The organism is Sphaerisporangium album, from assembly GCF_003323745.1.
Lineage (GTDB): Bacteria > Actinomycetota > Actinomycetes > Streptosporangiales > Streptosporangiaceae > Sphaerisporangium > Sphaerisporangium album.
The window spans coordinates 114,844-230,186 of sequence record NZ_QOIL01000004.1 but is presented as its reverse complement, the minus strand read 5'-3'; the positions used below and the strand labels follow the sequence as shown (position 1 = coordinate 230,186).

96 protein-coding genes and 2 tRNA genes (1 of these 98 running past the window's edge) are annotated in these 115,343 nt (G+C 69.9%); 43 read left to right on the top strand and 55 right to left on the bottom strand.

The annotated features are described in order from the left end of the window. From DQ384_RS08740 to DQ384_RS40330, 4 genes are all read left to right on the top strand, one after another. Positions 1 to 358: the final stretch of a UvrD-helicase domain-containing protein gene (locus tag DQ384_RS08740; RefSeq protein WP_181871104.1), read on the top strand. Its footprint begins 1,454 nt before the window's first position; 358 of the gene's 1,812 nt are visible here — the last part of the coding sequence; its start codon lies beyond the left edge, outside the window; it ends in the stop codon at positions 356 to 358. Beyond that, complete coding sequence (locus DQ384_RS08735) at positions 355 to 3,507, top strand: helicase-related protein (protein ID WP_114028206.1); 3,153 nt, start codon at positions 355 to 357, stop codon at positions 3,505 to 3,507. The genes DQ384_RS08740 and DQ384_RS08735 overlap by 4 nt, the downstream gene beginning before the upstream one ends. A gap of 20 nt (positions 3,508 to 3,527) precedes the next feature. Beyond that, positions 3,528 to 5,246 (top strand): DUF1998 domain-containing protein, encoded by a 1,719-nt coding sequence (gene drmB / locus DQ384_RS08730; protein ID WP_220182844.1) that lies wholly within the window; start codon positions 3,528 to 3,530, stop codon positions 5,244 to 5,246. Between the two features lie 217 nt (positions 5,247 to 5,463). Beyond that, positions 5,464 to 6,309, top strand: coding sequence for a macro domain-containing protein (locus tag DQ384_RS40330; protein ID WP_147268702.1), 846 nt, complete (start codon positions 5,464 to 5,466; stop codon positions 6,307 to 6,309). A gap of 27 nt (positions 6,310 to 6,336) precedes the next feature. Here the strand turns inward: DQ384_RS40330 and DQ384_RS08725 are convergent, their stop codons facing one another. Both DQ384_RS08725 and DQ384_RS08720 read right to left on the bottom strand, forming a co-directional pair. After that, positions 6,337 to 7,479: a DUF4062 domain-containing protein gene (locus tag DQ384_RS08725; protein WP_114028204.1), complete on the bottom strand. Its 1,143-nt coding sequence runs from the start codon at positions 7,477 to 7,479 to the stop codon at positions 6,337 to 6,339. Positions 7,480 to 7,846: 367 nt separating this feature from the next. Continuing rightward, the gene (locus DQ384_RS08720; protein ID WP_114028203.1) at positions 7,847 to 8,362 is read right to left on the bottom strand and encodes a DUF6454 family protein; all 516 of its coding nucleotides are present in this window, start codon (positions 8,360 to 8,362) and stop codon (positions 7,847 to 7,849) included. Between DQ384_RS08720 and DQ384_RS42760 the strand changes: the two genes are divergently transcribed. The 3 genes from DQ384_RS42760 to DQ384_RS08710 all read left to right on the top strand — a co-directional run bounded on the left by DQ384_RS42760 (position 8,355) and on the right by DQ384_RS08710 (position 12,191). Further along, positions 8,355 to 8,702 carry an ATP-binding protein gene (locus tag DQ384_RS42760; RefSeq protein WP_245966324.1) on the top strand — a complete coding sequence of 116 codons (348 nt, stop codon included), beginning with the start codon at positions 8,355 to 8,357 and terminating at the stop codon, positions 8,700 to 8,702. The two genes, DQ384_RS08720 and DQ384_RS42760, sit on opposite strands and share 8 nt — an antisense overlap. After that, complete coding sequence (locus tag DQ384_RS08715; RefSeq protein WP_245966323.1) at positions 8,650 to 9,660, top strand: ATP-binding protein; 1,011 nt, start codon at positions 8,650 to 8,652, stop codon at positions 9,658 to 9,660. The genes DQ384_RS42760 and DQ384_RS08715 overlap by 53 nt, the downstream gene beginning before the upstream one ends. Before the next feature lie 239 nt (positions 9,661 to 9,899). Further along, positions 9,900 to 12,191, top strand: a complete 2,292-nt coding sequence (locus DQ384_RS08710; RefSeq protein ID WP_425451429.1) for an Orn/Lys/Arg family decarboxylase — start codon at positions 9,900 to 9,902, stop codon at positions 12,189 to 12,191. Between the two features lie 73 nt (positions 12,192 to 12,264). Here the strand turns inward: DQ384_RS08710 and DQ384_RS41140 are convergent, their stop codons facing one another. Further along, entirely contained in the window at positions 12,265 to 12,414 is a 150-nt protein-coding gene (locus DQ384_RS41140; protein ID WP_181871103.1) for a hypothetical protein, read from the bottom strand. 446 nt (positions 12,415 to 12,860) lie between these two features. Here DQ384_RS41140 and DQ384_RS08705 point away from each other — a divergent pair, with 446 nt between their 5' ends. Further along, complete coding sequence (locus tag DQ384_RS08705) at positions 12,861 to 13,841, top strand: threo-3-hydroxy-L-aspartate ammonia-lyase (protein WP_114028201.1); 981 nt, start codon at positions 12,861 to 12,863, stop codon at positions 13,839 to 13,841. Positions 13,842 to 13,939: 98 nt separating this feature from the next. Here DQ384_RS08705 and DQ384_RS08700 read toward each other — a convergent pair whose 3' ends face one another. From DQ384_RS08700 to DQ384_RS08695, 3 genes are all read right to left on the bottom strand, one after another. After that, positions 13,940 to 14,899: a TolB-like translocation protein gene (locus tag DQ384_RS08700; RefSeq protein ID WP_147268701.1), complete on the bottom strand. Its 960-nt coding sequence runs from the start codon at positions 14,897 to 14,899 to the stop codon at positions 13,940 to 13,942. Positions 14,900 to 15,272: 373 nt separating this feature from the next. After that, the gene (locus DQ384_RS41135) at positions 15,273 to 15,410 is read right to left on the bottom strand and encodes a hypothetical protein (RefSeq protein ID WP_181871102.1); all 138 of its coding nucleotides are present in this window, start codon (positions 15,408 to 15,410) and stop codon (positions 15,273 to 15,275) included. A gap of 105 nt (positions 15,411 to 15,515) precedes the next feature. Continuing rightward, positions 15,516 to 17,390, bottom strand: a complete 1,875-nt coding sequence (locus DQ384_RS08695; protein WP_114028199.1) for an FAD/NAD(P)-binding protein — start codon at positions 17,388 to 17,390, stop codon at positions 15,516 to 15,518. A gap of 402 nt (positions 17,391 to 17,792) precedes the next feature. Between DQ384_RS08695 and DQ384_RS08690 the strand changes: the two genes are divergently transcribed. From DQ384_RS08690 to DQ384_RS08685, 3 genes are read left to right on the top strand one after another with little or no spacing between them, the layout of a single operon-like run. Continuing rightward, positions 17,793 to 18,878 carry a Gfo/Idh/MocA family protein gene (locus DQ384_RS08690; RefSeq protein ID WP_114028198.1) on the top strand — a complete coding sequence of 362 codons (1,086 nt, stop codon included), beginning with the start codon at positions 17,793 to 17,795 and terminating at the stop codon, positions 18,876 to 18,878. 17 nt (positions 18,879 to 18,895) lie between these two features. Beyond that, positions 18,896 to 19,243 (top strand): ATP-binding protein, encoded by a 348-nt coding sequence (locus DQ384_RS42090; protein ID WP_220182843.1) that lies wholly within the window; start codon positions 18,896 to 18,898, stop codon positions 19,241 to 19,243. 9 nt (positions 19,244 to 19,252) lie between these two features. Next, positions 19,253 to 19,834, top strand: a complete 582-nt coding sequence (locus DQ384_RS08685) for an ATP-binding protein (protein ID WP_220182842.1) — start codon at positions 19,253 to 19,255, stop codon at positions 19,832 to 19,834. A 268-nt stretch (positions 19,835 to 20,102) separates the two neighbouring features. Here DQ384_RS08685 and DQ384_RS40325 read toward each other — a convergent pair whose 3' ends face one another. Then, complete coding sequence (locus DQ384_RS40325) at positions 20,103 to 20,405, bottom strand: hypothetical protein (protein ID WP_147268700.1); 303 nt, start codon at positions 20,403 to 20,405, stop codon at positions 20,103 to 20,105. Between the two features lie 116 nt (positions 20,406 to 20,521). Here DQ384_RS40325 and DQ384_RS08680 point away from each other — a divergent pair, with 116 nt between their 5' ends. Continuing rightward, a complete protein-coding gene (locus DQ384_RS08680) occupies positions 20,522 to 20,989 on the top strand; it encodes an ATP-binding protein (protein ID WP_181871101.1) in 468 nt (155 codons plus the stop codon). A 137-nt stretch (positions 20,990 to 21,126) separates the two neighbouring features. Here DQ384_RS08680 and DQ384_RS08675 read toward each other — a convergent pair whose 3' ends face one another. Continuing rightward, positions 21,127 to 23,175: a BMP family ABC transporter substrate-binding protein gene (locus DQ384_RS08675; RefSeq protein ID WP_181871100.1), complete on the bottom strand. Its 2,049-nt coding sequence runs from the start codon at positions 23,173 to 23,175 to the stop codon at positions 21,127 to 21,129. 144 nt (positions 23,176 to 23,319) lie between these two features. Between DQ384_RS08675 and DQ384_RS08670 the strand changes: the two genes are divergently transcribed. Continuing rightward, complete coding sequence (locus DQ384_RS08670; protein ID WP_181871099.1) at positions 23,320 to 23,853, top strand: hypothetical protein; 534 nt, start codon at positions 23,320 to 23,322, stop codon at positions 23,851 to 23,853. 83 nt (positions 23,854 to 23,936) lie between these two features. On the opposite strand, the gene DQ384_RS08665 is transcribed toward DQ384_RS08670, so the two are convergent. Then, entirely contained in the window at positions 23,937 to 24,560 is a 624-nt protein-coding gene (locus DQ384_RS08665; RefSeq protein WP_114028196.1) for a hypothetical protein, read from the bottom strand. 284 nt (positions 24,561 to 24,844) lie between these two features. Between DQ384_RS08665 and DQ384_RS08660 the strand changes: the two genes are divergently transcribed. The 3 genes from DQ384_RS08660 to DQ384_RS08650 are packed head-to-tail and all read left to right on the top strand — an operon-like array spanning position 24,845 to position 26,554. Then, entirely contained in the window at positions 24,845 to 25,204 is a 360-nt protein-coding gene (locus tag DQ384_RS08660) for a hypothetical protein (RefSeq protein ID WP_342769384.1), read from the top strand. Then, complete coding sequence (locus DQ384_RS08655; protein WP_114028194.1) at positions 25,197 to 25,817, top strand: DUF6879 family protein; 621 nt, start codon at positions 25,197 to 25,199, stop codon at positions 25,815 to 25,817. Before DQ384_RS08660 ends, DQ384_RS08655 begins: the two co-directional genes overlap by 8 nt. An 8-nt stretch (positions 25,818 to 25,825) precedes the next feature. Beyond that, a complete protein-coding gene (locus DQ384_RS08650; protein ID WP_147268699.1) occupies positions 25,826 to 26,554 on the top strand; it encodes a DUF6082 family protein in 729 nt (242 codons plus the stop codon). 24 nt (positions 26,555 to 26,578) lie between these two features. On the opposite strand, the gene DQ384_RS08645 is transcribed toward DQ384_RS08650, so the two are convergent. From DQ384_RS08645 to DQ384_RS08630, 4 genes are all read right to left on the bottom strand, one after another. Continuing rightward, positions 26,579 to 29,290 carry a YfhO family protein gene (locus tag DQ384_RS08645; protein ID WP_220182841.1) on the bottom strand — a complete coding sequence of 904 codons (2,712 nt, stop codon included), beginning with the start codon at positions 29,288 to 29,290 and terminating at the stop codon, positions 26,579 to 26,581. Positions 29,291 to 29,570: 280 nt separating this feature from the next. Continuing rightward, a complete protein-coding gene (locus tag DQ384_RS08640; protein ID WP_342769383.1) occupies positions 29,571 to 31,160 on the bottom strand; it encodes a flavin monoamine oxidase family protein in 1,590 nt (529 codons plus the stop codon). Between the two features lie 163 nt (positions 31,161 to 31,323). After that, positions 31,324 to 33,183: a hypothetical protein gene (locus tag DQ384_RS08635; RefSeq protein WP_147268698.1), complete on the bottom strand. Its 1,860-nt coding sequence runs from the start codon at positions 33,181 to 33,183 to the stop codon at positions 31,324 to 31,326. 39 nt (positions 33,184 to 33,222) lie between these two features. After that, positions 33,223 to 33,849, bottom strand: coding sequence for a TetR/AcrR family transcriptional regulator (locus DQ384_RS08630; RefSeq protein WP_114028191.1), 627 nt, complete (start codon positions 33,847 to 33,849; stop codon positions 33,223 to 33,225). A gap of 49 nt (positions 33,850 to 33,898) precedes the next feature. On the opposite strand from DQ384_RS08630, the gene DQ384_RS08625 reads away from it, so the two are divergent. The 4 genes from DQ384_RS08625 (at position 33,899) to glnII (ending at position 37,243) form a co-directional block, all read left to right on the top strand. Beyond that, the gene (locus tag DQ384_RS08625; RefSeq protein ID WP_114028190.1) at positions 33,899 to 34,291 is read left to right on the top strand and encodes a VOC family protein; all 393 of its coding nucleotides are present in this window, start codon (positions 33,899 to 33,901) and stop codon (positions 34,289 to 34,291) included. Beyond that, the gene (locus DQ384_RS08620) at positions 34,288 to 34,737 is read left to right on the top strand and encodes a cupin domain-containing protein (RefSeq protein ID WP_114028189.1); all 450 of its coding nucleotides are present in this window, start codon (positions 34,288 to 34,290) and stop codon (positions 34,735 to 34,737) included. Before DQ384_RS08625 ends, DQ384_RS08620 begins: the two co-directional genes overlap by 4 nt. A 226-nt stretch (positions 34,738 to 34,963) precedes the next feature. Further along, entirely contained in the window at positions 34,964 to 35,971 is a 1,008-nt protein-coding gene (locus DQ384_RS08615) for a DNA polymerase ligase N-terminal domain-containing protein (RefSeq protein WP_114028188.1), read from the top strand. A gap of 258 nt (positions 35,972 to 36,229) precedes the next feature. Next, the gene (gene glnII, locus DQ384_RS08610; protein ID WP_114028187.1) at positions 36,230 to 37,243 is read left to right on the top strand and encodes a glutamine synthetase; all 1,014 of its coding nucleotides are present in this window, start codon (positions 36,230 to 36,232) and stop codon (positions 37,241 to 37,243) included. Positions 37,244 to 37,306: 63 nt separating this feature from the next. Here the strand turns inward: glnII and DQ384_RS08605 are convergent, their stop codons facing one another. From DQ384_RS08605 to dnaK, 9 genes are all read right to left on the bottom strand, one after another. After that, entirely contained in the window at positions 37,307 to 37,981 is a 675-nt protein-coding gene (locus tag DQ384_RS08605) for an ATP-dependent Clp protease proteolytic subunit (RefSeq protein ID WP_114028186.1), read from the bottom strand. A gap of 46 nt (positions 37,982 to 38,027) precedes the next feature. Continuing rightward, positions 38,028 to 38,609 (bottom strand): ATP-dependent Clp protease proteolytic subunit, encoded by a 582-nt coding sequence (locus tag DQ384_RS08600; RefSeq protein ID WP_114028447.1) that lies wholly within the window; start codon positions 38,607 to 38,609, stop codon positions 38,028 to 38,030. 299 nt (positions 38,610 to 38,908) lie between these two features. Further along, entirely contained in the window at positions 38,909 to 40,588 is a 1,680-nt protein-coding gene (locus DQ384_RS08595; RefSeq protein ID WP_114028185.1) for an FAD-dependent oxidoreductase, read from the bottom strand. Then, positions 40,585 to 41,022: a thioredoxin gene (trxA, locus tag DQ384_RS08590; RefSeq protein WP_114028184.1), complete on the bottom strand. Its 438-nt coding sequence runs from the start codon at positions 41,020 to 41,022 to the stop codon at positions 40,585 to 40,587. The genes DQ384_RS08595 and trxA overlap by 4 nt, the downstream gene beginning before the upstream one ends. Positions 41,023 to 41,037: 15 nt before the next feature. Next, positions 41,038 to 43,656 carry an ATP-dependent chaperone ClpB gene (clpB, locus tag DQ384_RS08585; RefSeq protein WP_114028183.1) on the bottom strand — a complete coding sequence of 873 codons (2,619 nt, stop codon included), beginning with the start codon at positions 43,654 to 43,656 and terminating at the stop codon, positions 41,038 to 41,040. Next, on the bottom strand, positions 43,638 to 43,958 hold the full coding sequence (locus DQ384_RS08580) for a chaperone modulator CbpM (protein WP_114028182.1): 321 nt from the start codon (positions 43,956 to 43,958) through the stop codon (positions 43,638 to 43,640). Before DQ384_RS08580 ends, clpB begins: the two co-directional genes overlap by 19 nt. Positions 43,959 to 44,018: 60 nt before the next feature. Next, positions 44,019 to 45,008, bottom strand: coding sequence for a DnaJ C-terminal domain-containing protein (locus DQ384_RS43595; RefSeq protein ID WP_114028181.1), 990 nt, complete (start codon positions 45,006 to 45,008; stop codon positions 44,019 to 44,021). Positions 45,009 to 45,018: 10 nt separating this feature from the next. After that, entirely contained in the window at positions 45,019 to 45,621 is a 603-nt protein-coding gene (locus DQ384_RS08570) for a nucleotide exchange factor GrpE (protein WP_114028180.1), read from the bottom strand. Positions 45,622 to 45,723: 102 nt separating this feature from the next. After that, positions 45,724 to 47,622: a molecular chaperone DnaK gene (gene dnaK, locus DQ384_RS08565; protein ID WP_114028179.1), complete on the bottom strand. Its 1,899-nt coding sequence runs from the start codon at positions 47,620 to 47,622 to the stop codon at positions 45,724 to 45,726. A 222-nt stretch (positions 47,623 to 47,844) separates the two neighbouring features. Between dnaK and DQ384_RS08560 the strand changes: the two genes are divergently transcribed. Beyond that, on the top strand, positions 47,845 to 50,178 hold the full coding sequence (locus DQ384_RS08560; protein ID WP_114028178.1) for an AAA family ATPase: 2,334 nt from the start codon (positions 47,845 to 47,847) through the stop codon (positions 50,176 to 50,178). Between the two features lie 24 nt (positions 50,179 to 50,202). Here the strand turns inward: DQ384_RS08560 and DQ384_RS08555 are convergent, their stop codons facing one another. Next, positions 50,203 to 50,700: an ATP-binding protein gene (locus DQ384_RS08555; RefSeq protein WP_245966321.1), complete on the bottom strand. Its 498-nt coding sequence runs from the start codon at positions 50,698 to 50,700 to the stop codon at positions 50,203 to 50,205. 258 nt (positions 50,701 to 50,958) lie between these two features. Here DQ384_RS08555 and DQ384_RS08550 point away from each other — a divergent pair, with 258 nt between their 5' ends. Continuing rightward, on the top strand, positions 50,959 to 51,867 hold the full coding sequence (locus DQ384_RS08550) for a helix-turn-helix domain-containing protein (protein WP_114028177.1): 909 nt from the start codon (positions 50,959 to 50,961) through the stop codon (positions 51,865 to 51,867). 38 nt (positions 51,868 to 51,905) lie between these two features. On the opposite strand, the gene DQ384_RS08545 is transcribed toward DQ384_RS08550, so the two are convergent. Then, entirely contained in the window at positions 51,906 to 53,210 is a 1,305-nt protein-coding gene (locus tag DQ384_RS08545; RefSeq protein WP_220182840.1) for a vanadium-dependent haloperoxidase, read from the bottom strand. Between the two features lie 405 nt (positions 53,211 to 53,615). On the opposite strand from DQ384_RS08545, the gene DQ384_RS08535 reads away from it, so the two are divergent. Continuing rightward, the gene (locus DQ384_RS08535; RefSeq protein WP_114028175.1) at positions 53,616 to 54,503 is read left to right on the top strand and encodes a sugar kinase; all 888 of its coding nucleotides are present in this window, start codon (positions 53,616 to 53,618) and stop codon (positions 54,501 to 54,503) included. Between the two features lie 98 nt (positions 54,504 to 54,601). Here the strand turns inward: DQ384_RS08535 and DQ384_RS08530 are convergent, their stop codons facing one another. Both DQ384_RS08530 and DQ384_RS08525 read right to left on the bottom strand, forming a co-directional pair. Beyond that, positions 54,602 to 55,879, bottom strand: a complete 1,278-nt coding sequence (locus DQ384_RS08530; protein WP_114028174.1) for a cytochrome P450 family protein — start codon at positions 55,877 to 55,879, stop codon at positions 54,602 to 54,604. 150 nt (positions 55,880 to 56,029) lie between these two features. Further along, positions 56,030 to 58,429, bottom strand: coding sequence for a GcvT family protein (locus DQ384_RS08525; RefSeq protein WP_114028173.1), 2,400 nt, complete (start codon positions 58,427 to 58,429; stop codon positions 56,030 to 56,032). Positions 58,430 to 58,500: 71 nt separating this feature from the next. Between DQ384_RS08525 and DQ384_RS08520 the strand changes: the two genes are divergently transcribed. Further along, positions 58,501 to 59,472 (top strand): choline/ethanolamine kinase family protein, encoded by a 972-nt coding sequence (locus tag DQ384_RS08520; RefSeq protein ID WP_147268697.1) that lies wholly within the window; start codon positions 58,501 to 58,503, stop codon positions 59,470 to 59,472. Positions 59,473 to 59,594: 122 nt separating this feature from the next. Then, positions 59,595 to 61,154, top strand: coding sequence for an amino acid permease (locus DQ384_RS08515; RefSeq protein ID WP_114028171.1), 1,560 nt, complete (start codon positions 59,595 to 59,597; stop codon positions 61,152 to 61,154). 52 nt (positions 61,155 to 61,206) lie between these two features. Here the strand turns inward: DQ384_RS08515 and lipB are convergent, their stop codons facing one another. After that, on the bottom strand, positions 61,207 to 61,866 hold the full coding sequence (gene lipB / locus DQ384_RS08510; protein WP_245966320.1) for a lipoyl(octanoyl) transferase LipB: 660 nt from the start codon (positions 61,864 to 61,866) through the stop codon (positions 61,207 to 61,209). A 70-nt stretch (positions 61,867 to 61,936) separates the two neighbouring features. Further along, on the bottom strand, positions 61,937 to 62,134 hold the full coding sequence (locus tag DQ384_RS08505) for a PspC domain-containing protein (RefSeq protein WP_114028170.1): 198 nt from the start codon (positions 62,132 to 62,134) through the stop codon (positions 61,937 to 61,939). A gap of 197 nt (positions 62,135 to 62,331) precedes the next feature. Here DQ384_RS08505 and DQ384_RS08500 point away from each other — a divergent pair, with 197 nt between their 5' ends. Continuing rightward, positions 62,332 to 62,910, top strand: a complete 579-nt coding sequence (locus DQ384_RS08500; RefSeq protein ID WP_220182839.1) for an LURP-one-related family protein — start codon at positions 62,332 to 62,334, stop codon at positions 62,908 to 62,910. On the opposite strand, the gene DQ384_RS08495 is transcribed toward DQ384_RS08500, so the two are convergent. Further along, on the bottom strand, positions 62,867 to 63,892 hold the full coding sequence (locus DQ384_RS08495; RefSeq protein WP_181871098.1) for a lysylphosphatidylglycerol synthase transmembrane domain-containing protein: 1,026 nt from the start codon (positions 63,890 to 63,892) through the stop codon (positions 62,867 to 62,869). The genes DQ384_RS08500 and DQ384_RS08495 overlap by 44 nt on opposite strands. A gap of 152 nt (positions 63,893 to 64,044) precedes the next feature. Continuing rightward, entirely contained in the window at positions 64,045 to 65,019 is a 975-nt protein-coding gene (locus tag DQ384_RS41130; RefSeq protein ID WP_181871097.1) for an ABC transporter permease, read from the bottom strand. An 85-nt stretch (positions 65,020 to 65,104) separates the two neighbouring features. Between DQ384_RS41130 and DQ384_RS08490 the strand changes: the two genes are divergently transcribed. Next, positions 65,105 to 65,716 (top strand): TetR/AcrR family transcriptional regulator, encoded by a 612-nt coding sequence (locus DQ384_RS08490; RefSeq protein WP_114028167.1) that lies wholly within the window; start codon positions 65,105 to 65,107, stop codon positions 65,714 to 65,716. Positions 65,717 to 65,838: 122 nt separating this feature from the next. Here the strand turns inward: DQ384_RS08490 and DQ384_RS08485 are convergent, their stop codons facing one another. From DQ384_RS08485 to deoC, 3 genes are all read right to left on the bottom strand, one after another. Then, positions 65,839 to 66,711: an aldehyde dehydrogenase family protein gene (locus DQ384_RS08485; protein WP_114028166.1), complete on the bottom strand. Its 873-nt coding sequence runs from the start codon at positions 66,709 to 66,711 to the stop codon at positions 65,839 to 65,841. A 185-nt stretch (positions 66,712 to 66,896) separates the two neighbouring features. Continuing rightward, a complete protein-coding gene (locus tag DQ384_RS08480) occupies positions 66,897 to 68,336 on the bottom strand; it encodes an aldehyde dehydrogenase family protein (RefSeq protein ID WP_114028165.1) in 1,440 nt (479 codons plus the stop codon). Between the two features lie 11 nt (positions 68,337 to 68,347). Next, on the bottom strand, positions 68,348 to 69,301 hold the full coding sequence (gene deoC, locus DQ384_RS08475; protein WP_245966347.1) for a deoxyribose-phosphate aldolase: 954 nt from the start codon (positions 69,299 to 69,301) through the stop codon (positions 68,348 to 68,350). A 340-nt stretch (positions 69,302 to 69,641) separates the two neighbouring features. Between deoC and DQ384_RS41125 the strand changes: the two genes are divergently transcribed. From DQ384_RS41125 to DQ384_RS08465, 3 genes are all read left to right on the top strand, one after another. Then, positions 69,642 to 69,809, top strand: a complete 168-nt coding sequence (locus tag DQ384_RS41125) for a hypothetical protein (RefSeq protein WP_181871096.1) — start codon at positions 69,642 to 69,644, stop codon at positions 69,807 to 69,809. Positions 69,810 to 70,109: 300 nt separating this feature from the next. Next, on the top strand, positions 70,110 to 72,980 hold the full coding sequence (locus tag DQ384_RS43590) for an ATP-binding protein (RefSeq protein WP_281274023.1): 2,871 nt from the start codon (positions 70,110 to 70,112) through the stop codon (positions 72,978 to 72,980). A 456-nt stretch (positions 72,981 to 73,436) separates the two neighbouring features. After that, entirely contained in the window at positions 73,437 to 74,003 is a 567-nt protein-coding gene (locus DQ384_RS08465; protein ID WP_114028162.1) for a TMEM165/GDT1 family protein, read from the top strand. 143 nt (positions 74,004 to 74,146) lie between these two features. Here the strand turns inward: DQ384_RS08465 and DQ384_RS08460 are convergent, their stop codons facing one another. From DQ384_RS08460 to DQ384_RS08405, 12 genes are all read right to left on the bottom strand, one after another. Then, the gene (locus tag DQ384_RS08460; protein WP_425451425.1) at positions 74,147 to 75,385 is read right to left on the bottom strand and encodes a UDP-N-acetylmuramate dehydrogenase; all 1,239 of its coding nucleotides are present in this window, start codon (positions 75,383 to 75,385) and stop codon (positions 74,147 to 74,149) included. A 120-nt stretch (positions 75,386 to 75,505) separates the two neighbouring features. Beyond that, positions 75,506 to 76,672, bottom strand: a complete 1,167-nt coding sequence (locus DQ384_RS08455; protein ID WP_114028161.1) for a glycosyltransferase family 2 protein — start codon at positions 76,670 to 76,672, stop codon at positions 75,506 to 75,508. 108 nt (positions 76,673 to 76,780) lie between these two features. Next, on the bottom strand, positions 76,781 to 77,209 hold the full coding sequence (locus DQ384_RS08450; RefSeq protein WP_114028160.1) for a MaoC family dehydratase: 429 nt from the start codon (positions 77,207 to 77,209) through the stop codon (positions 76,781 to 76,783). A 2-nt stretch (positions 77,210 to 77,211) separates the two neighbouring features. Continuing rightward, positions 77,212 to 77,661: a MaoC family dehydratase N-terminal domain-containing protein gene (locus tag DQ384_RS08445; RefSeq protein WP_114028159.1), complete on the bottom strand. Its 450-nt coding sequence runs from the start codon at positions 77,659 to 77,661 to the stop codon at positions 77,212 to 77,214. 601 nt (positions 77,662 to 78,262) lie between these two features. After that, the gene (gene rpmG, locus DQ384_RS08440; RefSeq protein WP_114028158.1) at positions 78,263 to 78,427 is read right to left on the bottom strand and encodes a 50S ribosomal protein L33; all 165 of its coding nucleotides are present in this window, start codon (positions 78,425 to 78,427) and stop codon (positions 78,263 to 78,265) included. Between the two features lie 77 nt (positions 78,428 to 78,504). Continuing rightward, a tRNA-Met gene (locus DQ384_RS08435) sits at positions 78,505 to 78,578 on the bottom strand. A 225-nt stretch (positions 78,579 to 78,803) separates the two neighbouring features. Next, positions 78,804 to 78,876, bottom strand: a tRNA-Thr gene (locus tag DQ384_RS08430). Between the two features lie 133 nt (positions 78,877 to 79,009). After that, on the bottom strand, positions 79,010 to 79,237 hold the full coding sequence (locus DQ384_RS08425; protein ID WP_114028157.1) for a transposase: 228 nt from the start codon (positions 79,235 to 79,237) through the stop codon (positions 79,010 to 79,012). 204 nt (positions 79,238 to 79,441) lie between these two features. Next, a complete protein-coding gene (locus tag DQ384_RS08420; protein ID WP_114028156.1) occupies positions 79,442 to 80,017 on the bottom strand; it encodes a MarR family winged helix-turn-helix transcriptional regulator in 576 nt (191 codons plus the stop codon). A 70-nt stretch (positions 80,018 to 80,087) separates the two neighbouring features. Further along, on the bottom strand, positions 80,088 to 80,969 hold the full coding sequence (locus DQ384_RS08415) for a YceI family protein (RefSeq protein ID WP_114028155.1): 882 nt from the start codon (positions 80,967 to 80,969) through the stop codon (positions 80,088 to 80,090). 47 nt (positions 80,970 to 81,016) lie between these two features. Continuing rightward, complete coding sequence (locus tag DQ384_RS08410; RefSeq protein WP_220182838.1) at positions 81,017 to 83,533, bottom strand: MFS transporter; 2,517 nt, start codon at positions 83,531 to 83,533, stop codon at positions 81,017 to 81,019. Next, complete coding sequence (locus DQ384_RS08405; RefSeq protein WP_181871095.1) at positions 83,533 to 84,099, bottom strand: MarR family winged helix-turn-helix transcriptional regulator; 567 nt, start codon at positions 84,097 to 84,099, stop codon at positions 83,533 to 83,535. Before DQ384_RS08405 ends, DQ384_RS08410 begins: the two co-directional genes overlap by 1 nt. Before the next feature lie 144 nt (positions 84,100 to 84,243). On the opposite strand from DQ384_RS08405, the gene DQ384_RS42085 reads away from it, so the two are divergent. Both DQ384_RS42085 and DQ384_RS08395 read left to right on the top strand, forming a co-directional pair. After that, the gene (locus DQ384_RS42085; RefSeq protein ID WP_220182837.1) at positions 84,244 to 84,492 is read left to right on the top strand and encodes a GNAT family N-acetyltransferase; all 249 of its coding nucleotides are present in this window, start codon (positions 84,244 to 84,246) and stop codon (positions 84,490 to 84,492) included. A 19-nt stretch (positions 84,493 to 84,511) separates the two neighbouring features. Next, positions 84,512 to 85,090: a GNAT family N-acetyltransferase gene (locus tag DQ384_RS08395; RefSeq protein ID WP_114028153.1), complete on the top strand. Its 579-nt coding sequence runs from the start codon at positions 84,512 to 84,514 to the stop codon at positions 85,088 to 85,090. A 72-nt stretch (positions 85,091 to 85,162) separates the two neighbouring features. Here DQ384_RS08395 and DQ384_RS08390 read toward each other — a convergent pair whose 3' ends face one another. Continuing rightward, entirely contained in the window at positions 85,163 to 85,741 is a 579-nt protein-coding gene (locus DQ384_RS08390) for a MarR family winged helix-turn-helix transcriptional regulator (RefSeq protein ID WP_220182836.1), read from the bottom strand. 128 nt (positions 85,742 to 85,869) lie between these two features. On the opposite strand from DQ384_RS08390, the gene DQ384_RS08385 reads away from it, so the two are divergent. Further along, a complete protein-coding gene (locus DQ384_RS08385) occupies positions 85,870 to 86,526 on the top strand; it encodes an FMN-dependent NADH-azoreductase (protein WP_114028152.1) in 657 nt (218 codons plus the stop codon). Positions 86,527 to 86,655: 129 nt separating this feature from the next. Here DQ384_RS08385 and DQ384_RS08380 read toward each other — a convergent pair whose 3' ends face one another. Further along, the gene (locus tag DQ384_RS08380) at positions 86,656 to 87,213 is read right to left on the bottom strand and encodes a hypothetical protein (protein ID WP_114028151.1); all 558 of its coding nucleotides are present in this window, start codon (positions 87,211 to 87,213) and stop codon (positions 86,656 to 86,658) included. A 376-nt stretch (positions 87,214 to 87,589) separates the two neighbouring features. On the opposite strand from DQ384_RS08380, the gene DQ384_RS08375 reads away from it, so the two are divergent. After that, positions 87,590 to 88,672: an alpha/beta fold hydrolase gene (locus tag DQ384_RS08375; RefSeq protein ID WP_114028150.1), complete on the top strand. Its 1,083-nt coding sequence runs from the start codon at positions 87,590 to 87,592 to the stop codon at positions 88,670 to 88,672. Positions 88,673 to 88,830: 158 nt separating this feature from the next. Here the strand turns inward: DQ384_RS08375 and DQ384_RS08370 are convergent, their stop codons facing one another. The 6 genes from DQ384_RS08370 to DQ384_RS08345 form a co-directional block, all read right to left on the bottom strand. Next, positions 88,831 to 89,727: a hypothetical protein gene (locus tag DQ384_RS08370; RefSeq protein ID WP_114028149.1), complete on the bottom strand. Its 897-nt coding sequence runs from the start codon at positions 89,725 to 89,727 to the stop codon at positions 88,831 to 88,833. Positions 89,728 to 89,951: 224 nt separating this feature from the next. Continuing rightward, positions 89,952 to 90,386 (bottom strand): nitroreductase/quinone reductase family protein, encoded by a 435-nt coding sequence (locus DQ384_RS08365; protein WP_114028148.1) that lies wholly within the window; start codon positions 90,384 to 90,386, stop codon positions 89,952 to 89,954. Between the two features lie 297 nt (positions 90,387 to 90,683). Next, positions 90,684 to 92,261: an alkaline phosphatase PhoX gene (locus DQ384_RS08360; RefSeq protein ID WP_114028147.1), complete on the bottom strand. Its 1,578-nt coding sequence runs from the start codon at positions 92,259 to 92,261 to the stop codon at positions 90,684 to 90,686. Positions 92,262 to 92,572: 311 nt separating this feature from the next. Beyond that, on the bottom strand, positions 92,573 to 93,961 hold the full coding sequence (locus DQ384_RS08355) for a PepSY-associated TM helix domain-containing protein (RefSeq protein ID WP_114028146.1): 1,389 nt from the start codon (positions 93,959 to 93,961) through the stop codon (positions 92,573 to 92,575). Positions 93,962 to 94,114: 153 nt separating this feature from the next. After that, positions 94,115 to 94,720 (bottom strand): hypothetical protein, encoded by a 606-nt coding sequence (locus DQ384_RS08350; protein WP_114028145.1) that lies wholly within the window; start codon positions 94,718 to 94,720, stop codon positions 94,115 to 94,117. Between the two features lie 196 nt (positions 94,721 to 94,916). Then, a complete protein-coding gene (locus tag DQ384_RS08345; RefSeq protein WP_220182835.1) occupies positions 94,917 to 95,888 on the bottom strand; it encodes an acyl-CoA desaturase in 972 nt (323 codons plus the stop codon). Between the two features lie 377 nt (positions 95,889 to 96,265). Here DQ384_RS08345 and DQ384_RS08340 point away from each other — a divergent pair, with 377 nt between their 5' ends. From DQ384_RS08340 to DQ384_RS08315, 7 genes are all read left to right on the top strand, one after another. Continuing rightward, positions 96,266 to 96,754 (top strand): hypothetical protein, encoded by a 489-nt coding sequence (locus tag DQ384_RS08340; RefSeq protein ID WP_114028143.1) that lies wholly within the window; start codon positions 96,266 to 96,268, stop codon positions 96,752 to 96,754. A 480-nt stretch (positions 96,755 to 97,234) separates the two neighbouring features. After that, entirely contained in the window at positions 97,235 to 100,597 is a 3,363-nt protein-coding gene (locus DQ384_RS08335; protein WP_147268696.1) for a hypothetical protein, read from the top strand. Continuing rightward, entirely contained in the window at positions 100,594 to 100,779 is a 186-nt protein-coding gene (locus DQ384_RS40320; RefSeq protein WP_147268695.1) for a hypothetical protein, read from the top strand. The genes DQ384_RS08335 and DQ384_RS40320 overlap by 4 nt, the downstream gene beginning before the upstream one ends. Continuing rightward, on the top strand, positions 100,776 to 103,343 hold the full coding sequence (locus tag DQ384_RS08330; protein ID WP_114028141.1) for a LamG domain-containing protein: 2,568 nt from the start codon (positions 100,776 to 100,778) through the stop codon (positions 103,341 to 103,343). Before DQ384_RS40320 ends, DQ384_RS08330 begins: the two co-directional genes overlap by 4 nt. Before the next feature lie 6 nt (positions 103,344 to 103,349). Further along, entirely contained in the window at positions 103,350 to 104,591 is a 1,242-nt protein-coding gene (locus DQ384_RS08325) for a ComEC/Rec2 family competence protein (protein ID WP_114028140.1), read from the top strand. Then, complete coding sequence (locus DQ384_RS08320; RefSeq protein ID WP_114028139.1) at positions 104,588 to 108,877, top strand: DUF6603 domain-containing protein; 4,290 nt, start codon at positions 104,588 to 104,590, stop codon at positions 108,875 to 108,877. The genes DQ384_RS08325 and DQ384_RS08320 overlap by 4 nt, the downstream gene beginning before the upstream one ends. Further along, positions 108,870 to 110,696, top strand: a complete 1,827-nt coding sequence (locus tag DQ384_RS08315) for a hypothetical protein (RefSeq protein WP_114028138.1) — start codon at positions 108,870 to 108,872, stop codon at positions 110,694 to 110,696. The genes DQ384_RS08320 and DQ384_RS08315 overlap by 8 nt, the downstream gene beginning before the upstream one ends. Positions 110,697 to 110,735: 39 nt before the next feature. Here DQ384_RS08315 and DQ384_RS08310 read toward each other — a convergent pair whose 3' ends face one another. Beyond that, positions 110,736 to 112,295, bottom strand: a complete 1,560-nt coding sequence (locus DQ384_RS08310) for a DUF1349 domain-containing protein (protein ID WP_114028137.1) — start codon at positions 112,293 to 112,295, stop codon at positions 110,736 to 110,738. Positions 112,296 to 112,403: 108 nt separating this feature from the next. On the opposite strand from DQ384_RS08310, the gene DQ384_RS08305 reads away from it, so the two are divergent. Together DQ384_RS08305 and DQ384_RS08300 are read left to right on the top strand one after the other, a co-directional pair. Next, positions 112,404 to 113,780: a sensor histidine kinase gene (locus DQ384_RS08305; RefSeq protein ID WP_114028136.1), complete on the top strand. Its 1,377-nt coding sequence runs from the start codon at positions 112,404 to 112,406 to the stop codon at positions 113,778 to 113,780. Continuing rightward, positions 113,777 to 114,451 carry a response regulator transcription factor gene (locus DQ384_RS08300; protein ID WP_181871094.1) on the top strand — a complete coding sequence of 225 codons (675 nt, stop codon included), beginning with the start codon at positions 113,777 to 113,779 and terminating at the stop codon, positions 114,449 to 114,451. Before DQ384_RS08305 ends, DQ384_RS08300 begins: the two co-directional genes overlap by 4 nt. Before the next feature lie 131 nt (positions 114,452 to 114,582). Here the strand turns inward: DQ384_RS08300 and DQ384_RS08295 are convergent, their stop codons facing one another. Further along, a complete protein-coding gene (locus DQ384_RS08295) occupies positions 114,583 to 115,026 on the bottom strand; it encodes a hypothetical protein (RefSeq protein WP_114028135.1) in 444 nt (147 codons plus the stop codon). Between the last annotated feature and the right edge of the window lie 317 nt (positions 115,027 to 115,343).

Here is a 115,343-nt window from a genome sequence, read left to right as displayed (position 1 = left end):
AGGCGACCCGCGAGAGATCCAGAGCTACCTGGCGTCACAGGTACAGGCCGGAGACCCCGTCGCTCTGGTTCAGCTCCCGAGGCTCTCTTCTGAGGACGTCCCGAGATACACCCTTGAGCATGAGGGTCGGCGCATCGGCGTGACCGCCGATGCCTTCGCCAAGGCACTGCGGACACTTCTTCCAGGCCGTGGCCGCAGACTCCCTTCCAGAGTCAAGGAGCTGCGAGTCGACAGTTTGGAGACCGTGCTAGGCCGCGAGGTCGCTGGCGTCAACGCCGGACTGGGCTGGTCGGGTGTCTGGCTGCGACCACGGATCACGGGACTTGGCCGTTTCGATTGGGCTAGGGAGCAGGCGTGAGCTTCGACAAGCACTATGCGTTTCGCGACGAGTTGGTGGCACGGTTGGAACGTGACCTGATCGGTCCGTCCTCTCCCAACGAAGTGATCAACGACCCACCGATCACCAAGTACGCAGCAGGGATCCTCTTCCCTCAGTCGGACGACAGTGTGGCCGACAACAACGCCCTGGACGAGGAACCTGAGAGCAGACATGCGACCGACGTCCCCGACCCTGCTGTCACCATGGCCAATGTCCGCTATCCGTCATCTATGGGCCTGACGTTCTCTGTCGATGTCAATGTCGCGGGATCGATCCTCGTCGACGTGGAGGCGGCCCGCTACGTCTCAGAGTCGGTCGATGGGCGGCGCAGTCGCACGAACACTATGGCAGAGGAATCCTGGCGACGCGAGCCCATCTCGATAACACCGCAACCTATCAAGGTATCCATGGCCGGCCAACTTCCTCGAATACCACTCACGGACAACTTGGAGTTGTTCGTTCGGGTACGGCAGGCCGATGCGGATGGAGTAGCCATCGTCACACTGGCGCTGATCAATACGTTTAAGTCCTCCAACAACAGCGCCGACCGTGACGCGATCGCCTTTTTCCAACCCCGCATCACCGTAAGGGGAGCTGCTGATTCGTCCCCGTTCGTAGAGCGTCCTTCGATCGGCTCAGCCGACTCCGACAAGGAGCTCAACTCGTATCGCCTGCTCTACCGCCATGCCCCGAATTTCGCCACCGGTCACGGCTGCTCAGTTGAGTGGGAACCCTCAGAGATCGATGTCAATGACATGGAGGCCAAGCCGTCCACGGCCTGGATCCGCACTACCTTCGTACCCACATATCGCCTTCGGTTGGCGGATTCCAATCCATCGATCGATGTAGGACGCCTCGGTATGCGTCACCTGGCGACGGCATCCGACGCGGAGGTCGTCTCCGCGCTCCAGGATATGACGTCGGGATATCGGCGATGGATCGAGCTCAGATTCGAACAGACCCGGAACATCTTCGATGAAAAGTTTCAGGAAACCGCCGTCGAGCATCTCGAACGATGCAAGGCCGCCTGTGACCGTATGGATGCGGGTATCAAGCTCCTGGCGGATTCTGTGGATCCCACGCCGATGGAGGCGTTTCGACTGGCGAATCAGGCCATGGCCGTACAGCGTGCTCGAACGGAGTGGCTGAAGTCCCCTGACAGAGGGAGCACCTCCCCCGATGAGTCGGTGGCCGTTTGGCGACCGTTCCAGATCGCCTTCATACTCCTCTCACTCCAGGGCATAACCGACCACACGTCAGATGATCGCGACATCGCTGACGTGCTGTGGTTTCCCACAGGTGGTGGAAAGACCGAAGCATACCTAGGGCTGATCGCCTTCTCCACCTTCCTCAGGCGTCTCCGCGATCCGCTCAAGGGAGGTGGAGTGACCGTTCTCATGCGCTATACACTCCGTCTTCTCACGGTCCAACAGTTCGAGCGTGCGGCCCTGCTGATGTGCTGCATGGAGCGACTGCGGCTGGACCGACATGAACGTCTCGGCCCAACAGAAATATCTATCGGCATGTGGGTCGGTCGTGGCTCCACCCCTAATACCTTGGACGAGGCCAGACGCGCGCTACGCAAGCTGGCCAGAAACGAAGAAGTTCAGGAAGAGAATCCCGTTCAAATCCGCTCATGCCCCTGGTGCGGAACTGCGCTTGATCACTACAACTACAGGATCTCAGACGATCGCGTGGTCATCGCCTGCGAGACAGGCACATGTGATTTCTCCTCCGGGCTACCGATCCATGTCGTGGACGACACCATCTACGCCGCCCGACCGACACTGATCATTGCGACGTCCGACAAGTTCGCCGGCCTCCCGTGGAAGCCTGAGATCGGAAACCTCTTCAACCATTTCAGCACCGAACCACCACCTGAACTGATCATTCAAGACGAGCTTCACCTGATCTCCGGCCCATTGGGAACCCTCGCTGGCCTGTACGAAACCGCCGTCGATCTGATCGGTCATCGTCCCAAGGTTGTCGCGTCGACGGCCACGATCCGCCGCGCTGGACAACAAGGTCGCGCGCTCTTCGATCGCAAGGTTGAGCAGTTTCCGCCGCCGGGATTAGACGCACGCGATTCGTACTTCTCCGTCGAGACTCCGCCATCACGCAAGGCAAGCAGGCGGTATGTGGGTCTGATGGCGCCCGCCACCAGCCAGACGAGCCTCATGGTGCGAACCTACGCGGCTCTTCTTCACCATGCACAGGCGATCGAGGGAGATGACGCGGTACGCGATGCGTACTGGACGCTTCTGGGTTACTTCAACAGCCTGAGACTTCTCGGCGGAGCGAAACTTCAGGTCCAGGACGACGTCAATGATCGGCTCGATCTGCTTAGCGAGACTCTCGGCCAGAAACGACGTGATATCGGCCGCGACATCGAATTGACAAGTCGCGAGCCGTCCAGCGCCATCCCGAGTCACCTGCAAGACATGGCGACGCCGTACCCGGACGCACTGGGCGTGATCCTCGCCACCAACATGATCTCCGTCGGTGTTGACATCGACCGTCTCGGCCTCATGGTGATGATGGGACAGCCCCAGTCCACTTCTGAGTACATCCAGGCGACGAGCCGTGTCGGCAGAAAGTGGCCAGGACTCGTGGTCACCCTCTTCAACGCCGCCAGATCGAGGGACCGCTCACACTACGAGAACTTCACTGCCTATCACTCCGCCCTGTATCGGCAGGTGGAGGCCACCAGCGTCACGCCGTTCTCCACGAGGTCTCGCGATCGTGGCCTCCACGCGGCCATCGTCGGCCTAGCCAGAATCATGATTCCCATGGCACGTCCCAAAGAGGCTGCGGCGTACATCGCCGATTTCGAAGGAGAGCTCCGGGCGATCTGCCAAAAGATCTTGGAGCGTGTGGAGCGACTGGCCGGCCCGTCCGAGCGAGACATTACCGCTGAGCAGATCGACGAGATCATCCACCAGTGGCATGCAGCTGCCAAAGCGGACCCCGACCTGATCTACGGTACCTATCGGCACCCTGGACTGCTGGTCGATGCCGGCCGCCGGGACGAGTCAGATGATCAAACCGCAGACTCCTTTGAGACGCTCTGGAGTCTGCGCGATGTCGATGTGGAGTCCGCCCTCTACCTGGACAGGGGAACACAGTGAAGGGGAAGCCCATCGGAGGCGTGCGCCGTGCCCAGCTGATCACCACGTATGGGGTGGGCTCCTTGATCGCGATAGGCAGTGAATCCTTCATGGTCGCCGGACTTGATCTTTGGCCTGAGTTGGGTCCTTACGATCAGGTCATCCACGAGCACCGACTTCAGCAGGAGCTCAATGTTCGATGCTTCCGGCTTCCCCCCGCCTCTGACAATGACAAGTACGGCGACGTCCCCGTCATTCGATTCCCGGAGGTTCAGTCCTGCCCTGGATGCAACAGACTGGCGAAGGCAAGGTTCTTCGGCTCCACCCGTGGCCCGGCAAAGTGCAAGGAATGCGATCGGGAGTTGGTTCCCTCTAGATTCGTCGTCTGCTGCGCCGCCGGCCACATCGACGACTTTCCCTACTTCCGTTGGCTCCATAAAGGCGGCACCCCTGCAGGTGGCAACCGCGGTCATGACCTGAAGCTCAAGGCGACAGGTAGGAGCGCGTCACTCGGCGATATCGAGATCTCGTGCAGCTGCGGAGTTCGTCCCGTCACCATGGAAGGCTCCCTCCGTAAGGGCGCTCTGAAGGGCATAAGCTCCTGCACGGGCAGGCGTCCGTGGCTCGGCAACGTGCCCGAGGAGCACTGCGAAGAACTCCCACGCGCGATGCAGCGTGGTGCGTCCGGAGTCTGGTTCTCCGATGTGCGGTCCGCCCTTTCCATTCCTCCATGGTCCGAAGGCGTTCAAAAGCTTGTCGAGCGCAATTGGAAGTCGCTACGGAAGGCACCTGATCTCCGCGAGCGCCTTGAGGAGCTGGAGCTCACGAACCATCCGTCCTACAGCGTGACAGAGATCATTCAAGCGGTTGAGCATCGGCGTCAGGCCGAAGCCGGTACCTCGGACAGCTCCAAGCCGGCGCTGAAGCTGGAGGAGTATCGAGCTCTGACCAGGACGACTGAGGAGAAGCCCGGGAAGCAGGACTTCGTCTGCGTACCGTGGCGGGACGAACAGGTAGAGGCGGAACTCCGCATCGACCAGGTGATGCGGGTGAAGCGGCTGCGCGAGGTTCGTGTCCTTCAGGGCTTCAGCCGTCTCGCGGCGCCGAGCGCGGAGAACCCGAGCCGCCGAGCGTCGCTCTACACGGCCGAGAACCCCCCTGACTGGCTCCCGGCGATCGAGGTCATCGGTGAAGGAGTCTTCCTGCGTCTGGACACCGCTCGACTGGCCGGATGGGAGTCACGAGCTGACGTTCGGGCACGGGTGGCTCCGATCGACGCCGCCTATCGTCAGCGGTTTGCTCGATTTGGCCTCGCCCCTGACAGAGAGATCACGCCGCGTCTCGTGCTGATCCACACATTGGCACATTCGATCATCAATGAGTGGAGTCTCGACTCCGGCTATCCTACGGCAGCGTTGCGTGAACGGCTCTACGTGTCCGACGAGATGGCCGGAGTTCTCATCTACACAGCGACGAGCGACTCCGCAGGAAGCCTTGGCGGCATCGTGGCGCAAGTTGAATCCGGAAACCTCGGAACCTCAATTCGCACGGCCATCGAGCGAATCTCGTGGTGCTCCGCAGACCCTCTCTGCATGGAGTCCGACGCCAGCGGAACCGACAGTCTGAATCGTGCAGCCTGCCACTCATGTGTGCTACTACCTGAAACCAGCTGCGAGGAGTTCAACAACTTGCTTGATCGTGCCCTCCTGACAGGGACGCCAGATCAACCCGACCTGTCTGGTATAAGAAGCTCTGCGTAGTGCAGCTTCCCGCCTCAGATGCATGAGGGCTCATCTCGGTTGCGGCGAAGGTGCCGAACTTTCCTTTAGCCCTCCACGGGCTTGGCCCTCTAAACTAGCAATCAGCGCGGAGACCGACTGCTATTGCTTCGGCGCTAAGCGTCGACTCCGGCGATCTCTCACTAATCGAGATAGCGTGGGACGGAATGTGGAGTCCAATTCCTTATTGCGGTCTCTGATGAGCAAGCGCGCATGGGGCGCCATTAGCTTGAATGCGACGGCCGCATTCGGGATTGCATCCGCCATCGTGCAGCTCACCAGTGCACTCTGGGCACCGAAAGACGGATTTCCGTATCCAGGCTGGATGGCTACAGCAATAGGTTTCATGTCTCTCTGTTATGGCGTAATTCGCGCTCGACCCAGAAAGCATATAGTGCAATCCTTCTCGCACCCGGACGTGACGATTGAAATTAGAATCGGAGATATATTCGAGCAGGATGCACATTTAGCTATAGGCGCGAGCGATACGTTTGATACAGATACGACCGACGACCTGATTATCAGCTCAAAGAGCGTGATTGGCCAATGCTTAAAGAGAGTCTTCAGTGGAGATAGGCGTCGAATGGACGCCGAAATTAGGGCGGCACTCCGCAGCGTCAGCCCAGTGGCGGCAGAGCCTACGGGCGCCAAACTCGGAAAACTAAAAAGATACTCGATAGGAACCGTTGCCGTTTTAGGAGGACCCGAAAGAAGAATTTTTGCTGTCGCCTACTCTATAATGGGCAACGACCTGATCTCCCGATCCACAGTAAATTACTTATGGCAAGCACTCGATCAAGTCTGGCTGGCCATGCAGATTCATGGCCAGCGCGAAACTATCGCAATTCCTCTTATCGGGACAGAGTTCGCCAGAATCAATTCGGTCAATAGAGAGATTGTAGCAAGAATGATAATCTTGTCGTTTATGGCGAGGTCTAGAGATGACCCAGTATGTAAGCGCCTTCTGGTAATAGTAGATCCAAAAGATTCAGACAGAGTCAATATGTTCGAGTTGGAAGCCTACCTCAAATCACTTTCGATATAAGAGCTATCAGGCTTGCAAGAGCCTCTCTTACCAGCTCGAACGCTGCTTTAGGTGCGCCACGAGATGGGCCGCAAGTTCCGCACCAATCTCGACGGCTGCTTCGGGGAATGAGCCTAGGGGTACTGCGCCTTCAGGCTCTGTTCGTACCGGCGCCTCGTTATTTCCGAGATGAAGGGCCCCGCTGCTGCGCCCGAGCTTCCGAGGATCACCCAATCGCGTACTTCCGACTGGGTCAATACCTGCGACTGGGATCATAAGACCAGCGTCCAGCGGAACTATCTGCGCAGCCAGGCGGAGCATCGTTGCGATATCGGTGGTGAGCGACTCTCTATTTACCAGACCGCCGATCATGTCGCGGGGCAGCGGCTTGAAGATCAGCACGCTTCCTGTGCGATCGACCGACGCCCCCTGACGTCCGCTAACTCGAATCTGATTTATCGAGTAATTGTTTCGAGCTTCGCCTACAAAAGTGCTCGCCCAGGCCGAGCTGAGATCGCTCCCTGAATCTACACTAGCACTGTCGATGAAGAAATCTGCCTCTCGAGCGCTGCGGATGATTTGCTTTTCAACAGCTGGAAGCGCGGAGACCGCGACGACATTTCTGCCAGCAGGTGCAACCAGATGTACTTCTAGAATTGAGGGGTTGAAAGCATTCGGCCGGTCTGCTGCATATTGGCGATCACGCCTCCATGATACAGCTGGCGGCATCGAAACCGGCGTCCAAGAAAGAGGCTTATTCAGCTCCTTTAGCTCGGCCAGCGCAGCTACTACGGCGATTCCTAGGTTCGCCTCACTGTCAAATTCTTTCCAGAAGCGCCCGTGGACATACTCCCCTGCTCTGCGGATAAAATCCGCTTGCTTTGGCTCCGGATTTACACCGGTCTTCCGAAAAACAAGGAGCGGGATACCCATGCTTCGCGCTATGCGGAATTCTTCTTCTGTCGTGGCTATACCGGAATCGGGCAGCGGATCGCCATATATTTCACCGAGGAGAAGGATAACCACATCGGCGGCCTCGGCAGCCGAGATCACAGCAGTTCGGCTAGGCGCGTTCTGGGCGGTAAAGTCTTCAAATGCGACCGGTTCGTAGCCTGTTACCTTGAGAAGTGAGCGGAGATGGTCTCTCTCGAGTTCCAGGCCACGTCGAACCGACGATATGAAGACTTTCATACCCGCATCATATCGAGAGTCGATCGCTTCGCGCACACGTTCGCATCAGGAGGGAAGGGCCGGACACCGGGCGTACCCATCCGCCGCAACTGGTGTCCCCCCCCCCAGCCTGCCCACCATGTCGGACACACTTGTTGGTTCGAATGGCTCACCTGTACCTGCCACCGGCATGCTGGACCGGTCGCGGCCCGGATGAAGACCCTCGGGGCACCCCCCAGCGCGCATCCTAGGCGCCGAGAAGTTCAGAGGATCCGCCCCTGTTGCGGCTGCAGGCGGGCGGAGCACTGGGAGGCCGGACGGCCAGGTCGGACGGCAGGTCTCGGTAGTACGGCCGACCCGGTAGTTGCCGTTGGGCCGGTGGGTTCTCTTAGGAGAGGGCCGGGGTGGTGTAGGTGAGGAGGGTGGACTGGCTGTCGTCGGGGACGGCGGTGAGGTGGAGGGTGTTGCCGTCGGCTTCGATCCAGGTGGGGTTGCGGGTGACGGAGTTGCCGGCGGCGCTGAGTGCGGTGACCGGGATGGTGTTGATCGCGGTGAGCGAGTCGAGGTCGAGCAGGGAGATGGCGCCGAGCTGGAACGACTGGCCGGCGACGGAGAGGGTCGCGACGCCGGTGCAGGCAGCCTTGCCCTCGGCCAGGTAGTCGCAGTCCTGGTAGTCGGTGAACTGCTCGGGGTTCTTCACGGTCCGCTTGAGCTTGCCGTCCATGTTCCAGGTGTAGAAGGTGCACGAGCCCCAGCTCACGCCGACGAGGCGGTTGTTCTTCAGGTCGTGGACGACGCCGCCGATGTGGTCGTCGACCCGCATCACCTCGGTGGCGCGGAAGGAGGCCAGGTCGACCTTGTAGACGATCGCCTTGCTGTTCGGACGGTACCGCCTGGTGGACAAGCCCAGCGGGATGTTCGATCGGGACTTCGAGTGGGCGGAGCTGAGTCGCTTCGCCACCTACTCGGCTCCCCAGGCGACCCTGGGGGTGGTCTCCGGGCGTCGCCGCCAGGGGAAGACCTTCCTGCTCGACGCACTCACCACGGCGACCGGCGGCTTCATGTTCACCGCCACCGAGACCACCGAGGCCGACGCGCTGCGGCAGTTCGGCGACGCGCTGGCCGCGCACGTCGGCGAGCCAGTCCCGTTCCGCTTCGCCAACTGGTCTGTGCGGGTCCGCCCTGTCCTTCATGGGACGCATCCTGTCCGGCAACGCGGCGCTGCGCGGCCGCGCCGGACTTGAACTGGTCGTGCCCACCCTCGACTTCCGCCTCGCCGCCCAGTTCTGGGAGATCACCGACCCGCGCACCGCCGCGCTGACCAACGCCGTCGTTGGCGGCACCCCCGCCTACCGCCGTGAATTCGCCCAGGGTGACACGCCCGCCGGCGCCGACGACTTCGACTCCTGGATCGTCCGTGCGGTCCTCAACCCCGGCCGCCCGCTCTTCCGCGAGGGCCGCTACCTGCTCGCCGAAGAACCCGAGCTGCATGACACCGCGCTCTACCACTCCGTGCTGGCCGCGATCGCCGACGGCAATCACAACCGCGGCGGCATCGCCTCCTACCTCGGTCGCAAGTCGACGGACCTGGCTCACCCGCTCGCCGTTCTCCAGGACGTCGGCATGATCACCCACGAGCAGGACGCCTTCCGCCGCAACCGCTCCGCGTACCGGATCGCCGAGCCCCTTCTCGCCTTCTACCACGCCGTCATGCGACCCGCCTGGGGCGAACTCGAACGTCCCGGCCGCGCGCCGAACGTGTGGCGCCGGCTGCAACCCACCTTCCGCAGCAAGGTCGTCGGACCTCACTTCGAGCGCATCTGCCGCGAGTGGACCCGCTGGTACTGCGACTCTGAAACCATAGGTGGCTTCCCGTCGAACGTGGCCAGCGGTACCGTTCCCGACCCGGCCAACCGGACCGCTCACGAGGTCGACGTCGCGGCCTTCGGCCAGGACGAGACCGGCCGCGAGCGACTCCTCGCCATCGGCGAATGCAAATGGAACGACATCATGGGCCTCGGACACTTGCGCCGGCTCGACCAGATCCGCGACCTGCTCCGCGCCCGGGAAGGCGTCGACGCCGAGCGCACACGGCTGCTCCTGTTCAGCGGCGCCGGCTTCAGTGACGACCTGTGCGCCGTGGCCCGGCACGACCCCGCCGTTCAACTTGTCGACATGGGCCGGCTTTACACAGGTGCATGAAGCACACGAGGCGATCAGTGATGCTCTGACCCCTAACCCCTGAAGCACCGGCTTGCGAGTCTCCTGATCCGCGCACTCTCCTCGGCGGCACCGCGGAAGGTCCCCGCCTATCCGACGGCCGCATCAGATAGGGCGTCCGTCGTCACTGGGGCACATTCGGTGTCGGTTTGGTAACCATGCAACTACATTAAGTGACGGCAAGGGAAGCTCGATAGGAGAGCCAAGCAGTCCCCCCGATCATGGAGTGCTGTATGGAGCGAACTGTTCTTGCCGCTGTCACGGAGCCGTCTGACGCCGATACGGCGCTCGCTGAGCAGCTTCGCCGGGTGTGTGCGTCGATGGACGAGTTCGGGATACAGGTGCGCTGGACGCATCGCGCCGAGGACGCGCTGGCGGTGGTCGGTTCGGACGCGTCGCTGACGGCGGTGCTGGCAGCGTGGGAGGCGCCGGGAGCCGAGGAGCTCCTGGGGGCGGTGGCCAAGCGGTTCCGCGGCCTGCCGGTCTTCCTGATGACCTCGGAGCAGGAGCTTCCGCTGTGGGTGTACGAGGTGATCCACGGCTACGTCTTCCCGCTGGAGGACACTCCGCGCTTCATCGCCGGGCGGATCGCCCACGCGGCCGATCGGTACGCCGAGAAGATCCTGCCGCCGTTCTTCGGCGCGCTCCGCCGCCTGGAGGACCACCATCAGTACTCGTGGCACACCCCGGCACACGCTGGAGGCGTGGCGTTCCTGAAGTCGCCGGTAGGGCGGGCGTTCTTCGACTTCTACGGGGAGCGGCTGCTGCGCACCGACCTGTCCATCTCCGTCACCGAGCTGGGCTCGCCCCTGGAGCACACGGGCCCGATCGGGGACGCCGAGCGCAACGCCGCCCGCGTCTTCGGCGCCGACCGCACGTTCTTCGTGGTCAACGGTAACTCCACCGCGAACCGCGTCGTCGGGCACCACGCGATCGCCCGCGACGACACGGTGCTGGTCGACCGCAACTGCCACAAGTCGATCCAGCACGCGCTCACCATCACCGGTGCCCGTCCGGTCTACCTGGTGCCCGAGCGCAACGGGCTCGGGCTGGCGGGGCCGGTCCCGCCGACCGCCCTGGAGGCCGGCGCGGTGCGCGAGCGCCTGCGCGGCCATCCCCTCGCCGCTGGGGAGGCCACCTACGCGGTGATCACCAACTCGACGTATGACGGGCTGTGCTACGACGCGGTACGGGTCGGCGAGTTGCTGAGCGGCAGCGTCCCCCGGCTGCACTTCGACGAGGCGTGGTTCGCCTACGGCCGGTTCCATCCGCTTTACGCCCGCCGGTACGGCATGGCGGTCGACGAGCGGACGCTGCCGGGTCCGGACCGTCCGACCGTGTTCGCCACGCAGTCCACCCACAAGCTCCTGGCGGCGCTTTCGCAGTCGGCGATGCTGCACGTCCGCCCCGCCGAGCGGGCGCCGGTGGACTACGACCGGCTCAACGAGACGTATCTAATGCACGCCTCCACCTCGCCGCTCTACCCGGTGATCGCCTCGCTGGACGTGGCGGCGGCGATGATGGACGGCCCGTCCGGGCAGTTCCTGACCGGGGAGGCGATCATCGAGGCGGTCCGCTTCCGGCAGGCGATGGTGCGGCTGGCCACCCGCATCCGCGACGACGGCCGGCGGCCGGACTGGTTCTTCGGCGTCTGGCAACCCCCCTCGGTCACCGACCCGCGCACCGGCCAGACCGTCCCGTTCGCCGAGGCGGACCCGGCCCTGCTGTGCGCCGAGCCCGCCTGCTGGACGCTGGAGCCCGGTGCCGCCTGGCACGGGTTCGACGGGCTCGCCGAGGGGTACTGCCTGCTGGACCCGGTCAAGGTGACGATCACCTGTCCTGGCGCGGACGCTGCCGCCGGGACCCTCGATTGGGGCATTCCAGCCCGGATCGTGGCCGCTTACCTGGAGCGGCGTGGCATCGTGGTCGAGAAGACCGGCGACCACACCTTGCTGGTGCTGTTCTCGATGGGCATCACCAAGGGCAAATGGGGCACTCTGCTCGACGCGCTGACCGACTTCAAGAACGCCTACGACGACGACCTGCCCCTCGCCGAGGTGCTGCCCGACTTCGGCACGCCCGCGACCGCGTCTGAGCACAGCACCGCGAGGCCGTCCAGCAGCTCCATCTCGCTGCGGCGGTTCTGCGCGCGGGCCCACGACAGGCTGCGCGACTCCGGTGTCGGCAGGCTGCTCGACCAGGTCTTCACCACCCTTCCCGAGCCCGTCCTGACCCCGGCCGACTGCTACCAGGCGATGATCCGATCACGCACCGAACGCGTCCCGCTTGCCGACCTGCCCGGCCGGATCGCCGCCACCACTGTCGTGGTCACGCCGCCCGGGATCCCGATGCTGATGCCGGGGGAAGCGACCGGGCCCGCTGACGGAGCCCTGATGACGTACTTGCGAGCACTGGAGGACTTCGACCGGGCGTTCCCCGACCTTGCGACCGACATTCACGGGGCCCATCGGGACCCCACCGGCCGCTACTGGATAGAAGTGATGTCGGCCTGATCAACTCGGGACCAAGCTCCTGGAGACGCACAGTCGCACTCGTCGCGGTCGGCTCGTCGAGGCAGGTGGGCGGTCAGTGCGCCTGCGTCTTCTGGTCGCGGAGCGCCTGCTCGACGGCGTCCCGTACGCGGGCGTCCTCACGCAGCTTGCGCCGTACGCGCCTGCGGCGCGCGAAGAGGAACGCCCCGACGATGACGGCGATCAGGACGACGACCAGCAGCAACAGTGTCCACGGGACAGCCCAGGCGTCCGTCGTTGCTCGGACCGGCGCCAGCCGAGGTGGTGGAGCCGGACGCGTCGGTGAGCAGGGGCATGAGGGTTGTCGTCGCGGCCACCCTGACTCCCGGTGCCACGCCGTGGACGGGCGTCAGCCTTGGCGAACGGGTTGCCGGAGCCAGCGCAGTCCACGTGGAGGTCCTCGATCGCGAGGATCGGCTTGAGCTCGCCGCTGACCCGCAGCTTGACCCGGATGCCGTGGCGCCGGTCCGTTGCGCACCTGGACCGCCGCCGCCGTGCACGCCGTCCTCAGCGAGGTGGTCACCGGTAAGCCGTCTGGAGCGCATGGTGAGAATGGGGTGGTGGCAGGCCCCGCTCGGCATCTCGCGAGCCTCCGCCTGCGACCACCTCTCCCAGGCACACCGGACCCGACACCCCGCAGGAGCAGCAAGCATGACGAACGCACTTCCGGTCACGTTGGGCGACGTTCGCGAAGCCGCTGCCCGGCTCAAGGGCGTGGCGCATCGTACGCCCGTCCTGCGCTCGCGCACTCTGGATGCCCTCGTCGGCGCGGAGGTCTTCCTCAAGTGCGAGAACTTCCAGCGCATCGGCGCCTTCAAGTTCCGCGGCGCCTACAACGCCATCTCCCGGCTGTCGCCCGCGCAGTTGGCCAAGGGCATCGCCGCGTACTACTCCGGCAATCACGCCCAGGCCGTCGCCCTCGCCGCCCGCGAGCTGGGCAGCACCGCCGTGATCCTCATGCCCGAGGACACCCCGAAGTCCAAGATGGAAGCCACCGCCGGCTACGGCGCGGAGATCGTCACCTACGACCGCTACAACGGCGACCGGGTCGCCATCGGCGAGGCCCTGGCCGCCGATCGCGGGCTGGCGCTGATCCCTCCGTACGAGCATCCGCACGTCATCGCCGGGCAGGGCACCGCCGCGCTGGAGCTGATCGAGGAGGTCGGCGAGCTCGACGCGCTGCTGGCGCCGATCGGCGGCGGCGGCCTGATGGCGGGCAGCGCGACGGCTGCCAAGGGGCTGCGACCCGCCATGCGGGTGATCGGCGTGGAGCCCGAGGCGGGCGACGACACCAAGCGTTCGCTCAGCGCGGGCGAGCGGGTGTCCATCCCCGTCCCGCGGACGATCGCCGACGGCCAGGCCGCGAACATCCCCGGCGAGCTGACCTTCTCCATCAACAAGCGGCTGGTCGACGAGATCGTCCTGGTCTCCGACGACGAGATCCGCGAGGCCATGCGGCTGGCCTTCGAACGGCTGAAGATCGTCATAGAGCCCAGCGGCGCCACCCCGCTGGCCGCCCTGCTGGTCGGGCGGCTGGAGCGCGTACCGCCGCGAATCGGCCTGATCATCTCCGGCGGCAACATCGACGCCCGCCGCTTCGCCGAGCTCTGCGCGGGCACGCCCGTGACCTAGGGCGCCGCGGTCGCCCGACGTCACCACCGGCTGTAACGATAGGTGCAACCCCGCTGCGTGGAGCACGTCTCCTGACGCCCGAGCCTGCTGAGTGCCGGTCAGTCGCCAAGGTCCGGCAGCACCCATTCCAAGGTGCCGGCGGGACGCTTCAGCGAGCGCAGCAGGCGGATCTGTCCCGTCTCCGGGTCCAGGCCGTAGTCACGCACGTGCCGGGGGTCGTAGCCGTTCTTGTCGTACAGCCCGGTGCGGAAGACGAGACCTCCGCCGCGCGCCCAGGTGAGCCCGTCGATGCCGACGTCCTTGGGGAGTTTGACCGGTACGGTCGTGACCCGCCCCGTACGCAGGTGGTACAGGCGCACACCGGCGCGTCCTCGCGATGTGTACGCGAGCGCGATCGTCGTGTGGTCGCCGGCCAGCGTGGCGAACAGGCCGTCGTGCTCGGCCCGGACCTGACGCCGGACGACCTCGCGGCCACGCGCGTCCAGAACGGTGTACTCGGTGCCGTCTACCAAGTCGCTGGAGACCAGCAGGTATCTGCCGTCCGGGCTGAAGCTCGCGAACTCCTCGTAGAGGTGGCGCCGCACCGTGCGGGTCTTGCCGACATGGATGAGGTCATACGTCTTCCCTGTCGCCAGGTCGGTGAGCGAGTCGACCGTGGGCCCGCCGTCGGTGATCACCATGAGTCGCCCGTCCGCCGACAGGTGCACCCCGCTCTCGGACACGTCGTACAGCGGGGTCGGGTGGATCCGGCCGTCGGCGAGGTCGTGCACCACGACCCTGCGGTCGGACCTGCGGTTGTACACCAAGTGCCGGCCGTCGGCGCTCACCATCATGAACGAGAGGTCACGGTCCGCCCGCGCGCCCGTCAGGCGGACGACGCGGCCGTCCCGCATCGTGAGCTCCCATGGGTCGCACTTGGTGCCCGAGCACGCGGGCAACCGGGCGTACCGGACGGTTCCGATCTGCGTTGCGGCGTCCGCGGCGGAGGGGGCGACCCCCAGCAGAAGCGCGGCTAGTGCGACCAGCGAGGCCGACACCCTCACCCTGATTCTCGTCATGCTTCCGATAGACGATTATCCAGGCCGGAATGTTTGGGGTTGCGGGAGAAATCCCTCCAAGGCCAGACGTCCGCCCGCGATCTACCTGCGAGAGTCCACGTTGGTCGCGCGGCAGGCAACGTCGCCGGTGATGGTTGTGGCGACGAGGAGGTTCGAGGTGGGGCCGCCGGAGTCTCCGTAGCAGGTCCCGCCGTCACCGGTCGAGGGGTTCTGCGAGAGCCGGAGCCATGCCTTGTTGAGGCTGTTGAACGACCCGGACGCCTGGTTGCGGGTGTCGGTATAGGTGTAGGTCTTGCCACCGGGACGTTGACAGGGGCCAGCGACCCATACCCGACCGAGGTGAAGGTCGCCGCCGCGAGCGTGCGGTCGTCCTTCATCCGGTCGAGCAGGCCAGCGGTCGGCAGTCTCGGGTGATGTTCGGGATCGGCCTGCTGAAGACGACCACGGCGATGTCGTGCAGGTCGGACTGGCTGCCACCGTAGTTCGGGTGGGGGACGTAGCTACCGCCCATCGCTGAAGTGAAGAACCGCCGACCCTGGCCGTCCGCTCCGTCGGGGAAATGCTTGCGGCCGAGCGGCCTGCGTTGGTCATTCCGTCGGTGGAGTTCTACAGGGTTCTAAAGGACGCTGTTCGCCGGCGAGGGCGCCGCGGCGGCCGGGTAGGTGATTTCGGTGAGGAGGTCGCGGGCCAGGGCGTCGGCTATGCGGAAGGGGAAGGCGTTGGTCCCGGGGCGGGCGAAGCCGGTGATCGCGAAGCCGTGGCCGACCCAGTGGCCGAGGGCGAAGCGGCGGGGGTGGGCCGCGCCCGAGGCGTTCACCAGGCGCCCGTTCTCGACCCGTATGCGGCCGAGCCGGTACGTCGTGCCGTCCGGGCCGGTCAGCACCTCTTCGGTGATCGAGCCGCTGTCGTACAGGCCGCGCAGCAGGGGATCCTTCACCCGGGCGATGCTCGGGGCGGGCAGCCGGGACTCGATCAGCGCCCGCGCCTCGACGTGGCCGGGCGCGTGCGGGCCGCACGCGCGGAAGAGCCCGGCCTCCCGGTCGGCGGTCACGGTGACGCCGCCGCCGAGGAAGCGGACGATCCCGGCCCGCGACAGGGCTTCGAGCTCCAGGAGCCGCTGCGGTGGTGGCCCGGACGCGTAGTAGCTGAAGACGCTCTGGAACCACTCCGGGAGGTCCTCGGCCTGGGATCTCGCCGACAGCAGGCCCTGGTTCAGGACGTCCAGGACCAGGGCCAGCATCACCAGCAGCCCCTTGTAGACCGCCAGGTCGGCACTGTGGGCGGGATCGGCGTGCCGTTCGACGTTGGCGACGATGTACGAGCGGAGCCACCGCTGGAGGTCCTCGGCGTCGTCGAAGCGCAGCCCCTCCAGCGGTGACAGCAGGTTCGCCAGGTCGAGCCGGTCCTCACGCCTCGGTACGGCCTCCTCCACCAGAGTGATCCGTTCGTCGTCGTCCCAGCCGGCCGGGTCGTACCGGTCGAGGAATTTCTCCCAGGGGAGCGTGACCCGCTCGGGGTGGGCGGTGAACAGCTCGTGGTAGTAGAAGTGGCCTAGTTCCTTGGCCATCAGCGGCCACAGATGCCGGTTCAGGTCGAGCGGGCCGTGCCGTTCGTACAGCGCGGTGACCGCTTCTGGCACGAAGTAACGTGGCGCGGCCAGCGGCGCGCCCAGCTCGGGATAGGTGATCTTGGAGTGGTTCGGGATGCCCCGGCGTGAGCCCGCGTACATGATCGGCTCCGCGCCCGAGGGGTGGTACACGTATCCGCCGCCGGGCCGGGGCTCGAACCGGCCACCGCGCCCCTGCGCCAGCAGGACGATGGTGTCGATGAAGCCCAGACCCATACCGCGCAGGATGACCGGCTCGCCCGCCGGGATCACGTCCAGGTCGAGATCGGCGACGTAGTTCGGCGGCACGTACACCAGCCCGTGCGCGTCGGCGAAGTCCGCCAGCTCCTGATGGACGCCGCCCGGCGCCGCGTCGAGGTAGCCCTGGACCAGCAGGACGGCGTCGGCGTCGAGGGGCTCGCTCCCGTCGTCCAGCCAGACGCGCTGACGGCCACCGGCCTCGGTGAGCGCCTCGGCCGTGGCCCGGTGGACCTGGACGGTGACCTGCGGCGGCGCCGACGTCACGATGTACTGGAAGCACCAGGACAGGTAGGCGTTCTGGATGACCCGGGGCGGGAACGTGGCATGGGTGACGTCGTAGCCGTGCTCGGCCGCCCACTCGTAGATGGCGGGGCCTGGGCGGATCGGCCCGTCGATCCGCAGGCTGGTGTCGGTGAACAGGCTCACGTCCGCGGCCTGGGAGTTCATCCACATCAGCTCTGACTGCTCGCGTCGCCAGGTCCGCCCGCCGCCCGGGGGATGCGGGTCGACCACGTGGATTTCCAGCCGGCGCCCCGGGGGTGCGTTGGCGATGAGGCGATCGACCATGACGGTGCCACCCGGCCCGGCTCCCACCACCACGATCGTCAGAGGTTCGCTGCTCACGCAAGGAGATTTGCACCGCTTCACGACATAGTCAATATTTCCTACCAGAAAACCAGGAAAGGCTCATGGGAGCGAACTCACCCTTCCTCCTTTTATTAGGTTGCGAGAGCCGACGAGAAGCCCGGCCGGTCACGCTCCCATTGCCTGCACCACCCCTTGCCGCCCACTGGCCGCCCCTGGCGCGGCCGGCCGATTTCGGCCAGGGCGACGTGCGGGCCGACGAGGCACAGCGTCCGCTCCGGTCGACGCTCCGGACGTGACCCTCGCCCGCCAACCGCTCACCCTGGAGTCCCGTCGGCGGGGTCTCACTGCCTGAGAGCCGTGGTGGCGCTCGCCCGAAAGGACCACTAGCGTCCGGATGGTTCGGTATGTGGAGGCATACGCAGGGCTGGAAGGAAATTCGTGAGCACACAAGCAGCGGGGCGCTTCGGGCTCGTGGGTAGTGGCTGGCGGTCGGAGTTCTTCGTGCGGCTGGCCAGGATGGCGCCGGAGCACCTGTCGGTGTCGGGGGTGGTGACCCGGTCGACCGAGCGGGGGGCCGAGGTGGAGGCGCGCTGGGGAGTGCCCGCCTTCAGCTCTGTCGCGGAGATGCTGCAGGCGGAACGGCCGGAGTTCGTCATCCCGTCGGTGCCGTGGCCGGTCACCCCGGAGGTGACCAAGGAACTCGTGAAGTTCGACGTTCCCGTGCTGGCGGAGACGCCGCCGGCGGCCGATCTGGACGGGTTGCGCGACCTGTGGGCGGCCGTCGGGTCCTCGGGGCTGGTGCAGGTGGCCGAGCAGTATCTGCACATGCCGGGGCACGCGGCGAGGCTGGCGCTGGCCCGTGAGGGCGTCATCGGCCAGGTGACGTCCGTGCAGATCTCGTCCACACACCTCTACCACGCCGTCTCGATCATCCGGGGGCTGCTCGGGGCCGGGTTCGAGGAGACGACGGTGACCGCCCGGTCCTTCACCGCGCCGCTGGCCGATCCGCTGTCCAGGGACGGCTGGACGGGGGACGACGCGCCGAAGCAGGCGGCCACCACGATCGCCACCCTGGAGTTCCCCGAGGGGATGGGGCTGTACGACTTCACGGACAACCAGTGGTGGAACCCCCTGCGCGCCCGCCGGATCGTCGTGCGCGGATCGCTGGGCGAGATGGTGGACGACCGCGTCGTGCGCCTGGTCGATCCCAGGTCTCCGGTGGAGTCGCAGATCGTGCGCCGTCAGACCGGGGTCGACCTGAACCTGGAGGGACGCGAGCTCGACCACATCAGCTTCGACGGACGGGTGATCTACCGCAACCGGTACAAGGGCGCACAATTCTCGGAGGACGATCTGGCCGTCGTCTCCCTGCTCGGCCAGATGACCGCCTGGGTCCGCGGCCAGGCCTCCGAGCCGTACCCCCTGGCCGACGGCTGCCAGGACCACCTGCTCAGCCTGGCCATCGAGGAGTCACTGCGCACCGGCGCCGGCGTCACCACCGCCCGCGAGGCCTGGGCACGCTAGAGGGTGTCTGAAAAGTTATGACCGCGATCCCGCGATCCCGCGAGGCGGTGCAGGAGCAGCATGCAGGTGGCGGCGTAGATGACGCTTTCCGAGGTCGCGATCAGATAGTCGAGATGTTCGACCGGGACTTCGAGTGGGCGGAGCTGAGCCGCTTCGCCACTTACGCGGCCCCCCAGGCGACCCTGGGCGTAATCTCCGGACGCCGTCGGCAAGGCAAGACCTTCCTGCTCGACGCGCTCACCAGCGCGACCGGCGGCTTCATGTTCACCGTTACCGAGACCACCGAAGCCGACGCGCTGCGACAGTTCGGCGGCGCACTGGCCGCGTACCTCGGCGAGCCCGTCCCGTTCCGCTTCGCCAACTAGGACGAAGCCATGGCTCGGCTCCTGCGCATCGCCACCACCCGGCCCACAGTCGCGGTCTTCGACGAGTTCCCGTTCCTCGCCAAGGCCTCCCCTGCCCTGCCCTCCATCATCCAACGCGCCCTGGACCCCACCGCCCAGCGCGGCAACACCCCCGTCCGCCTGCTTCTGTGCGGATCCGCCCTGTCTTTCATGGGACGCATCCTGTCCGGCAACGCCCCCCTGCGCGGCGGCGCCGGACTGGAACTGGTCGTGCCCACCCTCGACTTCCGCCTCGCCGCCCAGTTCTGGGAGATCACCGACCCGCGCACCGCCGCGCTGATCGATGTCGCGGCGTTCGGCCAGAACGACACCGGCCGCGAGCAACTCCTCGCCATCGGCGAATGCAAATGGAACGACATCATGGGCGTGGGACACCTGCGCCGGCTCGACCACATCCGCGACCTGCTCCGCGCCCGCGAAGGCGTCAAGGCCGAGCGCACACGACTGCTCCTGTTCAGCGGAACCGGCTTCAGCGACGACCTCCGCACCCTGGCCCGGCACGACCCCAGCATCCAACTCGTCGACGTGGACGGCCTTTACACCGGCGCATGAAAGCACACGAGGCGAACAGCGATGAGGGGATGACGGGCGCGCCCGGCTGAGGTCGTCGAGCGCCTCCCGGCGGCCGAGGATGTGCCCGCGGATTCCCCTGCCGGTCAGCGCGTAGGCCGAGGCGTGCCGGTCGCCCGCCCTCGAAGTGGTCGAGCAGCGTCTCGAACTCCTCCGAAGCCCTGTGGAACCGGATGACCGCCCGCAGCTTGAGGGGCGCGGGAGGAAAGCCTGGCGTGCCAGGCGTATTTCCGCGCGGGCCGCGATCTCTTTAGTGGTGCGGGTCATCGCAATACCATCGATCGTCTCGCGGGCGCGGGCCGCCGCCTGCGGTAGGCCGGGGACCGCACCGGGGCGAACCCCGGAAGCCGTCGGTGTGGGGACTCCAGAGATAGTCGGCACAGGCCGGTGCAACGAGACCGCTGTAGCTCTGCCGCCAGCCCTTCTTGATCGCGTCCTTGGCGAGGCTCTCCAACGCGGCCACGATCCCGGGGTCGTGCACACCATAGATCTTGAGCACGGCGGCCACTTCGGCCGGACGGAGGTGGGCATTGGCGTTCTCGATGCGCGACAACTACGGCGCCTTCCACCCGACGACCTCGGCGGTGGCGTTCAGGATCAGCCCGGCGGCGTTGCGGAACCGAAAAGCGACACCACGGGCAAGGTACCCGGCCTAGAAGGAGGCTCACCATGGGATACCGCGTAGAGGCCGACCTCGGGTTCTACATCACGACGCGGCCGAAGGGATTCGTCGTGCATATGAACGTGTGCGAGGAGAACCTGCGTGCCGTGCGCGAGGTGACTCTGAGCACGCTGACCGCCGCGGGGATCGACTCCGAGACGGCCGAGGCGGCGCGGTTGGTCGCGTCGGAGTTGGTCGGGAACGCGGTGCGGGCGTGCGGGCACTGGGCGCCGGTAGTCGTGGAGATCGAGTCGGGGCGTCGAGGGGTTTGGGTACGGGTTCATGACCCGGACCCGGATCGGGTGCCTGTGCGGGCGACGATCGCTCCCGATGATGATCAGGCAGAGTCAGGGCGGGGGCTGTGGCTGCTGGATGCTCTCGCGCCTGGATGGGATGTCGCGCTCACGCCGATCGGCAAGCAGGTTCGGTGCCTGCTTCCGGCACCTGAGGCCGTGGCCGTCCGGCTGGCGGGCTGAAGTAGCCCAGGCGGTGCGAGCAGCGCTGGCCGCTTCTCCTTCACACCGACCTGGACGCCTTCGCCGTGTTCGCCGGTAACGGATCCCCCGCATGGGGTCGGTCGCTCCTTCGCGGCCATGGCGATCGCTGTGCCCGATCACGAACTGGGGACGACGATCTGGCCATTGGCGATCTTTTGTTCCGTCTCGTCCAGTCGTGCCTTGATGCCGTCGATCTGGTTGCCGGTCGTCGTGTAGTCGAAGCCGTGGTCCTTGATGCCGTAAACGATGGGACCGGGCTCGGCAGAGCCGGTGGAGAAGTCATTGAGATAGTCGAAAACCACCGTGTCGACCCGCTTGATGATCGAGGTCAGGACGACGTCACGCAATGAAGCGTCCGCGGTGCGTGCCTCGTCGGCTTCGGCGCCGACGACCCGCCCGCCGGCCGCCTTGGCGGCCTGCATGACACCGAGGTTGGAGCCGCCCGCCGCCTGGAAGAGAACATCGGCGCCCGCGCCGAACATGCCGGCCGCGACGAGCCTGCCCTTGGCGGGGTCGTCGAAACCGCCGAAGTTCGGGGGGCGGCTCAGGTATTCGACGTCGATCTTGATGTCCGGCTTAACCGACTTGGCACCCGCAACGAAGCCCGCGGCGGCTTTTTCGATGGAGCCCCCGTCCTTGACCGCGCCGACGAAGCCCACGCGCCCCTTGTGCGACTTCAACGCTGCCGCCACACCGGCGAGGAACCCGCCTTCCTGCTCGGCGAAGACGAGGTTCGAAACGTTGTTTCCGGCCGCGTCCCGACTGTCGACGATCGCGAACGTGGTGCCCGGGAACTCGGCCGCGACGCTCTTGACCGCTTCGGTGTAGGGGTAGCCGATCGCGATGATCGGATTGTGTACGCCCCGGGCGAGCACCCGCAGCCGTTGTACCTTTTGCGCTTTCGTCTCACCCGCGCCCGCCGCCAGCTCCTTGACCTCGCGTACGCCGAGCTCCCTCTTGGCACGTTCTAGGCCCTGCACGGCCGAGTCGTTGAACCACAGATCGCCCCGGCCACCGACATCCAAGGCGATACCCACCTTGTCCAGCTTGTTGACGATGGCGGAGGAAGAGGTGGCTCCGCTGGAGGGAGTGGTGGGGGTGTGATTGACGTCCGAGTTCGAGAGCCAGATGCCGGCCGTGACCGCGAGGGCGAGCAGCACGCTCAGCAGGGGGACTGTCGCTCGCGACGCGACGCGCCGTGAGCGGCCGGTCCGAAGTGAACTGCCCTTCGTCCCCGCAGCGGTGACGACCGCCGCCGCGGGCGGCACGGTCTCGTGCACCGAAACCGGCAAGCTGGAGGCGGCGGAGGGCGATGCACCGGTCGGCTCGCCGGTTGTCGCCCCGGGCGGCCGGTCGGCGCCGTGGCCCACCAACTGGAGCATGATCCCGGCGGCGGTCGGCCTGGCCTGCGGAGCCTTGACCAGGCATTGGCCGAGCAGTGAACGCAGCGGCTCGGGCACCTCATTGATGTCGGGTTCTGCGGTGAGGACGGCGTGCAGAACGGCCGGAACGCTCGCGCCACCGAAGGCGAGACGGCCGGTGGCCGCGAAGGCCATGGTCACCGCCCAGCTGAACACGTCGGCCGGTGGGCCGACCTGCTCGTTGGCGATCTGTTCTGGCGCCATGTACGCCGGGGTGCCGGCCACGCCGCTGCTGGTGGCCGTGAGGGAGTCGAGGGCGCGGGCGATGCCGAAGTCGATCACGCGCGGCCCATCGGAGCCGAGCAGCACGTTGCTCGGCTTGAAGTCGCGATGCACGACGCCCGCTTGATGGATCGCGGCCAGTGCGCCGGCCGTGCCCAGCGCCAGTCGTACCAACTCGTCACCTGTGAGCGGCCCACGTTCCCGGACGCGTTGCGCCAGCGAGACCCCCTCGACGTACTCGCTGACGATATAGGGCCGCTGATCTGCCGTACCGACCTCGATGACCCGTGCCGTGGAAAAGGTCGCCACCCGCCGCGCGGTGGCGACCTCGCGCAGAAACCTGCGCTGCGCGTTCGGGTCAATCGCCTGGTGCGCGTGCAGGACCTTGATGGCGACCCGGTCCCCTGCGGGCGACTCGGCGAGGTACACCGTTCCTTGACCGCCCTGACCGATGCGGCCGAGCACTCTGTAGTCGCCGAACTGGTCGGGCTCACCAGAGCGTAATGGGGGTAAGTCGGGCATATGGCCTCCTGCGTGCCGATCCGACGATAGGGATCCCATAAATCTCGATCCGGGCGGAGACTTCGAGCTCGTCCCGCGCCACCACTCCTGCCGTCTGGATCGACGACGACTTCACCACTCTCGACCATAACTGGGCGGCGGCTCGTGCGCTCTCCGGATCTCCCGCGCTTCTCGTCCAGCCAGACTCCAAGGTCGGCCTTCAGCAGGGCCACCACGATCGCCACGCTGGAGTTCGCCGCGGGAATGGGGCTGTACGACTTCACGGACAACCAGTGGTGGAACCCCCTGCGCGCCCGCCGGATCGTCGTCCGCGGATCGCTGGGCGAGATGGTGGACGACCGCGTCGTACGCCTGGTCGATCCCAGGTCTCCGGTGGAGTCGCAGCTCGTACGCCGTCAGACCGGGGTCGACCTGAACCTGGAGGGACGCGAGCTCGACCACATCAGCTTCGACGGACGGGTGATCTACCGCAACCAGTACAAGGGCGCACAATTCTCGGAGGACGATCTGGCCGTCGTCTCCCTGCTCGGCCAGATGACCTCCTGGTGCCGGGGCGAGGCTCCCGAGCCCTATCCCCTCGCCGACGGGTGCCAGGACCACCTGCTCAGCCTGGCCATCGAGGAATCGCTGCGCACAGGCACCAGCGTCACCACCGCCCGCGAGGCCTGGGCACGCTAGAGAGGCTTTAGAGGCCGAGGTCAGATGGGCGGATGTCGAGGTCCGTGCTCGCCTCTTGTCGCGCTGGACCCGCGAGCGGTTGCCTACTCTTGCGCGTCTTGACGGAGAAGGTCATAAACCCTGCCGGAGGTGCGAAACCAATCCTCGTCTATAAAGCGACCTGTCATCCGTCCTACGATCGTGAGGAACGTGTGCGCCAAGGGTTCCTCCCCATCATCCTGGCCGTGGTCACGGACTAGTCCTGAGGCGAAGGGTTCGAATACCGAGCCAGGTGGTAGATAGCCGTCCCAGAACGCGTCGATCTCCTCGGAGACTTCTCCGTCGTTGTACTGGTAGTACAAGGGGTAGAGGCCATCGACCTCCCACAGCCAGTTAATATCCAAGGATCGCCGCTCCCCGGCGCTAAGCCGGCGGCTCCCACTCATGGAACCGGCGGGATGCAGCATGATGGCCACTGACCAACCCGGGCTGTGCGGTCCGAGCCAGATCGTCGCCGTCTCTCCGAGGGGCCGCGACCAGTCGGTGAGCCACGCCGTGGCTTGCTCCAGCGTGTGATCGCGCCGAGTCGACGCATCAACTCCGAGGAGTCCGGCGATCTCTTCGAGATCGCTTCGCTCGATCCACAGCGCTCCGAACGCGTCGCGGAATCCTCGTGATGCCAGCAGAGCGTGCTGATCGCCCGTTGGGAGCATCTGCTCAAGATCCATGATGCCCGATTTCCTTAGCGTTGAGATGATATGCAGGGTGCCGTGCCGCCAAAGCGGCACGGCACCGGTGAGTCTTGTTGATTATCTCCAGACCACCCGCGGCGCGGCGACAGCGCCGGCATGGGAGTACACGCTGAAGGGAACGGCGGTGCGAGTCACCCGCGTGGCGGTCGCCCGTCGAGGTCCCACCGCCGTCCGGGAGTTCCTACACGCGCGCGACGGCACGGCGACCGAGTCGGCGACCGCCACCACGACCAATGCAATTTACGGCCTGCCATATAAGTGTGCCCATTTCTGACTATATTGACGGACTTAAGGTGTCATGTGACCCTGAAGACGTCTGGGGATTCGTCCAATCACGGGAGGCCTGGCGGATGAACACGCCCTGGGAAGTGGATACGGAAGCAGGCTTCCTGCGTAGACTTGGAAAGTCGATGCGCGAGCTCGGAAGCACCGCCAATACGGATGGGTGCCCCGACATCTGGGAAATGGAGAACGGAGACATCGCCGTGGTCGGACGTGATGTTACCGCGAGCTATGCGGGCAGACTCCCGGACGGCCTGACGATTCGTGCTGACGAGCGTCTCGTGATGATCCCGCGACAGCTCCTCACCGCCGCCAAACCGGACATCCCAAATGCTTGAACAGCTCAGCCGTCTTCCAGCCCAATCCCTCGACCTCGACACTTATCGGATGGACTTTCGGGATAATTTCTGGAAGTCCGATATGTCATGGAAGCTGGAAAGGCAGCTCACTTTCAAGGAGCCCTCCACTCCGAGTTGGGTGGCGATGGCCGAGGGTGATTGGGAGAAGTCGCTGCAGCTTGCCGAGCAGATGCGCGCCGGCCGGACCGAACACCAGCGCGAGCTGGACCGCTGCGGAATCGTCCAGCGACGAATCCGGTTCGTGAGCGATCCGCCGACTCCCTATCTTCAGTGGGAGCTGCACCTGCTCATGATCTGGGCCCAGCTCGGCGAGCAGATCAGGGTTCTGCCCGCCGAGACGATCGCGCATCTGGAGACGCTGACCGTGCTCCCCGAGGTCGTGGTGCTCGGAGACCGATCACCGAACCCGGTGATGTACGAGATCCAGTACACCGATGGAGTTCTGTCCGGCGCGCGTAAGTTCACCGATCCTGGGTTGATCACCACCTGCCGACACGCGATCAGCCACCACTGGCAGCGGGGAGAGGACATCCTCCGCTACTTCCCGAGGAAGATCGCAAACCTTCCGCAGCCCACGCCCCACGGGGTATGAAGGGCCGCATGACCGCCCGCACTCCTGCAAGCCGAAAGCTCAGGCCGTTACCCAGCCGCTCTTCCGTGAGCCATCTCGTCCCCTTCCTGACCGTCCTGCTGGTGCTCTTGGCAGTAGTCCTGGTAGCGCTGTCGCCTCTCGCGCTCGACGTGCTCGATGACGGCGGAAAATGGTCACAGCGAAGTGAGATCGGACAGACGTACGGGGCAGCCGCCGCCTTGATCTCCGTCTTCGCGTTGACCGCGATCACCGTTTCTCTGGTCCTGCAGGCACGTGAGGCCAAGCTGGCCCGGGAACAGGCGTCACGGACGACTCACAATGAGTTGATCACCATGGCCCTGGAAAACCCGCTATACCGGGAGTGCTGGGGAGTGTTCAGCGATGAGAAGGACGAGAACTCTCTCAAGCAGCAGCTCTACATGAACCTCATCGTGTCCTACTGGCAGACTCGATTCGAGCTCGGCACGTTTTCTGAGACACATCTGCGCCACGGGGCCGCGTCCATCTTCTCTGCCAGGCCGGGCAGAACGTTCTGGAAGGATGCCCGGGAGGCGCGTATCAGAACCTCTCAAACGCGTAAGGCGAGACGATTCCACGCGATCCTCGACGAGGAATACGACAAGTCGATCTCGACCACACCTGTGCTGGACACCTCTACAGAGGTCGGCGGCACACGAATGGCCACCCTCTTGCGAAAGATCGCCGACCACCTGGACGAGAAACAACAGGTGAATTGAGCCACGCCAGGCCCTGGCCACGTCCTAGGGGCTGGGGAACGCCCGGGTGCGTCTCCAGCGAAGCAGAAGACGGCGGCCCGCGTACAGGGCGCTCCCCGCCAGCAGTGACGCTCCGGTGATCAGCAGGCCGAGGTTCAGGCCGGGTGGGGCGAAGGAGCAGGTCAAGGAGGTCGCCCTGCCGTTCAGGGGGACGGCGAGGAGGCCGAGGTACCGGCGAGCGGAGGGCCGCTCTCCGGTGTTGAGGGAGCAGGTCCAGCCGGTGATGGCGGGGACGGCGAGCACGGCCGTGCCCGTGGCGGCGGGGGGCAGGGTGGCCCGCACGGTGTGGCCGGTGACGTGGACCCGGGTCGCGCCTGTGGCGCGAAGGTGGCGGACGGCTTCGGTCAGGCGGGTGGTGTCCAGGCAGGCCAGCGCTTGGGACGGCACCCGGCTGACCAGGTGGGGGCGGAGTTTGATCTTCAGGCGGCCGGTGCCGGGGACCGTGCCGAGCTTCTGGATCGAGGCGCGGCTCTGGCCGGCGACCCCGGTGAAGGAGACCGGGTCGCGGCCGGCCAGCGTCGCGACGCCGGTGAACTCGGGGGCGTGGAGGTAGACCTCGTCTCCGGGACGGCAGGTGGCGCGCAGGATGTACGGGTACGAGGGGGTCCGGACCGGGTCGGGGATGGTCTGGAGCGAGCCGTCGGGGTTCCCGGGAAGCGGCGTGCCGTCTTTGCGCAGGTACGTCGTGGCGGGGAGGTCGTACACCTGGGCGCCCAGCAGGAGCTCCTGGTTGCGGAAGGGCGAGTCGCCGTAGCGCGGCGTCCGCGGGGACGGCGGCCGTACGGTCACCAGGGGCGCGGTCGAGCGGACGGTCAGGGTCACCTCGGTCCGGGGCTCGGCGACGATTCCCTCGGCCCGCCGCAGTCCCATGGGAAGGGTCGAAGGGGCGATGACCTGGCGCGAGTGGGCGCGGGCGCCGATGGCGAAGACGGCGTCGGTGACCGGGTTGTCCATGCTCTTGGGGGCGCGTCCGCGCGACGTCCAGCCGAAACCGAGGTGGGCCAGGGTGTCGACGAGGGCGGTGGACGTCAGGCTGCTGTAGTACTCGGCGCCCTCTCCGCCGAGGAACTGCGGGTCGTTGGCCGTTATGCGCGGTTCCCCCGGGTCCGTGCGGTAGGCCGGCCAGCGGTCGGCGGACACCACGACCGCGCGCAGGCTCTCCGGCCACGGGCCGCGGGTCGGGTAGTCGTCCAGGACGTCGGCGCGGCGCGTGTCGACCAGCGCCACGTTGGCCGCGGCCTCGACGGTCTGGACGGTCGCGAGGAGCGCCAGGAGGGCGACCGCCGCGCCGCGGTGCAACCGCGGGCCTCGGCTCCGGACCAGGGTCAGCGTGCGGTACAGCACGGCTCCCGCGGCGACGGTGACGGCCGTCCACTGGATCATGTGCGGGCTCATGTGCTCCCACCGGGACGTGGCCCAGACGGCGGCCCCGAGCAGGGCCGCCGCGCCGGCCAGCGCGTACGGGCGGGGGACGCCGTACGAGAACGACTTCCAGCCCGCGATCACGAGCAGGCCGCACAACACGAACGCCTGGCGGTAGTAGCTGCCGTTGGGGTTGGTGAAGGCGTACCAGAGATGGACGGTCGGTTCCCACAGCATGGAGCCGAGGACCAGCGTGACCGCGACCGTCCATGCCACGCGGACGCGCAGCGGCACGGCGGGGTTGAACGGGAGGGTCAGCGCGGCGAACAGGGCGAAGGTGCCCACGAACAGCGCGGGCGAGCTGAACTGGTAGCTGCCGGGGAGCAGTCGCCCGAGCAGAGGGCCGACATCGACGGGGATGAACGGCCTGGGGTCCACCGGCCACGCGTCGCGGGCCGCGCTGAAGACGACCAGCACGATCGGAGCGGCCAGTCCCACGCCGAGCCCGCCGTACAGCAGCGCGCGGCCCGTGGCGTGCAGCCTGTCGCGCAGGGGCCGGTACTCGGACGCCAGCCTGATCAGCAGCAGGACGGCGGCGCCGATCGTGGCGAAGTGGGCGGTGTAGAAGTTGCAGGCCCAGGTGAAGGCGACGCACAGCGTGCCGAGGACGGGGTGGCGGCGGGCCAGGGCCCATTCGACGGCGAGGCAGAGCAGGGGGAAGGCGATCAGGCCGTCCAGCCACATCGGGTTGTAGGCGGCGTCGGTGACGGACCACCCGCACAGGCCGTACGCGGCGCCGAAGACGGCCGCCCTGCCGGAGCGCAGCGGCCCGCGGAAGCTGAGGCAGCGCAGGTACAGGGCCATGACGGCCGCCGCGGTGGCGATCTTGGCGACCGTGAGGACGTACACGGCCAGGTCGATCTGGGCGCGCGGGAACAGGGCGACGAGGAACGAGAACGGGCTGGCCAGGTAGTAGAACGCGTCCGGCAGGTAGCTGGAGCCGAAGCCGGACGCCCAGTTCACGAACAGGTCGCCGCGGGCGTGGCCGTGCAGGACGTCCCAGTAGTACGCGTAGAACGGGATGTACTGGTTGCCCAGGTCGCTGACGCTGCGAGTGGAGGCGCCGAACGGGAAGAACCCGGCGACGGCGTCGCCCGCGCACAACCCGACCGCGGCCAGCAGCCCGGCCATGAAGGCCGCCTGGAGGCGGGGGCCGGCGACGAGCGCCCACGGCAGAGCCCGGCCACGGAGTCGTGTCCAGAAGGTAAGGCCGTCACCCACCTGGCGGTACGCGGAGACGGTGGCGGGTGGCTGGTGCACTTCCTGCGTCGTCAAAGGTCCTCACGGCGTCACGCGAGCATCGACTGCGGCCAGATGGCGCCTGTGGCCAGACGGCACCATAGCCGATCTTCGTTACAAGCGGTGAACCGTTCGGTCGAGCGGGCGCGAACTCACGCCGGACGGCCGGAAGGGGGCGGGAGGTGGACGAGCCGCTCGAAGGAGGTCTTCGTGGCCCGAGGACTTCGTACGGGCCGGCCTTCAGCCTGGACGAGCGGCGGCGTACGCCCGGCCCCCGATCCGTCGGTGACAGATCGGAGGCGGGCCGGGGAGCGGGTCAGTGGGCGAGGACGCGCTTGTGGAGGTCGGTGACGGCCTTGCGGGCGGACTCCAGCGCGCCCGCCTGCCAGGCGATCATGTAGCTCAGCCAGTCGCCGGCGAAGTGGACGTGGCCCGCGGGCCGGTTGAGGAGCTGGTAGGCGCCGGTGCGGGACGGCCAGCCGACCCAGGCGCCCTCGATGTGCGGCTGCAGCCTCCAGGAGACGGACACCGACGACGCCAGCTCGTCCCGGTACTTCGCGCCGTGGATCTTCATGCCCTGCTCGACCGCGCGCTTCTCACGCTCGGGGTGCGGCAGCGCGGCGTAGGCGTCCTGGTTGGCGCCGTTGTTGTAGTACCCGATGACGAGGCCGCGCCGCGCGCCGTACCCGTAGGACGGGTACCACATGACGGACAGGTCGAGGTCGGTGTTGGTGATGCCGCCGTAGATGTTCTCGTCGGTCTCCCACCAGCGGCGGCGGTACTCCAGGCCGATCTTGCCGGACGAGGTGACGGTCGGGGTCGCGAGGGCGGCCTGGACGTCGGGGCCGAGGTTGTGCGGGGTCTTGGCGAGGATGTGCGGGGGCATGGCCGCGACGCAGAAGTCGGCCTTGATGTTCCGGGTCCTGCCGCTTCTGTCCTGGTACTCGATCTCGACCCCGTCCGGCAGGTCGGTGATCTTGGTGACCTTGGACCTCAGCGAGATCCTGTGCTTGCCGATCGCCTCGGCGAACGCCTTGGGGATGGCGTCCATGCCGCCGACCGGCTGGAACATCAGCATCGCCTGGTCGTAGCCGAGCTCGAACGAGAAGCGCTGGCCGACGCCGCTGGCGAGCACGTCCGAGAGGGAGGGGACCGGGCCGAGGGGCGTGCCGGGCTGCTCGCCCGCGCCGGGGTCGGTGCTGTACCCGCGGCGCTCGCCGCCGGTGTACGCGAAGCCGGCCGCCTTGTTGCCGATGGAGCCGAAGCCGCGCAGGAAGGTGATGAGCCGTTCCTTGTCCTGCGCGGTCAGCTTGGCGTCGAGCGCGCCGCTGTCGGTGGCCGTGGAGAGTAACTCGGAGATGTAGCCGAAGACGTCCGCCTTCGCCGCGCGCCAGGTGACGGGGGCGCTCATGCCCGCGCGCTCGTTGTAGATGTAGGTCTGGGCGTTGGAGTTGGTGAAGACCTCCAGGGGGACGCCGAGCTCACGGCAGTAGTCCATCGTGACCATCCACTGCGCGAGCCGCGCGGGACCGGCGTTCATGTAGATGCCATTGGAGAAGCGGGCGATCTGGGTGGAACCGTCCAGCTCGGTGACGCGGTCGCCTCCCCGGATCGTCCAGTTGCGGCCGCCGACCCGGTCGAGCGCTTCGAGGATCGTGCAGTCGTACCCGGCCTTGCCCAGCTCGTACGCCGTGGCCAGGCCCGCGACGCCGGCGCCGAGGATGACCACCTTCTTGGCACCTCGACCGGTGAGGGTGAAATCTGACGGTTGTGGGGGGACGAAGTTGGTCTGGGTCGCCGCTTCGGCCGTGGGCGCCAGGCCCATCGCGCCCATCGTGGCCAGGAGAGCACCGGCTCCGCCCGTGGCACCGACCGCTGTCAGGAATCCACGCCTGCTGTAGTCCACAGGACACCTCCAAGATCTCTGGAGGCCAAGTTTCTGTGTGATCTATTGCAGGTGATCGACGAATAAGTTCCGTCCCTATTTCTGCATAAATACCGCGATGTAGTGAAATTTCATGGTTTGGAGGCTTGCGTCACCGGGCTGCTTGGGCGTCCCCCGCGTGCGGTCAACGACGGCGGGAACAGACGAGCCGGCCGGCGGCGCGCAGGGCTTCGCGACCGCAGTCGAAGTTCCGCCGGACCCCGTCCCGGACCCGCGCGTCCACCTTGGGGAGCCAGAACCACTTCGGGTCGACGACGAGCCGGTCGCCTCCGGACAGGCAGGCCAGCGCCTCGTCGAAACTGAGCAGGTCAGCCACCTCGGGGAGGTACTGGGTGCGTTGCAGGAACACCGGCGAGGGGTAACGGCAGCGCGTCGGATTGCCCAGGAAGTACGCCATGTCGCCGAACGCGAGGTACATGACTGGTGTGTCCGCCCCGATCCGGGCGCGCGCCCGGTCCAGTTCGCGCTCGGCCTCCGTCCAGTGCGCGGCGCGCTCGGACGGGGTGAAGTCGGCGTGGGTGCGGTCGAAGGAGTACGGGCTGGTGGGCCACACGGGCACGGCGACCGCGACCAGGCCGGCCAGCCCGGCGACGCCGAGGGACAGCAGTCTTACGGCGGACGGCGTCGTGGGGGAAATATCGGCATCTGCCCCGCCCCGCACCCGCGCACGCCAGGCGGCCACGGCGAGGACGACCACGACGAAGGCAAACAGGACCGCATAGACCGCCCCGTTGTGCGCGAGCCTCCACGCGAGCGGCATCCCGGACACCAGCGGAACCCCCAGGCCCAGGACACCCGTCGCGGTCACCAGAACCCACGGCGGACGGCCGCGCAGGCGCGTCCACCGCGCAACGGCCAGCGCCCACACCCCCGCGGAGAACACGGGCAGCGCCGCCAGGTGGTACTGGAACCACTGCCCCTGGACGATCAGCGCCGCCACCACGCACAGCACGGCGGCCGTGGACAACAGCGGCCAGGCCCAGCGCCGTCCCCTCCCCCGGGGACGCGAGCCGTCCGAGACCGGTGCCGGCGTCCGTAACGACCGGGCCCGGGTGAGCAGCAGCACCGCGACCGGCAGCATCGCCAGCGCCGGGATCAGTAGCGCCTCGTTGGCGAGGGCGCTCACGAGCCCGTCCCGCGCGGCCTGCCCGAACCCGGTGCGCAGCGGCGTCCCCGAGTTGAGGTCGGACAACTCGGTGAACCACCGCCACTCGCGCGACTCGACGAGAACGGCGGCGCCGAACATCGCGAGGGTGAGCACCACGCCCGCGACGGCCGTCCATACGGCCCGCCGCAGGCTGAGCACGGCGACGACGCCGAGGGCGATGACGGCGCTGGGCGCAGTGGTGTACTTCACCAGGACGGCGAGGGCGAGCGCCGCTCCCCCGGCGAGCACGGCGACCGGGACGCGGCGGAACCACAGCGTCGCGGCCACGCCGGCGGTGGCGAAGAGTGCGGCGACCCACTCGGGTTGCAGGAGGTCCCAGGCGGGGGCGAGCGCCAGCGCCAGCCCCGCGCCGAACGCCACGGCGGTCGCCTCCCCACGCGACAATCCGGATACGACGGCGTCCGGTGCGGCGGCACGCGACAGCACGGCGTCCGGCACGACGGCGTCCGGCGGGGCGGGCTGCTGGGAGCGGCGGCCCTGACGGATCAGCGCGGCGCGGAGCCAGACGGCGGTCAGGGCGACCAGTGCCACCGTGAGCAGCCGGATCAGCGCCTCGCGTGCGGCGACCGGGCCGATGGTCAGGGAGTCCAGGCCGCCGATGAACCATCGGTACGGCAGCGGCCGGTGCACGAAGGTCTCCGCCCACGTGAACCCGCCGCGCCCGGCCGCGCGCAGGCCGCCGAGCGCGTACCGGACATCGTGGTTGAGCCCCTCGAAGCACGAACCGACCGCGACGGCGACGGCCACGACGGCGAGCGGAAGCCCCCACCATGCCTCGCGGCCACGTCCCGTGGAGTTCACTCCATCAACGGACACGCACCGAGACGCTAATACGTCCGCGGCGAAGGACGGTACTCAGGGACGGCGGAGAAGGTCGTGGGCAAGGTGGTCAGCCGCCCAGGTCTGCCACTGGGCGGTCGTCCAGCCGGATTCGCGGGTCATGATGAGGAAGAGCTCCGGGGACAGCAACCCGACGGTGATGTCGGCGGCCCGGCGGCGCGTGAGACCCGGCCGCAGAGCGCGCAGGCGGGCGATGATCGCGACGAACGCCTCGTGGGCGGTGCGGCGCTGCTCGCTGTTCGTGGCCCATTGGGCGGCCATGTCCGGATCACTGCCCGCCGCGTCGCGGACCACCGCCAGCAGCGGCGCGACGCGGTCGAGGATGACGGCGCTCTCGCGGACCCATCCCCGCACCACCGCCTCCGGGTCCTCCAGCATCTGAAGGCCGGTGAACCCCGTGCGGTCGAGGAGCGCGACGGGCGCGTCGTCCCCCACCGAGGCGACGTCAATGACCTCTTTGAGGAGCCCGCTCTTGCTTCCGTAGTGGAAATAGACGGTCTGCACCGACACGCCCGCGGCGTCGGCGATCTCCTGGAACGTCGTGCCGGCATAGCCCCGGACGACGAACAGGGCGTGCGCCGCCTCCACGACACGGCGCCTGGTCTGCGCGGATCGCTTGTTCCGACCCTTGACTTGCGGCATCGCTTTAGAGTACCACTTTAGAGTAGAACTCTAAGTTGAGAGGTGAGCCATGACCGCCCTGGGTGGGTATCACCACGTCAAGCTGCCGGTCTCCGACGTCCGCAAGAGCGTCGAGTGGTACGGGCGCGTCCTCGGCCTTGAGGTGGCGATCGAGTTCAACGAGGACGGCGTACTGCGCGGCGTCGCGTTGAGCGACCCGGGCGCGACGCTCATGCTCGCGCTGCGGGAGGACCCGCACCGGGCCGCCGAACTGCGCGGCTTCGACCCCGTGGCGCTGGGCGTGCCCACGCTCGCCGACCTGCGGGCCTGGGCGGACCGCCTGGACTCGCTCGGCGTCCCCCACGCGGGGGTGGCGGAAGGCAGGACCGGATGGCTGATCGGCGGCGTCACCGACCCCGACGGCATCGAGATCCGCCTCTACACCCTGGAAAGGCGATCATGACCGTGCTCTTCCATCCCCCGGGTGCGGGGACGAGGTACCCCTTTCTGGGCACCACGATGACCGTGAAGGCGGGCGAACGGGACACCGGCGCGGCGCTCAGCGTCATCGAGTCCGAGTGTCCGCCGGGCTTCGCCACGCCCCGTCACGTGCACCACCACGACGACGAGGCCTTCTACGTCCTGTCCGGCGCGGTCCAGGTGCACTGCGAGGACGAGGCGTGGGAGGCGGGGCCGGGCGGGTTCATCCTGCTGCCGCGCGGACGGCCGCACGCGTTCGTCAACCGCGGGGACGAGGCGCTGCGCATGCTGCAACTGACCTGGCCGGCCGGGTTCGAGCACTTCACCGCCGAGGTGTCCGCCCTGCCCGCCGGCCCGCCCGACTTCGCCCTGCTGGCGGAGATCGGCGCCCGCCACGGCTACGAGATCCTCGGCCCACCCCCAGCCTGACGACCGCCGCCCCGCGTGGTCGATACCCCAGGCGCCGGCACGGCCCACGCACGTCACGGCCCGCCCTGCCTGGACGTCGATCCGGAGTGGACCGGTTCGACTCCCGCCGCCGCCAGGAGGCGCGCCTGGGTGCCGGACGGTCCCAGACGGGGGTGAAACGGCTCGGCATGGCCACGGCGCGGGCGGGCCCGGGTGCGAAAAAGGCCGACGCGGGTACGAAACGGCAATGTCGGCCGACAAACTCGACGTCTACCGGAGCAAGCGGGACGCCGCCCGCACGCCCGAGCCCGTACCCGGGCCCGGGCCGCTCCCCCGGGGCCGCGACGACACGTTCGTGGTCCAGGAGCACCACGCGCGCCGCCTGCACTGGGACTTCCGGCTGGAGCGCGACGGCGTCCTGGTCTCCTGGGCGATCCCGAAGGGCCTGCCGCTCGATCCCAAGACCAACCACCTCGCCGTGCACACCGAGGACCACCCCCTGGAGTACGCGGGCTTCGAGGGGGAGATCTCCAAGGGCGAGTACGGCGCGGGGCTGGTGCTGATCTGGGATCGCGGCACCTACGAGACCGAGAAGTGGACCGAGCGCGAGGTCAAGGTCGTCCTGCACGGCTCACGGACCTCGGGCCGCTACGTGCTGTTCCCGACGAACGGGAAGAACTGGATGATCCACCGGATGGATCCCCCGCCTCCCGAAGCGTCCCGGCCGCTCGGCGAGGGCCTTCTTCCCATGCTCCCGGAACCCCGCAAGCGCATCCCCCGCGACCAGCGGGCGTACGGCTTCGAGTTCGACCTGGGCGGCGACCGTGCCCTGCTGGCCGTCCAGAACGGCGAAACCCGCCTCATCGCCGCCGACGGAGGCCCCGTTCCCGCGGAGAAGACCCCGGACCTGGGCGGTCTTCCCAAGGCCCTGCTCGACCTCCCCGCCGTCCTCGACGGCCAGATCGCCGACGTGAGCGGGACGCCGGTCTTCATGATCTACGACCTGCTCCACCTGGACGGCGGCGCCCTCCTCGACCGCTCGTACGAGAACCGCCGCCGCACGCTCGACTACCTGAAGCTCAACGGCGACCGCTGGCAGACCACGCCGTGGTTTCCCGCAGACGGCAAACCCGTCCTGAAGGTGGCCCACCAGCGCGGCTTCCCGGCGATCTTCGCCAAACGCCTCACCAGCCCCTACCTTCCAGGCATGAGAAGCCCGTACTGGCTGACCATCCCCACCCGAACGGCCCCCTGACGCCCAACGGCGGGGGGGTCATCCCTTTCCGGGTTTTGGGCTTGATCGCTTCGTGGCCGGGAACACCCTGTCCTGGTATCTGACCAGGGACGATGTGTGACCGAAGACACGCCGGATCGCGTGCGAATTCACACGGCGTTTATAAACGGGCAACAGGTCGGAAACGGCCGATTGGCAACGTCGGCGTTGCGAGAAGCGCGGAGAGTTCGCCATGTCCCGCTCCATCACGCCACTGTCCGCCTTGCCGAAGGGATCGAAGTGACCTACAGGGCCGAGTACATCTGGATCGACGGCACCGAGCCGACCGCACGCCTTCGTTCCAAGACGAAGATCCTTGCCGACGGCGCGGACCTGCCCATCTGGGGCTTCGACGGGTCGAGCACGAACCAGGCCCCCGGCAAGAACTCCGACTGCGTCCTCAAGCCGGTCTTCACCTGCCCCGACCCGATCCGCGGCGGCGACGACGTCCTCGTGCTGTGCGAGGTGCTGCTCACGGACATGACCCCGCACAAGACCAACACGCGGGCGCAGCTCACCCCCGTCGCCGAGCGCTTCGCCGGCCAGGACTCCTGGTTCGGCATCGAGCAGGAGTACACCTTCTTCAAGGAAGGGCGCCCGCTCGGCTTCCCGGTCGGCGGCTTCCCCGCCCCGCAGGGCTTCTACTACTGCGGCGTCGGCGCCGACGAGGTGTACGGCCGCGAGATCGTCGAGGCGCACCTCGACGCCTGCCTGGAGGCCGGCCTCGCCATCTCCGGCATCAACGCCGAGGTCATGCCCGGTCAGTGGGAGTTCCAGGTCGGCCCGGCCGGGCCGGTGGAGGTCTCCGACCAGCTCTGGATCGCCCGCTGGCTGCTGTACCGCATCGCCGAGGACTTCGGCGTGTCCGCCACGCTCGACCCCAAGCCGGTGCAGGGCGACTGGAACGGCGCGGGCGCGCACACCAACTTCTCCACCGCCGCGATGCGCTCGGGCTACGACGCGATCATCACGGCCTGCGAGGCGCTGGGCGAGAAGGCGTCCGAGCACATCGCCGGGTACGGCGCGGGCATCGAGAAGCGCCTCACCGGTATGCACGAGACCGCCCCGTGGAGCGAGTACAGCTATGGCGTGTCCGACCGCGGCGCGTCGGTCCGCATCCCGTGGCAGGTCGAGGTCGACAAGCACGGCTACATCGAGGACCGCCGGCCGAACGCCAACTGCGACCCGTACGTGGTGACCCGCCTGATCGTGGGCACCTGCTGCGAGGCCCTGGAGAAGGCCGACCAGGTCTGAGGCGACCGGACCACACGTCGAAGGCGCCCGCCCCGGACCGATCGGGGCGGGCGCCTCGGCGTGTCAGCGCACCGCGGCGGGCAGGCCGGCCGTCGTGCGCTTCCTCGGCAAGAACACGTCGTCCACCAGGCCGTACTCTTTGGCCTCGTCGGCGGTGAGGATCTTGTCGCGGTCGAGGTCGCGGCGCACGACGTGGGCCGGCTTGTCGGAGTGGCGGGCCACGAGCTCCTCCAGCAGGGCGCGCATGCGCAGGATCTCGCGGGCCTGGATCTCCATGTCGCTCGACGTCCCGTACACGCCCTGCATCGCGGGCTGGTGGAGCAGGACGCGAGCCTGCGGCAGCGCGAAACGCTTGCCGGGCGCGCCCGCCGCCAGCAGCACGGCCGCGGCCGACGCCGCCTGGCCGATGCACACGGTCTGGACCTCGGGACGGACGAACTGCATCGTGTCGTAGATGGCCGTCATCGCGGTGAAAGAGCCGCCCGGCGAGTTGATGTAGATGCTGATGTCGCGGTCCGGGTCGATGGACTCCAGCGTGAGGAGCTGGGCCATCACGTCGTTGGCCGAGGTGTCGTCGATCTGCACCCCGAGGAAGATGATGCGGTCCTCGAAGAGCTTGTTGTACGGGGTCATCTCCTTGACGCCGTACGTCGTGCGCTCGGTGAAGGACGGCAGGACGTACCGGTCGTGGATCGGAGCCACTGCGCCGGGGAAGCCGGGCCTGGTCGGATCAGTCATGATTGCCTCCGTTCGCGGGGTTCGATGATCGCTTCGAGTCCGGGGATCATTCCGGAGACGGCGAGGAGACCGGGCCTTCGGATGGCACGAGCCTGGCGCTCGGCACCACGTGGTCGACCAGCCCGTAGTCCTTGGCCTCGTCGGCGGTGAACCAGCGGTCGCGGTCGGAGTCGGCCTCGATCTGCTCGACGGTCTGCCCCGTGTGGAAGGCGATGCGCTCGGCCAGCGTCTTCTTGGTGTGGAGCATCTGCTCGGCCTGGATCTTGATGTCGGCCGCGGTGCCGCCGATGCCGCCGAGCGGCTGGTGCATCATGACGCGGGCGTGCGGCAGCGCGTACCGCTTGCCGGGGGTGCCCGCGCTCAGCAGGAACTGGCCCATCGAGGCGGCCAGGCCCATCGCCACCGTCGACACGTCGTTCGGGATGTATTGCATCAGGTCGTAAATGGCCAGCCCCGCCGACACCGAGCCGCCCGGGGAGTTGATGTATAGGAAAATCTCGCGCTCGGAGTCCTCGGCGGAGAGCAGCAGGAGCTCGCCGCAGATGCGGTTGGCGATCTCGTCGTCGACCTCCTGGCCGAGGAAGATGATGCGCTCGCGCAACAGGCGCTGGCCCAGCGGGTCCATCATGGGCTGTTGCTGCACCTGGACAGGGTGCGAGCCGGTCTCGAACGTGGTCGTGAACGGGTCACGGGAAGAACGCCTCGGGGTCACCGTTGGTCACCTGCTCCCAAGAGATCAGTCGCCTGGTAATGGCGGCTTTTACGCGCGCCATAAGGTGACTTAACGCTGCCAGATATCCGGCCGGGCGGACACCTTTTTCACTGAGGGCACATTTCCCGGAGACCGATTACGCTCTCAACGTATTTCGCTGAGAACGAATTCTACGACATTCCCGTAGCACCCGGGCGCATCACACGCCGACCAGCTCAGGTGGGTGGCTGGCCCGCGGTCTGGAGGTGTTCGTGGATCAGGCGGATGGCCATCGACCCCTCGCCGACCGCCGAGGCCACCCGCTTGATCGAGCCACCGCGCACGTCGCCGACCGCGAACACCCCCATCAGGTTGGTCTCCAGCGGGTACGGCCGTCCCGTCTCGTGCCACGGCTCCTTCTCGCCCGCGGCCTTCAGCGCGTCCGGGCCGGTGAGGACGAACCCCTTGTCGTCCAGGGCGATCTCACCGCGCAGCCACCGCGTGTGGGGTTCGGCGCCGATGAAGACGAAGATCGCCATGGCCTCGATCTCGCGCCGCTCCCCGGTGCGGTTGTTCCTGGTGATCACGCCGCGCAGTTCCCTGTCGCCGACGAGTTCCTCGATCTCGGTGTTCAGCAGCACCTGGATCCCGGGGTTGCGCTGGATCTCGTCGATGAGGTAGCGGGACATGTCCTTGGCGAGGTCGCCCGACCGCACGAGAAGCCGTACGCGGCCCGCGTGCCGGGCGAGGAAGATCGACGCCTGCCCGGCGGAGTTGCCCCCGCCGACCACGACCACGGGGGCCCGCAGGCAGAGCTGCGCCTCGAACAGCGTGGCGGCGTAGTACACGCCCTCGCCCTCGAACTCCTCCAGGTGGGGCACGTCCAGCTTGCGGTACCGCGCCCCGGTGGCGATGACGACCGCGTGCGCGTTGACCACCCTCCCCTCGTCCAGCCCGACCACGTAGTACCGGTCGTGCCGGCTGAGCGAGACGGCCTCCGCGGGCACGGAGAAGTGGGCGCCGAACTTCTCGGCCTGGATGACGGCGCGCTCGGCGAGCTCCCCTCCGGAGATGCCGGACGGGAAGCCGAGGTAGTTCTCGATGCGGGACGACGTCGCCGCCTGGCCGCCCGTGGCGACGGAGTCGAGCACCACGGTGGACAGTCCTTCGGAGGCGCCGTAGACGGCGGCGGCGAGCCCGGCGGGCCCCGCGCCGACGATCACCAGGTCGCCGACGATCTCGCGGGCGAGCGGCACGGGCAGGCCGATGGCCCGTGCCAGCTCGGCGTTGCTCGGGTTGCGCAGCACCCGCTCGCCGCGCAGGATCGCCACGGGGATGTCCTTCGGGGTGAAGCCCAGATGGTCGAGCAGCTGCTCGGCCTCCTTGTCCTCCTCCAGCTCGATCCACTTGTGAGGCAGCCGGTTGCGCGCGGCGAACTCGCGCAGCCGCCGGGAGTCCGCCGAGTGCCGCGAGCCGATGATCCGGAACCCCGCCCCCAGCTCGATCAGGATCGTGCGCCGGATCAGGAACGCCCGCAGGATCACGTCCCCCAGGGAGGGGTTGTCGGCCACCAGGGCCCGCAGCTCCTCCACCGGCACGACCAGCACCTCGCCCGCCTCGCGGACGACACCCCGCAGGAACCCGGCCTGCCCGGTCAGCAGGCCGAGCTCTCCGAGAAAGCGCCCCGGGCCGTGGATGCCGCGCAGGTTCTCCTCGTCGTCGTACCGCTCCACCACGGCGACCTTGCCCGCCAGGATGACGTAGAAGGCCGGGCACGGCTCGCCCTCCTGGTAGAGCACCTCCCCGACCTCGGTGGGGCGCCGCACGCCGTGCCCGGAAAGAAGGCTGATCGCCCAGTCGCCGAGGCGCGGGTAGGCGCCGTAGAGGTCCGGGGTCTCCTGGACGGGCTCGCTCATGTCCGCGCGCCCAGCGTCTGGTCGATCCAGGCGCGCAGCGCCGGACCGGAGGCGGCGCCGGCGCGCTGGGCGGCCACCTGCCCGTCCTTCATGATCATCAGGGTCGGGACCGCCTGGATCCCGTACCGTTCTGCGAGCTTGGGCGCCTTGTCGACGTCCACCTTGACCAGCTTGATCCTGCCCGCCAGCTCATGGGCGAGCTGTTCGAGGACCGGGCTCACCACCCGGCACGGCCCGCACCACTCCGCCCAGAAGTCCACGACGACGGGGACGGACGAGGCCTCCACCACCTCGGCGAAGTCCCCGTCCCCCGCGTCCGCGATCCAGGGCAGCGGCTCCCCGCAGTCGCCGCAGCGCGGCCGCCCGCCGGACGCCGCCGGAACGCGGTTGCCGCGCCCGCACTTCGGGCACGAGACGACGCTCGATGAGGACATCCGTGATCACCTGCCTCATTCCGCCGGGTTGTCGTAGCTGACGGTGAGATGCCCGTCGACGACGTCCACGCGGATCACGGCGCCGTCGCGCACGTCCCCGGCGATCAGTGCCCTGCCGATGCGCGTCTCGACCTCGCGGGCGATGAACCGGCGCAGCGGGCGGGCGCCGTAGACGGGGTCGAAGCCCTGCTCGGCGATGTGCCGCAGCGCGGCCTCGGTGACGTCCAGCGTCATCTGCCGGTCGGCCAGCCGCTTCCTGATGTCGTTGAACATGAGCGAGACGATCTTCTCGATCTCCGGCTCGGTCAGCGGCTTGAACAGCACGGTGTCGTCGACCCGGTTGAGGAACTCGGGACGGAACCGCGAGCGCAGCTCGGCCATGACGAGGTCGCGCGCCTCCGGCTCGATCTCGCCCGCGGGCGTCACGGCGTCGATCAGGTAGTGCGACCCGATGTTCGACGTCATGATGATCACGGTGTTGCGGAAGTCCACCGTACGGCCCTGGGCGTCGGTCAGCCGCCCGTCGTCCAGCACCTGGAGCAGGGTGTTGAAGACGTCCGAGTGGGCCTTCTCGATCTCGTCGAAGAGCACCACCGAGTACGGCTTGCGCCGCACGGCCTCGGTCAGCTGCCCGCCCTCCTCGTACCCGACGTAGCCGGGAGGGGCGCCGACGAGCCTGCTGACCGTGTGCCGCTCCTGGTACTCGCTCATGTCGACGCGGACCATGTTCTCCTCGGTGTCGAACAGCGCCTCGGCGAGGGCCTTGGCCAGCTCGGTCTTCCCGACGCCGGTCGGGCCGAGGAAGATGAACGAGCCGATCGGCCGGCGCGGATCCTTGATGCCCGACCGGGCACGGATGATCGCGTCGGTGACCGCCTGCACGGCCTCGTCCTGGCCGATGACCCGCTCGTGCAGGACCTCGTCCAGCTTGAGCAGCTTCTCGCGCTCGCCCTCCTTCAGGCGGGTGATCGGGATGCCGGTCCAGCGGGACACGATGCCCGCGATCTCGTCCTCGGTGACGACCTCGCGCAGCAGCCTGTGCCCGCCCTGCTTGGACTGCAGTTGCTCCTCGGCGAGGGCGAGCTTGTGCTGCAGCTCGGGAAGCCTGCCGTGCATCAGCTCGGCGGCCCGGTTGAGGTCGTACATGCGCTCGGCCTGCTCGGCCTCGCGCCGCACCGCCTCGATCTCCTGGCGCAGGTGCTGCACCTTCTTCAGGGCGTGCCGCTCGGCCTCCCACTGCGCGCGCATCGCGTCCGCCTCGGCGCGGAGGTCGGCCAGCTCGCGGCGCAGCGACTCCAGCCGCTGTCTGCTCGCCGGGTCGTCCTCCTTGGAGAGGGCGGCCTCCTCGATCTCCAGGCGCATCACGCGGCGGGTGAGCTCGTCCAGCTCCGCGGGCATCGAGTCGATCTCGGTGCGGAGCATCGCGCACGCCTCGTCCACCAGGTCGATCGCCTTGTCGGGGAGGAACCGGTCGGATATGTACCGGTGGCTCATGACGACCGCGGCGACGATCGCGCCGTCCTGGATCTTCACTCCGTGGAACACCTCGAACCGCTCGCGCAGCCCGCGCAGGATCGAGATCGCGTCCTCGACGGACGGCTCGTCCACGAACACCGGCTGGAAGCGGCGCTCCAGGGCCGCGTCCTTCTCGATGTACTTGCGGTACTCGGCGACCGTGGTCGCGCCGATCAGGTGCAGCTCGCCCCGGGCCAGCATGGGCTTTAGCATGTTCCCGGCGTCCATCGCGCCCTCGGTCGCGCCCGCGCCGACGACGTTGTGCACCTCGTCGATGAACAGCAGGATCCGCCCCTCGGACGCCTTGACCTCGGTCAGGACGGCCTTCAGCCGCTCCTCGAACTCGCCGCGGTACTTCGCGCCCGCGATCAGCGCGCCCATGTCGAGCATGAAGATCGTCTTGTCCTTCAGGCCCTCGGGGACGTCGCCGCGGGCGATGCGCTGGGCGAGCCCCTCGACGATCGCCGTCTTGCCGACGCCGGGGTCGCCGATGAGCACCGGGTTGTTCTTGGACTTGCGGGACAGGATCTGCATCACCCTGCGGATCTCGGTGTCGCGCCCGATGACGGGGTCGAGCTTGTCCGCCCGCGCGTCCGCCACCAGGTCGCGCCCGTACTTCTCCAGCGCCTCGTAGGCGACCTCGGGGGTGGCCGAGGTCACGCGCTGGTTGCCGCGGATGCGGGTCAGCGCCTCCAGCAGGCTGTCGCGGGTGAGCCCCTGTCCGTTCAGCAGACGGCCCGCCGCCGTCTCCGGGCCCTCCTCCACGAGCGCGAGCAGCAGGTGCTCGACGGAGATGTACTCGTCCTTGAGCCGCTTGGCCTCGGCGTCGGCCGTGTCCAGCAGACGCGACAGGCGCTGGGTGACGTACACCTGGCCGGGGGCCGCGCCGGGGCCGCTGACGCGGGGGCGCCGTTCCAGCTCGGCGGTGAGCTCCAGGCGCAGCTTGTCCGGGTCGCCGCCCATCGCCATGATCAGCCGGGGTACGAGCCCCTCGGGCTGTTCGAGCAGCGCCAGCAGCAGGTGCTCGCCGTCGACCTCCGTGTGCCCGAAGCGTATGGCCTTGGTCTGCGCGTCGTGCAGGGCCTCTTGTGATTTCTGGGTCAGTCGGTTCGGGTCCACGATGTGACTCCCGTGGGTCGTGAGCGGTGCCGCAGGGCGTCTTCGAGCCGCTCGATGCGGTCGAGCAGGTCGATGACGACGCCGAGCGACGCGTAGTTGAGCGCGAGACCCGCGTGCAGGCGTTCGATCCTGCCGAGCAGGACGAGCTGGGAGGGCGGGAATCTGATGTCGTTCCCGGATACGGCCACGGGATCGAGCAGCCCCAGCCGGACCAGCCGCCTCACCTGCTCGGGGTGAAGGCCGCCGGCCCGCGCGAACGCCTCCAGGCCGATCCCGGGCACCCGGACGAGTGACGTCGCCATGTTCCCCTCCTCACTCGGCCCTCACCGGGCCCGGCCGTCCGGGGAGAGCGGGCGCGCCGGTCATGACGTCCCCCTCCTCGGGTTGAAGCCGGAGACCCGCGCCAGCCGGTCGAACAGCTCCCGCTCCTCGTCGGTGAGGCGGGGCGGGACCATGATCCGGGCCTCGGCGTACAGGTCGCCGGGGGCGCCCTTCGGGTTGGGGAGGCCGCGGCCGCGCAGGCGCAGGCGGCGGCCGGTCGAGGTGCCCGGCGGCACCTTGACCTTGGCCTCGCCGCCGGGGGTGTCGATGGCGACGGTCGCGCCGAGCGCCCCCTCCCACGGGGCCAGCGGCAGCGGGACGTGGATGTCGCGGCCCTCGACGCGGTAGCGGGGGTCTGCGATGCGGACGACCAGATACAGGTCCCCCGCCCGGCCGCCGTCCGAACCGCTGCCGCCCTGGCCGGCCAGCCGGATCCGCTGGCCGTCGGTGACCCCCGCGGGGATCGTGACCTGGATCGTCCTCGGGCCGCCCGGCCCCTGGATCGTCAGCGCGCGGCGGCCCCCGTGGTACGCCTCGTCCACGGTCAGGGGCAGCTCGACCTCCTGGTCGGCTCCCGGGGTGGGTCCCCAGCGGCCGCCCCGTCCCGTGCCGCCGCCGAACATGCCGCCGAGGAGGTCCTCCAGGTCGATGTCCACGCCCTCGCCGGAGCTGAACCGGAAGCCCTGGCCCTGCCCCGCCGACGCGCGCCCGGCGCGGCCCCACGGCCCGCCGCCCCAGCCCGCTCCGGCTCCGGCTCCGGCTCCGGCGCGCGCCCGGGACCAGGCGCGGGGGTCGACGCCCTCGGGCACCGACCGCCAGTCGGGGCCGAACGCGTCGTAGCGGCGCCGCTTGTCGGGGTCGGAGAGCACGTCGTACGCCTCGGAGACGTCCTTGAACTTCTCCTCGGCCCCCGGATCCTTGTTCACGTCGGGGTGGTAGGTGCGGGCGAGCTTGCGGTACGCGCGCTGGATCTCGTCCTGGTCGGCCGCCCTCGGCACTCCCAGGGCCTCGTAGTAGTCGCGCGCGGCCATCGTCCCCGCCTCAGTCCGGCGCGGTCGAGACGATCACCGACGCCGGGCGCAGTTGCCGCTCGCCCTCCCCGTAGCCGGGGCGCACGGTCTCCATGACCGTCCCGGCGGGCAGCTCCTCGTTCTGGACCGTGCCCATGGCCTCGTGGAAGGCCGGGTCGAACGGCACCCCGACCTCGTCGTGACGCCGGAACCCGAGCCGGGCGAGCAGGCCGACGGCCTGGTCCCGCACCGCGCGCACGCCCTCGATGACGGCGTTCTCGGCCGTGCTGACCGCGCCGGCGTGCCGCAGGGCGAGGTCGAGGTTGTCGATGATCGGGAGCCAGTCCCGGATCACGCGGTCGCGCTCGTCGGTGCGGATGCGCTCGGCGTCCCTGGCGATGCGCTTGCGGAAGTTGTCCAGCTCGGCGGCGGACCTCAGCCAGCGGTCCTCCAGCTCGGCGATCCTCGCCTCCATGTCCTCGACCGGGGACCCCACGAAGTTCTCGGCGGTCTCCGGGGGCCCGGTCTCGGAGGTCTCGGCGGATCGGGTGAGCTCCGGCGGCTCCGGGGGCGTGGCGGGCCCGGCGGGCCCGGCCCGTGTTCCCCTCGGCGCCTCGTCGTGTTGATCAGCCATGTCAGCCCACGCCCGTCCAGTCGATGCGTGCCGGCGGCGCGGCCTCCGCCGACGCACGCCCGATATTTGCTGATATAACCCCTATGTCCGTTCGATGGCGCCTCAATCGGATGTCGTGAACTCCGCGTCGATGACGTCGTCCTGACCGCCGCCGGTCCCGCCCTGCTGCTGGGCCCCCGCGCCCGCGCCCGCGGGCTCGCCCCGCGGCGCCGACACGGCGCTCAGCGAGTGGTAGATCTGCTGCAGCTCGGAGGTCAGGTCGCGCAGCCGCTCGGTCGGGGCCTCCTCCTTGACCGCCTGCCGCGCGTCCGCGACGAGCTGCTCGGCGCGGGCCTTCTCGTGCACGGGCACCGCGTCCCCGAGCTCTGTGAGCCTGCGCTCCACCTGGTAGGCCACCGAGTCCAGCTCGTTGCGCGCGTCGATCGCCTCGCGGTGCCGCTGGTCCTCGCCGCGGTGCTCCTCGGCGTCGCGGACCATGCGGTCGATCTCGCTCTTGTCCAGGTTGGAGCTCTCGCTGATGGTGATCCGCTGCTCGCCACCGGTGTCCTTGTCCTTGGCGGCGACGTTGAGGATGCCGTTGGCGTCCACGTCGAAGGTGACCTCGACCTGCGGCACGCCCCGGGGCGCGGGCCGGATGTTCTCCAGCCGGAACCGCCCGAGCGCCCGGTTGTCGGCCGCCCGCTCGCGCTCGCCCTGCAGGACGACCACGTCCACGGCGTTCTGGTTGTCCTCCGCAGTGCTGAAGGTCTCGGTGCGGCGGGCCGGGATGGTGGTGTTGCGCTCCAGGACCTTGGTCATCACGCCGCCGAGCGTCTCGATGCCGAGCGACAGGGGCGTGACGTCGAGCAGCAGGACGTCCTTGACCTCGCCCTTGAGGACCCCGGCCTGGATCGCGGCGCCGTCCGCCACGACCTCGTCCGGGTTGACGGTCATGTTCGGTTCCTTGCCGCCGGTGAGGCGGCGCACGATGCTCTGCACGGCCGGGATGCGGGTGGAGCCGCCGACCAGGATGACCTCGTCGAGGTCGTCGGCCGTCAGCTTGGCGTCCTCCATGGCCTGCTTCACCGGGCCCATGGTCCGCTCGACCAGATCCCGGGTGATCTCCTCGAACGTCGAGCGCATCAGGGTGGTGTTGAGGTGCTTCGGCCCGTTCGCGTCCGCGGTGATGAACGGCAGGCTGACCGTCGTCTGGGTGACCGAGGATAGCTCCACCTTGGCCTTCTCGGCCGCCTCGAACAACCGCTGGAGCGCCTGCGGGTCCTGGCGCAGGTCGATGCCCTCCTGCCGCTGGAACTCGTCGGCGAGGTAGTCCACGAGGCGCCGGTCGAAGTCGTCGCCGCCGAGGTGGGTGTCGCCCGCGGTGGCCCGTACCTCGATCACGCCCTCCCCGATGTCGAGGACGCTGACGTCGAACGTGCCGCCGCCGAGGTCGAAGACCAGGACGGTCTCGCTGCCCTTCTTGTCCAGGCCGTACGCGAGCGCCGCCGCCGTCGGCTCGTTGATGATCCGCATGACCTCCAGGCCCGCGATCTTCCCCGCGTCGCGGGTGGCGTGCCGCTGGGCGTCGTTGAAGTAGGCGGGGACGGTGATGACGGCCTCGTTGATCTTCTCGCCGAGGAACTTGGAGGCGTCCTGGACGAGCTTGCGCAGGATCAGCGCCGAGATCTCCTCCGGCGCGTACAGCTTGTCCCTGACCTTGAACCGCACGGCCCCGTCCGGGCCGGGCACGACGTCGAACGACACGGCGTGGATCTCGCTCTGCACCTCGTCGTAGCGGCGTCCGATGAAGCGTTTGACCGAGTAGATCGTGCCCTTGGGGTTGAGGATGGCCTGGCGGCGGGCGAGCTGGCCTACCAGGCGCTCGCCGGTTTCGGTGAAGGCCACCACCGACGGCGTGGTCCGCTGGCCCTCCGCGTTGGGTATGACGACCGGCTGCCCCTCCTCCGTCGTCGCGATGACGGAGTTGGTCGTGCCGAGATCGATTCCGACTGCCTTGGCCATTGCGTCCTCCCTGGCTCCGCGGCTTCCCGCTCCCGTGACCCGCCGGTCGCGTGCACGCTGACGCGGCGTGGGCGCCCCGAAGCGGGCGTGACACCACGTACGCCCACACATTCGACATTGGACGGCGAAACGGCCGGGCACATCCTTCAACCTGGTAGGAAAGCCCAGTTCAGGCCATGTGTACGGTGGGAGGGACGGACGACCCCGTGATCGGGGGGAGGCATGCGCGGACGCGACCCCGAATGGCACACCGTCACCCGGCTGCTGAAGGCGGCCCGGACGGGCGAGGGCGGGACGCTACTGATCGAAGGTGGGCCGGGAACGGGCAAGAGCCTGCTGCTCGCCGAGGCGGCCGCGCGGGCGTCCGAGGAGGGTTTCCTGCCGATCAGCGGCGGGGCCGAGCGGCTGGGCGAGTTCGTCCCGCTGGCGCCGCTGTTCATGGCCCTGGACGAGCCGCCGGTCCGCGAGTTCCTCGACGACGAGGCGCCGGGCGACTGGCGTGACCCTCGGCTCCACCTGCTGGAACGGCTCCGGACACGGCTGGAGAAGTCCGCGTCCACCCGTCCGGTGCTGGTCTGCCTGGACGACCTGCAGTGGGCCGGGCACGACACGCTCGCGGCGCTGCGGACGCTGCACTGGGAGCTGGCGCACACGCCGGTGGTGTGGCTGCTGGCCCGGCGCACGGGCTTCTCCGAGACGCCCGGCCCGCACCCGGCGGGGACGCCGGACGACGACGCGCGGCGCCTGTTCGACGTGCTGGAAAGGGACGGGGCGACGCGGGCCGCGCTGGGGCCGCTGGACGAGGAGGCGGTGGCCGCGCTTGCGTCCGACCTGCTCGGCGCGGCGCCGGACCCGGACGTGCTCGCGTTCGCCGCGAGCGCCGGGGGCAACCCTCACCTGCTCACCGAGCTGCTGACGGGCCTGCGCGAGGAGGGCGCGGTCGAGGTCGCGGGCGGGCGCGCCCGGCTGCTGTCCGACCACCCGCCCGAGCGCGTGCACGCCGTCGCGCGCGCGATGCTGGACGGTCTCGGCCGCGAGACCCGGCTGCTGGTCGAGGCGGCGGCCGTCCTCGGCCACACCTTCTCCGCCGAGGACGCGGCCGAGCTGGCGGGGACGGACGCGGCGACGCTGCTGCCCGCGTTCGAGGAGGCCCTGGACGCCGGCATCCTCACCGCCGCCGGCGACGAGCTGGAGTTCCGGCACGAGCTGGTGTGGCGGGCCGTCGCCGCCGGCCTGCCCGCGCCCGTGCGCAACGCGCTGCGCCACCAGGCCGGGCGGATCCTGCTCGACCGGGGCGGCCCGGCGGTGTGGGCGGCCGGGGACGGGCGGGGCGAGGACGTGGTCGCCGGGGCCATGGTGGTGCTGGCCATGACCCGATGGGAGTCCGGCCGCCTCGCCGAGGGGCTGCGACTGGCCCGCGAGGCCGTGCGGCGGGCGGGCGACGGGCCGGTTTCGGTGCGCCGGACGCATCCGCGCCTGGCGCTGGCCGCGATGCTGGCCGACGCCCGGCGGCCGGACGAGGCTCGGGCGCTGATCGAGGAGGCCGGCCGGGAGGTCGAGGCGCTGGGGCAGGCCGCGTGGGCGGCGGGACCGGCGGCGTCCCTGGCGCGCGTGGAGCTGGTCGCGGGCCGGTTGGACGAGGCCGCCGCGCAGGCACGGGCCGCCCTCGATCTGGCCGACGGCCTCGGGACCCGCCTGTTCGGCCCGCTCGCGGAGTCGGTGCTCGCGGCGGTGGCGCTGCGCCGGGGCGACGTGAGCGGGGCCTGCCGGCACGTCGAGGCGTCCCGGGAGCCGCCGGGCGCCGGGACGGTCACGCCCGCGTGGTGCTCGATCGTCGCCGCGCAGGCCGTCGAAGCCCGGGACGGCCCGGCCGAGGCCGTCAAGCTCGTCACGCACGTCTACTCCGGTCCGCGGGAGGCGCGCAGGGTGCTGGCCGGCGAGCCGGACGCCGCGTCCTGGCTGGTGAGGCGGGCCCTCGCCGCCGGGGACCGCGCGGCCGCCGAGGCGGTGGTGGCCGCGTCCGAGACCCTGGCGGCCCGCAACCCGGGGTTCACCGCCAGCCGCGCCGCGGCCCTGCACGCCCGCGGGCTGCTGGACGACGACGCGGAGGCGCTGCGGGCCGCCTGCGAGGAGGGCGGCGACCCGTGGGCGCGGGCGTCCGCGGCCGAGGACCTCGGGGTGGTGCTCGCCGACCGGGACGACCGTCCGGGGGCAGTGCGCGGGCTGGAGCGGGCGCTCGACCGCTACGAGGAGGCCGGGGCGGTCAGAGACGCGGCCCGGGTGCGCCGCACGCTGCGCGAGATGGGGGTGCGCCACCGGCACTGGGCGACCGCCGACCGGCCGGTGTCCGGCTGGGGCAGCCTGACCGGCACCGAGTGCGCGGTCGCGCTGCTGGTCACCGAGGGGTGGACGAACCGGCAGGTGGCCGACCAGATGTTCATCAGCGTGCACACGGTGGCGTTCCACCTGCGCCAGATCTTCCGCAAGCTCGGCGTCGGCTCCCGGGTCGAGCTGACCCGTCTGGCCCTGGAAGAGGGGCACACCCTCGAACGTTAGGGGTGCGGCCGCGCGGATCCGGGGTTACGCGGAGGCGCGGCGCTGGTGCAGGGTGGCGGGGGTGGTGAAGGCGGCCCAGACGAGCTTGCCCCGGCCGCCGAACAGGCGCCAGCCCCAGGAGCAGCTCAGGCTCTCGACCAGGCGCAGCCCGCGTCCGGTCTCGGCGAAGTGGTCGGCGTCCGTGACCACGGGCGGATGGTCGGTGGGGTCGGCGACCGCGCACACCAGATGAGAGGCGTGGTGGAGCAGGCGGACGCGGGTCGGCTCGCCCGCGTGCCGGACCGCGTTGGTGACCAGCTCGGAGATCACCACGCGGGCGTCGTAGCAGAGCTCGCCGAGACCCCAGTTACGCAGCGTGGTGACGGTGAAATCGCGCGCGGTCTTGATCGACGTGCCGGTGCGGCCCAGCCCGGAGAGGTCCGCGCCCACCGGCTCCCACAGGTTGTCCTCCATCGCCGGCAGGAGCCACCAGGGAGCCTCACCCCGTACCACGTTCTGCCGGCGTACCAGGTGTGCGGTCATCGGGATCCTCGCTACGTTGGGCCGTTGGCGCGGTCGGGGGCAGGACGTGGGAAGTCAATCTTTGTTCACTGGGCGTACGGATGCAAGAACGGATGCACGTGCAGATCGAATTTTTCCTCCCAAAATCCGGACTTGGACCCGCTCACGTGCGTGAAACGCCGTCGGTGTGAGATATGCCGCGATAACCGCCTGTGTACGGCCCGGACGGAGAATGAGACACTGACGCGTCAACAGATCCGCGGCTCTCAGGGAGCTCCCATGACGTCGGCGCTCGGTCCCGAACAGCGGCCGGAGGACAACGATGTCCTCGCCTATTCACGGGGCGGTCCCACCGTTCTCCGGATCCTCCTCGGCGCCCAGCTCCGCCGTCTGCGCATCGCCCGCGGCATCAGCCGCGAGGAGGCGGGACACGCCATCCGCGCCTCGCACGCCAAGATCAGCCGCCTGGAGCTCGGCAGGGTCGGGTTCAAGGCCCGCGACGTCGCCGACCTGCTCACCCTCTACGGCGTGACCGACCCGGGCGAGCGGGGCACGTTCGTCGCCCTCGCCGACCAGGCCAACGCCCCCGGCTGGTGGCACAAGTTCAGCGACCTGCTCCCCACCTGGTTCGAGCTGTACGTCGGACTGGAGGAGGCCGCCTCCATGATCCGCACCTACGAGATCCAGTTCCTCCCGGCCCTCGTCCAGACCGAGGACTACGCCCGGGAGATCCTCAAGCTCAGCCACGCGAACGCCGACGCCCAGGAGATCGACCGCCGTATCGCGCTGCGCATGACCCGGCAGAAGCGCATGACCGGGCCGGACGGGCCGCGGCTGTGGGCCCTGGTGGACGAGGCCGCGCTGCGCCGGCCTCTCGGCGGCCGCGCGATCATGCGCGCCCAGGTCGACCGGCTCCTGGAGCTGATCGAGATCCCCACCGTCACCGTCCAGGTGATCCCTTTCGGCCACGGCGGGCACGCCGCGGCGGGCGGGCCGTTCACGATCCTGCGCTTCGCCGAGCCCGAGCTGCCCGACGTCGTCTACATGGAGCAGCTCACCAGCGCGCTGTACCTCGACAAGCGCGAGGAGACCGACCCGTACATGCGGGTGATGGACCGGCTGTGCGTCGAGGCCGCCACGGCCTCGGAGTCGCGGCGCTTCCTCACCGCCCTGCGCGAGGAGATCTAGGGCGATCCAGCTGGTGGCCCCGCTGCCCGCGCGGTCACTTACCTCTTCGGCCTGAAATAGTGCGCGACCATGTAGGCGGTGACCCGTCCGCCGATCTTCGCGCCCTGCACGTCGGCCGTGCGGGTATGGATGCCGCCCCAGACGCGGGCGTTGATGACCTCGGCGAGCGCCTGCGAAAAGCCGCGGAAGTACCTGGTGGTACCCGAGTCGGCGCTGGACCCGCTGAAAGAGATGTCGTCCCGGCCGAAGAAGTATGCCAACGCCGACATGCTCGCCGCGGTGAAACAGGTGTGGCCGGACGTGAAGTCGGGATGCGGCGGCGTGACGAGCAACGGCATCCAGTCGGGGTCGGCCACCGTCTCCGGGTTGCCGTCGGTGTCGGCGAGCCGGATCGCGGTGACCGGCCGCCAGAAGCTCCACGCCGCCTTCTCGTTGTAGCAGGCGATCGTGGCATCGGCTTCGGTCAGATCGACCATCGCGAACATCCGCGCCGTCTGGAGCGTGTTCAGTCGTTGTGTCGTCGCGAGCTGGCGCTTGATCTCCCATTCGGCCAGATGCCGGTCATGCCACCAGATCGCGGCTTGCGTCTGGTCGGCCGTCCTGACCGCGCTGGTCGCCGAGCCGATCGCCTTGACCTCGTTGAAGTCCCGGGCGTAGCGGGAGCTGGTGAGCGATGGCGGGCCGGATGTGCGGAACATGGACGCGCTGGGGATGAGGAACGGTTTGAGGTGACCGACCCACGCCCCGTCAGAGGCGAAAGTGGGCGGCGCCGGTCGCCACTGACCGGGCCGGGTGCCGACGGTCCAGGTCTGACTTCCGAATGCCCCGTCGTTCTGCCGCGCGGCGATCATCGCATCGGCCGCCTGATCGCCCACGATGATCCCGCGCTGCTTCGCGGTACCGTCGGGAATCGCCGCCAGCGACTCGTCGTACTGCGTCTTCAACCTCACCTGCTGATCCGGGAACAGCGCGCTCAGCACACGAAACCCCGCGGTCGCGACGGCCGCGTTCGTCGACTCGGTTCCATTGGCGGCCGGTGCGATCAGGTACGGCTGGTAGGGAGTGCCGGCGATCGCGTTCACCGCGTCGTAAACGGCTCCGTGCACCATGGCGAAGCTGCGCGCCTGGACCTGCGGCTGCTGACCGGCAACGTCCCAGATCGCCGTCTGGGCGTTGCGGTCCCAGACAATGACGGCATTGGCGGATGTGCGCGAATCCGATGCGTACGCGAATGACGAGTTGAGTACGACCGGGGACCCGGCAGCGATGACTCCGCCGACGGCTAACCAGACGGCCTTGCGCCGTAGGACAGCCGCCCATCCCATATCACATGATTTGAGCATGGAAGCAAATTACTATGCCGGCCACAGCCGCTACAGTGACCGAACGGTCGAAAAGTTAATAGTGACGTAACCGGAAATGAGCGCTCCACCGGCGGGCGGGCGCGGCGTGGGCCGACCAGGATGTCATCGTCTGCACCAACGGCCCGAACACCCTGATCACCAGCCGCAAGCCCGACGACCTCAAGGCCTTCTGTCAGGCCGCCGTCGACGCGTTCGGCGGCTGACGGTCGTCCGGTGCGGGACGGGCGGAACGCGGACGGCGGGACGTTCCCGGACATCTACGGACGTGACCGGCAACCGGCGAGACCGGGTCGCGCACATCCCGTTGTGAGCGCCATCGGTCTCTGAGATGCTTTGCGCCATCAGCGGGCAGGCCGCGAACGGCATGGCGGAAGAGATCAGCATATGACCGAGGTCTTCACGCTCGGGGAGGCACTGGGAGTCGTCTCCGCCGACCGCCTGCGCCACGACACCGACGTCCGCCTCGAGGTCGGCGGCGCCGAGTTCACGCTGGCCGTCGGCCTGGCCCGCCTGGGCCACGCGGTGACGTGGCTCGGCCGGGTCGGCGCCGACGAGCTCGGCGCCCGCGTGCTCACGGTGCTGCGCGGCGAGGGTGTGGACGTGTCGTACGCGCTCTCCGACCCCGCCGCGCCGACCGGCCTGGTGGTCCGGCAGCGGCGCATCGGCCGGGTCGGCCATGTCGTCCACTACCGGGGCGGGTCCGCCGGGTCCCGGCTCGGCCCCGGCGACATCCCGGCCCGCGCCCTGCAGTCGGCCAAGGTCCTGCACGTCACGGGCATCACCCCGGCGCTGAGCGGCACCGCCTGGAGCGCCGCCCACCACGCCGTCAAGCTCGCCAGGGACGCCGGCGTCCTGGTGTCGGTGGACGTGAACCACCGGCCGCAGCTGTGGTCCGACCGCCAGGAGGCCGTCGAGGCCCTCACCGAGCTGGCCACCGGCGCGGACGTGCTGTTCGTGAACCAGGACGAGCTCCAGCTGATCGAGCCGGTCATGGGGACGGTCCGCGAGCTGGTCGTCACCCGGGGCGGCAAGGGCGCCAGCTCCACGGTCAACGGCATGCGGTACGACGCCCAGGCCGCGCCGGTCACGGTCGTGGACCCGCTGGGCGCGGGGGGCGCGTTCGCGGCGGGGTACCTCAGTGCGCTGCTGGAGGAGCTTCACCCCACCGACCGCCTGCGCCGGGGCTCGGCGCTGGCCGCGTTCACGATCACCAGCGCCAGCCCCTGGCAGGGCCTCCCGACCAGGTCGGAGCTCCCGCCGCTCACCTTCTGAGGCCCTCTGCCGCCCGGGGACGGCCGTTCTTCTCGCTCGCCCTCCTCCCGGGCGTCATCCCCGCATGGGGGGCGGCCCCTGGACCGCGAGCCAGAGAGTCAGAGCTTCACCGGCAGGCGGGCGAGCCTCCAGGAACCGGGCATCAGCTCGCGCTCCAGGCCCTCCGGGGCGACGGCGAGGGACAGGTCGGGGAAGCGCCGCAACAGGGCCCCGAACGCGACCTCCGCCTCCTGGCGCGCCAGCGCCGCGCCGAGGCAGTAGTGCAGCCCGTGCCCGAAGCCGACATGGGTCTCCTTGCGCCCCGCCTCCGGCTCGCGGGTGATGTCCAGGCGTTCAGGGTCGTCGAACGCGCGCGGATCGTGGTTGGCGCTCACCAGGACGGCCATCACGGCCTCGCCCTTGCCCACCGGCATGCCGCCGACCATGACGTCCTCGGCCGCGTACCGCATGCGGGTGGCCTGCACCGGGCCGCACCAGCGCATCAGCTCGTGCACGGCGCGCGGCATCAGCGCCGGGTCGCTTCTGAGCAGGGCGAGCTGGTCGGGGTGGGTGAGCAGCGCGGCGGTGCCGTTTCCGATCAGGTGGGCGGTCGTCTCGTGCCCGGCCAGCACCAGCGCGAGCACGAGCGTGACCATCTCGGTGTCGCCGAGGCGGTCGCCGTCCTCGTCGTGGGCGCGGATCAGCCCGGTCAGCAGGTCGCCGGTCGGGGCGGCGCGGCGGCGGCCGATCAGCTCGTGGATGTGCGCCACCATCTCGCGCAGGGCCGCCCCCATGCCGCCGGCCTCCAGCGTGACCAGCGCCTTGCCCCACGCCCGCCACCGCGGGCGGTCCTCCTCGGGAATGCCCACCAGCTCGCAGATGACGGTGATGGGCAGCGGGTAGGCGAAGTGCTCGATCAGCTCGGCGACGCCGTCCTCGGCCGTGGCCGGCAGCCGGTCGAGCAGGTCCTCGGTGATCTGCTCCACGCGGGGGCGCAGCTCGGACACCCGGCGGGCCGTGAAGGCGCGCGAGACGAGCCTGCGCAGGCGTATGTGGTCGGCGCCGTCGGCGTCCAGGATGCCGTCCAGGACGTACTCGGCCAGGTCGGCGGGGACGCCGCGGGCCTCGACCTCCCGCTCGCGGATGTTCTGGACGTCCAGCCCCGGCACGTTGGCCGGGTTGTTCACGAACCGGTGGTCGCCGAGCACCATCTTGACGTCCTCGTACCGGGTGGCCAGCCACATCGGCGCGCCACGGCCGAAGAACGTGCCGCGGAGCAGCGGCGCCCGCTCCCGCAGGCGTCCGTAGCCGCCGAAGGGGTCCGCCATCAGGTCGGGATCCATGAGGTTGACCATGCCGGGGTCAGGGCCGGCGCCGTCGTCGGCGGTAGTACCCATGCTCGCCCTCCTAGGTTTCGCCTGGCAGTTCGCCTCGTTCCGGCTCGGCGGCCCGCCGCGGGGGGGAGGAGCGCCGAGTCACGAGGACCCGTAGTTCTATTCACGCCACAGGCACGCCTCAACCCCCTCCGATGCGAGCGGTCGGGTCGGCTACGCGCCCGGCAGGCCGCGGACGCGCTTGTTTCCCGGGTCGTAGAGCGGCTCGGCGGCGATCTCGGCGGCCACCCAGGAGCCGTTCACGCCGACCTCGATCTCCCCGGGTTCGTCCCCGCCGGGCAGGTAGGCGTAGGCGATCGAGCGGTCGACGCGGTGGCCGTACCCTCCGCTGGTCACCCGGGAGGCGGGGACGCCGCCGACGCGAACGGGCTCCCCGCCGAGGCACACCTGCCGGGGGTCGGCGAGCACGAGGCACCGCAGCGTCCGGGCCGGGGCGCCGAGGGCGTCGCGGCCGAGGAAGTCCTTGTCCCGGTGGACGGCGAACCCGAGGCCCGCCTCGATCGGTGTGGTCTCGGGCGTGATGTCCAGGCCCCAGACGCGGTAGCCCTTCTCCAGGCGCAGGCAGTCCAGGGCGCGGTACCCGGCCGGGCGCATGCCGTGCGGCAGGCCGGCCTCCACGAGCGTGTCCCACAGCGTCAGGCCGTACTCGGCGGGGCAGTACAGCTCCCAGCCGAACTCCCCGGCGAAGGTGACCCGCTGGGCCAGCACGGGCACGTACCCGACGCTGATCTCCCGGGCCCGCATGTAGCCGAAGGTCAGGTCGTCATCGGTCAGCTCGCCGAGGATGTCCAGCGCCTTCGGTCCCCACAGGCAGTAGCAGGCGTACGCCGAGGTGACGTCCCGGACGTCGAGGCCGTGGCGGCGCAGCCAGGCCGCGTCGTGTACGCCGAAGGCCGTGCCGGTGACCATGCGGAAGCGGTCCTCGGCGAGCCGGGTGACGGTGACGTCCGCCTCGATGCCGCCGCGCTCGTTGAGCATCTGCGTGTAGACGACCGAGCCGACGGGACGGTCGAGGTCCCCCGCGCACAGCCGCTGGAGGCCGGACAGGCCGGTGATCTCCAGCTTGGCGAAGGAGGTCTGGTCGAACAGGCCGGCGGCGTCCCGCGTGGCGAGACATTCAGCGCGGATCGCGGGGGACCAGACGCGGCCGGCCCACCCGGCCGGGCGGAACTCCTCTCCCCCGTCCTCGGGATCCTGATCGAACCAGTTGACCCGCTCCCAGCCGGCCTTCTCGCCGAATGCGGCGCCGAGGGCTGCGTGGCGGGGCCAGGCCGGGGAGCGGCGCAGCGGGCGGGCGGCCGTGCGCTCCTCGCCGGGGTACACGATGTCGTAGTACTTGCTGTAGGAGTCCAGCGCCTTGGCCCGGGACCAGCGGGAGCCGCGCGCGTGGGAGCCGAACCGGCGGACGTCCATGCCGAAGACGTCGTACTCGGGCGAGCCGTCGACGATCCACTCGGCCATGACCTTGCCGACCCCGCCCGCGGCGGCCAGGCCGTGGACGCAGAAGCCGGCGGCGACCCACAGCCCGGCGACGGCGGTCTCGCCCAGCAGGAACTCGCCGTCGGGGGTGAAGGCCTCGGGGCCGTGCACGACCTTGGCGAACGCGGCGGGGTCGGCGCCGTCGAGGTCGCGGAGGTGCGGCAGGCGGTGGCGCGCCGAGTCCCACGATTCCTGAAATTTCGGCATATCGGGGTCGAAGAGCGTGCGCGGCTCGGCCAGCGGCGCGGCCGTGTCCCAGACCTGGGGCTCGCGGATGTACCCGCCCACCAGGATGCCGCCGCCCTCCTCCCGGAAGTACACGATGTTGTCCGGGTCCCGCACGGTCGGCGTGCTCGCCGGCACCCCGGACGGCCGCGTCACGACGTACTGGTGCTTGATCGGCACGATCGGCACGTCCACCCCCGCCAGCCGCCCGATCGTCCCGGCCGCCGCGCCCGCCGCGTTCACCACGGTCTCGGTCGCGATGACCTGCTCGCCGACCCGCACCCCGCGCACCCGCCCGTCCCGCACGTCCAGCCCGGTCACCTCGGCGCCGGTCACGATGCGCACGCCGAGCTTCTCCGCACCCGCCGCGAGGGCCCGAGCGAGGCTCGCGGGGTCGAGCCAGCCGTCGCCGGGCAGCCACAGGGCGGCCCGCACGTCGGCGACCTCCATCAGCGGCAGCATGTCCCGTGTCGCGCCCGGGGAAAGGAGCTCCATGTCGAGCCCGTACGTCTCGGCGGCGCCGGCCTGGCGGAGCAGTTCGTCGTGCCGCTCGGGCGTGGTGGCCAGCCGCAGCCCGCCGACGCCGTTCCAGCCGGGGTCGAGGCCGGTGAGCTCCGCCAGTTCTGGGTACAACCCGGCCGAGTACATGATCATGCGGGTCTGGGTGACCGTGGACCTGAGCTGACCGACGAATCCCGCCGAATGCCAGGTCGTCCCTTCCGTCAGCTCGTGCCGTTCGAGGAGGATGACGTCCGTCCAGCCGAGTCGCGCCAGGTGGTAGGCGACGCTGCATCCGGCGACGCCTCCACCGACGACCACGGCCTGGGCCTCGGTGGGAAGTTGCACCATTGGTACCCCCGTGTAACAACCAGCCCGCAGAATCGGATCAATGGTCTGAAGGTAGACCAAAGGAGGCTCGCGTGCCAGATGTCCTCACCTCGGCACTCGAACTCGTCACGGCCTGGGCCGGCCGCCCGGTCACCCATACCCAGATCAAGGGCGGCCTGAGCCACCGGATCGTCCGGGTCGAGACCGCCGAGGGCGACCGCTGGCTGCTGCGCGTCCTGGACCCGCGCGTGTCCGCCGCCGGGCTCGGCATCCCCCTCGACCTGGAGATCGCCAACACGGTGTGCGCGGCGGACGCGGGGGTCGGCGCGAAGGTGCTGCTGCGCCTCCCCGGCGCGGTGCTGCTGGAGTACATCGACGGCGTCACCCTCGACGCGGCGGCCGTACGGGACCCGGCGATGACCCGGCGCATCGCGGACGCCTGCCGCCGCCTGCACGCCGGCCCGCGCTTCGCCACCGACTTCTCGATCTTCCGCAAGCTGGAGGAGCTGCTGGCCCTGTGCCACGCGCACGGGCTGAAGATCCCGCGGGGCTTCGAGGACCGGCTTCCGGCGGTGGCCGAGATCGAGGCGGCCCTGGAGGCGCGCCGCCCGCCTGACGTCCCCTGCCACAACGACCTGCTGCCGGAGAACTTCATCTTCGACGGCACGGCGGTCCGCATCGTCGACTACCAGCTCTCCGGCAACTACGACCCGGCGTTCGAGCTGGGCGACATCGCGGCGGAGGCGGACTACGACCAAGAAATGGTTCAAAGGTTGACGTATGCGTACTTCGGGGACGAGGATCCCGCGGCAAGAGTTCAGCTTTTTCTGATCATGTCCAACTTCACCTGGACCCTGTGGTTCAGCGTCCACCACGGCCTGCTCGCCGAACAGGCCGCCGCGGCCGACTTCGACTACGACGCCGAAGCCGCCGACAAGTTCGCGCAGGCCGCGCGCGACCTGGACGATCCCGGGTTCGGCCTGCTCATCGACGGCGCCCGGGGGCGACGTCCCTCTCGCTCCCGTACGCCGCCGCCTCCCCCTCCCGTCCACCCACCCCGGTAGAGCGTCCGGCTCCACCCACTCCGGTGGAGCGCCCGGCCCGCTCCGCCCCGACCACCCGCTCCACCGGCTCGACGCGCACCCCCCGCGGCAGCACCGCACCACCGCGCACGCAAGGAGGCCCGATGGCCCAGCAGTCCTATCTCGACGACGACGCCGAACGCCTGGCCCAGCTCGGATACAAGCAGGAGCTCGCGCGAACGTGGAGCGGCTTCTCCAACTTCGCGATCTCCTTCTCGATCATCTCGATCCTGGCGGGGTGCTTCACCACCTTCGCCCAGGCGTGGAACAACGGCGGGCCGCTCGCCATCTCCGTCGGCTGGCCGGTGATCTCGGCGTTCATCCTGATCATCGGCTTCTGCATGTCCGAGCTGGTCTCCGCCTACCCGACGGCGGGCGGCATCTACTGGTGGGCCGCCAAGCTGGGCAGGCCCGTCCACGGATGGTTCACCGGCTGGCTGAACCTGATCGGGCTGATCGCGGTCACCGCCTCCGTGGACTACGGCTGCGCGACGTTCCTGAACATCACGATCGGCCTGTTCGACGAGGGCTGGGCGACGGGTGACGCGCTGAAGCAGACGTTCCTGCTGTTCGCGGTCATCCTGGTGCTGCACGCGCTGATCAACATCTACAGCCACCGGCTGATCTCGATCCTGCAGAACATCTCGGTGTGGTGGCACGTCGCCGGCGCGGCCGTGGTCGTCCTGATCCTGGTCTTCGGCCCGTCCGAGCACCAGAGCGTGGGCTTCCTGTTCGAGCGGTTCAACAACTCGGGCTTCGGCGACGGCTCCTCCGGACCGGCGTTCTGGCTCTACGTGCTGCCGCTCGGCTTCCTGCTCACGCAGTACACGATCACCGGCTTCGACGCCTGCGCGCACGTGTCGGAGGAGACGCACGGCGCGGCGATGAGCGCGGCCAAGGGCCTGTGGAAGTCGATCTTCTACTCGGCCATCGGGGGCTGGGTGCTGCTGCTGTCCTTCCTGTTCGCCGCCACCGACGTCGACGCCGTCAACGAGGCGGGCGGCTTCGTCGGCGCGATCTTCACGTCCTCGCTGTCGGAGGGCCTGGTGAAGGCCGTCTTCCTCATCTCGACGATCGGCCAGTTCTTCTGCGGGATGAGCTGCGTGACCTCGATGTCCCGCATGACCTACGCGTTCTCCCGTGACGGCGCCGTCCCCGGCTGGCGGCTGTGGTCGCGCATCGACAAGAACCGGACGCCGGTCAACGCGATCATCGCCGGCTGCGTCGTGGCGCTGCTCATCACGATCCCCGCCCTGTACGCGCCGGAGGGCTCCACGACGCCGGTGGCGTTCCTCGCCGTCGTGTCGATCGCCGTCATCGGGCTCTACCTGGCGTTCCTCATCCCGATCTGGCTGCGGCTGCGCATGGGCGCCGCGTTCCGTCCGGGGCCGTGGACGCTCGGGAGCAAGTACAAGGCGTTCGGCTGGATCGCGGTGGTCGAGATCATCGTCATCTCGATCTACTTCGTCCTGCCCATCAGCCCCGCCGGGGTGCCGGGTGCGGACGACTTCGCCTGGACCGCCGTCAACTACGCGCCGATCGCCGTCGGGGCGGTGGTGCTCGCCATCGCCGTCTGGTGGTACGCCTCGGCGCGCCACTGGTTCACCGGCCCGCGCCGCAACATCGAGGAACTGCCCGCGGCGGACGCCGAACCGGTCGGCTGAGCCCGCGCGCTCCGGCTCGCGCCCTCACGAGGGCGCGGGCCGGCGGCGGTGGTCAGAGGGCGGACGCCTCGAAGGCCGAGGCCACCACCCGGCGGACGCGCTCGGCATCCGGGGCGGCCCGGAACTCGTTGGCCAGGGAGGTCATCTCGACCTCCGGCATGCCGCACGGCACGGCGTAGTGCCACGGGTCCAGGTCGCCGTCCACGTTGAGGGCGAAGCCGTGGCTCGTGACGCCGCGCCCGGCGCGCATGCCGATCGAGACGATCTTCCGGCCGGTGTCGCGCGTCCAGACGCCCGTGAGCAGCTCCGATCCCGGCGGGGTGTCACGCCGCTCGGCGGGAAGGCCCAGCTCGCCGAGGGCCTCGACCAGCCGCAGCTCGACCTCGCGGACATAGTCGACGACGCCCTCGTCCGGCCGGAGCTTGACGATCAGGTAGCCGACGAGCTGGCCGGGGCCGTGGTAGGTGAGCTGGCCCCCGCGTCCGGTCGAGACGACGGGGATGCCCCGGGCGGGGTCGGGCAGGTGCTCGGGCAGCGTGCGCTTCCCGACGGTGAACACCTGGGGGTGGCTGAGCAGCCACAACGTGTCCGGCCGCTCGTCATTCTGGCGCGCGGCGACCAGCTCGGCCATGCGCTCCATGGCCTTCTCGTAGTCGACCAGGTCGTCCTCGACCAGGACCAGCGGCCGCCCGCTTACGATTCGTTCGCTCACAGTCCGAGCATACGTCCCATGAATGGACGATTCGGGCGCCGCCGTCGCGCGGCGCCCCGTTCGCCGGGACTCACCAGCGCCCGGCCGACGCGCGGTGCGGCGCCTTGGGGATGAACAGCCACATGAGCAGGTAGATGAGGAACTGCGGCCCAGGCAGGACGCAGGAGACCACGAACAGCAGGCGCACCATCGACGGACGCCATCCCCAGCTCTCGGCGAGACCGCCGCAGACGCCCGCGATCATCTTGTGTTCTCGAGACCGGTGCATTTCTCTCCTCCCCCGGATCTTCATTCAGTCCGTCCAACGAAGGAGACCCCTGCCCCGTTCCGGCGACATCAGTCGCTCGGGGGAATTCAGGGTCGTCCCGGAGGTGAGGTCAGGGTCGTCCCGGGGGGCGGAGGCCATGGCACCGCACCACAGGGCAGAACCCCTACAGTGGCAATCCCCCGACCATGGAGAGCGACGTGGACTTCGCGACCTTGCAATCACAGCGCCGGCTTCTGGTGCGCCAGAAGATCACCATGATGGTGAACCGCTATGTGGTCCATCTTGAGCAGCCCGACGGGTCGGAGGGCCCGATGGTCGCCTTCGCCGAGCAGAAGCGGATGGCCTTCAAGGAGCAGGTGACGCTCTACACCGACGACTCCCGGCAGTACGTGCTCGCCGGGTTCAAGGCCCGCAAGGTGATCGACCTCGGCAGCGGCTACGACGTCGTGGACCACAGCGGGCAGCCGATCGGCTTCTTCAAGAAGGACTTCGCCGCGTCGCTGCTCCGCTCGACGTGGCACTTCCAGCAGCCGGGCATGCCGACCTTCACCGGCCAGGAACGCAGCCTGCTGGTGAGCCTGCTGCGCCGGTTCGCCGACTCGCTGTCGTGGCTGCCGTACCACTTCGACTTCGGGGTGGGCGCCCAGATCGCGTTCTCGGTGGACCGCAAGTGGGGCCTGCGCGACCGCTACGCGGTCGAGATCCACGACCCGCGGCTCGACCGGCGCCTGATCATCGCGATGGCCGTCGCTCTGGACGCTCTCCAGTCGCGATGACGTTCAGCGTCAGCCAGGCGCCCCATCCGACGATGAGCACGCCCCAGTACGAGATGAGCCGGTAGATCGCCACCACCGCCGCGGCGGCCGCGCCCGTCATCCCCGCCCCGGCGAAGGTCGCGGCCATGCCGATCTCGCTGATGCCGAGGCCGCCCGGCACGAGCGCCATCACGCCGGCGGCCTTCGCGGCCACGTAACCGAGCAGCACCGTGTTCGGGCCGACGGAGACCCCGGTGGCCAGGCACACGGCCACGAGGCAGCCCACGTCGAGCAGCCAGTTGGTCAGCGCCAGGCCGGGCAGGACGAACGCGTCGCGCCGCGTGAGCGAGATCGCCGCGCGCGCGTCGCGTAGTCCGTCCACCATGGCGCGCAGGCGCCCGCCGCGCCGGGCGAGCCACCCGGCGAAGCCGCGGGGACGGAACCTGACCGCCAGGGCGACGGTGAGGGACAGCGCCGCCAGAACCCACGCGGCCGGGGCGCGCGTCGAAGGCTCGGCCAGCAGGGCGGCCACGCCGAGGGCGAGGAAGGTCATCGTGGAGAACACCGCGGTCAGCACCAGCGTGGCCGCGATGAGCGGGGTCGTGGCGCCGAGCACGCGCAGTTGCCGCGTGGTGTAGGCGACGCTGAGCACCTGGCCGCCGGGCAGGGAGTTCGAGACGGCCGTGCGCGCGTAGGTGACGGCCACGGCGCGCGGCAGCGTGAGCTGGGCGCCGCCCGCCGTGAGCAGGTGCCGGATCAGCCGGGCGTACGCGCGCATGGAGGACGCCTCCAGCGTGACGGCGACGATGAGCCAGCCGGGGTGGGCGCCGGTCATCAGCGCCCAGATCTCGCCCGGATCCGGCAGGCGGTCGCGGAAGGTCACCACCACGACCACCACGCAGGCGATCATGAACAACCGCCCGGCCAGCCGGGTCCGGGACCGGGGTGGTCGGCCGGCGGGCGCCTCGGCGCCGCCCATCTCACCGGCCCTCTCTGGGGCCACCGTTCCCACCATCGCCTCCTCGTGAGGATCATGACGTCCGTGGGCGGGCCGGGCGAGTGCTGGATTCCGACAGTTGCCCGGCCCGATGTTTCCGGTTTCCCGAAACGTCCGGGCGTGCAGTGAACAGCTGGTTACCGCTTTTGACAGAGCCCTCAGATTCCGGAGGCGGTCACCGGGTGGCGAGGGGGAACCGGCTCGGCGGAGGGACGCCGCGCCGGTAGGACGAGAAGGACAAGGCCGAGCAGGGCCCAGCCGGCCAGGACCGCGAGCGGCGCGGCGAGCGCGGCGCCACCGAAGTAGACGACGTTCCGCACCGCTTCCGCCCCCGGTCCCACAGGGAGGAACTTGCCGATCCAGGCATACCATTCCGGGACAAAGCGGGCACCAAGCGGCCCCCCACTGGCGGGCAGCCCGATCGGGATGAACAGAAGCGCCCCGAGACCCACGCCGGCGAATCCGGCGGCCCGCAGCAGCCCCGACACGACCACCCCGATCGTCAGCACGATGCCCGACGAAACAGCCACCAGCCCGGCGTAATTCCCCGGCAGCGCGCCGAACGCCACGTCGGCCAGAAACGCCTCGCCGAGGCCGACGAACAGGGCCCCGAGCGCGAGCGCCCCGAGCCGCCCCGCCGGGCCGATGCCAGGGGCCACCCGCCCGATCGCCACGGCCAGGGCGAGGCCCGGCACGATGAGAGCGAGCGCGTAGAACATGCCCGAGATGCCTCCGGGGTCGCCCGGCGGCAGCGGCACCGCGTCCTCCACCGTCAGCGCGCGGCCCTGGGCCTTGGCCGCCGCCTCGAAGGCGCCGGTCAGCGCCGTCGCGGCCGTCCGTCCCGCCGCGCTCGCGACGATCAGCCTGCCGCTCTGGGGGACGAGCACCCCGTCGACCTCGCGGTCCAGCAGCGCCGTGCGGGCCGCCTGCTCGGAGGCGTACCCGGAGACCTCGAAGGCCCCGGGCTTCGCGCGCGCGACCGCCGCCTCGACCTGCCCCACGACCTGGGCCGGGCCGACGACGGCGACGGGGACGCCGTGCGGCTCGGGCTTGTGGAGCGCACCGAGGAACGACCCGGCGAACAGCATGCCCACGAAGGTCACCGCGACGAGCGCTCCGATGATCTTTCCCATTTCACCACCTGTTGACTTCATCAGTGTTGAGTTCACGATAGATGAATTCAACATGGTTGAATAGGGCCGATCGAGAGGAGTCCGGATGACCGGCGGAAGACCCAGGTCAGCGGGGGGACGACGACCCGGTGAGACCCTGACGAGGGACGCGATCCTGGAGGCCGCGATGGAGTCCTTCACCGCGCAGGGATACTCCGCGACGACCGTCCGGGGCGTGGCCCGCGCCGCGGGGGTCGACCCCGCCCTCGTGATCCACTTCTTCGGCACCAAGGACGGCCTGTTCGACGCCGCCGTCCGCATCCGGGACATCCCGCTGCGCGGCCTGTCCGAGGCCGTCGAGGGCGACCCCGGCCTGCTCGGGGAGCGCCTGGTCCGCCGCTACCTGTCCATCTGGGAGGACCCGGAGGCGGCCCCCCTGCTGTACGCCATCCTGAAGGCGGCCGCGACCTCGGAGGCCGCCGCCGAGCTGCTGAGACACTTCATGACCGAGGAGATCCTGGTCCCGATCGCCAAGCGGCTCGGCATCGACCACGCCGAGACCCGCGCGACCCTCGCCGGTTCGCAGCTCATCGGCCTGGCCCTGATGCGGTACATCCTCAAGGTGGACGCCATCGCCGGCGTGCCCGCCGAGACGATCGTCCGCGCCGTCGGCCCCACCGTCCAGCGCTACCTCACCGGCGACCTCACGCTCACCTGACGCCGCCCGCGCGCGCCACCTCTTCCTCCAGGAGGCTTCCACCCCAAGCGATCGCCCATGCCGGGCGTACCGCGAAAGGGCGCCGGCACGTGGCCGACGCCCTTCGACGATGCTCGGGGCGGTCAGACCCCGATCGGGTGCCAGACGGTCTTGGTCTCCAGGAAGGCCGTCATGCGCTCCACGCCCGGGTCGGCGAGCCAGTCGACCTTCCCGGTGGCGGGGCGCAGCACGCGCTTGAGGTTCTCGGCGGCGTCCCGCTCGCAGGCCACCGCGAGCTCCTCGGGGCAGCCGGTCAGGTCGATCGCGTTGACGTCCATGTGGGAGGCCAGCCAGGGCGCCAGCTCGGCGACCCTGCCCGTCAGCAGGTTGACCACCCCGCCCGGCAGGTCGGACGTCGCCAGCACCTCGCCGAGCGTGATCGCCGGCAGCGGCGCCCGCTCGGAGGCCACGACCACGCAGGTGTTGCCCGACACGATCACCGGCGCGATGACCGAGATCAGGCCGAGCAGCGGACCCATCGGCGGCGCCACCACGGCCACCACGCCCGTCGGCTCCGGCGTCGAGAGGTTGAAGTACGGCCCCGCGACCGGGTTGGCCGCGCCGCGCAGCGCCCCGATCTTGTCCGACCAGCCCGCGTACCAGACCAGGCGGTCCACTGCGGCGTCGACGAGCTCGCCCGCCTTGCGCGCCGACACGCCGTCCGCGTCGATCAGCTCGGCGGCGAACTGGGCGCGGCGCCCCTCCAGCATCTCGGCGACGCGGTAGAGGATCTGCCCCCGGTTGTAGGCGGTCGCGCCCGACCAGCCCGGGAACGCCTTGCGCGCGGCCGTCACCGCGTCGCGGGCGTCCTTGCGCGAGGCCCGCGAGGCGTTGGCCAGGAACTGCCCCTTGGAGGAGGTCACGGCATAGGACCTTCCGCTCTCCGACCGCGGGAACGCCCCGCCGATGTACAGCTTGTACGTCTTGCGAACGGCCAGCCTGCCCGGCTCAGTCATCGCCTCTCCAGGTCATCTCTTCCGGCGAGAGCCGTGCGGGCACGAAGACCTGGCGGCAGCGGCTCACCCCGCAGCGGTGGGCGAACCATCCCTGACGGACGGTCGCGGTGGTGCGTCCCGCACGGGCGTAGGCGCGTCCCCCGGTGGCCTGCGCGCGGCGGGACCGGCGGGGCCTCCTGCGGTGCTCACATGGGTCGGACATCGAGATACGCCTCCAATCCGTGCCTGCCGCCCTCGCGGCCGTATCCGGACTCCTTGTAACCCCCGAACGGCGACGTCGGGTCGAACTTGTTGAAGGTGTTGGCCCAGACCACGCCGGCGCGCAGCTTGTCGGCCATCCACAGGATGCGCGAGCCCTTCTCGGTCCACACCCCGGCGGACAGGCCGTAGGGACTGTTGTTCGCCTTCTCGACGGCCTCGGCGGGCGTACGGAAGGTCAGGACCGACAACACCGGGCCGAAGATCTCCTCGCGGGCGATCCTGTGCGACTGGGCCACGCCGGTGAACAGTGTGGGCGGGAACCAGAACCCCTTCTCCGGGATCGGGCAGGACGCGGACCAGCGGGCGGCGCCCTCGCTCTCGCCCGCGTCGCTCAGCTCCTTGATCTTCGCGAGCTGGGCGGAGGAGTTGATCGCGCCGATGTCGGTGTTCTTGTCCAGCGGGTCGCCCATGCGCAGCGTGGACAGGCGCCGCTTGAGTGCGTCCAGCAGCTCGCCCTCGATCGACTCCTGGACCAGCAGCCGGGAGCCCGCGCAGCAGACGTGGCCCTGGTTGAAGAAGATGCCGTTCACGATGCCCTCGACGGCCTGGTCGAGCGCGGCGTCGTCGAACACGATGTTCGCCGCCTTGCCGCCCAGCTCCAGCGTGAGCTTCTTGCCCGACCCCGCCACCGAGCGGGCGATCAGCCGCCCGACCTCGGTGGAGCCGGTGAACGCGACCTTGTTCACGTCCGGGTGGTTCACCAGGGCCTGGCCCGTCTCACCCGCGCCGGTGACGATGTTGACGACGCCCGGCGGCAAATCCGCCTGGCGGCAGATCTCGGCGAACGCCAGAGCGGTCAGCGGCGTCGTCTCGGCCGGTTTGAGCACGACGGTGTTGCCGCAGGCCAGCGCGGGCGCGATCTTCCACGCGAGCATGAGCAGGGGGAAGTTCCACGGGATGACCTGCGCGGCCACGCCGAGGGGCCTGGGGTCGGCGCCGAGGCCCGCGTACCCCAGCTTGTCGGCCCAGCCGGCGTAGTAGAAGAAGTGCGCGGCGACCAGGGGCAGGTCGACGTCGCGCGACTCGCGGATCGGCTTGCCGTTGTCCAGCGACTCCAGCACGGCCAGCTCACGGGCCCGTTCCTGGATGATGCGGGCGATCCTGAACAGGTACTTGGCGCGCTCGCGGCCGGGCATCTGCCCCCACACCGCGTCGTACGCCTTGCGCGCGGCCGAGACGGCGCGGTCGACGTCCGCCTCGCTGGCGACGGCGAACTCGGCGAGCACCTCTTCGCTCGCCGGGTTGATGGTCTTCTCCCGCGCGTCGCCGAGCGCGTCGGCCCACTCGCCGTTGATGAAGAGCCCGTAGGACGGCCGGATGTCGACGACGTCGCGCGACTCGGGCGCCGGTGCGTATTCGAACACGTGAGGCCGCCTCAGTCCAGGGTGAAGTAGTCGGGGCCGGCGTAGCGGCCGGTGGTCAGCTTCTGGCGCTGCATCAGCAGGTCGTTGAGCAGGCTGGAGGCGCCCAGGCGGAACCACTCGGGGGTCAGCCAGTCGGGGCCGGTCGTCTCGTTGACCAGGACGAGGTACTTGATCGCGTCCTTGGTGGTGCGGATGCCGCCCGCGGGCTTGACGCCGATCATGCGGCCGGTCTGGGAGCGGAAGTCGCGCACGGCCTCCAGCATCACCAGCGTGACCGGGAGCGTCGCGGCGGGGGCGACCTTGCCGGTCGAGGTCTTGATGAAGTCCGCGCCCGCCAGCATGGCCAGCCAGGACGCGCGGCGCACGTTGTCGTAGGTGGCGAGCTCGCCGGTCTCCAGGATCACCTTCAGATGGGCGTCGTCACCCCCGTCACGGGCGCAGGCGGACCGCACCGCGGCGATCTCGTCGAAGACCTTGCGGTAGTCGCCGGACAGGAACGCGCCGCGGTCGATCACCATGTCGATCTCGTGCGCGCCGGCCGCCACCGCGAGCTCGGTGTCGCGTACCTTGACCTCCAGCGAGGTGCGGCCGCTCGGGAAGCCCGTCGCCACGCTGGCCACCCGCACGCCGGACCGCCCGAGCGCCTCGACGGCCGGCGCGACCAGGTCGGGGTACACGCAGACGGCGGCGACCTTGGGGACGGAGGGGTCGGCGGGGTCGGGGCGGACGGCCTTGGCGCACATCGCGCGCACCTTGCCCAGAGTGTCCGCGCCTTCGAGGGTGGTGAGGTCGACCATGGATATGGCCAGGTCGATGGCCTGCGCCTTGGCGGTGGTCTTGATCGAGCGGGTTCCCAGCATGGCCGTTCGCTGGTCGGCGCCCACGCGATCGACGCCGGGCAGGCCGTGCAGGAATGCCCTCAGGGTCGCGTTCGTCGCCGCGACCTCGGCGAGCGGAGTCGTCAGTGTTGACACCACCCCAGCATCGCCGACCGGCCTGATTGTTCCAAACCAGAGCCGCAGCAAGACATCGGGCGACATTTCAGCAAATGTCGCCCGCACCCGGGACGGACGATCTCGCCCGAGCCTCCCGTCGGGCCGTGGGCACGCCCCTAGGTACAGGCCCGGATGCGTCCTGACCTGCGACGACGCCGTCCGGGTAAGCCCGTCTAAGGCACCCGCGGGTATGCCTAGGCGGTCCTAGGACCAGGGCGGGGCGGGAGATAAGGCATCCGTCCGATGTGCGGAGGGGGGCCTTAGCCGGAGTCTAGAGGTGTCAGGAAAAGAGACACCAAGGAGAACCGGCATGGCTCCCGAGATCCACTACCAGCTCATCGTCAACCGAGTGGCCGAGCTCCACCAGGAGGCCCGCGACCACCGCCGCGCCAGCGAGGCGGTCGCCGGCAGGAAGGCCCGCGAGAGCGGCTCCCCGAAGCGCGTCCGCGCGACCTTCGGCAAGCTCCGCACCTCGTGAACGCCCGGCACGACGCCCGTACCGGCCACCGCAGGGGCGCGGCCGCACGGGCGACCACCGGGATCTCCCACGCCGAGGGGCGCGGGAAACGCGGCACCACGAAGCCCGGCCGGAGCCTCCCTCCCGGCCGGGCATCACAACCCCCGTGACCGGCACGGCCGGTGTACGGGGGGAGTGACGGGGGCGGTGACCAGGGATCCGGCCGGGTCACCGCCATTTTCCGTCGCAGGTATCAATGCATGAAAACCAGGTGCAGAACATCACATGGGTCGTGACATGCTTGCTGACATGCTGGGCCGGATGGTGAGTCCCGTCTTCGTGGGACGCGAGGACGAACTGCGCACACTGTCGGAGGCCTTCGAGCAGGCCCGCAAGGAGGCCGCCTCCGCCGTCCTCCTCGGCGGTGAGGCGGGCGGCGGCAAGACGCGCCTGGTCACGCGCTTCGCCGACGAGGCCGCCTGCGCCGGCGCGCACGTCCTCGCCGGAGGCTGCGTCGAGCTGTCCACCGAGGGCCTGGCCTACGCGCCCTTCACCGCGGCCCTGCGCCAGCTCGTCAAGGAGATGGGCGCCACCGAGGTCGCGGCCCTGCTGCCCGACGGCGCCGCGCGCGACCTCGCCCGGCTCCTGCCGGAGTTCGGCGAGCCCAGCGGCGACCCCGAGACCGGACGCGCGCGTCTCTTCGAGCAGTTCCTCACCCTGCTGATCCGCCTCGCCGAGCGGCGCGCGGTCATCCTCGTCATCGAGGACATCCACTGGGCCGACCGGTCCAGCCGCGACCTGATCGCCTTCCTGAGCCGCAACCTCAGGACCTCGCCCGTCCTGATGATCCTCACCTACCGGTCCGACGAGCTGCACCGCCAGCACCCCCTGCGTCCCGTGCTCGCCGAGCTGGGCAGGGTCGACGGCGTGGTGCGGCTCGACCTGCCCCGGCTCAGCAAGCCCGAGGTCGCCGCGCAGATCGCCGGGATCCTCGGCGACACCCCGGAGTTCGCGCTCGTCGAGCAGGTCTACCAGCGCAGCGAGGGCATCCCCCTGTTCGTCGAGGCGCTCATGGAGCGCGAGGACGACTGCAACGTCCCCGAGTCGCTCCACGACCTCATCATCGGCTCGGTGGAGCGGCTGCCCGAGGAGACCCAGCGCGTGCTGCGCGTCGCCGCCGCCGGGGGCAACCGCGTCGGCCACCGGCTCCTGCGGGCGGTCACCGACCTGTCCGACGTCGACCTGGAGAACGCCCTGCGGCCCGCCATCGCCCGCAACGTCATCCAGGTGGCCGACGGCGGCACGTACGTCTTCCGGCACGCGCTGATCCGCGAGGCCGTGCACGAGGAGATGCTGCCCGGCGAGCACAACCGCATCCACGCCCGGTTCGCCGAGGAGATCGACCGCGACCGCAAGCTCGTGCCGCCGGGACGCGCCGCGATCGAGATCGCCCACCACTGGTACTCGGCCCGCGACCACCTGTGGGCGCTCATCTCCGCCTGGGAGGCCTCGGGGAAGGCCGCCAACGCGTTCGCCTACACCGAGCAGATCCAGCTCCTCGAACGCGTCCTCGCCCTCTGGGACCGGGTGCCCGACGCCGCCGAGCGCATCAACGTCGACCAGACCACGATCCTGGAGATGGCGTCGGAGGCCGCGGTCATCAGCGGCGAGACCGACCGCGGGCTGAAGTTCGTGAAGGGCGCGCTCGCCGAGCTGGACGAGACCGTCGAACCCGAGCGCGTCGCCCACCTGCTCGTCCGCCGCTCCCAGCTCAAGACCGACAAGGGCAGGCGCGGCGGCCTGGAGGACCTGCGCTACGCCGAGCGGCTGGTGCCCTGGCCCGGGTACACGCGCGCCCACGTCCTCACCAAGCTCGGCTCGTTCCTGATGTTCACCAACCAGACGGCGGAGGGCTCCGCGCTCACCAACGAGGCGCTGGCCATCGCCCGCGACATCGGCGACGAGTGTCTGGAAGCCGAGCTGCTCACCAACCTCGCGCTCGGCCAGTCGCTCACCGGCGACCTGGAGGCCGCCTACCGCACCAACGAGCGCGCCGCCGAGATCGGCCGGGGGCTGCGGACCGCGCGCATCGTGCTGCGCGCCCTGGCCAACAACGTCGACAGCCTCGACAACCTCGGCCGCTCGGAGCAGGCCGTCGAGCTCGCCCTCGAAGGCGAGGCATTGGCCCGGCAGTACGGCCGGTACCGGGTCAACGGGACGTTCATCGCCAACAACCGCGCCGAGGCGCTGGACTCGCTCGGACGCTGGGACGAGGCCGTCGAGGTCATCGAGCAGGCCCTGGCGATGGACCCGATCCCGCGGACGCGCGGCCATCTGATCCGGGGACGCGCCGACATCGCGGCGGCCCGCGGTGAGACCGACCTTCTCGAACGCATCCTCGCCGAGATCGGGGCCATGCAGGGTGAGCCCGCCGAGTTCGCCCAGGAGTGGATGACCGACGCGCGGCTGCTCATCGAGCTGCACCTCCTGCGCGGGGACCCGCTCCAGGCCCTCAAGGTGACCGAGGCGTTGCTGTCGGAGTCCGGCGGGACGCAGCACTCCAGCAAGCCCATGCTCGGCTGGCGCATCCTGGCGCTGAGCCGGCGCGTCTGCGAGGCCGCCGCCGTGACCTCTCCCGGCGCGGCGCGGGACGTGCGCGCGACCGCGATGGCGCTCGCCGCGAGCCTCGACTCCCACGGGCCGGTGACCGAGGCGTTCCGGCTGTCCTTCTCCGGCGACTTCGAGGCGGCGGAGGCCGCCTGGAGACACCTCGGCCGTCCGTACCCCCGGGCGAGGGCGATGACGGACATCGCGGCGGCCGCGGCCAAGGCCGGTGACCGCGAGACGGCGTCCGCGCGGCTGGCCGAGGCGCACGTGATCGCGTCCGCGCTCGGCGCGCGGCCGATGGTGACCGAGATCGAGGCTCTGGGCCGCCGCGTCGGGACGACGTTCGCCGAATCAGTCCCCGCCGAGCCCGGCGACGCGTCCGGCACGACCACCGACCTCACGCCCCGGGAGACCGAGGTGCTGCGGCTGGTCGCGGCGGGGCGGTCGAACCGGGACATCGCGGCCGAGCTGTTCATCTCGGCCAAGACGGTCAGCGTGCACGTCTCCAACATCCTCGCCAAACTGGGCGTCTCCACCCGCCTCGAAGCCGCCGCCGCCGCACACCGCCAAAGCCTCCTCGCCTGACCTCCCCCGCGCGGGTACCAGCGCTCCCATCCGGCCGCCCTCCCCTGACGAAGCCCCGCCGCACACCGCCTGAACCTCCTCGGCCGGCCTCTCCGCGGCACACCACTCCCTGCGTGGCCTGCCCCGCGCCGGAATCTTTACCCGGACGCGGTCGCCCTATGGGCCAGGGGATCTCGTACGGAGACCTCGACGGCACGCTCATGAGCGGCGCTTGGGGAACGACCCCTCGCCGGGGATCGGTTATGGTGGGGTGGAAACACCGAAGGGGAGTAGTCCCAATCGCGTGATCGACACACTGGCGCAAGCCCGGTCGCGCGGGCCTCGTTTCGACGGGGCGGACGAGACCTTCGGCCCTGTGGCAATGCACGTACGCCATCGGGCCGAGGTCGCGCGCCCTGAGACTCCCTGCGGTGCACGCTCCCGGCCCGGTCGCGCGACATAGAAGGGCGACCCCCCGTGGAAGCGTTCTGGATCAGTCTCGGCGTCATCTTCGTGGCCGAACTGGGCGACAAGAGCCAGCTCATGGCCATGACGTTCGCCACCCGATTCAAGCCGTGGCCGGTCCTCGCCGGCATCACCATCGCCACGGCGGTGGTCCACCTGTTCAGCGTCGGCCTCGGAGGGCTCATCGGCGACGCGCTGCCCCAGACCGCCATCGCCATCGTGGCGGGCATCGCGTTCCTCGGCTTCGCCCTGTGGACGCTGCGCGGCGACGAACTCAGCGAAGAGGAATCCCAGAAGGCCCAGCGCACGACCCGCCACGCCCTCATCGCGGTGACCGTGGCGTTCTTCCTCAGCGAACTGGGCGACAAGACCATGCTCGCGACGATCACGCTCGCCACCCAGCACGGGTGGTTCGGCACGTGGATCGGCTCCACGGTCGGCATGGTCGCCGCCGACGCCCTGGCCATCGTCGTCGGCCGCATGCTCGGCAAACACCTGCCCGAAAAGGTCATCCGCTACGCCGCCGCCGCGGCCTTCGCCCTCTTCGGCGCAGCCCTGATCCTCGAAGCCCTCCTCTGACCCCCGCCCACCCCACCCTCCCCAGCCGACGGGAACCCATGTTCCGTCCGCATCCGGGCACACTTCCGGCGCCGCGTCGGCGGGGAGGGACGACGGCGATGCCGGCGCCCCGTACGTCGAGCGGCCGGGCCAGGGTGTGCGGGTCAGAGGGTCAGGCCGATGAAAACGGGTTCGTTGACGAGGGTTATGCCGAACTTGGCTTCGACGCCGTCCTTGACCTCGCGGGCCAGGGCCAGGATGTCGGCGGCGGTCGCCGCGCCGTCCGTGGAGAAGACGGGCGAGGAGGCCCCGGGCGATGCCGCGGTCTCCCGGGGCCCCGGGTCGGAGGGGAAGGCGGCGCGGTCCAAGGCTTCGGGGCCGGTGAGGACGGCACGGTTTTGGGGGTCGGTGGGGACGGCGGGGTCCAGGGCTTCGGGGTCGGTGGGGAAGCCGGTGACGCGGAGACCGCCGGGGTTGGTCAGGGCGAGGGTGTGCTTGGTCGAGATGCGCGCCGGGCCGCGCGCGTACCCCTTGGGGAACCCGGCGTGCTCGATCAGCCACGCGGCCGGCACCTTCACGGCCCCTCCGGGCACGTCCCACCGGGGGAAGCCGGGCGCGCGTCGCTCCAGCTCGGCGGCGTCGGCCGCGCTCAGGATCGGATTGGTGAAGAAGGACCCCGCGCTGCAGGTGTCCGGGTCGGCGGCGTCCAGCACCATGCCCTTGCCACGCCGCAGCCCGAGGACGGCCGTGCGCGCCTCGTGGAGGGCGACCCGTTCGCCGAGCTCCACGCCGAGCCGCGCGGCCAGTTCCTTGTACGCGACCGGTCCGGATTTATCCGACTTATGCAGCAGGTACGTGACCGAGACGACCACATAACGCGTGAGATCATCCTTGAACGCGCTGTGCCGATAGGCGAACCCGCACTGCGAAGCGTCCAGATCGAGCAGCTCCCCCGCCCGCCGGTCGTACACCCGCACCCCGGTGATCGTCTGCGAGACATCCTGCCCGTAGGCGCCGACGTTCTGGATGGGCGTCGAGCCGACCGACCCCGGGACGCCGGACAGGCACTCGACCCCCGACCACCCCTGCGCGACCGCACGGGCGACGAGCGCGTCCCAGTCCTCCCCCGCCTGCACGGTGACCGAAACCGCGCCGTCGCCGCCGTCGCGCACGTCGACCCCGCGCGAGGACACCTTGATCACGAGCCCGTCGAACCCCTCGTCGGAGACGACCAGGTTGCTGCCGCCTCCGAGAAGGAGCACCGGCTCCCCGGCGCGGTCGGCCTCGGCCACGAGCGCGACCAGTTCGTCCCCGGAACGCGCCTCCACGAAGGCGCGGGCCGCCCCGCCCACCCTCAACGTGGTGTACGGGGCGAGCCGTACACCTGCCACACGGTCAGCCATGCACCCTTCCCAGCACCCCGAAGCGTCCGCGGCGCGGGGACACCGCGCATCGGCCCTCAAGCCTAGACCGGCCCGCCGGGCTCTCTCTCCACAGGCCGAAGCGCGCCGCCAGACCGAGACCTATCGGTCGCCCGAACGCAGCAGCCCGGCGATGCGGTCGTCCGTACGGCGGGAGTCGGCCTCGCCGTACTCGGTGTCCACGTCCGGAGCGCTCCGGCGCCGCTCGCGGCGTACGGGCAGGCGTCCCTCCGGAACGACCAGCTTGCCCGGCAGGCGCAGCGAGAACTCCAGGTCGGCGTGCCGGTCGTACCGTGCCTCGGCCGGGAAGCCCCCCGCCTCCAGCGCGGCGTCCCGGCGGACGGCCATCAGATACCCCAGCAGCCCTCTGACCTCGCCGGGACCGGCCTCGTGCCAATCGTGGCCGCTCTCGCCGGGGTCGACGCCCTTCCAGCCCGCAGCCACCACCTCTCCGGTGACGGCCCTGGCCAGCGGGGTGATCGCGTCGCCGTCCACGATGGTGGCGGTGTCCATCACGACGTGCACGCCCTCGGTGTCCAGCCGCAGCAGCTTGTCCCGGCCCGCGCCCCACCCGGCCGTGCCGCCCCGCCAGTACGGGGTCTCGGCGACGTGCCAGGCCGTGATCCGCTCGGGATGCCGCTCGGCCAGCTCGTGCAGGACGACGCCCGCGCCGTCGACGTCGCCCAGGTCCAGGGCGAGGATCTTGGCGTCGGTGTGGTGGATCAGCGCGTCGACGCAGGTGCGCAGGTCGGCGGGGTGGCCGTCCACGAGCAGGGCCACCGTCACGACCGGGGACGGCGCCTCCGCGTGCTCGCCCGTGGCCGGGGCGGCGCTGATCGCCTCCTGCAGGCGGGAGGCGGCCAGCGTGGAGTCCCACAGCACCTGCGAGGCGACCATGCTCTCGGTGCCGACCTCGTTCCGCGTGCCGTCGTCCACGTTCGGCGTCTTCGCCGCACCCCCGGCAGCGTGCTCACGGCCTCCGGGGTGACGTTCCACCACGGCCTCACCGGCCGCCTCGGCCCTGTCCCCCGCGCTGTGCTCCGCGCCGTGGTCGTCCCGCGCGCCCGAGTCGACCGGAATGGACTCGATCGTCGGCCAGACGTGGAACGGCGGCTCGGACTCCAGAGTGTGCCCGCCCTCGGTGTCGCCGACCGGCCGGCTGCCGCCCCGGACCTCCTGGCGCACCTCCGCCGTCGCCGGATCGTCCTCCGCCCTGGCCTCGGCCCGCTGCCCCGCCAGTCCGTTCACGTGCTTGGATACCTCGTTCACCCAGGCCCCATTACCCACCACACCCGGAAGCATTCCGGCGTCCGGGTCAAGTCCGGCGGCGTGAGAAGGCACGCGAAGGCGTGAGAGGACTCGCGAAAGGGCGGCCGGTCAGGCGAGGCGTACGGTGGCGCGGGCCTTCGACAGCACCCGTGAGTCGCCGGATCTCGCCGTCAGCGAGAGGACCACCTTGTTGTCGTCCAGCTTGTCCTCGACGACGCCGCTGACCGTGATCACGGCGCCCTCGTCGTTGTCCGGGACGACGACCATGGACGAGAACCGCACGCCGTAGTCGACCAGCGCGCCCGGGTCGCCCGCCCAGTCGGTGACGAACCGGCCGGCCTGGGACATCGTGAACATGCCGTGCGCGATCACGTCGGGCAGGCCGACGGCCTTGGCGTGCCGCTCGTTCCAGTGGATCGGGTTGAAGTCGCCCGACGCCCCGGCGTACATGACGAGGTTGACGCGGTGGACGGGGTACTCGACGGCGGGAATCTGCAGGCCGATCTCGACCTCGTCGTACTTGACGGTGGCGCCCATGCCTACTTCGCCCCTCCGCGCTCGATCAGCGTGTTGTAGGTGGTGCAGACCGGCTCGCCCTGGAGGGTCGTCACCTGGCTGGTGACGGTCAGCAGCTCGTTGCGGCCCATGCTGCGGATCTCGGAGATCGTGGACTCGCAGAGCAGCTCGTCGCCGGCGTGGATGGGACGGACGTACTCGAACCGCTGCTCGCCGTGCACGACCATGGCGAAGTCGAGCCGCAGATCGGGGTCGGCGAGCGCCTCCGCGGCGCCGGTGAGGGTGAACACGATGGGGAACGTCGGCGGGGCGACGACGTCGGGGTGACCGGCGGCGCGGGCGGCCTCGGGGTCGCGGTAGATCGGGTTGGGATCGCCGATGGCGGCCGCGAACTCCTTGATCTTGACGCGGCTCACCTCGTAAGAGGTGGACGCCGGGTATGTCCTCCCGACGAAATCGCGGTTCAAAGCCATCGTGCCGGTGCCCTTTCGGAACGTGAAGCTGGTTTGCCCGACGGTAACAGAGCAACCTTCCGCCGTCGTCGGGCGGAAGAACGTTCCCACCCGCGGCTTCGCGTCATTCCGCCGGTCACGGAGAACGCTAGCCCGTTTCCTGCGCCGGCCGGCGGAACACGGCCTGTCATGGTGATCACATCGGCGGACGAAGGCCGCGCAAGCCCCGGGGCACGCCGCGAACACCCCCGGACACGCGGAAAACCGGCGCCCCGTCATGGAGCGCCGGTCATGCACAGATGATCGAGCCGATGCCTGGCACCACACCCACCACCGTGACCGTGTCACGGCACCCGGGCGGGCCCGTCCGGCGAGGCTCCCCGAGCGGTTCGCCGTACCAGCGACCCCGAGGTTCCTTCGCACCTGCCCGACGCCGCACCCAAGCGGCGTACGCACAGAGCAAGACGACACACGACCGACCCGTACCCACCCCCGGACGGATCGGCGGAAGACCGTGACGGCCGGCGATCACGTACCTCGGAAACCCGGCGGACCGGATGGACCTCGAAAGGCCCGTCCACGACCCCCTCCCGGCGCCCTCAGGGCGCGGGGCGGCGTACGCCTAGCGCGTCTCGCGGTGGGGACGGTGGCACTTACAGTTGGGGCAGTACTTCTTCAGCTCAAGCCGGTCCGGGTCGTTGCGCCGGTTCTTCCGCGTGATGTAGTTGCGGTGCTTGCACTCCTGGCAGGCCAGCGTGATCTTCGGCCTAACGTCGGTGGCAGCCACGTGGGAGTGCCTTTCTACGTTTGGGACACATGGACAACCCGAACCAGGTGACCTTCACAGGAAACCCGGCAGGGTAGTAGCGGAGGCCGGACTTGAACCGGCGACACAGCGATTATGAGCCGCTTGCTCTGCCTGACTGAGCTACTCCGCCTCAGGGTCGACGAACGCGACCGGCTTGGAAAGGATACCCGACCTGTACGACGATCGCGCACACGTGTGCCCGTACCCGGTCTGGGCTGGGTGCTCCCAGTATGCCTGATCGCTGGACGCCTGCACTTCCCCTTTATTCAGCAGGCGGACTATTGAGCACGGTCAGATAACCCACCCAAGCGAAAAGCCCCACCCCGGAAACCGGGAGAGGGCGTTTGCGCTGTCGAGCCCCTTTACGGAATCGAACCGTAGACCTTCTCCTTACCATGGAGACGCTCTGCCGACTGAGCTAAAGGGGCCTGCCCACCCGCGTTCCGCGTCCCCGCGTCGCTGTGGACAGGTGTAACCATACACGGACCCCGCGGCCGATGCGAATCAGAACGCCCATCGGGAACCCGTCCCGGCGCCCCGCCCGCGAGGGGCATGCGAGGGTCAGCGGACGGCCTCGCGGCGCCTCCGCGTCGACCTGGGCGACCGTTCGCCGAAGGGCAGGGTGACCACTTCGCACAGATCCGCGAGGTCGACGAAACGGCGCAGCTCGTCCACCGAGAAGCAGTCGGCGACCAGCTCTCCGTGCCGGCGAAGGCGGAGCACCTGACGGTCACCGCGCGTCGCGGCCGTTATCTCGTAGCCGTCAGGCCCGACCCAGCGCGTCTCCATAGCCGGTCAGAGTATGCCCAAGCACCGTCAGTTTCGGGAAACGACACGCATCCCTGGGTCACCAAAGGACCCTCCAGCGAGAAAGAGCACGTCAGCCCCACGACACAGGAACAGTGAGCCGGCGCCGGGAGCGACGGTCGCATACGAGAGCGCCTGCAGACAGCACGCACCGACCGCGCAGGGAGCATGCCAGGGACACCCGGCTCACGCCCGGCCGGTCTGCCCCGAGCTCTCCATCTGCCCCGCCGTCTCGGTCTGCCCCGAGCTCTCCGTCTGCCCCGCGGTCTGGCCGGCGCTCTCGGCGAGGGCGTTGAAGCGCTCCAGCATGCGCGCGAGCAGCCGGACGTCCTCCTGCGGCCAGGTGCCCAGCAGCGCGTAGAAACGCCGCTGGCGGGCCGTACGGGCGCGCAGAAGCCTTGCCCGTCCCTCGGGCGTCAGGTCGAGCAGATGGGCGCGGCCGTCGAGCGGGTCAGGCTGGCGCCCGATGAGCCCCAGCTCGTCCAGCACCTTGAGCTGACGGCTGATCGTCCCCTTGCCCACGCCGAAGTAGGCGGCCAGGTCGCTCGGCCGGGCCGGGGCGGCCTCGTCGATGCGGACCAGAATGCCGTACGCGCCCGGCTCCAGTTCCCGGTGCACCTCGCGGCCCATCTCGGCGGACATCGCGCGCGAGCGCCGGAAGAGGACGCCCAGTTGACGTTCGACCGCGCAGTACGCCTCGTACTGATCACCGGGTATCGCCCCGGGTGCCTCGGCGGACGGCGCCGCCTGGGTCTCGGTCATCGTGCAGCCTCCTCTCTCCTGTTCTCAGTATCGAACGCCCGCGCCCGGGGACGCCCGTCCTCGACAACGATCAGGACTCGGGCACGCGTTCCCCCTGCACGGCCTGGACGTCCAGCTCGACCTTGAGCGTGGCCCCGATGAGCGTGATCCCGGCCTGCACGACCTGGTTGTAGTTCATCGCGAAGTCCTCGCGGCGCAGCTCGGTGGTGGCGCGGAACGCCGCGCGCAGGCCGCCCCACGGATCGGGGCTCGTCCCGAGATAGGCCAGCTCCAGGTCCACCGGACGCGTGATGCCGGCCATGGTCAGCAGGCCGTGGACGGTCCACCGGTCCCGCCCGTCCGGGGTCAGCCCGGTGCTCCGGTAGGAGATCACCGGGAACGGTCCCACGTCCAGGAAGTCGGCCGAGCGCAGGTGGTCGTCGCGCATCCGGTTGCCGGTGTCGATCGACGCGGCGTCGATCTCGGCGACCACGGCGGACTCCTCCGCGCTCGCGCCGACCTGGATGCGCCCGGCGAACTCGTGGAACCGTCCCTGCACGCTGGACAGCCCCAGGTGCTGGGCGGTCGCGGCCACCTTGGAGTGGGCCGGATCGATCGTCCAGACGCCGGGCGGCGGGAGTTCCACCCCGCCCTGCCGCGCGAGCACGAGAGTGCCGAGCTCGGCGGCGCCCGAAGCGGTCACGATGGCCGTGGAGGCGGCCGGGGCGTACCCGATCGCGGTCACCACGACCGTGTAGACGCCGGGGCTCAGCGGCGGCGTCGCGACCGCGCCGTCGGTGTCCGCCTCGGCCCTGGCCACCTGGTGTCCGGACCTGTCCGTCACCGTGACGACCGCGTGCTGCACCGCCCAGCCGTCCTTCGTCCGCACCTGGGCGCGCAGCCCGCGCCCCGGCGCCGGGGCGCCGCCCGCGGGGTGCGGGCCGGCGTCCCAGGCGTTCCTCGTGGTCTGCATCGGGTCCCCTCTTCCGCTCGCCTGCCGATCCGCTCCCCGGCCCGCGGTCATTCGGGGTGGCCGAGCACGAGGTCGTACGCCTCGTCGCCCTGCCCGGAGAGGTTGAGCGTGCTCGCCACGGGCGGGTACCCGCTGGCGATCACGGTGTACTGGCCGCCGGTGAGGTCGGCGAACGCGTACTCGCCGTCCAGGCCGGTGGTCGAGGAGCCGACCACGTTCCCCGCGCCGTCCAGCAGCGTGACGCGCGCGTCGGCGAGCGGGCCGCCGTCCTTGACCCGGACCGTGCCCCTGACCTGCGCCGCGGCCAGCAGCTCGACGTCCTGCCTGGTCTGGCCGGTGCCGACCTCGACCGGCACGGCCGCCGGACGGTGCCCCGCCGCGCTGACCGTGAGGGTGTAGGCGCCGGCGACGATCCCGGCGAAGCCGAAGGCCCCCGCCGCGTCGGTCATGCCCGTCGAGACCACCTCGCCGCGCACGTCGGTGACGACGACCATGGCCTCGGCGACGGGCAGGCCGCCGGGGGTGCGGACGGTGCCGAGCAGGCGGCCGGAGCCGGCCAGCACCAGGTCGAAGTCCAGCGGCTGGTCGCCGACGACGAGGGTGGCCACCTGCGGGTCGTGGTCGCCGGCGGACGCGATGAGCACGTAGGTGCCGCTGCCGGGCGTCCACAGGTCGTACCCGCCGTCCGGCCGCGTGACCGCGCGGCCGAGCTGGTGCCCGCGCACGTCGATCAGCGTGAGGGTGGCCTGGCTCACAGGCCCGCCGTCGGCGCCCCTGATGAACCCGCGGATCCCGCTGCCGCCCTCCGCGTCCCCCGCGCCGGCCGCCCCGTCGAACGGGTCGCGCACCCGCGCCGCGGCGGTGTACGCCTCCCGCGCGCTGCCGTTCCTGGAGGCGAGGCCGTTGGCCGCGGGCTCGGCGCCCACGGAGACCAGCTCCTGGGTGTCCCGCTGGGCGTGCCGGCCCGGCGTCGCACCGTTCCGCACCGGGGCGTACTCGTCCGCGCCGGCCGGGATCTGCTCGGCGTTGGACGTGCGCAGGGGAACCTCCTTGATGAACAGCATGATGAGCAGGGCGAGCAGGGCGAACGGCGCCGCGTACAGGAAGATGTCGCCGACGCCGTGGCCGTACGCGCTCTCGACCACCGTGCGGACCGGGGCGGGCAGCGCCGACAGCACCGGCACCGAGCCGTCGCCCGCGGGGCCCTTGACGCCGAGCTTGGCCAGGCCCTCCTCCAGATAGTTGACGACCCGGTTGCCGAGCAGGGCGCCGAGGGCCGAGACGCCGATCGCGCCGCCGAGCGTGCGGAAGAACGCCACGACCGAGCTGGCCGCGCCCAGTTCCTGCGGCCTGACCTGGTTCTGCACCGACAGGACGAGGTTCTGCATGGTCATTCCGACGCCCACGCCCACGCAGAACATGTAGACGGCGACGATCCAGTACTCGGTGTCGAACCGCAGCGTCCCCATCAGGCCGAAGCCGGCCGTGAGGAAGACGCCACCGATGACCAGGAAGATCTTCCAGCGCCCCGTCCGGGTGATGATCTGCCCGGCGACCGTGGACGACACGGCCAGGCCGAGGATCATCGGCAGCGTCATGACGCCCGCCATGGTCGGCGACTCGCCGCGCGCGAGCTGGAAGTACTGGCTGAGGAACGTCGTCGCGCCGAACATCGCGATGCCGACGAACAGGCTGGCCGCGACGGCGAGGCTGATCGCGCTGTTGCGGAACAGCCGCAACGGGACGATCGGCTCGCTCGCCCGCGACTCGGCCAGCAGGAAGAGCAGCCCGAGGACGACCGCGCCGCCGACCATCGCGCCGGTCTGCCACGACAGCCAGTCGTACTTGTGGCCCGCGAACGACACCCACACCAGCAGCAGCGACACCGCCGCCGTGATGAGGAACGCGCCCGCCCAGTCGATCTTGACCTCGCGCCTGAGCGTCGGGACGTGCAGGGTCTTCTGCAGGACGAGCAGCGCGATCACGGCGAAGGGCACGCCCACGTAGAAGCACCAGCGCCAGCCGAGCCAGGAGGTGTCCACGATGACACCGCCGATCAGCGGGCCACCGATGGTGGCGAGCGCGAACACCGCGCCGAGGTAGCCGGAGTACCGGCCACGCTCACGGGGCGAGATGATCGCCGCCATGATCACCTGGGCGAGGGCGGTGAGGCCGCCCGCGCCGAGCCCCTGGATGACACGGGCGCCGATGAGCATCCCCGGGTTCTGGGAGAGGCCCGCGATGGCCGAGCCGATCACGAAGATGACCAGTCCGAGCTGGACCAGGACTTTCTTGCTCGTCAGGTCGGCGAGCTTGCCCCAGATGGGGGTGGAGATCGTCGTGGCGAGCAGCGTCGAGGTGATGACCCAGGTGTAGGTGGTCTCGTCGGCGTGCAGGTCGGCGATGATCGTCGGGAGGGCGTTGGAGACGACGGTCGACGACAGGATCGCCACGAACATGCCGAGCAGCAGGCCCGACAGCGCTTCCAGGATCTCGCGGTGCGACATGGGGGCGGCCGGTTCGGGCGCCGCCTCCCGCACCCCGGCCGGTACTGCGGTTGTCATCAATGTCCTTTCACTGTCTGTGCCGCGCGGGTCTGGGCGGTGCCGGTCTGAGCGGTGCTCTGAACCGTGCCGGCCTGAACGGTGCCGGCCTGAACGGTGCCGGTCCGGGCCGTTCGGGGGAGCCGCGCGGCACGGGCCCGATGCGCGTCGAGGCTTGAGCGGAGGCGGCCGATCAGGCCGGAGAGCTCGGCGACCTCGTCGTCGGTCCAGTCCTCCAAGGTGTCGACCAGCAGACGGCGGACGCTGCCGAGGGCCTCCTCGGCCACGCGCGTGCCGTCCGGCGTGAGCCGCACGTACCAGGAGCGCCCGTCGTTGGGGTTCGGGACGCGTTCGATCCAGCCGCGGTCCCGGAGGTCCGCGACCTGCCTGCTCATCACGGACAGGTCGACCTCGAACAGGCCGGCGAGGTCGCCGATGCGCTGTTCGCCGCATCGATGCAGCGTCGCGAGCAGCGCGAGTCCGGCGTGGGGGCCGGTGAACGGCAGGGCACGCTTGAGCGCCTTGATCACCGCGCCCATGTCGCTCAGGCGGGCGAGCAGTTCGCCGCAGCCTTCTTCTGACGCCATGACCGCCTCCATCTAGTTGCCTTAGGCAAATATATATCATTGCCCTAGGCAACCTTCAGAGGGGTATGTCAATTACTGTCCGATGTGTCCGGACTCCCTCGCGGGCCGGGGCGAAACCCGGTGACATGGACGGCGACGTGCTGCTTGGATGCTCGACGTGTCACGGCGGTCCTCGTCGCCGACGCGCGGGCGCGGGGCATCGAGACGGTCTTCCTCTCGGCGGGGGACGACGACGTGGCGCGCGTCTACGGGCTTCCGCCGGATCGGCACGGCCATGATCGCCGAACCCGCCCACTGAACGTCCCCGACGGACCGGACCACGTTGAGGTGCAACGGATCTTCCTCCACCCGTCCCGCGGTGTCCTGCCACCCCGGTCGGAGGCCGCCGGGTGAACTGGTCCATCCTGATCTCATGCCCTCCGATCTCATCCCCGTGGTTCCCCCGGGCCGCATGCGTGAGAACGAGCAACCCGAGCTGCGCTCCGGTGACCTGGTCCTGCGGCCGTGGTCGCTCGAGGACGCCGAGGTCGTCCTGAAGGCCTTCGCCGATCCCGCGATCCGGCAGTGGCACCGGCGCAGCATGGCGGTCTACGAGGAGGCCGAGTCCTGGATCGCGCAGTGGAGCCGGGGCTGGCAGGCGGAGACCGACGCCGGCTGGGTGGTTCAGGCCCGCTCCGGTGAAGTGCTGGGGCGGATATCCCTGCGCGACGTCCACCTGCCGGAGGGCCTGGCCCAGGTCACCTACTGGATCCTGCCCGAGGCGCGCGGCCGCGGCGTGGCCCCGGGCGCCGTGGTGGCGCTCACCCGGTGGGCCTTCGACGACCTGCGCCTGCACCGCCTGGAGATCTGCCACTCGACGGCCAACCCCGCGTCCTGCCGGGTGGCGCTGAAATCCGGCTATCCGGTCGAGGGAACCCTGCGCAGCGCGCTCCTCCACCTCGACGGCTGGCACGACATGCACCTGCACGCCCGCGTGAACGACAACACCTGAGCGTCCGCCTCAGCGGGCCCGCGAAGAAGTCCCGAGCTTCACGTGCGGCGCGGCGTCAGGTGCGGCCCCGCGTCATGAGCGGACGCGGTGGCGGCGGAGCTCGGCGGCGTCCTGCGCGTCGATCTCTTCGACGACCTGGCACGCGCTGACCGAGGGATCCAGCCGGTCTGCATGCGCGGCGGCCCGCTGCAACAGATCGCGGAACACGGCGCCGTCCCCCCCGAGGCCGGAGAGGATGTGGTTCTCGACCCGGCACAGCTCAGCGCTTCGTTCCCGCCAGACCGCCCGGCCGCGCTCGGTGGCGACCACCCGGCGGCTGCGCCGGTCGAGGGGATCGGGCCGGCGCTGCACCAGGCCGGCGGCCTCCAGGTCGTCCAGCAGATAGGTGAGCACCGTGCGGTCGATGCCGAGCTGTGTGGCCATCACGCCCTGGTTGCCCGCGAGCTCCTGGACGGCCGACGCGAGCACCTGGTAACCCCGCGGACCTCCGGGAATGCCGTTGAGGACCTCCTCGGCGGCGCGGCGGTACGTACGCAGCAGCACGCCCAGCGCCCAGCCGAGATCGCCGTTCAGCGCGTCGGCCGACGGACGCGGAGACGCCGAAGCGGCGCTCTGCTCCGGCACGGACGGCGAATTCGGCGAGGGACCCACGTACACACGGTACCTGCCCGACCTCTTGATCGGCTACCCAACTCGTCTGTGACTCCACTCATCTGTTTGACATATGTTCTGCACAGCATAATATCTGCTGCGCAGAGCACACCGAGAAAGGCAATCCGATGATCTTGTTTCGTCTTGACGCCAGCATCCGCGAGGGCATGTCCGTCAGCAGGAAGGTGGCCGACACCGCCCAGGCCGCCTGGCAGCAAGCCGAGCCGGGCGGCCGGGTGATCCACCGGGACCTCTTCCAGACGCCCGTCCCCGCCGACGCCTGGGCGCTCGCGGTGTCGGCGGGCGCGGTTCCCGAGGAACGCCGCACCGACGCCCAGCGCCGCGCGGTCGCGCTCGCGGCCGAACTGGCCGACGAGGTGGCCGCGGCCGACGCGTACCTGCTGGCCGTCCCTCTGTACAACTACGGCGTCTCGCAGCACGTGAAGACGTGGCTCGACCTGCTGTTCACCGACCCCCGCTTCGCCCCGGGAAACCCCCCGCTCGCGGCAGGACGCCCGGCCGCGCTAGTGATCACCCGCGGTGGCGGCTACGGCGAGGGGACGCCTCGCGCCGGCTGGGACCACGCCACCCCGTGGTACCGGCGGATGTTCGGCGACCTCATGGGCATGGACCTGCACGTCAGCGAGGTCGAGCTGACGCTGGCCGAGGTCCACGAGGCCATGGCTCCGCTCCGGCCCCTGGCCGCGGAGTCACTGCGCGCCGGCCACGAGTCGGCCGAGAAGAACGGACGCATCATCGCCGAACGCGCCGCGTCCGCCGCCTGACGACGAAGCCCGTCGCCCGGCGGTGGCACGCCCGCCCGCCGGGCGATGAACGGGCCACGCGAACCCGGGCAGGCAGAGCGGGCGGGGCCGACCACCCGGCCGGCCGCTCGAACAGCTCTTGTTCGGCTCTTACTTGACGCGGACGCCCTTGGCGATGGCCTCCAGGTCGTCGGCCGCGAGCTCGGACACGGTCACCCGGACAAGCACCCCCTTCTTGGGCATCCAGAGCATGTCCGTGCCGTCCTGCGAGACCACAGGGTCGCCGTCCTTCTTCGGCTCCACGGGAGCCTTCATGAGGTTCAGCGCGAGGATGTCGTTGGAGTTGTTGACCTTGCGCGGATGGAAGACGGACACCTGCACCGTCCGGCTCCCCTCCTTGTCCCGCCAGCGAAGCCCCTTGCCCCGCAGATCGCCGGCCTTCGCCGTCACGGCCTCCGCCTTGCCGACGTACTCCGGCAGAAACTGCACCTCCACCCCGTCGACCGTGGCGACGGCCTTCTCCGCGGCGACGGTGGTGGTGTCGGCGTCCAGAAAGGCGGGCCGCGACGATACGGCGAACGCCGAGGCGACCGCGACCACGGCGACCAGGGATGCCAGCAGCACGATCAGCTTGGTGCGTCCCCTGCCGCGCCGAGCTTCGTACGGGGCGGCGTCCTCCGCCATCACCAAGGGCTCGTTCCGCGACATCCCCGTCCTTCCTCGCAAGTGGATCAAGCCTAACGAAAGACCCGCGCCTACGGCAGACCCCGCCGCTCGGACACACCTGGGCACTCCACGCCACCCCAGGATCTATAGGCCCACAGACCCCATCCACCCCAGTGATGGAATCCGCCACCCCAGCGCCCGAGGGCAACGTGATGACCTGCTCGTTATCGTTGGCCCCGCCAGGCACTCGACATTTGGAACGCTATTCAGGACGGCCGTATCAGGCCATTCCTGAATGCCGTCCCGCGCTGTGCGGACCCAAAGTCCGGGCGGTAGGTGCCGGCCATGGGGAGAACGGGGGTCCCGCATGCGAGGAGCCGGATCGTTTCGTCATTCCGGATATTCGGAGGGAGTCGGCATGCAGCCCGACCGAGGGCCCGAGTTCGTCACCGCAGGAGTACAGAGATCGAGGCCGCGCATCGCGAAGTGGGGACGGAACGCCCTCAGTGCCGTGGCCGCGGCGACCGTGTTGTTGTTCGGCACGGCCGCCGGTGCCGGAGCGGGCACGGAAAGAGTGGGCGCGCAAAGCAAGGCGGGCGCCAGCGCCCCGCAAGCGTGGCGGGGCTTCGACACGTCCTTCCGCCACGGCTTCGTCCCGGTGGACGGGAGCATCCTGCACTACGTGCGCGGCGGGTCCGGGCCGCCGCTCGTGCTGCTGCACGGCTGGCCGCAGACCTGGTGGGAGTGGCACAAGGTGATGCCCGCTCTCGCCCGCACGCACACGGTGATCGCGTTCGATCTGCCGGGCCTGGGCGACTCCACCGTGCCGCCCAGCGGCTTCGACGCGGCGACCACCGCGCGCCGCATCCGCCAGGCCGTCCACCGGCTCGGCTTCCAGCAGGTGAAGATCCTCGCCCACGACGACGGCGCCCTGGTCGCGTATCCGTACGCGCGCGACCACCCCTCCGAGGTGTCCCGGCTCGCCGTTCTGGAGCTGCCGCTCAACGGCTACGGCCTGGAGGACGCATACCGGCTGAGCTGGCACTTCCTCTTCAACGCCGCGCCGAAGCCGCTCGCCGAGCGCATCATCAGCACCCAGGACGACGTCGAGACCTACCTGGGCAGCCTCTTCGCCGGAGCCCAGCACCCCGACGCGATCGACCAGGAGGAGTACTTCCGCGCCTACTCCAGGCCGGCCACCCGCAGCGCCGCGTACGAGTATTACCGCGCCTTCGCCGCGAACGCCGCCGACAACAAGGCCAACGCCTCCAAGAAGCTGACGATGCCGGTCATGGCGATGGGCTCGCAGTACGTCTTCGGCCCCGCGGTGGCCGACTCCTTCCGCCAGGTGGCCGACGACGTCCGCCAGGTCGTCGCCCCCGACGCCGGCCACTGGATCCCCGAGGAGAACCCGAGCTTCCTCATCAACTGCGCGAACCTCTTCTTCGGCCCCTCGACCGGAACCCCGTCCTCCCCCGCCCTGGCCGGCTGCGCCCCGTAAAAGCGACTCCGACGTCCCCGGACGACCGGGACACGAATCGAGAGGCCCGTCACCGCGCATTCGCCGGTGACGGGCCTCTCGCCCGGACGGCGTCCGGGACCTGCGATCTTCGGATCGGAGTGGCCCGCCGGCCTCCCGGCGGCCGACCGGCCGATCGCTCAGAACAGCCAGTCGAGAAGGCCGCCGTTCTGGGTCTGCGTCGGGCTCGGAGCCGGCGGGGGCGCCTGCGTGGTCGGCGGAGGCGTCGGGGACGGCTTGGGGTCGTCCTCGCCCCGAGGGTTCTGCGGCTGCTCGGGGCGGCTACTGGACCTCGGCGACGGCTCGGACGAGTGGGTACGGGTGCGCGTCGGTGTGGGCCGGGACGTGGGCTGCGAGGTCTCCCGCACCTTGGAGGTCGTCGGCACGGGTGTGGGCGTCTCGCTCGGCGACGCCGTCGTCGTCTCGTCAGGCTCGGCGCCGGGTTCGGAGGACGGGCCGGTGCTGCTGGGGCCGGCGGACGGGCCGGCGGTCAGCGCGGGGTCCTGCTGCCCCACCGGGGCGCAGTCGCCGGGAGGAGAGCACGCCGCCTCCTGCGTGGAGCCGACCGAGGACGACACGATCCAGCCGCCCGCGACCGCGAGCACGACGACCGCGACCATGGCGAGGATGAGCCGCTTGTTCTGGCCGCCCTTCTCCTCCTCGGGGTCGTTGTCGGCGGTCCAGCCCAGACCGAGGTAGCCCCGTTCCCCTTCCCCGTCGGGGTCCCACTTCCCGTCGTCCGGCGGCGTTTCACCCTCGGCCCACTCGTGGTCGTCGGCCCCCTCGCCGTCCTCGGGGCGGTAGAGGTACTCGAAGACCTGGGGAATCTCGAGGTCCTCGGATGGCTCGTGGTCCGGCCGGGTGAGGTGCGACGGGTCGTCACTCTGACCGTGATCGGGTTCGTGCCCGGGCGTCCAACCGTCGGAAAGCACGTCGCCGACCGGGCGCTCGGGTTCGTCGCTCCACGGGATCCCCGAAGGACCGACCTGCTTGAGAGGATCCTCGTCGTGGGAACTCGGGGGGCCGTCGCGGTCCATGCCGAACCTCTCTGCTTTGGAGTCTCGCCGCACAACTTCTTAGCAGCTCCGACAGCAACCTGTCCGGAAACTCCACATCTCCCCTGAAATCGCAATCTTCCCAGGCGCCCCTCCCAGCCCCGGCGTGATGGCGAAGCCACAACGATGGGTAGCCGCCCAGCGCGTACAAGCCGGTGACTACGAAAGGCGATCGCATTGACAGCGGTAATCCCCGGGTGATCCCCCTAGTTGATCCTGAAGACGGGAAAGCCCGGAGCGATCGCCCGCACCTGTTCGTCGGAAGCCTTCGCGTCAACACCCTCGAAGAACCTTCCGACCTCCCAGCCCCAGCGCTTCAGGTACGCCCGGAGGATGGCCGGCTTCTCGCCGTCGGACAGCTCGGTGGCGGTGAACGGTTCGACGCGGCGGCCCACGTGCAGCTCGCCGTTTCCCGCGCCGCGCAGGTTGCGCACCCAGTGGGTGACGCCCCGAGGTGCGACCAGGTAGCGGGAGCCGTCCAGGGTCAGCACGTTCACCGGCGTGGTGCGCCATTCGCCGCTGGACCGGCCGCGGACGTACAGGATCCGGGAGCCCCAGACGCTGATCCCGAGCCGGGTGAGGCCCGCGACCGTCCGGTTGAACAGGTGATCGATGCGGCTCGGTTGGATGTAGCGGGCCATCGCCGGCTCCTCAGGTGCTCGATTGAGAGAGCACTGCTCTCAGTTGAGAACCAGCATGGCGAGAAAACCGCTCACAGTCAAGAGCACTGCTCTCACGCTTGAATATTGCTCTCCATTCTCAACGCGCGGACCCAGTGGGACGGGCCTCGGCAACGAGCTCGTTCGTCTGCTGCTACGGCTGGGCTCTCCCTCGACAAGGAAGGGCCCATGGCACCTGTCAAGGGCCTTCCCTGCGCGTCGGCGCACATGGAACGGCCCTCCCCGGGCGATGCCGGGAAGGGCCGCGCGGATCAATCTTTACTTCTCGGTGTAGACCTTGGACCACGACCGCACGGTCAGCGACAGCAGCTGGCCACGCTCGACGTACTCCCCGACCGTGCCCGCGCCTGTGCCGGCAGGCAGGCCCTTGGCGGTGTGGATCTGGGCGTCGAACAGGTAGGAGTTCGGCTTACCCGACGGGTCCGGGATGATGCCGCTGGACTCCTCATCCTGCGTCAGGAAGGAGGCAGGGTCAGCGGTCGGGCTGAACAGCTTGGCATCGAACTGCGCGAGCACGCCACGCGCACCGTCGGAGATCCGATAGGCCAGAATGCGGCCCAGGTGCGCGTTGTTGCCCGTGTCCTCCTGGATGAGCAGGTTGCCGCGGTCGTCGATCGTGACGTTGTCGGGCATGTTGAGGTACGGCGCCTCGCTGCCGTCGAGCAGCAGGGTCAGCGTGCCACCCTTCTCGGGGCGATCGATGTCGGCGAACCGCAGCCGCCACAGCCCGCCACCATCCCGGGTAACGCTCGGCTCGGCAGGCGAGGGCGTGGTGTTCCCACCCGAGGTGGTCACGAAGTAGTAGTCGCTCGGACGGCGCGGGTCGAAGGCCCCGTCCTCGATCCGGTTGAGGGACAGGCCGGTCTTGGCCGCCGCGGCGTTCTGCTGCGCGCCGTTCACGGTCCAGTCGAGCGAGTTGAAGGTCACCTTGACCGGCTTGTTCTTGCCGTACGCGGCGCGGAACTCCGCGTCGGTGGCGACCGCGTGGCCGGCCACGTCGACCGCGCCGACCGTGCCGTTGGTCAGGCCGGCCTTCTCGACGGGGGAACCGGTGGACTGCTTGCGCCCGGCGTAGACGCGAAGCTGGCCCGAGCCGCCATCCTCGTTGGAGACGACGAGGGTCGTGTCGCTCTCGTTGGCCGCCGCCAGGGCGTTCTCCCAGGAAAACAGGCCCAGACGCGGAAGCTGCGTGGCGACGCCGTCATCGGTCACGCCGAACACGCGGCCCTCGTCGCCGCTCTCCTCGTTGGCGAAGTAGATACGGCCGGCGTAACCCTTGGACCGGTTGCTGAACAGACCGGCCGGGGCGAGGTATCCGGAGCAGAAGCGGGTGAAGGCACTCGCGTGCGTGCCCGCGGCCGCGCCGGCGGGCGCCACGGGAGCGTCCGCCCACTTACCGCCCGGGTAATCCCAGTAACGCACGGACGTGATGAGGTCGGATCCGCTCTTGACAGCGCCGGTCCTGCCGTCGATCACGAGCTTGGAGACGAAGGCGCCCTTCTGCCCGTGCGCGCGCACGATCCCGGAGGTGGCTCCCAGCTCCTGGTTCATGTAGAGGACCACGTCACGGCCGCTGCGGTAGCCACCGAGGCCGTCCGGAATCCCGACCATCTGGTATCCGTTGCCGGCGGGCTTGTCCGCCACGGTGAAGAGCGAGGAGGTGGTGACGCCCTTCCCGACGGGCAGAACGTACGGGGGGACGGTCGTGGTGGGGCCGGTCGTCGCGTCGGACTTCGGTCCGTGGCCGTGGTCGGCGACCGCGACACCGGAGGTCGCCAGCGAGGCGATCACCGCCGCAGCGCCCACGACGGTGGTGCGGACTCGGGAAGAGGGCACGTGTTGCTCCTGTTTATTTGCATATGATCAAATATGGGTGCTTATGAGAAGCTAGAGGCCCCCGGGACTACTGAGACGAAGCGTCTCCGGCGGGAAGGCGAACAGTGGTCGAACAAGTCGCTTCTCATGCGTGTCCACCAAGCCGTGCGCATGCGTCGCACGTCGGTCCCGGCCACACCCAGCCGCAGCCCGACCCCTCCCCCGGCCCGCGGCCCGCGTCGCGTCGCCGTGGTTCGCGACCTCCGCGTCGTCGTCAGGCGGCCGGCAGCTCATCGACCGGCCGCCTGACGACTACGTGACCGGGGCGGGGCCTAGCCGGCCATCTTGGAGCGGAGCCCGAGTAGGCAGTCGATCACCAGGAACGCGGCCAGGGAGATCCCCATCAGAGGCAGGAAGTAGCCCACCGCGATGGCGAGGAAGGCCAGTGACACCAGGAGGCCCCAGTGCACCCCCCGCCAGGCGCCGCGGGGGTAAGGCCTGCCGAAGCCGCGGGTCGGGCGGCGGCGCCACCACATTCGGTAGCCCAGGACGATCAGCGTGATGACCGCCACGGCCAGCGCGGCCACGACGATCTGGTTCGCCAGGCCGAACAGCAAGCCCATGTGCCCGTCGATGCCCCACCGGGTGAGCTTGGCGGCCAGTGGATGGTCGGCGAACCGCAACTCGGCCACCACCTGCCCGGTTGCCGGGTCGACCGCCACCTGATCCAAGCGCGTGGGCGCGGTCTTGTCGATCTCCTTGACGAGGTAGGGGCTTCCGGCTTCGCCCGGCCAGACGATCTCCAACGGGCCGGACAGTCCCTTGCCGGCCGCCGCCTGCACGACCTGGTCCACCCCCACATTCGAGGCGGCGCCGGCCTGATGGCCCGTCGCGCCATGCGAGGAGTGATCACCGGCAGAGGTGCTGATCGACGGGGTGGTCCAGCCGAGAGTGGAGCGCAGCTCGTCGACGTTCGCACCGGCGTACTTGGACCAGGTCAAGCCGGTGGCGGACAGGAACAGCAGGCCCAGCACCGCCCACAGGCCCACCGAGCCGTGCCAGGACAGCGTGGTGCGCAGTCCTCCGGCGGCGCGGTCGGGAGCGAGCAGGCCGCGCAGACGGCGGCCGTTGCGGCGGCGCCGGCTCAGCCACAGCGCCAGCCCGCCGAGGGCGACGACCCACAGCCAGCTGGCGGCCAGCTCGCTGTAGAGCCGCCCCGGCTCGCCCAGGTGCAGGGTGCGGTGCAGGCTGGACAGCCAGGCGCGCACGGGCAGCGCTCCAGAGCTGCCGTAGCTTTCCAGCGCGCCGCGCACCTTACCCGTGTAGGGATCGACGAAGACGGCCAGCTGGGTGCTCTCGGCCAGGCCCGGCAAATTGAGCAGCACCGCGGTGGTCTGGCCGGGATCGTCGCCGGGCCGTACGGCGGTGATCGTCCCTTCGGGATGTGCCTGGCGGGCCGCGGCGACCTGTTCGCTCAGGGGCACGCGGGTCTGGCCCACGGACGCGGTCAGTTCGTGCTGGTAGACGATCCGCTCGATCTGGAAGGACGCGGCGTACAGCAGGCCCGTGGTCGCGGCGACGAGCAGGAAGGGGGCGATGAGGATTCCGGCGTAGAAGTGCAGGCGCAGCACCAGTGGGCGCAGCGCGGACCAGGTCGCGCGTCTGGGGTGGGGGTCTGGGGCCGGGTCGGCTGCACGGTGAACGTCAGCGGTAGAGGTCATCGGGGGGTTCTCCGTTCACAGTGAACGCGCACACCAACGGGTACGCGTCACGTCGGCGAGGGGGTTCGGCCGCGAACCGCGCTCACGCGGCTCAGGCCGGAAACAGGGCGCACGGCATGGCAAGCCGGTGCCCCAAGCGGGCTACCGCCCGTATCAGAGAACGGAGACGACTACCGGTGGACCGCGCCGGGCGACCACCACGACGAAGTCGGAGCGACGAGGGGGCGGGAGGGGACGGTGCCCCATGGGGCCGGGAGCGGGAGGAACGATCTCGACCGGCGAACCCACGAGGATGCGCCACATGGCCCGCAGTCCGCGCACCGGCGTGACGGCGAGGTGCACGATCAGGGCCAGGGCCGACTCGCCGCGTTCCAGCGCCCAGGCGGAGAGGACCCCTGTCACGGCATGGATCAGCAGCATTCCCAGCCCACTGCCGTGGTCATGCGTCCACGGTGACGACGTGGCCGGCGCGGCGCCGGCGGTGAACACATGGTGCATGCCGTACTGCGCGGCGAAGCAGGCTCCCAGCAGGACATCCATCCCACGCTGACGGCGGGCGAGCAGGAACGCGCCCAGCCAGGTCAGCATCAACGCGGCGGCCAGGGCTTCCGCGCGCAGGAGGGCGCCTCCCGCCAGCACGTGTAGAGCGGCCGAGACCAGCACGCATGCTGCCGCGAACACCGCAGCACGCAAAGCACGCAATGACGACTGGCCGACATACACGGCGCAATCGTCCCAGAACGCCCACAACTCGTCCATCCTCAAGGTGCCCGAACGTCTCAGGGGGACGGCGTCCCCGTCTCCCCTGAACGAGCACTTGACCGGGTCCGCCGCTCGTCACGGATTTCGCCGCCTTCGGGCCGACGTCGCCGAGCGCATCGTTGACGGCCAGGAACACCACTGTGGCTTCGTCACCGCCGCCTGAGGCCGGCCGGCCCTGAGGATCGATATCTGGTTACGAACCTGGCGCTCGCTCGACGCGCGCGAGGCGGGCGAGCCGGGCCGGCGTCGGCCACCGCACGTCGTGGACGAGACCGAGCTTCTCGAAGATCCTGATGAGCCGGGCCGAAATGTCGATCTGGCCGGGCCGTACACCATGCCGGGCGCACGTCGGGTCGGCGTGGTGCAGGTTGTGCCAGGACTCGCCCATACTCAGGATCGCCAGTGGCCAGAAGTTCGCCGACTTGTCACGCGTGGTGAACGGCCGGTCGCCGATCATGTGGCAGATCGAGTTGACCGACCAGGTGACGTGGTGCAGCAAGGCGATTCTCACCAAACCGGCCCAGAAGCAGGCGGTCACCGCCCCCCACCACGTCCAGGTGATCAGGCCACCGAGGAGGGCCGGCAGGAGCATCGTGGCGATGGTCAACGGACCGAACAGCCGGTGGACCAGGCGAATGTCCCGATCGCTCAGCAGGTCGGGGATGAACCGCTGCTGGTTGGTCAGGTCACGGTCGAGTACCCAGCCCAGGTGGGCGTGCCAGAAGCCACGGGCCAACGCCGCCGGGGAGGTGCCGAACAGCCATGGTGAGTGCGGGTCACCCTCCTTGTCGGCGAAGGCGTGGTGGCGGCGGTGGTCGGCGACCCAGTGCAGGATCGGGCCCTGCACCGCCATGCTGCCGACCACCGCCAGCGCGACCCGCAGGCCGCGGCGGGACTTGAAGGCGCCATGGGTGAAGTAGCGGTGGAAGCCGACCGTCACGCCAAGGCACGTCACCGTGTAGAAGAACGCGGCGAGGACGACGTCGACCCAGCCGAGTCCCCACCCCCAGGCGACCGGCACGGCCGCCAGTACTGCCAGCAGCGGCACCACGACGAAGGCGTAGACCGCCATGTGTGCCGGGAGCGGACGCTTGCCGTCGACGAAAGGTTTCGGACCGGGCGCGGTCCCCTCTGTCGACATTGGCTGGGCAACAACATCGGCCATAACGCCACCTTTGCTCCGCAGCGGTTACGGCAGACTGTAGCCCTCCGGAGCGTACGGCACTGCCCTGTCCGACGAACCGTGGTGGGTCAGCACATGAACGCACCGCACAGCCAGAGCTTGGTCCGCGCGACGACAGCCGGATAGGGGGACTTCGCTGCCCTGACTCGATCCTCTCAAGGGAACGAGTCTCTGGCGAAGCCGGAGGGCTTCGTACATGCGTGCGCGGGGACTGGTGGCGACCCGGACTTCCGTTTCGGACATTCCAAGCGAGGGCGGCTGTACCAGACGAGCGTTGACCGGGTGTGTCGGGAAATTTATCGTCCGATGTGCGATGTCCTGTCGCGTCCGCCCCTTCCGTCCCCCCCAACGGAGGCATTGTGTCCTGGAAGCTTTCAGCCCGGCTCCTCCCCCTGGCGGCTGCCGTCGTGCTGGCCGGCGCGTCGGCGCCCGCCTTCGCCGACGTGGTCGACCCCGCGCCGATCGGCCCGAACCAGTACTTCTCCGGCCTGGTGAACGGGCAGTCGACCAGTGCGATCATCAGGATGGCCTGTTTCGGCCCCGTCCGCCCCGGCCAGACCGGGCATCCCATGGCCGGGCAGACGGCCGGAGTCCGCCCCGCACCCTCGAGTTCGACCAGCGGCGTCGGGTACACCGGCAGCGCGGCCACGGCGATCGGCGTCGCGTTCAGGAACGCGTCCAGCGCCACGCCGCCGATCGTCCTGCGCTACTACGGGGTGGCCGCCGAGATCCCCACCACGCTCACCCTGCCCTGTTACGGCAGCGGCGTGGTGGAATTCCTGCCCACGCCCTCAAGCCCCACCGCCCACCCGGCCACGGTAACGGTCAACTTCGTCGGCCAGCCCTGACCGGGCCGGCCGCGCCGCGCCGCTGCGGCGCCGGCTCGCGCAGCGGCATCGGGATCCCGGTGCCGCTGCCTTCGGCGGTAAGGCCGAATGCGCTGCCTCGCCGAATTCACCGCGTTCCGTCTCCCCCGCGCACCGGGGCCCACTGTGCGCAAGGGGGCTGGGAGGGGATTCTTTGCCCACATTAGGTCAGTGGGGATTTATTCGGTTTGTTGATGTTTGCTAGGCGAGTGGCCGGCGGAGGGCTATCCTCGCGGGGGCGGTGGAATGGGGGGAGTGCGGTGATTCGTGGTCCAGGTTCTGGTTGTACCGGTCAAGGTGGATGCGCTCTGTCTGAGTGCGCAGGTGGACGCGGTGGAGGCGACGGCGGACTTCAGTCGGTTGCCGTATGTTGATCCGGTTTCGGGGAACGACTGCCAGTCCGATTCGCCGTATTTATCCGAGCAAATACTGTCTACGCCGTTTCAGGATACGAATTTCCGGTTGAAGCCCGGCGTCCATTTGCACTGGGCCCTGCCGGACGGGCTGACCCGTCTCGTCCAGGACAAGGACGGGAAGACCCAGGTACGGGCCGTGCCCAACCGCTGGCTGGTGACGCGGAGCCGGGCGGGGAGGGTCGAGGCGGAGTGGGTCGTCGAGAGCGACTTCCTCGACGAGCAAGGAAAGGGTGTCACGTACCCGGTGGATCGCCCGGTGCCGTTCCGGCGGCTTGGGCGGACGCTCCCCCGTGGCGCCTGGCGGGCGGACCTGCCAGGGGAACATCTCCCCCTGCTCTCGGCTGTCGGCTACGGGGAGCCGACGTTCGCGGCGTTCTATCCGAACTGTCACAGCGTGTTCGGCTTCCATGATCCGGCCTTCGACGGACCGCCGCCCGCCGGCGTGGCGTACGAGGTCCTCGGCTGGTACGCCGACCAGGATCCTCTGACCGGTATGGAGGACGCGAAGTGGCGGGAGAAGCTCGGCGCCGACCTCGGATGGGCAGCGCCCAAGGCCGCAACCAAGACCGCGCCTCAGACCGCGCCCGTAGCACAGGGCACGGCAGAGGACGGGCCCAAGCCTGAGCGCATGGTCTGTTATGCCCGGATCGTCTTCCAGCCGGCCCCCGGCCCCGTGTCCCCGCTGAGTCCCGACGCCGAGTCCGGAGTCTGGGTCGGCACCACCGCGACCGAGGCGCTCGCCGGGCACCTGGGCGCGAGCCTGCCCGGATTGGCCGCCGACCAGGGCCCCGACGAGGTGGAGAACCTGCTCGAAGCCCTGTCCTTCGCCGACGAACTGGAGTCCAAGCCGCTGGACGTGGGTGCGCGACTGGCCGAGGCGCGGCACGCGGGCACCTTCCGGGGCGTCCCGTCCGGGGTCCTGTGGACGATCCGCCGCGACGACGGCGAGGCCACCGCCGAGCAGCGCCAGCTCCGGGAGGCGCTCAGGCTCGATCACGGCATCGGCGACCTCCTCAACGCCCTGAACACGGCGCAGGAGGCGTACGACCGGGAGCAGCAGCGGCTCCTGTCGGCCCGCGAGCAACTGTTCGCGGACTGGTACAAGTACCAGCTCTGCGTCTACCCCTACGAGACGAGCCGTGACACCTACCCCGACCCCGACGAGGTCCGTCACTTCCTCGAACGCCGGATGGAGAACCTCGCCGACCTGACCGCCCGCACGGGCACGTACCCGGGCGGGGCCCCGGACACCCTCGCGTGGACCCTCGAATCCGCCGAAACCGCTCTGAAAGGAGCGCTCGACGACTTCAACGCGAAGAAGGCCGCGCCGGTCAAGGCGGCCTTCGTCGCCGACCGGGTGGGGGCGCCGCAGTACTACCTGCCGTCCGAGCCCGTCGTGCTGCTCACCGGCCGGGCCGCCACCCCCGGCGACCGCTACGGCCGGGACGGCGAGGGCCACCCCGGCGGTCTGCTGCCCTGCGCGACCGTCCCGGTGGCCGATCCGGCCGACCTCACCGAGCTGCGGGCACGGGCGTCGGGGACGGGCCTCGGCGCGGACACCTGGACGCGCCAGCCCTGGCATCCGGTCCTGCTGCAGTGGGAGGTCGAGTTCTTCCCCGCCGGTCTCGGCGACAACCTGGACACGGCCGACCGTAACTACGACCGGACCTACATCACCGGGAACTACGCCTTCCAGGGCGACGAGCCGGAACTCAAGCCGCTGCGCGACGTGCCTGGCAAGGCGGCCAACGTCTACACCGGCTCCACGGTGCTGTCGGCGAGCGCCCGCCCCGTTCTGTCCGCGCGGGTGCTGCGTTACCTGGCGGGCACGATCGTCGTGCCGTACACCAAGGCCACCACGGGGACGGCCGTCGAACCCGAGGAGTTCCTGCGGGAACCCGAGACCGTTCTGGCCTGGTACGAGGCGCACGGCGACGACCGGCGGCTGAGGACGCTCGTCGCGATCTACCGGCATCTGAGCGCGAACGAGGACGCCAACCTGTCCCAGGTGCTGGGCGGCTTCAACGACGCGCTGCTCATGCGGCGCCTGACCCGCCAGCTTCCGATCGCCGACCCGCTGGGCTTCCCCGACTACCAGGCGTTCGCGTCCCGGGTCGCGAAGGCGGTCGGCGACGACACCCGGCACGCGCCGTTCCCGCTGAGCGACTTCAATCCGATCCGGGCGGGCGCGCTGCGCGTCCTGCGGCTGCGGATCGTGGGCAGCTTCGGCATCCCCTTCGACGTGGACGTCGAGCGGATCAGCACGACGACCCAGCTCCGCGTCCGCGGCCACCCCGACTGGGTCGCGATGCCCCCGCGGTTGTCCCAGCCGGCCCGGCTCGCGTTCCGCTGGCTCGACTCCGACCACGACCTGCGGGAGATGAACGACGTCCCGGTGACGTCGCCGATCTGCGGCTGGATCGTTCCGGACGACCTGGACGACGGCCTGGCCGTGCACGACGCCGAGGGCCGTGCCCTCGGCGTGCTGGCCGCCGTACCGGACCCGGCGGACCCGGCGCTCGCCCGCTGGCGGCCCGCCCCGGGCGGCACCACCGGCACGATCGGGCAGATCGGCAACGACCATCTGCGTGATGTCGCGCGGAGGCTGGCGCGGATGGGCCCCGACCGGCTCGCGACCCTCCTGTCCGATCTCGACGGCCTGCTGGCGGGCGTCGAACCCGAGGACTACGAGCAGGGACCGCTGTTCGGCGTCGCGCTGGCCGTCGTCCGGGCCGAGATCGACCTCCAGCTCATGGGCCTGCCGGCGATCCACCAGGACTGGAACGTGTTCCGGCAGGACATGCGCAGGTCCAGCCGCGAGTCCAACGACTTCCCGCTGGTCCGCTTCCCCGTCCGGATCGGCGATCGGCTGCGCCTGAACGACGGCCTGATCGGCTTCTGGACGGAGGACGGCGCGGAGGACGGCACGCCGGACGGCGCGTTGGACGGCACGGCAGGCGGCGCCAAGGACGACGCCGAGGACGGCTCGGAGCTGCGTCTGGTCTCCGGCGATCCGCAGCTCGAGCTGGCCCTGGACCTGCCGCCCCGGCGCCTGACGATGCTGGTCGACCCGCGCGCCCCCGTCCATCTGACCAGCGGGATCCTGCCATGCAAGGCGCTGCGGATCCCGCCCGACCACTACCGCGCGGTCCTGGCCGACCTGCGCCCGTCGTTCTTCGCCGCCCCGATGCTCACCGACGCCGACCGTCCCGGCGCGCTGCCCGTCCCGGCCGAGCCCGGCAGGTCCTGGACGTGGCGGCAGCTCACCCCGGCGGGCTGGACGGCCGTCCCGGTGACCGAGGCGCGCCCCGACTCCGCCTTCCCCGCCCGGCCGACCCTCCGCGAGGGCTGGCTGACCCTCGACCCGGCCCCCACCCCGGCCCCCAGCGCAGCCCCGGAACCAGAATGAGAGAGCGCATGCAGCAGCAGCGGCTGACCCTGACCCTGTCGATCCCGGAGATCAACCTCGTCCTCGACGCGCTGGGCCAGCTCCCGTACGCCCAGGTCTACGAGCTGATCGGAACGATCCAGCAGCAGGCCCAGGCGCAGATCGGCCTGAGCCCGGTCGAGGCCCCCGGGGAGCCCGCATGAGCGCCAGGCTGCTTCTGCACTGGCCGCTGGACGCCGTCACGCCGGAGAGCCGCGCCCTGGACGCCTCGGATCTTCACCTCAACGGCGCGGTCAAGGGCGACCCGGCGAACCTGCCCGACCGAAGGTTCGGGAGCTGCCTGAAGTTCGACGGGCTCGACGACGCGGTGCTCTCGCCGCCCCTGCCGCCGTTGCGCGCCTACACGATCGCGGCCTGGATCAACCCGGCCGACGCCGTCCGCAGGGGCCCGGTGACGGTGCTCGCCACGCTGAACGGCGGCGTCCGGCTGGTCCTGAATCCCGACGGCTCGCCGGCCCATCGGTTCGCCTCGGCGGTCAGTCCGGACGAAGGGCATGCCGGCCCGGCGGGCGGCGTCCCGGCCGGGACGTGGACGCACCTCGCGGTCACCAAGGACGCGCAGTTCTCGCGGATCTTCCTCAACGGCGTCCAGGTGGCCCAGCTGAACTACCGGGACCTGACACGCCTGCCCGCCGCGCTCGCCGTCCAGGCGGCCCTGCGCGGCGATCCCGTCCCGCAGCCCGCGCCGCTTGCGCTGAGCGGCTTGAACCCGAACTTCGCGGGTCTGGCCGCGCACGTCCGGGTCTACGACGACGCGCTGACCGAGCTCCAGATCAAGCACGACATGGCGGACGACGAGGCGGCGCTGGAGTCGTTCGTCCGCACCCACCCGGTCGAGTTCGCGCTGGTCAACGCCGACTCCCAGCCGGTCCTCTACATCGACGAGGCATCCGGCGGCCAGCCGATGACGCTCACGCTCACCAACGCCTCCCGCTACGACCTGGAGGTCGTGCCGGTCACGGAGCTGTCGCCGACGTCCTTCCACTTCGCGTTGCGCTTCCGCAAGGGCACCCTGCCGCAGAACCTCCCGGTCGCGCTCGCCACGCCCGACTGGGCGCTCCAGGCGGCCCCGGACGGCACCGCGTTGTACCTGCTGTGGAAGGCGCCCCAGCCGATCGCGCCGGGCACGTCGGTGAGCGTCCGGTTCACCGGCATGAACGCCGACGGCGCTGCCGGGACCCGGGGCACCCGGGTCGAGCTGGACTACCGGAGACTGCGTTACCGGGGCGAGAAGGACGAGCTGTCCGGAACGCGGCTCCAGTTCATGGACGTGGTCAACCACCGGGGCCGCCGCGATCTGCCGATCGACCTGCGGCTCGTCGGCGGGGACCGGGTCCTGAACGATCCCCGGACCGCCAGCGAGCTGCGGATCCACCTGACGAACCTGCTCCGCGACGGCGCCGGAATCGCGCTGCGGGCGAGCGCCCCGGCATCGGCGTTCACGGTTTCGTTCGACGTGCAGCAGCCCAAGGAGAGCCGTCCGTGGGCGCTGACCTCGTCGGGCGAGGCGGGCAACGCCAAGCTGGAGGCCACCGACAGGGGCCGCTGGGCGGTGTCGGCGGCCTCCCGGGGCCAGCGGGTGCAGTGGACGGTCACGCCCGTCGCCGATACCGTTCTCAAGCCCGACGAATTCCTCGAACTCTGGCTCCGCGAGATCTTCGCGATGCAGCCGCCGGGCCACGCGCCGATCGTCGTCGAGTACCGCAACATCCCCGGTTACGCCGACGGCGCCATGACCGTCTCGGTCGAACGCGCCCCGCTGCTGTTCTCCGGCACGGGGAACGCCGGCCTCGGCGGGAGCAACACCCTCCCCCAGACCAGGCTGCACATCCTCAGCGCCCCGCAGGACCCGCCCACGGGCGCGCTGGCGATCGGCCCGGCGAAGAACCCGCTGCACATCGGCCAGGCCGTGAGCTACTCGTGGCTCAACTCGCCGCCGGGCAACCATCTCGCGCTCAACCCGCAGAGCACGGGCAACGTCTCGATCGGCACCCCTATCCCGGCGGCGAAACTGCACGTCGCGGCCCCGAACTCGGCTCCCTCCGGAACCGCCGCGGTGATCATCGGAGGGACGGCGGACCGGGCCTCGCAGTTCCAGTTCGGCCACGACAACGATTACATCTGGCTCCAGTCGTCCTGGGCGAAGCCGCTGGCGCTGCAACCGGTGGCGGGCAACGTGGGGATCGGCACGACCGCCGCGAACGACGGCAAGCTGACGATCAGCACCACGGGAAGCCACCTGCAACTGCGCCGCGAGGCCGGGGCGGGCGGGGGCGGCAAGGTCCTCTACCTGGAGCTCTTCCAGGACACCAGCGTGGGGGACGCGGTGACCTACCCCAGCATCCGCTTCCATCACGGCAACAAGTTCTGGCACCGGATCGAGGGAAGGCCGGAGGGCTTCCAGTTCAAGACCGGCTACCTCCCCTCCGACGACCTGGTCGACATCTATGCCAGGGGACTGAACGGGGTGACGGCCGTGGTGTCGAGCCTGCGCATCGGCGGCGTGACGATCGGAGAGAACGAGCTGCGGATCCTGCAGCGCCTGGCGGCGGGGCAGCTGGAGTTCGACCTCTACAACGTCAAACAGGGTGAGTACGCCTACGCGGCCGACTACAACCCCTTCGACAACGACCGCAGGTACGTCTGGACCTGGCGTCCGAAGGGACGGGTCAACCAGGGCCGCTGGCAGCTCCACTTTCCCGGGTGAGGCGCGGTGAAGAACCTACGCAGGGACAAGCGCGATCGCTACTCCGACTCCGAGTCCGACACCGAATCGGTCGGCCGGGGCGACGTCGAGGACGCCGTCAGGGCCAGGACGACCAAGAAGATCGAGAAGGCCGTTGCCGACAAGGACAGGCTCAAGAAGCGCCGCGTCGAGGAGGACGTGCCGCTGGACGAGGGCAGGCGCGGCGACGGCGTCTTCTACCTGACGTTCCTGCAGATGGGCCAGGGCGACGGCGCGATCATGTCCACCCCGCGGGGGAAGACCGTGATGATCGACTGCGGGACGGTCTCCACCGACGGCGAGAGCGAGTCGGCCAGGGGCGACGGCCAGGCGATCCTCAAGAAGGACATCTACCTGGGCGGCGGCAGCAGGATCGACATCCTGATCCTCACCCATCCGGACCGGGACCACTACAGCTGGGTCGAACAGCTCACCCCGGACAACGTGACGTTCGGGAAGGTCTACCACAGCGACTCCCTCGGCGAATACAGCTTCGCGAAGACCCGCAAGTTCCTGAAGCGGCACGTCGCGTCCAGGAACGACATCCGGCGCGTCCGCAACAATCGGAGCGGCCGGCAACTGGCCAAGGTGGACGTACCGGCCCGCACGGCGGACGGCCAGATCGACGTCCTGGTCGACGGCGGGATCCGCATCCTCGACGAACCCGACTGCAAGATGACGATCCTCGCGGCGGAGGTCCCCAAGACCCACGCCGACGAGATCGGGCTGGACGCCATCAACGCGGGCTCCGTCGTCACCCTGATCGAGGTCTACAACGAGAAGATCCTCATCGTCGGCGACGCGACCTACAGCACCGAGACCTTCCTCATGGACCGGCACAGGGATCGCATCAGGAACCTGGACCTGCTCCAGGTCGGGCACCACGGCAGCGCCTGCACCTCCTCACTGCAGTCGTTCATCGACCTGACCCAGCCGAAGATGGCGATCATCTGCGCGGGCCGGGCGGTCGAGACCAACCACCTGCCCCGCGGCGAGGTGGTGTGGCGCTACCACGACCACCTGGACGCCCGCGCGGACATCGCCGAGGTGGACGCCCATGATGTGTACTTCTGGCGCAAGCACACCTCGCGCAGCGGATTCGCCTACGAGCACCTCAACATGACGGTCCCGCTGCAGAGCACCGGAACCGGCCGCTTCGACTACTTCATCGACCCCCCGCGCGGCGCCCCGGCCGACGACGGCTCGGGCGATGACTCGGAGGACTCGTGACCATCGAGCAGATCAGAGGCGTCGTCGTCCTCACCGGCGAGCGCCTCGACCTCGTCACCGCCGATCTGGGGGACCCCGCGCTGGTGCGGGACCTCGGCGCGAGGTTCGTCCTCGACAGGGCCCACCGCAGCGAGACGGCCGACGCGGTCACCGTCGAGGGCGTCGGGGTCGGCGGGCCGTTCGACGGGATGGCGGTCACCGCACGCTTCGCCGCCGACGGCACCGACATCACCGGCACGGGCGAGCGCGGCTGGACGTTCGTGAAGGCGTTCCCGATGCTCGCGCGGGGGATGTTCGAGACGCTCTCCTTCCAGGACCCGGTGCTCCGCCGGCCGCCCTCCGGCAACCTGACCTTCACCGGCAAGCTCGTCATCACCACCGTGCTGGCCCCCTTGGATCTGCTGTTCGCGGGGGTCGAACACGACGTCACCGGCACGATCACGATGATCGCCGAGATCCCGGCGCTGGGCTTCGAGGTCACCCCCGTGCCGATGATCGTCCTGTTCGGCCCGGCGGGACACAGCCTGGATCTCGGCCTGTTCACCCTCGACGGCCTGCGCTACGAGATCCTCGGCGAGCCGGAGATGGACCCGATCCGCGCCGACCTCACGGTGCGCGGCTCGGTGACGGTGACCGGCGCCGTGCCGTTCACCGCGTACGGCAAGCGCAACGACGTCCTGATCAGCGCCCGGATCGGCGCGTGGCGCGACCCGATCCTGTTGCTCGGCGACTTCCGCGAGGCGGGCCGGGCGGCGTTCGCGGACATCGCCGCCTTCCTGAGACTGCCGGGCCTCGCCATCCCCGGCGACGACTTCCAGATCACCGCCCCAGTGGTGCTCAGCGAGGTCCTGATCGCGCTGAACCCCGGCGGGCCCACCCTGATCCCGTACCTGTCCGTCACGCTGGAGACCACCCAGGAGTGGGACGCCGGCGTGCTGCGTCTGCAGGCCGTGGACGTCGTGTTCCGGGTCGACGGCCCGCTGACCGCGAGCCCGCAGGTCGACGTCATGGTGACCGGGCTGGTCGCGATCGGCGCGCGCGGCACGCTGGAGGTGACGGCCGAGTTCGGCGACGGCGTCTCGTTCTCGGGCGCGCTGCGCGAGGGCGACCCCTTCCCCACGCTGCGCGAGATCTACGGCGACTTCACCGGCTCCGACGCGGCGGGCCACCTGCCGGACCTCGCCGTCCACAAGTTCCAGGTCACGATCGACAAGCCGAGCACCGGGCCGGTGACGGCGGCGGGCCTGCTGGAGCTGACCGGCTCTTGGGCCGTCGCCGACGGTGTGGACCTGCAGGCCGTGCTGTTCTCGCTGAACGTCGACGGCCCCGACGTGAAGTTCCTCACCTCCGCCGAGCTCGCGGTCTTCGCAATCCGCCTCGGCGTGATGGCCTCCTACACGACCGGGCAGGGATGGTTCTTCTCGGGCCGGAGCTTCCCCGACCAGGAGGTCCCGGTCGGGGAGCTCGTCGACTCGCTGGCCACCCGATTCGGCGCGATGCCGCCGCCCGCGCCGATCAGCGGGCTCGTCGTCCACGACCTGGACGTCTCGTTCGCGACCGTCGACACCAGGTTCACCTTCGGCGCGGGCGTCCGGTTCCCGATCGACACGACCACGGTCGACCTGACCGTGGCGATCGACACCGGCGCGCGCACCTACGGCGGCCGGATCCGGACGGTCCTCGGCGACGGCACCGACCTGCGGTTCGACGTCCATTTCAGCGACGCCGCCGACGCCACACGGTACGCGGCGAGCTACACGCACGGCGACAGCGATCCGATGCCGCCGGTCAAGTCGCTGATCGGCGCGCTGTCGCCCACCGCCGCCGGGTTCGTCCCCGACGGCCTCGTGGTGAGCGTCAGGGACGCGGTGCTGGCCTCCACGGGGTCCGCGTACGTGTTCGGCGTCGATCTCGTCGCGACCATCGACCTGTCCCGGCTGCCCGTGGTCGGGCCGAGGCTCACCGGCGACGGAATCGTCGGCTTCGACCCGCTGCGGGTGATCGCGGCGACCGGCGAGGTCCCCGGCACCGAGGTCACGAAGCTGAACGCGCTGCTCCCCGCTGAGGCGGCCTCGCTGCCCGTCCAGACCCTGCCGTCCGGGTTCACGGTGAGCGGCCTGCTGAAGCTCGGCCCGCTGGAGCAGCCGGTGACGCTGCCGGTCACGGCGCCCGCCGCGGCGCCCACGCCGGTCGAGGCGAAGACCGGCGACAACGTGCTGTGGCGGCAGGTGCAGACGTCCTACGGACCGGTGCACGTCGCCAGGGTCGGGCTGTCCTACCTACACGAACCAGGCGAACCCGCGCGGATCGCGGTGCTGATCGACGCCTCGGTGACGGTCGGCGGGCTGACGCTGTCCTGCGACGGCCTGTCGGCGGGCGTCTCGCTCGCCGACCCGGCCGCGCTGCCCGCCTTCGACCTCGCCGGGCTCGGCCTGTCCTACGCCGAGGGGCCGGTCCAGATCAGCGGCGCGTTCCTGAAGGGCACGATCACCTACAAGGACAGGCCGTACACGGCCTACAGCGGCAAGGCCGTCATCAGAACCGAGACCTTCACCCTCGGCGCGCTCGGCTCGTACGTGCAGCTCGACGAGGGCCCGTCCCTGTTCGTGTACGCCTTCCTCGACTACCCGATCGGCGGGCCGCCCATCTTCTTCGTGCGCGGCATCGCGGCCGGGTTCGGGTACAACCGGCGGCTGAAGGCGCCGCCCGTCGACAAGATCGCGGAGTTCCCGCTGGTCGCGGAGGCACTCGGCGCCCAGCCGCCCGGCACGCTCGCCGGTGAGCTGCGCAAGCTGGAGGACGACCTGCCGCCGTCGCCCGGAGACTACTTCCTGGCCCTCGGCGTCCACTTCACCTCCTTCGAGATGATCGACTCGTTCCTGCTGCTCAGCATCGGCTTCGGGCACCGGTTCGAGCTCGACGTCCTCGGGCTGTCCACGCTCGTCCTGCCCGCGCGCGACGCGAAGGCCGCGGGCGTCACGCCGGTCGCCGAGATCCAGCTCGCGCTCAAGGCCACGTTCGCGCCGGACGACGGCTACTTCTCGCTGCTCGCCCAGCTCACCAACAACTCCTACCTGCTGGACCGCGCCTGCCGGCTGACCGGCGGCTTCGCCTTCGTCACGTGGTTCGGCGACGACCACCACGGCGATTTCGTGCTGACCGCCGGCGGATACCACCCGCACTTCCCGGTGCCCGCGCACTACCCGTCGGTGCCCAGGCTCGGCTTCAACTGGCAGGTGTCGGACAAGCTGGTGCTCAAGGGGTCGGCCTACTTCGCGCTGACGCCGTCGGCGCTGATGGCGGGCGGCGGCCTGGCCGCGACCTACGAGGACGGCTCGCTGCGCGCGTGGTTCGACACGTCGCTGGACTTCCTGATCAGCTGGCAGCCCTACCACTACGAGGCGGCGTTCCACCTGGCGGTCGGGGCGTCCTACACGTTCTCGTTCTTCGGCACGCACACGATCACCGTCCACGTCGGCACGGACGTGCGGTTCTGGGGCCCGGAGTTCGGCGGCGACGCCTACATCGACCTCAGCGTCATCTCCTTCACGATCTACTTCGGGTCGGCGTCCGGCGCCTCGGCGAAACCGATCGAGTGGAGCCGCTTCCGCGACACCCAGCTCCCCCCGGCCACCCAGATCGTGACGATCGCGCTGCGGTCCGGCGCCGTCGAGCCGGGGTCGGGCACCGACCTGGGCGTGGTCAACCCGCTGGAGCTGGAACTGCTGACCGACGCCGCGATTCCCAGCCTTGACGGGACGGCCGGCGGCGCGGCGCTGGCCGGGACCGGGGTCGCGTTCGGCGTCGCCCCGGTCGGGCAGACCGGCGGGTTCACCTCGCAGCACCGGATCACCATCACCCGCGACGGGCGTCCCGCCGAGACCTACTTCCGGTTCGAGCCGGTCGGCAAGAACGTTCCCGCCGCGCAGTGGGGCGACGAGCTCACCCCCTCGCTCACCAAGCCCGTCCTGGTGGAGAACGTGCTGACGGGGTACGTGGTCCGGCCGGTTCCCGCCGCGGACGCCCCGGAGCCCACGTCGCTGCCGCGGGCGGCGCTGCAGTCCCTGACCCCGGTCTCGGTCGAGCGCGGCGCGTTCACGTGGGATCCGCTGCCCGGCTTCGTCCCCGCCGCCGACCAGACCCTCGACCTGGCGTCCGGCGCCGCCGCCCGCGCCGCGGTCGCGGGCAAGCTGCTGGCCGACGCGGACCTCGCCACCGAACTGGACCTGGCGGGACTGACCGCCGCCGACTTCCTCGCCGCACCGAAGGTGGCCGCCCATGCCTGACCTGACCTTCGTCGGCCACCGGCGGCCCGTACTGCCCGGCGGCGACTACCAGATCAAGGTCGAGCAGGCGATCTCGCTCGACCCGGCCGTGTACGAGGCGACCCGCACTTTCACCGTCGCGGGGGAACGGTTCGCGCTGCCGCCCGCCGCGGGCCGCGCGGTGTTCCCGCCGGACGGCAGCCTGGGCGACCACGAGAACACGCTGCCGCACATCATCCTCGACCGGGCCACCCTGCCGTGGGAGCGCGTGCCGGGCGGCCCCGCCGACGCGGTCCGGCCCTGGCTGGTGCTGCTGGTGTTCAGCGGCGACGAGCGGCCCACACCGGTCCCGGCGACCCTCGGCACGCTGGGCGGCGGCGGGTACATTCCGGCGCCCGTGCTCGAACGGCACCAGAAGCCGGACGATCCGGTGACCGTCATCGACGTGCCGCGCGCGCTGCTCGCCGACATCATGCCGTCCCACGCCGACCTGGAGTTCCTGGCGCACATCCGCGCGTCCCGGAACGCCGCGGGCGACACCACGGGCGACACCACAGGGGGCACCACAGGCGACACCGCCGCCGAGACCACGGGCGACACCGCGGTGATCCTCGCCAACCGGCTGCCGGCGCCGGGGACCACCACGACCGTCCACCTCGTCTCCGTCGAGAACCGCTACTCGGCCGCGGGCTTCGACCTCGGCCCGCAGGGACCCGACGCCAAGGTCAGGCTGATCAGCCTCGCGAACTGGCGGTTCGCCTGCCTGGACGCCTCGCACGGCTTCGCCGGGCTGGCGGCCGGGCTCGCCGACGCGGGCGCCTCGTTACGGCTGCCGGACAGCGGCGAACCCCGCGCCGACGCCTTCCTGCGGCAGGGGTACGTCCCGGTCCGGCACCAGCTCCGCCAGGGCGGCCGTACCGTCTCCTGGTACCGGGGCCCCTTCGTGACGGGACCGGCCCCCTACGCCCCGGCCGAGCCCGTCCGGACCTCGGACGCGCTGCTGCGCTATCACCCGGGCAGCGGCATGTTCGACACCGCCTACGCCGCCGCCTGGCAGCTCGGCCGGATGATCATGCTCCAGCACACGTCCACCGCCACCGCGCTCTACGGATGGAAACGCCGCCGCGCCCAGGCCGCAAAGCGCGCCGTCGACCCCGATCACCCGCTCGACCTCGCGCCCATCGACACCGATCCGCCGGCCCCCGTCCTCGATCTGCTCACCGGCCTGGCCCACCTGCGCGGCGTCCCGCTCGGCTATCTGATCCCCGACGAGCGGCTCCTGCCGGCCGAGTCGATCAGATTCCTCCGGATCGACCGCCAGTGGATCGCCCACCTCGTCGACGGCGCGGCGAGCATCGGCCGCCTCACCGCCGCGGACGCCGAGCTCGACCGCCACCACCCGCCCCCGGTGGAGATCCCCGAACTGTCCGGCGCGCTGATCCGCTCCGCCCTGGTGCCCGGCTACCCCGGCCTGCTCATCGACGCCTACGAGACCGAGACGACCGACCGGCCGGTTCCGTTCTCCCACACCGAACGCCTGTCCGACTCGATCCTGCTGTGCCTTTTCCGCGGCGAGTTCGCCCGCCTGGACCTCCACCAGCACCCGGAGTCCCTGCACTTCGCCGTGGAACTTCCCGCCCCGGGCGCCTTCGCCAAGTCGCTGAGGGACGCCGCGCCCCTGCCCGCCGCGCCCCTCGGCCCGCGTCGCACCGTCCCGCCCGCTCCCCTGGCCGCCCGCATGGCCGCCGCCCTGTCCATCCCGCCCGCCTCCTTCCGTTCCGCGGCCTTCGCCCGCCAGATGATCGAGACCGCGGAACGCGTCACCTACCTGCGCGGCTGACCGTCCTCGCAGGCCGTCCGGTCACCGCCGGGTCGGGTGCTACCTCCATCGCGCTCGTGAGGTGGTGCCGCCGCCGCGTCGCCGCAGGGCCAGGGCGAGGACGGCCGCGGTGTAGACGCAGAGGACGCCGAGGCCGGCCCACCACGGGAGAGGGAAGTAGCCCTCCGAGGGGGCGTAGTGGGCGACCACCTGGGGGTACTCGCGGAGGGTCTGCTCGGCGGCGAAACCTGCGGCCGGGGTGAGGCGGAGCAGCCACCTCGACACGTCGTCGGGCAGGAGCGGCACGACCGCCACGAGGTACGGGAGGACGAGGGTCGCGATCGCGACGAGGATCGCCGCCCAGGTGCGCCGCAGCAGCGCGCGGAGGGCGAGCGCGAAGACGGCGGCGACGGCGAGCAGTACCGCGACACCCGCGACGACCCGCAGTTGGGTGAGGGCCGGCGCCGGGACGACGTTGACGCCGTTCGCGCGCAGCATCATCGCGCCGGCCGGGACCACGACCGCCGCGGCGACCAGCCCGGCGAGGAGGCCCACCGCGCCGATCACGACGGCCTTCGCCGCCAGGGTGCGTCCGGTGGACGGCACGGTGGCAGAGGTCGCCGGGTGCGGCGGCATGGCGGTCAGGAAGCGTGCCGCCACGGCGATCAGGATGAGCAGGCTGATGGGGAGGCCGAGGAGGTTGCTCTCCACCGTGCGGCCGCTCTCGCCGCCCAGCGGGCTCATGTCGCCGGTCCCGGTGACGGTGAACGCGCCGTCCGACTCGACGAGGCCGGGGGCCCGGTGGTACTTCTCCCAATCGGTACGACCCATTTCGCCCACGCTGCCGCGGCTCCACTCACCGAGGGGAACGCCGTCCAGGCTGATGTGGTCGAAGGTGGCGGTGGCCTGGGTGAAGCGCACCTGCGGCAGTCCCGCGCCGATGGCGACGGGCCTGAGCGTCAGGTCCCCGGGGGACGCGGCGAAGAGCCCGACCCGCACCGTCTCCGGAAGCCCGGCCAGGCGGACGACGCCGACCCGCGTCCACCGCGTGCCGTCGGCCGACTCCTGGCCCGTGATGGTGTCGCCCGAGCGGGTCAGGCGCAGCCAGCGCGGCGCTCCCGCCGAGACGCCGCCCGGGCGGCCGGCCGTGTCATGGGTGAAGTCGTGCTGCATCCGCACGCCGTGCGCGCCCGTGACCATCAGCGCCGCGTAGGAGGAACCCTGGGCGGTGCCGTCCTTGATGATGACGCCCGCCTTCGCCCAGGGCACGAGGCCGGGGACGATCTCGTCGTGATCGGGCGGCGGGTAGGTGATGATCCCGTTCATGGAGGTCATGCGGACGGTGATGCTGCCGTTCTTCCCCATGGGCCGGTGGACGAAGTAGAAGCTGTCGCGCACCGCCTCGCCGTCCGGCCCGGCCGGATCGGTGGGACAGGGGACCTCCACCGAGCCCTCGCTACAGACGGAGCGACCGCCGAGCCCGAGGGCGAGGAGCAGTCCGAGCAGGATGGTGACCACCGGCACGGCCGTCAGGGCGATCATCCGGCGACGGCTTCGGAGGTTGGCCCATTCCCGCCGCACAAGGGCGGCGAAGGGAGTGGCTTCGCTGACGTTCGGCATGGGTCCGGTTCTACGGACCACGCCATAACACCGCTCGAACCACTCCTGTCACATCGCTGTTAGGTCCCGCACCGCATCCTGGAAGCCTGACGTGAACGGAGAGGACCGATGGCCAAGCCGCGACGCCCCGCGCTACCGAGTTGGACGGTTCGGCAGCGCTTCACCACCTTGTACGCCGCCCTGTTCCTGATGTCCGGCCTGGTACTGCTCGCCCTAACCAACGTGCTGGCCGGTACGACCGTGTCCCGGCACGTGCCCGGCCAGGACCCTCCCGCCCAGCAGCCCGGTCTCGCGCGCGCTCAGGAGCGCGTCCACCAGCTCCAGGCACAGCTCGCGGATCTCCATGCCGCCCAGTCGCGCCAGCTCCTGATGGGATCGGCGATCGCGCTGGTCGTGATGGCGGTGATCTCAGTCGTGCTGGGGAAGGCCGTGGCGGGCCGGGTACTGCGCCCCCTGCGGACCGTCACCGCGGCGACACGGCGGATCTCGGCCGAGAACCTCCACGAACGGCTGGCCGTGCCCGGCCCCGCCGACGAGGTCAAGGACCTCGCCGACACCATTGACGGGCTGCTGGAACGCCTGGAGGCGTCCTTCGCCGCCCAGCGCCGGTTCGTCGCGAACGCCTCCCACGAGCTGCGCACACCGCTGACGACCATGCGGGCGTCGCTGGACGTGGCCGTGGCCAAGCCGCAACCGGCGCCGCCGCAGACGCTCGCGCTCGCCGACCGGCTGCGCACCGAACTCGACCGGGTCGACAGCCTCCTGGAAGGCTTCCTCGACCTCGCCCGCGCGCAGCACGGCGCGCTCCGCGGCAGCGTCCCTGTCTCGCTCGGCGACCTGGCGTCCGAATCCTTGGCCGCGCACGCCATGGACATCACGGAGAAGGACCTGACCGTCGAGGCCGACACCCGCGACACCGCATGGACCTACGGCAGCCCGGCCCTGCTGTCCCGCATGGTGAGCAACGTGATCGACAACGCGGTCGTCCACAACCGGCACGGCGGCCGGATCCGGGTCGCGACCGGCACGGAGGGCGGCTCGGAGGGCGGCTCGGCGCGGCTGGTCGTGGAAACGGGCGGGCCCGTTCTCGACCCGGCGCAGGTCGCCCGGCTCACCGAGCCCTTCCAGCGGCTCGCCGCCGACCGGACCGGCTCCGAGACCGGCTCCGGCCTCGGCCTGTCGATCGTCGCGGCCATCGCCGACGCGCACGGCGGCCGCCTCGACCTGCACGCCCGCCCCGAAGGCGGCCTACGCGTCACCATCACGCTGCCACGGGCGCCCCAGGCGGTCACGAGCGCGGCGGAAGCCACCGTACCGCCGCAGACGAGTACGACCGGAGACATCGCACCCCCGCAGACGAGTGCAGCCAGAGACATCGCACCCCCGCAGACGAGTACGGCCGGAGACATCGCACCCCCGCAGACGACTGCGACCGGAGACATCGCACCGCCGCGGACGAGTGCGGCGGAAGGGGGCGCGGAATGAGGATCCTGGTGGTGGAGGACGCGCGCTCGCTCGCCGACGTCCTCGCCGAGGGCCTGCGCGACCAGGGCATGGCGGTCGATGTCGCCCACGACGGCCTGTCGGCCACCGTCAAGCTCGACCTCACCCCCTACGACGTCGTCGTCCTCGACCGCGACCTGCCCGGCGTCCACGGCGACACCCTCTGCCAGATGATCACCGAGCGCGACGACCGCGCGATGGTCCTCATGCTGACCGCGGCCGACTCGCCGGGAGACCGGGTCAGCGGCCTCACCCTGGGGGCCGACGACTACCTCGCCAAGCCGTTCCATTTCCCGGAACTGGTCCTGCGCATCCGCGCCCTGGCCCGCCGTCGGCCGTCCGCCCGCGCACGAACGCTGCGCGCGGGCGGCATCGAGCTCGACCCGATCCGCCGCACGGCCACCCGCGACGGCCGGCAACTGGAGCTCTCGGTCAAGGAGTTCGCCCTGCTCGAAGCCCTCCTGCGCGCCTCCCCCGCCTTCCTCAGCACCGAGGACCTCCTCGAACAGGTCTGGGACGAGAACGCCGACCCGTTCACCAACACCGTCACCGTGACCATCGGACGCCTCCGCCGCAAACTGGGAAACCCGTCGATCATCACGACGACCCCTGGGGTGGGGTACTGCATCCCCCATCCCGCCGAGGAGGCATAGCCGCGAAACGCCCAGGCGCGGGCCTGTCCAGGGCGGGCGGAAAGTGCGTGTGAGACACAGCCGTTGGTTACAGTCCCGCCACCCCGCGCAGGACGAGCCGACCAGACCAGGGGGCCGACAGCGACGGATGATCAGGCAGGCGGGGGTGTCCGCGGGCGCGGATCTGTCGACGCCATTGCGTCCCTACTCGCTTTGAGAAGGCGTTTGGCCTGGTGTCGTGTTCGCTGGCTGATGTGTCGATACTGCTGAAGCGCGACGAGAAGGCCTTCGAACACGGGGACCTCCTCCACCCGAATCCAATCAACGGCCAGCGGGACCCAGTATGGGGCGAGGGCGGTCAGCTCCATCTCGACCACGACGCGTACCACCTGTGCGAAGTCGGGCGTGTCTTCCGTGCGGAGCGCTTCGACTTCCGCTTCAACGGTCTCCCGTGGTCTTTCGAGCAACGGCAACAGCCCCACCGCCGTATTGAAGCTGAGTGGCAGGGCGCCCTGCTGAGTGGACGTAACCAGCCAGGAGCCGTTCTTGGTGATGAGCCAGGGGCCATTCGGCTTGACCGCGAGTACGAAGGCCACGACTCACTCCCGTAGCAGGATCCACATCGAGGGTAGGGGTTCGCGCTTGATCGCGTGCCACACGCGTGCGAGATCCCACGGGAAAACAGGGGGAAACACGGTCACTCAGGGATCATGAAACGAAGAAGCCCCCGACCGCTGTTACTGCTGGTCAGGTGCTCTTTCCGCTGCTGGTGGCAGGTCCGGGGTTCGAACCTGGGCAGGCTGAGCCGACGGTTTTACAGCGCGTGACCGTCGTGGTCGAGGAAAGGCGCTCCACCTGCGGTATGACCGTGTCTCGACGCCATGAGAACCATGATCATTGCACGGATATTGAA

Bases quoted from the DNA above. Each gene is read 5' to 3' on its own strand.
- DQ384_RS08310 (WP_114028137.1), bottom strand. From the start codon at position 112,295: ATGCCGAACGTCAGCGAAGCCACTCCCTTCGCCGCCCTTGTGCGGCGG.
- DQ384_RS08330 (WP_114028141.1), top strand. From the start codon at position 100,776: ATGAGCGCCAGGCTGCTTCTGCACTGGCCGCTGGACGCCGTCACGCCG.
- DQ384_RS08555 (WP_245966321.1), bottom strand. From the start codon at position 50,700: ATGACCGCACACCTGGTACGCCGGCAGAACGTGGTACGGGGTGAGGCT.
- DQ384_RS08545 (WP_220182840.1), bottom strand. From the start codon at position 53,210: ATGCTCAAATCATGTGATATGGGATGGGCGGCTGTCCTACGGCGCAAG.
- DQ384_RS08365 (WP_114028148.1), bottom strand. From the start codon at position 90,386: ATGGCCCGCTACATCCAACCGAGCCGCATCGATCACCTGTTCAACCGG.
- DQ384_RS08580 (WP_114028182.1), bottom strand. From the start codon at position 43,958: ATGGCGACGTCACTCGTCCGGGTGCCCGGGATCGGCCTGGAGGCGTTC.
- DQ384_RS08650 (WP_147268699.1), top strand. From the start codon at position 25,826: ATGACCGCCCGCACTCCTGCAAGCCGAAAGCTCAGGCCGTTACCCAGC.
- DQ384_RS08700 (WP_147268701.1), bottom strand. From the start codon at position 14,899: ATGACGAGAATCAGGGTGAGGGTGTCGGCCTCGCTGGTCGCACTAGCC.
- DQ384_RS08525 (WP_114028173.1), bottom strand. From the start codon at position 58,429: ATGGTGCAACTTCCCACCGAGGCCCAGGCCGTGGTCGTCGGTGGAGGC.
- DQ384_RS08385 (WP_114028152.1), top strand. From the start codon at position 85,870: ATGATCTTGTTTCGTCTTGACGCCAGCATCCGCGAGGGCATGTCCGTC.
- DQ384_RS08725 (WP_114028204.1), bottom strand. From the start codon at position 7,479: ATGAAAGTCTTCATATCGTCGGTTCGACGTGGCCTGGAACTCGAGAGA.
- DQ384_RS08415 (WP_114028155.1), bottom strand. From the start codon at position 80,969: ATGCAGACCACGAGGAACGCCTGGGACGCCGGCCCGCACCCCGCGGGC.
- DQ384_RS08300 (WP_181871094.1), top strand. From the start codon at position 113,777: ATGAGGATCCTGGTGGTGGAGGACGCGCGCTCGCTCGCCGACGTCCTC.
- DQ384_RS08715 (WP_245966323.1), top strand. From the start codon at position 8,650: ATGGGACGCATCCTGTCCGGCAACGCGGCGCTGCGCGGCCGCGCCGGA.
- DQ384_RS08420 (WP_114028156.1), bottom strand. From the start codon at position 80,017: ATGACCGAGACCCAGGCGGCGCCGTCCGCCGAGGCACCCGGGGCGATA.
- DQ384_RS41125 (WP_181871096.1), top strand. From the start codon at position 69,642: ATGGCTCCCGAGATCCACTACCAGCTCATCGTCAACCGAGTGGCCGAG.
- DQ384_RS08315 (WP_114028138.1), top strand. From the start codon at position 108,870: ATGCCTGACCTGACCTTCGTCGGCCACCGGCGGCCCGTACTGCCCGGC.
- DQ384_RS08305 (WP_114028136.1), top strand. From the start codon at position 112,404: ATGGCCAAGCCGCGACGCCCCGCGCTACCGAGTTGGACGGTTCGGCAG.
- DQ384_RS08705 (WP_114028201.1), top strand. From the start codon at position 12,861: ATGACGAACGCACTTCCGGTCACGTTGGGCGACGTTCGCGAAGCCGCT.
- DQ384_RS08665 (WP_114028196.1), bottom strand. From the start codon at position 24,560: ATGGATCTTGAGCAGATGCTCCCAACGGGCGATCAGCACGCTCTGCTG.
- DQ384_RS08605 (WP_114028186.1), bottom strand. From the start codon at position 37,981: ATGACTGATCCGACCAGGCCCGGCTTCCCCGGCGCAGTGGCTCCGATC.
- DQ384_RS41135 (WP_181871102.1), bottom strand. From the start codon at position 15,410: ATGGGCGGTAGCTACGTCCCCCACCCGAACTACGGTGGCAGCCAGTCC.
- DQ384_RS40320 (WP_147268695.1), top strand. From the start codon at position 100,594: ATGAGAGAGCGCATGCAGCAGCAGCGGCTGACCCTGACCCTGTCGATC.
- DQ384_RS08675 (WP_181871100.1), bottom strand. From the start codon at position 23,175: ATGCCCGACTTACCCCCATTACGCTCTGGTGAGCCCGACCAGTTCGGC.
- DQ384_RS08405 (WP_181871095.1), bottom strand. From the start codon at position 84,099: ATGGCGTCAGAAGAAGGCTGCGGCGAACTGCTCGCCCGCCTGAGCGAC.
- trxA (WP_114028184.1), bottom strand. From the start codon at position 41,022: ATGTCCTCATCGAGCGTCGTCTCGTGCCCGAAGTGCGGGCGCGGCAAC.
- DQ384_RS08375 (WP_114028150.1), top strand. From the start codon at position 87,590: ATGCAGCCCGACCGAGGGCCCGAGTTCGTCACCGCAGGAGTACAGAGA.
- DQ384_RS08410 (WP_220182838.1), bottom strand. From the start codon at position 83,533: ATGACAACCGCAGTACCGGCCGGGGTGCGGGAGGCGGCGCCCGAACCG.
- DQ384_RS08505 (WP_114028170.1), bottom strand. From the start codon at position 62,134: ATGCACCGGTCTCGAGAACACAAGATGATCGCGGGCGTCTGCGGCGGT.
- DQ384_RS08535 (WP_114028175.1), top strand. From the start codon at position 53,616: ATGACCGAGGTCTTCACGCTCGGGGAGGCACTGGGAGTCGTCTCCGCC.
- DQ384_RS42090 (WP_220182843.1), top strand. From the start codon at position 18,896: ATGACCGCGATCCCGCGATCCCGCGAGGCGGTGCAGGAGCAGCATGCA.
- DQ384_RS08490 (WP_114028167.1), top strand. From the start codon at position 65,105: ATGACCGGCGGAAGACCCAGGTCAGCGGGGGGACGACGACCCGGTGAG.
- DQ384_RS08485 (WP_114028166.1), bottom strand. From the start codon at position 66,711: ATGACTGAGCCGGGCAGGCTGGCCGTTCGCAAGACGTACAAGCTGTAC.
- DQ384_RS08595 (WP_114028185.1), bottom strand. From the start codon at position 40,588: ATGAGCGAGCCCGTCCAGGAGACCCCGGACCTCTACGGCGCCTACCCG.
- DQ384_RS08350 (WP_114028145.1), bottom strand. From the start codon at position 94,720: ATGGACGAGTTGTGGGCGTTCTGGGACGATTGCGCCGTGTATGTCGGC.
- DQ384_RS08680 (WP_181871101.1), top strand. From the start codon at position 20,522: ATGGGATACCGCGTAGAGGCCGACCTCGGGTTCTACATCACGACGCGG.
- dnaK (WP_114028179.1), bottom strand. From the start codon at position 47,622: ATGGCCAAGGCAGTCGGAATCGATCTCGGCACGACCAACTCCGTCATC.
- DQ384_RS43595 (WP_114028181.1), bottom strand. From the start codon at position 45,008: ATGGCCGCGCGCGACTACTACGAGGCCCTGGGAGTGCCGAGGGCGGCC.
- DQ384_RS08450 (WP_114028160.1), bottom strand. From the start codon at position 77,209: ATGGGCGCCACCGTCAAGTACGACGAGGTCGAGATCGGCCTGCAGATT.
- DQ384_RS08460 (WP_425451425.1), bottom strand. From the start codon at position 75,385: ATGGCTGACCGTGTGGCAGGTGTACGGCTCGCCCCGTACACCACGTTG.
- DQ384_RS08710 (WP_425451429.1), top strand. From the start codon at position 9,900: ATGGAGTGCTGTATGGAGCGAACTGTTCTTGCCGCTGTCACGGAGCCG.
- DQ384_RS08685 (WP_220182842.1), top strand. From the start codon at position 19,253: ATGGCTCGGCTCCTGCGCATCGCCACCACCCGGCCCACAGTCGCGGTC.
- DQ384_RS43590 (WP_281274023.1), top strand. From the start codon at position 70,110: ATGGTGAGTCCCGTCTTCGTGGGACGCGAGGACGAACTGCGCACACTG.
- DQ384_RS40330 (WP_147268702.1), top strand. From the start codon at position 5,464: ATGAGCAAGCGCGCATGGGGCGCCATTAGCTTGAATGCGACGGCCGCA.
- DQ384_RS08445 (WP_114028159.1), bottom strand. From the start codon at position 77,661: ATGGCTTTGAACCGCGATTTCGTCGGGAGGACATACCCGGCGTCCACC.
- DQ384_RS08600 (WP_114028447.1), bottom strand. From the start codon at position 38,609: ATGATGGACCCGCTGGGCCAGCGCCTGTTGCGCGAGCGCATCATCTTC.
- DQ384_RS08620 (WP_114028189.1), top strand. From the start codon at position 34,288: ATGACCGTGCTCTTCCATCCCCCGGGTGCGGGGACGAGGTACCCCTTT.
- DQ384_RS41130 (WP_181871097.1), bottom strand. From the start codon at position 65,019: ATGGGAAAGATCATCGGAGCGCTCGTCGCGGTGACCTTCGTGGGCATG.
- DQ384_RS08355 (WP_114028146.1), bottom strand. From the start codon at position 93,961: ATGACCTCTACCGCTGACGTTCACCGTGCAGCCGACCCGGCCCCAGAC.
- DQ384_RS08345 (WP_220182835.1), bottom strand. From the start codon at position 95,888: ATGGCCGATGTTGTTGCCCAGCCAATGTCGACAGAGGGGACCGCGCCC.
- DQ384_RS08515 (WP_114028171.1), top strand. From the start codon at position 59,595: ATGGCCCAGCAGTCCTATCTCGACGACGACGCCGAACGCCTGGCCCAG.
- DQ384_RS08380 (WP_114028151.1), bottom strand. From the start codon at position 87,213: ATGTCGCGGAACGAGCCCTTGGTGATGGCGGAGGACGCCGCCCCGTAC.
- DQ384_RS08395 (WP_114028153.1), top strand. From the start codon at position 84,512: ATGCCCTCCGATCTCATCCCCGTGGTTCCCCCGGGCCGCATGCGTGAG.
- DQ384_RS08425 (WP_114028157.1), bottom strand. From the start codon at position 79,237: ATGGAGACGCGCTGGGTCGGGCCTGACGGCTACGAGATAACGGCCGCG.
- DQ384_RS08570 (WP_114028180.1), bottom strand. From the start codon at position 45,621: ATGGCTGATCAACACGACGAGGCGCCGAGGGGAACACGGGCCGGGCCC.
- DQ384_RS08615 (WP_114028188.1), top strand. From the start codon at position 34,964: ATGTCGGCCGACAAACTCGACGTCTACCGGAGCAAGCGGGACGCCGCC.
- DQ384_RS08530 (WP_114028174.1), bottom strand. From the start codon at position 55,879: ATGGGTACTACCGCCGACGACGGCGCCGGCCCTGACCCCGGCATGGTC.
- DQ384_RS08560 (WP_114028178.1), top strand. From the start codon at position 47,845: ATGCGCGGACGCGACCCCGAATGGCACACCGTCACCCGGCTGCTGAAG.
- DQ384_RS08550 (WP_114028177.1), top strand. From the start codon at position 50,959: ATGACGTCGGCGCTCGGTCCCGAACAGCGGCCGGAGGACAACGATGTC.
- DQ384_RS08655 (WP_114028194.1), top strand. From the start codon at position 25,197: ATGCTTGAACAGCTCAGCCGTCTTCCAGCCCAATCCCTCGACCTCGAC.
- DQ384_RS08370 (WP_114028149.1), bottom strand. From the start codon at position 89,727: ATGGACCGCGACGGCCCCCCGAGTTCCCACGACGAGGATCCTCTCAAG.
- DQ384_RS08630 (WP_114028191.1), bottom strand. From the start codon at position 33,849: ATGCCGCAAGTCAAGGGTCGGAACAAGCGATCCGCGCAGACCAGGCGC.
- DQ384_RS08625 (WP_114028190.1), top strand. From the start codon at position 33,899: ATGACCGCCCTGGGTGGGTATCACCACGTCAAGCTGCCGGTCTCCGAC.